The 115,343-nt window shown below is 72.9% G+C and carries 32 protein-coding genes, 1 tRNA gene and 4 pseudogenes (1 of these 37 running past the window's edge); 24 read left to right on the forward strand and 13 right to left on the reverse strand.

Annotation, left to right across the window (positions count from 1 at the left end; all coding sequences use genetic code 11):
- Positions 1 to 192 precede the first annotated feature (192 nt).
- Positions 193 to 1,506 (forward strand): lipase family protein, encoded by a 1,314-nt coding sequence (locus OOZ19_RS12310; RefSeq protein ID WP_266090225.1) that lies wholly within the window; start codon positions 193 to 195, stop codon positions 1,504 to 1,506.
- 179 nt (positions 1,507 to 1,685) lie between these two features.
- On the opposite strand, the gene OOZ19_RS12315 is transcribed toward OOZ19_RS12310, so the two are convergent.
- Positions 1,686 to 2,369: a TetR/AcrR family transcriptional regulator gene (locus OOZ19_RS12315; RefSeq protein ID WP_266090226.1), complete on the reverse strand. Its 684-nt coding sequence runs from the start codon at positions 2,367 to 2,369 to the stop codon at positions 1,686 to 1,688.
- A 104-nt stretch (positions 2,370 to 2,473) separates the two neighbouring features.
- Between OOZ19_RS12315 and OOZ19_RS12320 the strand changes: the two genes are divergently transcribed.
- A complete protein-coding gene (locus OOZ19_RS12320) occupies positions 2,474 to 3,685 on the forward strand; it encodes a cytochrome P450 (RefSeq protein ID WP_266090227.1) in 1,212 nt (403 codons plus the stop codon).
- 12 nt (positions 3,686 to 3,697) lie between these two features.
- Here the strand turns inward: OOZ19_RS12320 and OOZ19_RS12325 are convergent, their stop codons facing one another.
- Both OOZ19_RS12325 and OOZ19_RS12330 read right to left on the reverse strand, forming a co-directional pair.
- Positions 3,698 to 5,158: a carboxylesterase/lipase family protein gene (locus OOZ19_RS12325; protein ID WP_266090228.1), complete on the reverse strand. Its 1,461-nt coding sequence runs from the start codon at positions 5,156 to 5,158 to the stop codon at positions 3,698 to 3,700.
- A complete protein-coding gene (locus OOZ19_RS12330) occupies positions 5,155 to 6,069 on the reverse strand; it encodes an MBL fold metallo-hydrolase (protein ID WP_266090229.1) in 915 nt (304 codons plus the stop codon). Before OOZ19_RS12330 ends, OOZ19_RS12325 begins: the two co-directional genes overlap by 4 nt.
- 95 nt (positions 6,070 to 6,164) lie before the next feature.
- On the opposite strand from OOZ19_RS12330, the gene OOZ19_RS12335 reads away from it, so the two are divergent.
- Positions 6,165 to 8,771, forward strand: coding sequence for a helix-turn-helix transcriptional regulator (locus tag OOZ19_RS12335; RefSeq protein WP_266090230.1), 2,607 nt, complete (start codon positions 6,165 to 6,167; stop codon positions 8,769 to 8,771).
- 550 nt (positions 8,772 to 9,321) lie between these two features.
- Here OOZ19_RS12335 and OOZ19_RS12340 read toward each other — a convergent pair.
- Positions 9,322 to 10,788 (reverse strand): annotated as a pseudogene (locus OOZ19_RS12340) (UvrD-helicase domain-containing protein); the annotation flags it as partial.
- A gap of 97 nt (positions 10,789 to 10,885) precedes the next feature.
- Between OOZ19_RS12340 and OOZ19_RS12345 the strand changes: the two are divergent.
- The 5 genes from OOZ19_RS12345 to OOZ19_RS12365 all read left to right on the forward strand — a co-directional run bounded on the left by OOZ19_RS12345 (position 10,886) and on the right by OOZ19_RS12365 (position 14,454).
- Positions 10,886 to 11,710 (forward strand): GNAT family N-acetyltransferase, encoded by an 825-nt coding sequence (locus OOZ19_RS12345; protein WP_266090232.1) that lies wholly within the window; start codon positions 10,886 to 10,888, stop codon positions 11,708 to 11,710.
- A 533-nt stretch (positions 11,711 to 12,243) separates the two neighbouring features.
- On the forward strand, positions 12,244 to 12,543 hold the full coding sequence (locus OOZ19_RS12350) for a WhiB family transcriptional regulator (protein ID WP_266090233.1): 300 nt from the start codon (positions 12,244 to 12,246) through the stop codon (positions 12,541 to 12,543).
- A 17-nt stretch (positions 12,544 to 12,560) separates the two neighbouring features.
- Positions 12,561 to 12,797 carry a DUF6158 family protein gene (locus OOZ19_RS12355; RefSeq protein ID WP_266090234.1) on the forward strand — a complete coding sequence of 79 codons (237 nt, stop codon included), beginning with the start codon at positions 12,561 to 12,563 and terminating at the stop codon, positions 12,795 to 12,797.
- Positions 12,787 to 14,190, forward strand: coding sequence for an NAD(P)/FAD-dependent oxidoreductase (locus OOZ19_RS12360; RefSeq protein WP_266090235.1), 1,404 nt, complete (start codon positions 12,787 to 12,789; stop codon positions 14,188 to 14,190). The genes OOZ19_RS12355 and OOZ19_RS12360 overlap by 11 nt, the downstream gene beginning before the upstream one ends.
- Before the next feature lie 191 nt (positions 14,191 to 14,381).
- Positions 14,382 to 14,454, forward strand: a tRNA-Ala gene (locus OOZ19_RS12365).
- Between the two features lie 280 nt (positions 14,455 to 14,734).
- On the opposite strand, the gene OOZ19_RS12370 is transcribed toward OOZ19_RS12365, so the two are convergent.
- Together OOZ19_RS12370 and rfbH are read right to left on the reverse strand one after the other, a co-directional pair.
- On the reverse strand, positions 14,735 to 15,931 hold the full coding sequence (locus OOZ19_RS12370; protein ID WP_266090236.1) for a DegT/DnrJ/EryC1/StrS family aminotransferase: 1,197 nt from the start codon (positions 15,929 to 15,931) through the stop codon (positions 14,735 to 14,737).
- Positions 15,928 to 17,241, reverse strand: a complete 1,314-nt coding sequence (gene rfbH / locus OOZ19_RS12375; protein WP_266090237.1) for a lipopolysaccharide biosynthesis protein RfbH — start codon at positions 17,239 to 17,241, stop codon at positions 15,928 to 15,930. Before rfbH ends, OOZ19_RS12370 begins: the two co-directional genes overlap by 4 nt.
- A gap of 96 nt (positions 17,242 to 17,337) precedes the next feature.
- On the opposite strand from rfbH, the gene OOZ19_RS12380 reads away from it, so the two are divergent.
- From OOZ19_RS12380 to OOZ19_RS12390, 3 genes are all read left to right on the forward strand, one after another.
- The gene (locus tag OOZ19_RS12380) at positions 17,338 to 18,600 is read left to right on the forward strand and encodes a nucleotide disphospho-sugar-binding domain-containing protein (RefSeq protein WP_266090238.1); all 1,263 of its coding nucleotides are present in this window, start codon (positions 17,338 to 17,340) and stop codon (positions 18,598 to 18,600) included.
- 92 nt (positions 18,601 to 18,692) lie between these two features.
- On the forward strand, positions 18,693 to 20,123 hold the full coding sequence (locus OOZ19_RS12385; RefSeq protein ID WP_266090239.1) for an NDP-hexose 2,3-dehydratase family protein: 1,431 nt from the start codon (positions 18,693 to 18,695) through the stop codon (positions 20,121 to 20,123).
- Positions 20,102 to 21,106, forward strand: coding sequence for a Gfo/Idh/MocA family protein (locus OOZ19_RS12390; protein ID WP_266090240.1), 1,005 nt, complete (start codon positions 20,102 to 20,104; stop codon positions 21,104 to 21,106). The genes OOZ19_RS12385 and OOZ19_RS12390 overlap by 22 nt, the downstream gene beginning before the upstream one ends.
- Before the next feature lie 11 nt (positions 21,107 to 21,117).
- On the opposite strand, the gene OOZ19_RS12395 is transcribed toward OOZ19_RS12390, so the two are convergent.
- The 3 genes from OOZ19_RS12395 to OOZ19_RS12405 all read right to left on the reverse strand — a co-directional run bounded on the left by OOZ19_RS12395 (position 21,118) and on the right by OOZ19_RS12405 (position 24,429).
- On the reverse strand, positions 21,118 to 21,867 hold the full coding sequence (locus OOZ19_RS12395) for a thioesterase II family protein (RefSeq protein ID WP_266090241.1): 750 nt from the start codon (positions 21,865 to 21,867) through the stop codon (positions 21,118 to 21,120).
- A gap of 153 nt (positions 21,868 to 22,020) precedes the next feature.
- On the reverse strand, positions 22,021 to 23,052 hold the full coding sequence (locus OOZ19_RS12400; protein WP_266090242.1) for a GDP-mannose 4,6-dehydratase: 1,032 nt from the start codon (positions 23,050 to 23,052) through the stop codon (positions 22,021 to 22,023).
- A gap of 384 nt (positions 23,053 to 23,436) precedes the next feature.
- Entirely contained in the window at positions 23,437 to 24,429 is a 993-nt protein-coding gene (locus tag OOZ19_RS12405) for a GDP-mannose 4,6-dehydratase (protein WP_266090243.1), read from the reverse strand.
- A gap of 154 nt (positions 24,430 to 24,583) precedes the next feature.
- On the opposite strand from OOZ19_RS12405, the gene OOZ19_RS12410 reads away from it, so the two are divergent.
- The 9 genes and pseudogenes from OOZ19_RS12410 to OOZ19_RS12440 all read left to right on the forward strand — a co-directional run bounded on the left by OOZ19_RS12410 (position 24,584) and on the right by OOZ19_RS12440 (position 71,211).
- A complete protein-coding gene (locus OOZ19_RS12410; protein ID WP_266090244.1) occupies positions 24,584 to 25,999 on the forward strand; it encodes a glycosyltransferase in 1,416 nt (471 codons plus the stop codon).
- 4 nt (positions 26,000 to 26,003) lie between these two features.
- Positions 26,004 to 27,734: an ABC transporter ATP-binding protein gene (locus OOZ19_RS12415; protein ID WP_266090245.1), complete on the forward strand. Its 1,731-nt coding sequence runs from the start codon at positions 26,004 to 26,006 to the stop codon at positions 27,732 to 27,734.
- A complete protein-coding gene (locus tag OOZ19_RS12420) occupies positions 27,731 to 29,512 on the forward strand; it encodes an ABC transporter ATP-binding protein (RefSeq protein ID WP_266090246.1) in 1,782 nt (593 codons plus the stop codon). Before OOZ19_RS12415 ends, OOZ19_RS12420 begins: the two co-directional genes overlap by 4 nt.
- Positions 29,513 to 29,614: 102 nt before the next feature.
- Positions 29,615 to 30,814 carry a cytochrome P450 gene (locus OOZ19_RS12425; protein WP_266090247.1) on the forward strand — a complete coding sequence of 400 codons (1,200 nt, stop codon included), beginning with the start codon at positions 29,615 to 29,617 and terminating at the stop codon, positions 30,812 to 30,814.
- 5 nt (positions 30,815 to 30,819) lie between these two features.
- Complete coding sequence (locus OOZ19_RS12430; protein ID WP_266090248.1) at positions 30,820 to 54,132, forward strand: type I polyketide synthase; 23,313 nt, start codon at positions 30,820 to 30,822, stop codon at positions 54,130 to 54,132.
- Positions 54,133 to 54,161: 29 nt separating this feature from the next.
- A pseudogene (locus OOZ19_RS30250) lies at positions 54,162 to 56,849 on the forward strand (type I polyketide synthase); the annotation flags it as partial.
- A 69-nt stretch (positions 56,850 to 56,918) separates the two neighbouring features.
- Positions 56,919 to 57,713: pseudogene (locus OOZ19_RS30255) on the forward strand (polyketide synthase dehydratase domain-containing protein); the annotation flags it as partial.
- Between the two features lie 63 nt (positions 57,714 to 57,776).
- Positions 57,777 to 65,372 carry an SDR family NAD(P)-dependent oxidoreductase gene (locus OOZ19_RS12435; protein ID WP_507028807.1) on the forward strand — a complete coding sequence of 2,532 codons (7,596 nt, stop codon included), beginning with the start codon at positions 57,777 to 57,779 and terminating at the stop codon, positions 65,370 to 65,372.
- Between the two features lie 4 nt (positions 65,373 to 65,376).
- A complete protein-coding gene (locus OOZ19_RS12440; RefSeq protein WP_323055124.1) occupies positions 65,377 to 71,211 on the forward strand; it encodes an SDR family NAD(P)-dependent oxidoreductase in 5,835 nt (1,944 codons plus the stop codon).
- An 89-nt stretch (positions 71,212 to 71,300) separates the two neighbouring features.
- Here the strand turns inward: OOZ19_RS12440 and OOZ19_RS12445 are convergent, their stop codons facing one another.
- The 4 genes from OOZ19_RS12445 to OOZ19_RS12460 are packed head-to-tail and all read right to left on the reverse strand — an operon-like array spanning position 71,301 to position 76,121.
- Positions 71,301 to 72,443, reverse strand: coding sequence for a cytochrome P450 (locus OOZ19_RS12445; RefSeq protein WP_266090250.1), 1,143 nt, complete (start codon positions 72,441 to 72,443; stop codon positions 71,301 to 71,303).
- Positions 72,444 to 72,466: 23 nt separating this feature from the next.
- The gene (locus OOZ19_RS12450) at positions 72,467 to 73,645 is read right to left on the reverse strand and encodes a cytochrome P450 (protein WP_266090251.1); all 1,179 of its coding nucleotides are present in this window, start codon (positions 73,643 to 73,645) and stop codon (positions 72,467 to 72,469) included.
- Positions 73,642 to 74,703 (reverse strand): DegT/DnrJ/EryC1/StrS family aminotransferase, encoded by a 1,062-nt coding sequence (locus OOZ19_RS12455; RefSeq protein WP_266090252.1) that lies wholly within the window; start codon positions 74,701 to 74,703, stop codon positions 73,642 to 73,644. Before OOZ19_RS12455 ends, OOZ19_RS12450 begins: the two co-directional genes overlap by 4 nt.
- Positions 74,700 to 76,121 (reverse strand): glycosyltransferase, encoded by a 1,422-nt coding sequence (locus OOZ19_RS12460; protein WP_266090253.1) that lies wholly within the window; start codon positions 76,119 to 76,121, stop codon positions 74,700 to 74,702. The genes OOZ19_RS12455 and OOZ19_RS12460 overlap by 4 nt, the downstream gene beginning before the upstream one ends.
- A 200-nt stretch (positions 76,122 to 76,321) precedes the next feature.
- Here OOZ19_RS12460 and OOZ19_RS12465 point away from each other — a divergent pair, with 200 nt between their 5' ends.
- The 4 genes and pseudogenes from OOZ19_RS12465 to OOZ19_RS12480 all read left to right on the forward strand — a co-directional run.
- The gene (locus OOZ19_RS12465; RefSeq protein ID WP_266090254.1) at positions 76,322 to 80,905 is read left to right on the forward strand and encodes a type I polyketide synthase; all 4,584 of its coding nucleotides are present in this window, start codon (positions 76,322 to 76,324) and stop codon (positions 80,903 to 80,905) included.
- Between the two features lie 35 nt (positions 80,906 to 80,940).
- Positions 80,941 to 87,303 (forward strand): annotated as a pseudogene (locus OOZ19_RS12470) (type I polyketide synthase); the annotation flags it as partial.
- A gap of 54 nt (positions 87,304 to 87,357) precedes the next feature.
- Positions 87,358 to 107,076 (forward strand): type I polyketide synthase, encoded by a 19,719-nt coding sequence (locus tag OOZ19_RS12475; RefSeq protein ID WP_266090256.1) that lies wholly within the window; start codon positions 87,358 to 87,360, stop codon positions 107,074 to 107,076.
- 46 nt (positions 107,077 to 107,122) lie between these two features.
- Positions 107,123 to 115,343, forward strand: partial view of a type I polyketide synthase gene (locus tag OOZ19_RS12480; protein ID WP_266090257.1) — the 5' portion only. 7,163 nt of this gene lie beyond the right edge of the window; 8,221 of the gene's 15,384 nt are visible here — the first part of the coding sequence; its start codon is at positions 107,123 to 107,125; its stop codon lies off the right edge, out of view.

The following is a 115,343-nucleotide window of genomic DNA, read 5'->3' on the forward strand; positions in this document are numbered from 1 at the left end:
CTCGGGGGGTGGTGGGTGGGGTTTACGGGGTGTGGTTTTTTGTTGCTGTGGGTGTGTGGTTGTTTACGAAAAGGTTGCGAATGCGGGTTTTGGGGTTGTTGGTGATTGTCGGTCGTTCGTGTTGGGGGTCACGCTGGGGAGCGTTTCCTACTGGGTAGTAGGTTTCGGTTCGCACTCAATGAGGAGTTGCCCGTGAACCTCCGTCCGTTCCAGCGCGCGGCTGCGACCGTGGTGACCACCGTGGTCGGGGTGTCGTTCGCCGTTGCGACCGCGTCCGCCGCTTCCGCTGAGGAGCGTCCGCCGTTCTACGAGCCGCCCGCCGAGTTGCCGGGGAGCAACGGTGATCTGGTGCGCTCCGAGCCGTCCGAGTACTTCCTGGATCCCTTGAAGGCGATCAAGGTCGATGCCGACGTGCAGCGGGTGATGTACCGGTCCAGCGATCGCGGCGGTGCGCCGATCGCGGTGACCGGCACGGTCATCACGCCGCGCGGCGAATGGCAGGGGGAGGGCGAGCGTCCCGTCGTCGGCTACGCGCCGGGTACCCAGGGCATCGCCGACCGCTGCGCGCCTTCCCAGCAGCTCGCCAACGGAACCGAGTACGAAGGCGTCTTCGTGAAGGCCATGCTCAGCAAGGGCTACGCGGTCGCGATGACCGACTACCAGGGCCTCGGCACGCCGGGCGTGCACACCTACATCAACCGCGAGGTCAGCGGCAACGCGGTGCTCGACGCGGTGCGCGCCGCGCAGCGGCTGCCCGGAGCGGACGTCCCGGACGGCGGTCCGGTGGTGCTCTACGGCTACTCCCAGGGCGGCGGAGGCGTGGCGGGGGCGGCCGAGCTCGCCTCGGCCTACGCGCCGGAGCTCGACATCCGGGGTGCCGCGGCCGGTGCCGTTCCCGCCGAGCTGGGCGGGGTGGGTGCCAACCTCGACGGCGGCTTCTACGCCGCGTTCCTCGGCTACGCCGTGGCGGGGATCGCCGCCGGTTACGACATCGACCTGGAGCCCTACCTCAACGACGAGGGCGAGCGGTTCCGCGAGGACGTCGAGAACTCGTGCACCATCGACGGGATCGCGCAGTTCGCGTTCGCGCAGTCGAAGGACTTCACCGAGGACGGCAGGCCGCTGACCGACTACCTGGCGGAGGAGCCGTTCGCGAGCGCTGTCGGCGAACAGCGGATCGGGAACGGCAAGCCCGGCTTCCCCGTGCTCGTCGCGCAGAGCCGGTTGGACGACGTGATCCCCTTCGATCAGTCCGAGACCCTCGCCGGCGACTGGTGCGCCCAGGGGGCGGACGTGCAGTTCGCGCCGAACCTCGGGCCGACCCACATCGGCGGTGCGATCGCCTCCTTCCCGCGCGCGTTCGCGTGGCTCGACGACCGCCTCGCCGGCGAGCCGACCCAGCCGAACTGCGGGAACACCGAGCAGGCTCCGGTCGACCCGGAGATCCCCGTCGACGAGCGGCAGCCGCTGCTGCCCCAGCTGTCCGAGCGGCTGAACCTGGAGTGAGCGCGGGGCCGGGTCGCCGCCCAGGCGCCCCGGCCTCCCATCGCCCCAGGCGATCCGCAGGCCGACCGCGTGCCGTCCCTTCCCGCTCGGGGGGACGGCACGCGGTCGTTTCGGTCGGCGGCGATGCGCGCGAGCTCGTCCGTGCGGCGCCGCGGGCCGCCGAGGCCGCCGTCGGGTTCCTACGTCCCCGCTGCGGGGTGAGCGGGGTTCGTCGAGGACATCGGGTGGACCTCCGACACCTGCAAGGGGTGGCCGGGGAGTTCGGTCGAATGCCGGTGCGGGCGCAGGCCGTCGAGCATGATGTGCAGCGCTCGTTCCGCGATGCGCTGCTGAGCGGGATCCGACGGGCGGCGCAGCAGCATCGAGTACATCGCCGCGATGTCGCCGGCGCCCACGTCCGTGCGCAGCGAGCCCTCGGCCTGGGCGGTGCCGACCACGCCGTCCAGCACCTCCAGCAGGGAGTCCCGGAGCCCTTGGGTGACCTGGTCGCCTTTGACGACGTCCCAGGCGCGCGGTGAGGTCATGCCGAGGCGGACGCTGAGCTGGAGTTCGTCGGAGCTCTTGAGCAGGCGCACCAGCGCGTTCCAGCCGGTCGTCTCCTCGGTGGCCGCCGCTTGCGCGTGGGTGAGCGCGTTGGTGAAGTTGTCCCTGGCGACGGCGCGGATCAGCGCCTCGCGGTCGGGGAAGCGCCGGTAGAGGGTGCCGACGCCGACTCCGGACCGGCGCGCGATCTCCTCCATCGGGGCGTCAGGACCTTCGGCGGCGAAGATCGCTTTGGCCGCGCTGATGATCTGGTCGCGGTTGCGGCGTGCGTCGGCGCGCAGCGGGAGCTCGCCTTCCGGTGCCGAAATGTCCGAGTTCACCGGTGGATTCTCGCATCCACCCGTTCGCAGGTGGACGGAGTGCTTCCGCTTCAGTACTTTCGAGTACAAGCGGAAGGTTTTCTTCCATATTGGGAGGTCGCACCATGCCCGAGGTCACCGATGAGCCAGTGCGGGAGTTCCCCGTCGCGCGGCGATGCCCGTACGCGCCACCCGAGGAGTACGCGCAGCTGCGCGAATCGGCGCCGGTGTCCCAGGTCAGAACGCCGACGGGCTCGGCGGCGTGGGTGCTCACCCGGCACGAGGACGTCCGCTTCGCGCTGTCCGACCCGCGGTTCAGCGCCGACCGGCGCAACCCGGCGTTCCCGTTCCTCGCCGCCGGTCAGCAGGAGTCGATCAGCGCGTTCCGGCCGAACATGCTGTCCATGGACGAGCCGGAGCACGGCCCGGTGCGGCGCTCGGTGCTCGGTGAGTTCACCGTGCGGCGGATGCGGGAGATGCGGCCCCGGATCCAGCGGATCGTCGACGACTGCCTCGACTCGATGCTCGCCGGACCGAAACCCGCCGACCTGGTCGCCGAGCTGGCGTTGCCGGTGCCCTCGCTGGTGATCTGCGAGCTGCTCGGCGTCCCGTACGCCGACCACGACTTCTTCCAGGAGTGCTCCTCGGCGATGCTGCGGCGCACCACCCCGGCCGAGGAGCGCGTGCGCGCCGCCGCGGAGGTGCGCTCCTTCCTCCGCGACCTGATCACCGCGAAGAAGTCCGCCCCGGGCGACGACCTGCTGAGCCGCCAGCTCGCCAAGCAGCGCGAGGAGGGCATCGAGGACGACGAGGACCTGGTCGCGACGGCCACGCTGCTGCTGGTCGCCGGGCACGAGACGACCGCGAACATGATCTCGCTGGGCACGCTCACGCTGCTGGAGAACCCCGACGACATCGCGGCCATCAGGCAGGACCCGCGGCGCACGCTCGGCATGGTCGAGGAACTGCTGCGCTACCTGACGATCGTGGAGACGGTGACCTCGCGGGTGGCGACCGCCGACGTCGAGGTCGGCGGCACGCTCATCCGCGAGGGCGAGGCCGTCATCGCGCTCGGCCACACCGCCAACCACGACCCGGCCACGTTCCCGGAGCCGTCCGAGTTCGACATCGATCGAGGCGCCCGCCAGCACGTGGCGTTCGGCTACGGGCCGCACCAGTGCCTCGGGCAGAACCTGGCGCGGATGGAGCTGCAGATCGTGTTCGACTCGCTGTTCGGGCGGATCCCGTCGCTCGCGCTGGCCGGGCCGCGCGACGAGCTGCCGTTCAAGGACGACGCCGTCATCTACGGCGTGTACTCGATGCCGGTCACCTGGTAGCGCCGGGGCGCTTCACCAGGCCGCGCGTTCCAGCGGATTCGGGTCCGCGACCACCTCGGGTGGCCGGCCGAACCGCCGCACGGGGCGCCGGGGCGTGGTGTGGCGCTCCCAGCCGGGATCGCCGGAGGTGGCGAAGCGGACCCAGGCGGCGTGGACCTCGGCGCCCAGCTCGGACGGGTGCTCCGTGCCGAGCAGGGCGTTCGGGCCGTGCAGTCCGGGTTCGCCCGCGATGTCGAAGACGAACGGGAGCTCCACGCCGTGCGCGGCGCCCAGCGACCCGCCGAGCGCCGACGAGCGCCAGGCGAACTCGTAGCGGTAGGTCGCCGCCGCGTGCGCCGAGTGCGCGTCGGCGAGCGCGCGGGTGCCCGCGCCGAACAGGGCATCGCCGAGCACCGCCGACCGCAGCTCGCCCGCGGCGGCGGCCGGGCGCTGCGCCCGGTACGCCGCGACGAGCCGGTCCGGGTCCGGATGGGCTCGCGCCGCAACGGAACGCACGTCGTCCATCGTGGACTCGTCCAGGTCGCCGCCCGGGGCCAGGTAGAGGTTGCCCTCCTCGGTGTTGTTCCCGATGAGCAGGTCGATCTCGGCCCCGGCCCCGGCGGCGACCGATGTCGCGGGCTGCCGCCGCAGGACGAGACCGAACGGGCTGAGCCGCAGCAGCGGATCCGGTCGCCCGTCGACCGCGAGGTCCAGCCCGCGCAGCCCCGCGGTCGCCGCGAGCAGCCGCTCGTCGGGCACCTCGGCCAACTCCGCGACCGGCATGTCCAGGACCGCGCCGAGCCGGTGCGCGACGAGTTCGGCCTGCGCGGGCACGAACGCGCCGAGCCCGTTGCCGCTCTGGCTGATCACGCGGCGGAACAGCCCGCTGTCCGCGTGCTCGGCCAACGCCGCGTCGACGATGGTGGCTCCGGCGGACTGCCCGAACAGCGTCACGTTGCCCGGATCGCCGCCGAACGCCTCGATCTCCTCCTGCACCCAGCGCAGCGCGGCCAGCACGTCCAGCAGTCCCCGGTTGTCGGGAGCTCCCGGCAGCGCGAGCCACCCGGGGGCGCCGAGCCGGTAGTTCAGCGCCACCAGGACCACGCCATCGCGGGAGAAACCGGCGCCGTCGTAGAGCGCGGCCTGCGCCGAACCGGACACGAAGCCGCCGCCGTGCACGAACACCATCACCGGCAGGCCGCGGGTGGCGGTGTCCGGCGTCGACACCGTCACCGTCAGGTAGTCCTCGCCGCGGACCCAGCCGGGGCCGAAGAACGGCACCATGTCCAGCGCGCCGAACGCCCGCTCCGGCGACGGCGCGGTGGGGCCGGGCCGCGTCGCGTCCCGCTCCCCGTCCCAGCGCGGAGCGGGCCGGGGGGCGGCGAACCGCGCGGGGCCGACGGGGGCGGCGGCGTAGGGGATCCCGGAGAACACCAGGCCGTCGCCGTGCCGCCTGCCCCGGACCCGGCCCGCGGTGGTCGTCACCGAGGTCATCGGTTGCTCCATTCCGGCCGGTCGAACGCGGCCCAGTCCACGATCTCGAAGCGGTTCCCGGCACGGCGGACCTCAGCGGCGCCGTGCCCGCCGAAGTGCGCGGGCACGACCAGCGCGGTGTTGTCCGCCGCGAACTCCAGCAGCCGTCGCCGGGAAGCTCGGGCGGTGGCAGGGTCCTCGTCGAAACCGCAGTTGTGCACCGGATCCCGCAGCTGCACCGGGGTGTGCAGCAGGTCGCCGATGAACACCGCGCGGTCCGAACCGGAACTCAGGTGCAGCACCGACGAACCGGGCGTGTGCCCCGGAGCGGGCAGCAGCCGCAGGTTCTCGTCGATGACCCGCTCGCCCTCCCACAGCTCGGTGAGCCCCGCCTCGTGGACGGGCGCGACGCTGTCCTCGAACACGTTCTGGTGGCTGCGCGCGCTCTTCGGCCGGTGCTCGCCCAGCGGGTTCCAGTAGTCGAAGTCGAGCCGTGGCACCAGGTAGGTGGCGTTGGGGAAGGTCGGTACCCAGTCCCGGCCGACGAGGCGCGTGTTCCACCCGACGTGGTCCACGTGCAGATGCGTGTTGATCACGATGTCGACCTCGTCCGGGTCGACGCCCGCGGCGGCGAGGCTGTCGAGGTAACCGGTGTCGAGGTGCCGCCAGTGCGGCGAGTACGGCCGTTCCTTGTGGTTGCCGACGCCGGTGTCGACGAGGATCGTGCGCCCCGCGCTGCGCAGCACCCAGGTCTGCACGGCCGCGGTGAACCCGTTGTCGGCGGGCGACCAGAAGTCCGGGGCGAGCCAGGACCGCTCGGCCTCGAACACGTCGGCGGGGATGTCGGGGAAGAACTCGTCCATGCCCATCGCGCGCCCGTGGAACTCCAGCACTCGCGTGACTTCGACGTCTCCCAGCGTGATGCTCTGCATGCCGAGAAATATGCGCCGCGCACCAGGTCGTGGGGTATCCGTCACGTGACTGCACCTGTGCGGGCGGGGCTACAGTCGGCGGGCGGGAGGCGGTTGTGCTGCAGCAGATCATCGGCCGGGAAGCGGAGCTCGCGCGCGTGGTGCGGGCGGCCCGCGGCACCGGGCAGGTGCTGATCGTCACCGGCGATCCGGGCATGGGCAAGACGACGCTGCTCGACGCGGCGGCCGAACCGGGCGCGCTGCGGGCCACCGGCAGCGAGAGCGAGGCGAACCTCGCGTTCGCCGGACTCCACCAGCTGCTCGCGCCGACCCTGCGCCGGGCTCGGCCGGAGTCGTCGCGGCTGCTCGGGGCGTTCGGCATGGGGGAGTGCTCGGCCGAACCCGACGTGATGCGCCTGGCGCTGGAGGTGCTGGTGCTGCTGTCCGACACCGGTGGGCCGCTGATCGTCGACGACGCGCACTGGCTGGACCCCGCCAGCTTGGAGGTGCTCGCGTTCTTGGCCCGCAGGATCGACGCGGAGCCGCTGAGCCTGCTCATCGGTGCCCGCGAGGACCAGCCGCTGCCCGGCTTCGACGGCCTCCCGGTGCTGCACCTGGGACCGCTCGACGACCTCGACGCGAACCGCGTCCTCGACGAGCTGCCGCAGCCGCCGACCGGCGCGCACCGGCTGCGGGTGCTGGCCGAGGCCGGCGGCAATCCGCTGGCGCTGGCCGAACTCGCCGCCGTGCCGCAGGAGATCGGCCCGGGGCCGCTGGTCACCACCGAACGGCTGGAGAAGATCTTCGCCGCGCGGGCGCAGGAACTGCCGGAGCGGAGCCGGGAACTGCTGCTGGTGCTGGCCGCCGCGGACACCTCGGACCCGGTGCGGGTGCCGGAATCCGGTTGGGAGCCCGCCGAACGCGCCGGGCTGGTGCGCTGGACGGGGTCCCGGTTCCGGTTCCGGCACCCGCTGGTCAGGTCCGCGCTGTACCACTCGGCGCCGGTCGCGCGGCGCCGCCGGGCGCACCTCGTGCTGGCGGAGGCGACCGCGGACGAACCGGATCGGCACGCCTGGCACCTGGCCGCCGCCGCGAGCGGTCCCGACGAGGACGTCGCCGCGCTGCTGGAGGACACCGCCGAACGCGCCCGCCGCCGAGGTGGCCACGCGGCTGCGGCGACGGCGCTGGAACGCGCCGCCGAACTGAGCCCGGACCGCGGGGAGCGCGCTCGGCGGCTCGTGCTGGCGGCGGACGCGGCGCTGTTCACCGCCCAAGCCGGGTGGCTGGAGGACTTGGCGGCACGGATCGCGGGCCTCACCGACGAGCCGGAGCTGCTCGCCGTCGCCGCGCTGCGGGCCGGGCAGGCGCTCACCGTCACCACCCGGCACGCGGCGGCGTTCGCGCAGCTGTTCCGCACCGCGACCGCGCTGGCGCGGCAGGCCCCCGACACCGCGCTCACGGCGTTGGCGGGCGCGGCCGTCGTCGCCTACTACTCGGCCGAACCCGGCCGCCGCGAGCAGGTGCTCGCCGCGCTGCCGGAGATCCCCGGCCCGCAGGACCCGGTGACCAGGGCGTGGGTGCTGACCGTCGCGGACCCCGTGGGCAGCAGAGCGGAAGTGCTGCCGCTGCTGTCCGAGCTCAGCTCCGCGGAGTCCGGCCCGGGGCAGGCCATCGCGGTGGCGACCATCGCCTGGCTGCTGGACGAGGCGCCGCTGGCCGAGCGGCTGTTCGAGCAGGCCTTCGACCAGTGGCGGATCCGGGGCCCGCTGCCGGAAGGGCTGGGCTGCGCGCACGGGTGGACGTTGTTCGAGACCGGTGGCTGGACGCAGGTCAGGAGCATCGCGGCCGACGCGGTGAGCAACGGCGCCCGCGCTGAACTCCCGCACGTCATCGCGGGATCGAAGACGATGGACGGTGCCGTGCTGGCCTTGCGGGGCGACTCGGCGCGAGCCGGGGAACTGGCCACCGCGGCACTGTCCATGGTGGACCCGGCGGCGAGCCGGATGGTCGCGGTGCGGGCCAGGTACGTGCTGGGCATGATCGCGGTGGCCGACGGCGACCACGCCGCCGCGCACGCGCAGTTCCGCCGGATGTTCACCGCCGATGGGGAATTTGAGCACTACCACCAGTCCGCGGTGGCGCTGCCCGAACTGGCCGCCGCCGCGGCACGCCTCGGGACACCGCACGACGCCGAGCGCGTCGTGCGCGCCGCCGAGCGGCGGCTGGGCGACGGTGCTTCGGTGCGGATGCGGGCGCTGGTCGATCACGCTCGCGCGATGCTGGCCGACGATCCGGAGCCGCTGTTCGCCGCCGCGCTGGCCGACCCCCGCACCGGGCAGTGGCCGTTCGAACGCGCGCGGACCCTGCTGCACCAGGCCGAATGGCTGCGCCGCGCCCGCCGCATCGCGGAGTCCCGCGCCCCGCTGGCGGAGGCGCTGGAAACGTTCCGCAGGCTCGGCGCCCGTCCGTGGGCCGCCAGGGCCGAGGCGGAGCTGCGGGCGTCCGGGGGCGCGGATCCCGGCCCGGCCGCCTCCGGCGTGCTCGACGGGCTCAGCCCGCAGCAGCAGGAGATCATCCGGCTGGCCGCGCGCGGCCTCACCAACCGGGAGATCGGGGACCGGCTGTTCCTGTCACCGCGCACCGTGGGCTCGCACCTGTACCGGTCGTTCCCGAAGCTCGGTGTCAGCACCCGCAACCAACTGCGCGACCTGCTGCCGAACTAGCCGATCACTCGTCGGCCTCCTCCAGGGCGCCGATCCACAGGTAGTCGCGGGCGCGGGTCGTGGCGACCAGCAGTTGTCGTTGCAGCGCTTCGAGTTCGTCGCGGTGGAAGCCGATGGACCGGTGCTCGTCGGGCAGGAACACGGCGCGGAACTCGAATCCCTTCGCCTCCTGCAACGTCCCCACCCGCACCGCCGCCGGGTCCGAAGACCACGGGGTGAGCCGCCCGGCGGGGACGTCGTTGCTGCGCAGCACTTCCAGCCACTCCTCGGCGGCGGAGCGGGTGCGGGTGAGCACGGCTGCTCCGGTGTCGTCGCCGAGCTCGCGCAGCGCCGCCAGCAGCGCCTCCTGCTGCGCGGCGCCGTTCCACCGCACCACTTTGCCGCCGCTGAGGACCGGCAACGCCGAGCGCAGCGTCACCGGTGGCCCGCCGTCGATGTCGTCGAACCGGTTCACCGCGTCGAGCTCACCGGCGGCGTCGACGATCGCGGCCCGGTTGCGGTAGTTGCGGCGCAGCACCTCGCTCCGGCCGCGCAGCGAGATCCCCGCCTCCGACAGCCGCCAGCCGCCCGCGAACACCTGCTGCTGACCGTCCCCGATCAGCAGCAACCGGTTCGGGCCCTCACCGCTGACGGCGTGCACGAGCCGCAGGCCGACCAGCGTCAGGTCCTGCACCTCGTCGACCGCCACCACCGAGTAGCCGCGGCCCAGGGGTTTGCGGCCGAGTTCGTCCCACGCGCGGATCAGCACGTCGTTGCGGTCGTAGATGCCGCGTTCGCACAGCTCCCGCTCGTACTCGCAGTAGAACTCCCAGACGTGCGCCCGGAAGGCGGGGCTGAGCTGGCCGCCGCGACCGCGTCGCGGAGCGGACTTGTACGACTCCAAGGTGCCCAGGCCACGGCCCTTGATCACCCGGTCGATCTCGTCCTTCCAGTAGTGCCGCGAGGGCCGCGCGCCCGCCAACGGCCCCGGACGTCCCGAGCGCTCCCACACCGCCGCGAACGCCGCCTCCACCCGCGGTTCGTCCACCTCCGCGTCCCGGCCGCGCTCGGCGAGGAGGTCCGCGGCCCACGCATGCAGGTTCCGGAACTCCACGCGGTGCGCCACCTGCGGCGCCAACGCGCGGAACTGCTCGCGCGCGAGCTCCGGCAACGCGTCCAGGTGCGTGGTGAACAGCAGCTTGCCGGGGCTGCGCCGCGCCAAGTACGCCAGCCGGTGCAGCGCCAGCATGGACTTCCCGGTGCCTGCCGGGCCCGAGATCCGCGCGGGCCCGCCGTACTGCCTGCGCACCGCGCCGAGCTGCGTGTCGTCGAGGAACAGCCGCCAGTCCAACGCGGAATCCTGCGGGGGGTGCTCGGCCCGCTCCTCGGTCAGCCGCCGGACCTCGAACAGTCCGGAGGAGCGTTCCGAGGATCCCACTTCGCCCGCGCCCCGCGGTTGCGGAATCCGGTACGGGTTCCAGGCGATCGGGGTCAGGTCGAACGTGCGGTTGTCCAAGTGCCGGGCCGCGGCCAGGGCGTCCGCCGCGTCCAGCAGCGGCTCCTCCCGCACCAGCACCCGGTCCAGCTCGGACTCGGTCACCACCAGGTGCTCGCCGTCGCTGACGGTGCCGCGCCCGCCTTCCGGGAACACCACGACGGTGCGCAGCGCGGCCTCGGTGAGCAGCCCGTGCGGCGTGGCCAGGCCCGCCAGCAGCTCCGCGGTCCACACGAACGCCGCGCGCGTCGCCTCCGGGTGCGGTTCGTGATCGCGCAGCAGCACCACGAGCACCCCGCCGGGACCGATGAGGACCACGTCCGGCCGGTTGTCCGGGGTGTGCGGGGCGAACTGGTTCAGCAGCGTGTACCAGCCGGTGCCGCGCTCCACCGCGAACCGCTCCACGACCCGCTTCTGCCAGGTCGGCAACGGGGGGCGTGCGCGGAGCTGCTCGTCGGCCTGGCGCCGCAGCCGCTCGCGGTGGTGATCGTATGTCCCTGTCACGGCGACTCCCGGATTCGCACGCAGGTGCTCTAGCGACATTACGGTCTTCCGGCGCGATTTCGAGAGTTGCGAACTCGGATCACCTTAATGTCGCAGGCGGATACGAAACTCGGGCGGAGACCTCCACAATGGACGTGTGGACCCGCTGCACGATCCTGACGACGACGCCCTGCTCCACCCGCGCCAAGCGCGGGAACTGGCTGGGCTGGTCGAGAACGCCCGCCTCGCCTCCGGTGCCGTCCGGTACGGCCGCATCGGCCGGGTCGGCGCGGCCACCGTGGTGCTCAACCAGGACAACCCGCTGCCCACCGCGAACCACGCCTGCGGCCTGTGGGGAACGCTGGCCGAGGTCGCCACGACGCTGCTCGCCCTGGAGCAGTCCTTCGCCGACGCGGGCCGCTCCGAGGCCGTCGTGTACGCCTCGCCCACCACGGTCGGGGAGATCGAGGGCATCGCCGACGACTCCGGCTGGCGCGCGGTGGAGGAGAACATGGCGCTGCTGCACCGCAGTCGCAGGACCCCCACCAGCCCCGTGCGCCCCGCCACCGACGACGACCTGCACGGCATCGCCGAACTCATCGCCGACGACGCGGGACTGTCCGACTCCGGCGAACGACGCCTGGTCCGGACCCTGGCGCACCGCGGCGACGACCCGCGCTGCGTGCTGCGAGTGCTCGACGACCCCGAGGCAGACCGCCTGGCCGGATTTGCCCAGGGCTTCGTCGAACACGGCGTAGGCCTCGTAGAACACGCCGTGGTCCGCCCCGGTCGAAGGCGCCGAGGCGCAGGATCCTCCCTGGTGGCCGACGTGGTCGACGAGCTGTACGCCAAGGGCGCCCGCCTCATAGCCGCGCACAGCGACGAGGGAGGACCAGCAGAGCGCTTCGCGGAAACCTGCGGCTTCGAACCCGTCTACCCGGTCACCGCCTACGCGCGCCGAGTAGACGAACTACTCGACTGACACTTCCGCGGCTCGTCCTGCTCGGGTGTCCGGGTGGCGGAACCTCAGCGGCTTCCTCGCTGCCGAAGGTCGTGCTTAGCGGCGAAGCCGTGCAGTAGGCGGCGAAGCCCGCCTGCCTCGCGGCGTAGCCGTGCCTTGCGGCCGAAGGCCGTGCAATGGGCGAGCGAAGCGATGCTTGCCTTGCGGCCGAAGGCCGTGCCTGGATGCGCGAAGCGCATAGCCACGTCCACAAGCCGCTCACCCGCGGGTTCTCAGCCGCTGAGGTTCCGCTACCCAGACACCAGAGCAAAAAGAGCCGTGGAAGCAATCACTGAAGAAGACCTTCCACCGCACCACAGCAACCACACGCCCAACAGGGGAAGGCTCCAGAACCGCGACCACACGCCCAACCGGGGGGCGGCCCTGCAACCCGCCCCGTCAAGCCGAGCGAGACTCCGAAGCCCGGACCAGGTGTCCACCCTCCTCGTTCGGGGTATGTCGTCCTTGGCGCTGACGAACGCAGTGCCCGAGTCCGCGGCGAGGTGGTGATCACGATGACGGCGACTACCCGGCTGCCCAAACCGGTGGCCGAGACGTGGGAGTGGCAGTTGCAGGCGGCTTGCCGGGACTTGAGCACGAGCACGTTCTTCCACCCGGAGAACGAGCGGGGCAGCGCTCGCAGCAACCGCGAGGAGCAGGCTAAGCAGATCTGCCACCGCTGTCCGGTGATGTTGTCCTGCCGGGAGCACGCGTTGGCCGTGCAGGAGCCGTACGGGGTGTGGGGCGGGCTCAGCGAGCGGGAGCGGCAGGAGCTGCTGGCGAAGCGGGTGCCGAAGCAGCGCGCCGCGGCGTGACGGCAGGGGGAGCGGAGATGAGCACCGGAGTGCCCGGCACCGACCTCACCGAGCAGGACCTGCTGCGGGAGATCGAACAGCTGCACGTCACCCGGAACGAGACGTTCCTGCACGGCTCGCACGACGCGTTGCGCGAGCACACCGCGCGCTCGTTCGCGTTGGAGCAGGAGTACCTGCGCAGGCACCCGGATCGCGACGTCGATCCGCGGCGGACCCGCGCGGGCGCGAGAGGAGGCCCGGTTCATGGCCAGTGACGCGGACCAGCAGATCCCCGAACAGCAGTCCACCGGTCCGACCCCAGGTGAGGGGCGCCGGAAACCGCGGATCGTGATCGTCGGCGGCGGCCACGTCGGGCTCACGGTGGCCATGCGCCTGCAGAAGGAGCTGGAGCCCGGCGAGGCGCGGATCACGGTGATCGATCCGCAGTCGCACATGACGTACCAGCCGTTCCTGCCGGAGGCGGCGGCCGGTTCGATCGAGCCCCGGCACATCGTGGTCCCGCTGCGCCAGACGTTGCGCCGCAGCGAAGTCCTCACCGCGCAGGTCACCTGCATCGACCACGGAGAACGTGAACTCACCGCGACGCTGGCCGACGGCACGGAGGAGCACTTGACCTTCGACGTGCTCGTCGTGGTGCCGGGTTCGGTCTCGAAGGCGCTGCCCATTCCGGGTTTGAGCGAGCGCGGCGTCGGGTTCAAGACGATCGGCGAGGCCATCTTCCTGCGCAACCACGTGCTGTCCCGGCTCGACATCGCGGCGAGCACGTCGGACGTGGAGTTGCGGCGGCGCCTGCTCACGTTCGTGTTCATCGGCGGCGGCTACGCGGGCATCGAGGCCATGGCCGAGTTGGAGAGCATGTCCCGCGAGGCCGTCCGCAGCTACCGGACCCTGGACACCGGTGACATGCGCTGGATCATGGTCGAGGCCACCGGCCGCATCATGCCGGAGGTCAGCGCCCCGATGGGCGAGTACACGCGTCGCCGCTTGGAGGAGCGCGGCATCGAGGTGAAGACCGGCACCACCGTCAAGTCGCTCACCGACGGGCACGTGATCCTCTCCGACGGCGACGAGTTCGACGCCGACACCATCGCCTGGACCGCCGGGGTCAAGCCGCACCCGATGCTGGAGGACTCGGACCTGCCCCGGGATGCCAGGGGCCGCGTCGAATGCACCCCGAAGCTCCAGGTGCGCGGCACCGAGGACGTGTTCGCGGCCGGGGACTGCGCCGCCGTCCCCGACTTGACCAGCGACGACGAGGACGCCCTGTGCAGCCCGTCGGCCCAGCACGCGGTGCGGCAGGCGAAGGTGCTGGCCGACAACGTGGTCGCTTCGCTGCGCGGCCACGAACTGCGCGACTACCGGCACCGCCACGCCGGTTCCGTTGCCGGCTTGGGCCGGTTCCAAGGGGCAGCGGAGGTCTACGGCATCAAGCTGAAGGGCCTGCCCGCCTGGCTGCTGCACCGCGTGTACCACCTCGCGAAGCTGCCCACGTTCCGCTTGAAGGCCCGGATCCTCGGGGACTGGCTCTTGGAGCTGCCGCTGAGCAGGCAGACCGTGGCTTTGGGTGAACTGCACGATCCGCGCGCCGAGTTCGTCCGGGCCGCCAACACCCGGGGCCTCCCCGGTGAGCACGGCAGAGCAGGCTGACCTGGCGAGCTGTTCCGGGAGGTTTTCGCAGCGCACGGCCTTGGCGAGGATCGCGTGGCCGTGCGCGGGCCTGCGATGATGATCTAAAGGGGACCCCCCTTTTCCGGCCCCCCAGGGGGCTGTTGTACGGTATGCAGGCACGCGATGAACGGGACCGAAACACCGGAACCGAACACCGCACAAGTGAATCAGGGGCTGTGGCGCAGTTGGTAGCGCACTTGACTGGCAGTCAAGGGGTCACGGGTTCGAATCCCGTCAGCTCCACTCGGAGGAGTCTGGTCGACGCTTGTGCGTCTTCCGGGCTCCTTTTCGTTTGTGCGGGGGTCGAGCCCCCGCAGGCCCCCCGGCGCGGTGGCTGGGGTGCGTCGGCTTCTTCCGCTGGGGTGCGTTCCCGGCCTGCTCGCCGACCAGCGGTTCGGTGTTCGAGCAAGCTCCCCCAGCCTCCACGTTGAAGTGGCAGATCACAGGGCCGATGTTCTACGGAACATCGGCCCTGTTTCCGTTCTGGGGGACAACTGCGAGGAGTGGGTCCCGGTCAGGATGGCTAGACGAGCGTGTCGCGCACGGCCGGCGCCTGTTCGACCAGGGCGCGGACCACCGCGCAGACCTCGTCGACCTGTTCTACCGAGATACCCAGGCCGGTCGGCAGCAGCACGACCCGTGCACTGAGTGTCTCGGTACGTGGCAACGGCCGGGGAGCGTGCAGCCGCCCGGCACCGGCGTAGGGCGGCGTGCGGTGACAGCCGGGGTGGAAATGGTCGCGCCCCAGCACGTTCTCGGCGTGCAGCGCGGTGATCACCTGGTCCCTGGAGAGCCCGGCAGAGCGGCTGTCCACCTCCATCACCACGTACGAGTGGTTGACGCGGTCGCCCGCCTCTGGGCGCCGCAGGCTGATGCCGGGCACCCCGTCCAGCCCGGCCGCGTAGTGCGCGTGCCGTTCGGTGTTCACCCGGATCAGCTCTTCCTTGCCTTCCAACGAGGCCAGGCCCATCGCGGCGGCGAGCTCGGTCATCTTGGCGTTGGTACCCAGTCCCTGCACCACACCGGCCTTGTCACGGCCGTAGTTGTGCAGGGCGCGCACGTGGGCGGCCAGGTCCGGGTCGTCGGTGACCACCGCGCCGCCTTCGGAGGCGTTGAGGAACTTCGTCGCGTGGAAGCTGAACACCTCGGCCCGCCCGAATCCGCCGATCGGCTTGCCCTGGTGCGCGCTGCCGAAGGCGTGCGCGCTGTCGTAGAACAGCGCCAGCCCGTGTTCGGCGGCGATTCCTGCCAGCGCGTCGACCGGCGCCGGATTGCCCCACAGGTGCACGCCGAGGATCGCGGTGGTCCGCGGCGTGATCAGCCGCTGGACCTCCTCCGGGTCGAGCTGCCCGGTCGTCAGGTCCACGTCGCAGAAGATCGGGGTCAGGCCTTCCCAGCGCATGGTGTGCGCCGTGGCGATGAAGGTGTAGGACGGCATGATCACTTCACCGTGCAGCCCCAGCACCCTGGCCATGATCTGCAGGCCGATCGAGGCGTTGCACAGTGCCACGCAGTGCGCCACGCCCGCGGCGTCGGCGATCCGGCGCTCGAACTCGGTCACCAGCGGCCCGGAGTGGGTCAGCACGTAGCTGTCCATGGCCTGCTTGACCAGGTCCAGCACCCGTTCCGGGTTCGAGATGTTGGGCTTGCCGACGTGCAGCTTCTCGGCGAAAGCCGGCGTACCGCCCAGGACGGCCAGCGGCCTGCCCACCGCGGTCATCGGTGACCTCCCACGAACTCCCGGATGGCGGCGACCATGTAGTCGATCATCTCCGGGGTGATCTTCGGGAACACGCCGATCCAGAAGGTCCGTTCGGTCACCACGTCGCTGTTGACCAGCGTGCCGGAGACGCGGAAATCCTGACCGAGGTAGGCCGGGTGCCGGGTGAGGTTGCCCGCGAACAGCAGCCTGGTGCCGATCCTGCGTGACTCGAGGAATTTCACGATCTCGGATCGGGCGAACGGGGCGTCCTCGGCGATGGTCAGCACGAAGCCGAACCAGCTCGGCTCGCTGCCGGGGGTGGCCTCGGGCAGCAGCAGGTGCGGCACCCCCTCCAGGCCGCGGCGCAGCCGGTTCCAGTTCCGGTTGCGCGCTTCACCGAACTCGGTCAGCTTGGTCAGCTGCGAGGAGGCCAGCGCCGCCTGGACGTCGGTGGCCTTCAGGTTGTAGCCGATGTGGGAGAAGATGTACTTGTGGTCGTAGCCCTCGGGCAGATCACCGAGCCGGTAGCCGAACCGCTTGTGGCAGGTGTCGCTTTCGCCTGGTTCACACCAGCAGTCCCGGCCCCAGTCGCGCAGCGACTCCACCACGCGCGCCAGCGCGAGGTTGTCGGTGAGCACGCAGCCGCCCTCCCCGGCCGTGATGTGGTGGGCGGGGTAGAAACTGACCGTGCTCAGGTCGCCGAACCCCCCGGTGAGTTCGCCCCGGTAGCTGGCCCCCACCCCGTCGCAGTTGTCCTCGACGAAAAGCAGGCCGCGTTCGTCGCAGAGATCGGCGATCTCCCTGGCCTCGAACGGGTTACCCAGTGCGTGCGCGATCATCACCGCCTTGGTCCTCGGCCCGATCGCGTCCGCGACCCGTTGCGCGGTGGTGTTGTAAGTACCCAGCTCGATGTCGACGAAAACCGGCTTCAGCCCACATTGCACGATGGGGTTGACGGTGGTGGGAAATCCCGCGGCGACGGTGATGACCTCGTCCCCGGGCCGCAGCCGCCGCTCGCCCAGCTCCGGCTGGCACAGGGAGGCCATCGCCAGCAGGTTCGCCGACGACCCTGAGTTCGTCAGGTGCGCCTTGCGCAGCCCGAGGGTCCGGGCGAAGTCCCGTTCGAACTTCCTCGCCGACGGGCCCGCGGTGATCCTCATGTCCAGCGCGGCTTCCACCATCGCCACTCGGTCGTTGGCGTCCAGTGTCGCCCCCGACGGCCAGATCGGTGTCACACCCGGCTGGAACGGTCGCTCCGCGACTTCCTTGTCGTAGTCGCGCACGAGCTGCAGCACCCGGGCTTTCAGTTCCGCGCCATGGTCGCTCATCAGCACTTCCTCCCCGGGTGGCGGGATACGGTGACCTCATACTTCCGTACGCAGGACTGGGTTTTTCCCCATACTCGGGTTACCTAGCATCGCAGGATGCGAGTGCTGATCGCGATCTCCGCCTGGCCGGGACACTTCATGCCGATGGTGCCGCTGGGCTGGGCTCTGCGCAGTGCCGGGCACGATGTGCGGGTGCTGTGCAGCCCGCAGGAGGTCGACGCGGTCGTCCGGACCGGTCTGCACCCCGACCCGCGCCTGCTGGGTTTACCGATGGTGTGGTCCACCAGGCTGATGAACCTTTTCAGCGCCTACCACGGGACCTGGCGCTACCCGGCCCGGCCGCTGCACCCCGACACCGGGGAGCCGCTGGACCTGGACACCTTCGACATGGGCGGCTGGTGGTCCGCCGCCGTGGACACGTTCGGCAGGCGATGGCGCCAGGACGCGGAGACGGCCGCGGCCTACGGCCGGGAATGGCGGCCCGACCTGGTGGTCCACGACCCGTTGAGCGCCGAAGGACCGCTGGCGGCGCACGCGGCCGGGGCCCTCAGCGTGGTGCACCTGTGGGGACCGACCGGAACAGAGGAACCACTGTGCACCACCGGCGGCTTCGGCGAGGGCGACCCGAGCCGGAACTCCCGCGCCAGGGACTCATTCGGCCCGGACAGCCCGTTCGGGTCCGCGGAGCTCGCCTCGGTGCTGGACCAGCAGCTCACCCAAGTGCTCGACCCGTGTCCCGGCGAGTTCGGGCTGAACAGCGTCGGCGCCAGGCTGCCCATCAGGTTCGTTCCGTACAACGGTCCGGGAACCCTCCCCGAGAAACTCCCCGAACGCGACGGCCGTCCACGTGTGTGCGTGGTGTGGGGCCGCACCACCACGCGTGGCTTCGGGCCGGTGGCGAACAAGGTTGAGCAGGCGGTCACCGCCGCGACCGAGCTCGGTGCGGAAGTGCTGCTGCTGGCCTCGGAATCCGACGCCGGCAACGCGGAACTGCCCGGGCAGGTGCACCGGCTCAGCGAGGTGCCGCTGCACCTGGTGTTGCCCACCTGTGACGCGGTGATCCACGCGGCAGGTGGCGGTTCCATCCTGACCTCGATGGTCTGCGGGGTGCCCCAGCTCATGCTGACGGTCGCCGAGAACGCCGAGAAGTGGTCGGCTGGAAGACTGGAACGGGCCGGTTGCGGGTTGTCCGTGCGCAATTACGAGGCCGACGTCCCCGCGATCAAGGTGGAGCTCGAACGTCTGCTGTCCGAACCGGCGTTCGCCGAGTCGGCTCGCCGGCTCGCCGGTGAGGCGCAATCCATGCCCTCCCCGGCCGCGGTGGCCGGTCAGCTGGAATCGCTCGTCTCGGCGCGGTGATCCGCCGCACCAAGTCCAATGTGGACAACTCGACAAGCTGGGATTAAACCTACATCTTTCCCGATACAACTGTGCTGTCAGGAGGTGGGTTCATGGCAACGGTGGAAGGACCCGTCCTGCGGGTGCCCGACGACACGCTGACGGGTCGGCTCGCACTCTCCGCGTCCACGGTGGACGGTGGCGTCAACTCCCTGGCCGACATCCGTTCCTGGCTCGCGCGGCGTCGTGCCAGTCAGCTCCACCACGTGGAGCGCATCCCGTTCTCCGGTCTGCGATCCTGGCGGTTCGAGGAAGGCTCGGCCGACCTGTGCCACGACAGCCACAAGTTCTTCCGTATCCAGGGATTGCGGGTCCACTCGGACTACCGGCACGTCCGGCAGTGGACGCAGCCGATCATCAACCAGCCGGAGATCGGCATACTCGGCATCCTGATCCGGGACATCGACGGGGTACCGCACTGCCTCATGCAGGCGAAGGCCGAGCCGGGCAACGTCAACGGGGCGCAGATCTCCCCGACGGTGCAAGCCACGCGGAGCAACTACCTCCGGGTGCACGCGGGAAACACCGTGCCGTACCTGGAGTACTTCCAGAACCTGCAGTCCGGCAGCGTACTCGCCGACGTGCTGCAGTCCGAGCAGGGCGCGTGGTTCTACCGCAAGCGCAACCGCAACATGATCGTCGAGGTGGACGGGCCGGTCGAGGCAGGCGACGACTTCTGCTGGGTGACCCTCGGGCAGCTGCACGTCCTTCTCGGTGAGGACAACACCGTCAACATGGACACCAGGACCGTGCTGGCCTGCATGCCGGGCGGTTTCGAAGGTGCCCTGGGTGACCAGGACGAGTTCATGTCGGCTCTGGTCAGCTCCTGCGACCCGGCGCGCGGCGGGCTACGCACCAGGACCGAGGCGATGAGCTGGATAACGTCCCGGGAAGCCCAGCACGACGTGCGGACCGAGCTGCTCGGGCTGAACGAGGTGCGGGAGTGGCGCCGTACCGAGGACGTCATCCGCCACGAGGAGGACCGCTTCTTCCGGGTCATGGCGGTGTCGGTGCGGGCGGACAGCCGCGAGGTGGCCGGCTGGACCCAGCCGCTGATCGAGCCCGTCGGTGTCGGCTCGATCGCGTTGCTGGTCAAACGAGTGGCCGGAGTGCTGCACGCGCTGGTGAGCGCACGGGTCGAGCCCGGCTACCGCAGCACCATCGAACTGGCGCCGACCCTGCAGTGCATCCCGGCGAACTATGCGGGATTACCGAGGGAACTGCACCCGCCGTTCCTCGACTACGTCCATGATCGTGATCCGCGCCAGGTGTGGTTCGACGCCGAACTGTCCGAGGAGGGCGGGCGCTTCTACCACGCCCGCAACCGGTACCAGATCATCGAGGCACCGGAAGACTTCCCGGACGGCGACCGGCCGGACTTCCAGTGGCTGACCCTGCACCAGCTCAACAGCCTGCTGATGCACTCGAACTACGTCAACGTCCAGGCCAGGACCTTGGTCGCGTGCCTGCGGGGGCTGCGGTGACCGCGCGGCTCTCGCTGGGCGTGCTCGGCTGCTCGGCCATCGCCCGGCGGCGCACGATTCCCGCGCTGGACTCGCTCGGCAACGTCCGGCTGGCCGCTGTCGCCAGCCGCTCGGCGGAGAAGGCGGAGCGATTCGCCGCGGCGTTCGGTGCCGAGCCGTGCGGCTACGTCGAGCTGATCGAGCGGCCGGACGTCGACGCGGTGTATCTCAGCCTGCCCAACATGCTGCACCACGAGTGGGCCAGGCGGGCGTTGCTGGCCGGCAAGCACGTGCTGTGCGAGAAGCCGCTCACCGGCGACCCGTCCACCACCGAGGAACTGATCGACCTGGCTGCCGAGCGGGGCCTGGTGCTGCGGGAGAACTTCGCCTTCCTGCACCACCCCCAGCACGCCAGGGTCCGGGAGCTGATGGCCGACGGAAGGCTCGGCGCGATCCGCACCCTGAGCGTGGCGTTCACCATCCCGTCGCTGCCGTCCGACGACATCCGCTACAACGCGGCACTCGGCGGCGGCTCACTGCTCGACCTCGGTGTCTACCCGCTACGGCTGGCGTGGCTGCTGTTCGGCGACGGGCTGTCGGTGGCGGGCGCGGCACTGCGGGTGGACGAGCGGCTGGGCGTGGACGTGGCGGGGCAGGCCCTGCTGGTCTCCCGCGGCGGTGTGTTCGTCGACCTGCAATTCGGTTTCCAGCACTCCTACCGGTGCCGGTACGAGGTGTGGGGGAGCACCGCCTCGCTGAGCCTGGACAGGGCGTTCACCCCGCCGCCGGAACACCGGCCGGCCATCGTCGTCGAGGAACAGGACCACGACGAGCGGTTCTTCCTGCCGCCGGCTCACCAGTTCCGGCTCTCGGTCTCGTCGTTCGCCGACGCGGCGCTGCGCGGGGCGGTGGCGAGCGAGGAGGAGCGCTGGCTGACCGGCGCCCTGGAGACCGCCCGGCTGGTCGAGGACGTCCGGGCGGCCTCGGCGGGGCACCTGGCCTGAGCACGGCGAGGTCAGGACCCCGCCAGTGCCTCGCCGATCCGGTCGCCGACCTCGGCGGCGTGGTCGACGAGGTAGAAATGGCCGCCGGGGAAGATGTGCTGCTGGAATCCGCCGGTGGTGTGCTCGCGCCACGAGGCGGCTTCCGCCAGGCTCACGTTCGGGTCCCTGTCGCCGATGAGCACGGTGACGGGGCAGGTGAGGCCGTGGTCGACGGTGGTGGAGTAGGACTCGATCGCCCGGTAGTCACCCCGGATGACGGGCAGCGTCATCCGCAGCACGTCCTCATCCTCCAGGAGTGCCTGTGGGGTGCCCTCCAGCCGGCGCAGCTCGGCGAGCACACCGTCGTCGTCGCGGTGCCCCACGCCGTCGTCGCGGGGCAGCGACGGGGCCCGCGAGCCGGACACCAGCAGGACACCGGGGCCGTGGTCGGCCCGTTCCAGCCGCCAGGCCGTCTCGAACGCGACCGCGGCGCCCATGCTGTGACCGAAGAACACCGTCGGCTTGGCGGGTTGTTCCCGCAGCTCCTCGGCGATCAGGTCAGCCAGGAGCCCGATGTCCTCGACGCACGGTTCGTGTCGGCGATCCTGACGACCCGGGTACTGGACGGCCACGACGTCCACCTCGGGGGCGAACCGTGCCGACACGGGGTGGAAGAAGCTCGCGGACCCGCCGGCGTGCGGGAAGCACACCAGCCGCCGGGTGCTCCGTGGCGCGGGGTGGTAGCGGCGCAACCAGGCCGTAGTGTTCTCGGTGATCGTCACAGTCCCAGTGAAGTCGCCGTGGGGCGGGCAAAACCCTAGTTTTGGCCGTAGTGGGTCACGTGCTTCGCGTTCCGGCCCGCAGCACAGCGGGCCCACCCGGTGAGCAACGAGCGGGCTCTCCGCTTTCCCCGGGACATGGGGAAATCGCTTGGGCTACCAGGCCGAATTCAGCGTCAGCTCGGCGTACTTCTGCTTCCACTCGGCCTGTCGGAGGTCCGACTCGACCATGGTCTGGATCAGCTCTTCGAAGGACAGGGTGGGTTTCCAGCCGAGTTCGGTGTGGGCTTTGGTGGGGTTGGCGCACAGCGTTTCGACCTCGGCGGGGCGGATGAGGTCGGGGTCGACGACGACGTGGTCGCGCCAGTCGAGGTCGACCGCCTCGAACGCGATGCGGGCGGTCTCCTGGACGGAGTGCATCGTGCCGGTGCCGATCACGTAGTCGGTGGGGATGGGCTGCTGGAGCATGAGGTGCATGGCTTTGACGTAGTCGCCGGCGTAGCCCCAGTCGCGTTGGGCGTCGAGGTTGCCCAGATGCAGCTCGTCCTGGTGGCCGAGTTTGATGTTGGCGGCGGCGAGGGTGATCTTGCGGGTGACGAATTCGGTGCCGCGGCGGGGTGATTCGTGGTTGAACAGGATCCCGGACACGGCGTACATGCCGAAGGATTCCCGGTAGTTGCGGGTGATGTAGTGACCGTAGGTCTTGGCGACTCCGTACGGGCTGCGCGGGTGGAAGATGGTCGTCTCGTGCTGGGGTGTTTCGGCGACCTTGCCGAACATCTCCGACGAGGACGCCTGGTAGAAGCGAATGTCGCTGCTGTTGCTGGTGCGGGACTTGTCGAGCCCGCTGACCAGCCGGATGGCCTCCAGCATGCGCAGCACGCCCATGCCGTTGATCTCGGTGGTCAGTTCTGCCTGCTGCCAGGACAGCGGAACGAACGAGATCGCCCCGAGGTTGTAGACCTCGTCGGGCTGTACCTGATCGATCGCGGACACCAGACTGCCCTCGTCCATCAGGTCTCCATCCACGAAGGACAGATCGGCCATCAGCTGGCTGATGCGGGACTTCCTCGGATTCGCCTGACCACGGATCATGCCCCATACCTGGTAACCGAGACCGAGCAGGTGCTCGGCGAGGTAGGAGCCGTCCTGGCCGGTGATACCGGTGATCAACGCACGTTTGGGCACGGGCTTTCTCCTTCCGGCACCGTAGGCCAGCTTGCCGACCTCGGTTGAGGACACCGACTGCGCACATTTCTCGGTACGCCACTGCCACGATTGAACGCGATCGAGACTAGGGATTCCTCCAGGCATCAGCGGTCATCCTCGTGGGCCTGGAGTTCTCCCTGCGCCGGTGGCGGGCGAGTCGAACCCGGTGAGGAACTCGTACTTGCTGATTGATGCCGAGCTCCCGAGCACCATGTGAAAACGGCCTGCCCGACGACATGGCCAGCCGAACCGCTTCCTCGCGAAACTCCGGCGAGCGCAAAATCACGCGTCCCACTGAATTGCTTCCTCATTCCCTGAACAAAGACGCCTCATTGGGCCCCTGTCCGAGAACTTCGAGGCACCTCAGCCGGCGGTCAGCCTGCGCAGGTCCGACTCGGCCATCGTCTGGATCAGCTCTTCGAAGGACAGGGTGGGTTTCCAGCCGAGTTCGGTGTGGGCTTTGGTGGGGTTGGCGCACAGCGTTTCGACCTCGGCGGGGCGGATGAGGTCGGGGTCGACGACGACGTGGTCGCGCCAGTCGAGGTCGACCGCCTCGAACGCGATGCGGGCGGTCTCCTGGACGGAGTGCATCGTGCCGGTGCCGATCACGTAGTCGGTGGGGATGGGCTGCTGGAGCATGAGGTGCATGGCTTTGACGTAGTCGCCGGCGTAGCCCCAGTCGCGTTGGGCGTCGAGGTTGCCCAGATGCAGCTCGTCCTGGTGGCCGAGTTTGATGTTGGCGGCGGCGAGGGTGATCTTGCGGGTGACGAACCCGGTGCCGCGGCGGGGTGATTCGTGGTTGAACAGGATCCCGGACACGGCGTACATGCCGAAGGATTCCCGGTAGTTGCGGGTGATGTAGTGACCGTAGGTCTTGGCCACGCCGTACGGGCTGCGCGGGTGGAAGATGGTCGTCTCGTGCTGCGGTGTTTCGGCGACCTTGCCGAACATCTCCGACGAGGACGCCTGGTAGAAGCGAATGTCGCCGCTGCCGGCAGCGGACTCGTCGAGTCCGCAGACGACGCGGATGGCCTCCAGCACGCGCAGCACGCCCATGCCGTTGACCTCGGTGGTCAGCTCCGCGTGCTGCCAGGTGGTGGGCACGTATGAGGTACCTGCCAGGTTGTAGATCTCGTCGGGCCGAGCCCGCTCCACGGCGGCCACCAGGCTCGCGCTGTCGTCGAACTCTGCCCTGGTGAACGACAAGTCGTCGACGAGGTGCGCGATCCGGGAGGTCGCCGGATCGCTGTCGCGCCGGAGCACGCCCCACACCTGGTACCCGAGGTCGAGCAAGTGTTCGGCGAGGTAGGAGCCGTCCTGGCCGGTGATCCCCGTGATCAACGCGCGCTTGGCCATGTCTCCCCTTCCTGCGGGCGGAGCGCTCTGCGGCGCGGCGCCGCCCTGCCGGACAGCGTCCGCGCCTCACGTTAGCCGAGGGTGACTGGGCGTTTTCCCACACCGCCCGTGCAACTAGGGGTTTTCCAGCACCGGCCGCGCGATGCTGTGGCCCATGAACTCCGTTCGGCGTCCGATCCTGTTCGTCAGCATGCCCGAGAGCGGCCTGCTCAACCCGCTGCTGGTGCTAGCCGGCGAGTTCGCCCGGCGCGGCGTTCCGGACCTGGCCTTCGCGACCGACGAGACCCGCCGGGCGGACGTGGAGCGGCTGGACGGGGTCGAGTTCGTGTCCATGGGACGCGCCCCGGCCGGGTTGACGCCGTCCACGATGGATGCCGAGACCTTCCGCGCCGCCGCGCAGCCGAACCGGTTCCGGTCCCTGCGCGCCGGTGTCGAGCTGATGTACCAGCCCGACCGGCAGGCGGATGGCATGCGAGCCCTGCGCACCGCGGTCGACGAGCGGCGCCCGGCGCTGATGGTGATCGACAGCATGAGCATGTTCCCGATCGCGCTCGCGGTCAGCAGGGGGATCCCGTTCGTGGTGAGCAATCCGTTCCTGCCGAGTCATGCGATGACCTGGCACGTGCCGTTGCCGTTCGGATCACACCTGCCCAAGGGCTTCCCGGCGCCCAACACCGGGCTGCCGCATCCGATGAGCGCACGCCAGCGGCTGGCCAACCGGCTGTTCCAGCTGCGCGGCCTGACCATGCTGTTCGGCTCCAGGATGCGCGAACGGTTCGGCGCGTACACGCGGCTGTGCCGCGAGCTGGACATCTCACCGGAGGCCCAGCGCCCCCGGGTGTCGGCCGACGTGGCGGAGCTGGTGCTGACCTACTCGGTCGCCGAGCTGGAGTACCCGGTCGACCTCCCGTCGACGATGCGCCTGGTGGGCACCATGCTGCCGCCGCTGCCGGAATCGGCAGGCGACGACGACATCACCGCCTGGCTCGACGCGCACCCCTCGGTCGTCTACGTGGGGCTGGGCACGATCACGCAGCTCACCAGGGACGACGTGCACGCTCTGATCGAGGTGGCCCGCCGGCTGGACGGCCGCCACCACGTTCTCTGGCGGCTGAGCGAGCGGCAGCAGGAGTTGCTGCCGCCGGTCGACCGCCTGCCCGCGAACCTGCGGGTCGAGTCCTGGCTGCCGTCCCAGCTCGACGTCCTGGCTCACCCCAGCATCAAGGTGTTCCTCACCCACGGGGGCAGCAACGGCTTCCACGAGGCACTCTACTTCGGCAAACCGATGGTCATCCGTCCATTGTGGACAGACTGTCACGACGTCGCGGCCCGCGGCCGCAGCGCGGGGGTGAGCCTCACCCTGGACCGGCCCCACCGCACCGACCCGGACGACATCACCGGCAAGCTGGAGGCGGTGCTCGGCGACGACTCCTACCGGCAACGCGCCGACCGCCTCGCCACCCTGCTGGGTGCGGCGGGCGGGCGGAGTGCGGCAGCCGACGCCGTCCTCGCGCTACCGGCGCTGACCGGCGACACCGCGCCGGTGACCGGCGCCGCGGGCGTGGAGTGATGCCGTGCTGATCCGCCTGCTCCGCCGGTACCTGCGCCCCTACCGGGGGATGGTCGTGCTCGCGGGGCTGCTCCAGCTGGTCGAGGTCGTGGCGATGCTGCTCCTGCCGACGCTGAACGCCAGCATCATCGACCGCGGGGTGGTCGCCGGCGACCAGGGGCACATCCTGTGGATGGGCGCGCTGATGGTGCTGGTCGCGGCTGCGGCGGCGGGGGCGGGGATCGGCTCGGTCCTCTGTGGCGCGCGGGCGGCCCTGTCGCTGGGCCGCGACCTGCGGTCGGAGGTCTTCTACCGGGGCCAGGGCCTGTCCACCCAGCAGGTGGAGCGGATCGGCGGGTCGTCACTGACCACCCGCAGCACCAACGACGTGCAGCAGGTGGAGACGGTGGCATTCGACGGTCTCACCGCCCTCGCCGCGGTGCCGGCCATCTGCCTGGGCAGCGTCGCGCTCGCGCTGTCGCAGGACGTGCCGCTGTCGTTCGTGCTGCTGGCGTTCATCCCGGTGATCATCGTGCTGGTCTGGGTCGCGCAGCGCAGGCTGACCGCGGTCTACGGCCGGATCCAGTCCGCGATCGACCGGTTGAACCGGATCGTCGGCGAGCAGGTCTCCGGGGCAAGGGTGGTGCGGGCCTTCGCCCGCGACGCCCACGAACGCGAGCGGTTCGGGCGCACCAACGCCGAACTCCTCGGCCACTCGCTGCGGGCCGGACGGCTGTTCGCGCTGATGTTCCCCGCCGTCTCACTCGCCTCCGGCATCGGCACCGTCGCCGTCGTCTGGCTCGGCGCGGTCCGGGTGGACGGCGGTGAGATCGGGATCGGCACGGTGAACGCCTTCGTCGAGTACCTGGTGTACATCACCTGGTCGATCACCATGGCGACGTTCGTGTTCCTGGTCGTGCCGAGGGCGAGCGTGTCGGCACGGCGGATCCGCGAGGTGCTCGACACCGAGCCGGACGTGACGCCCCCCGTGCCCGCCCGGACGGGCCGCTCCCGCGGCACCCTGCTGCTGCGCGGCGTGACGTATCGCTATCCCGGCGCGGAACTCCCGTCGGTGCACGGTGTGGACCTGCGGGCCGGGCCGGGGGAGACGGTGGCGGTGATCGGCAGTACCGGCAGCGGCAAGACCACCCTGCTCAACCTCGTGCTCCGCGGCGTCGACGTCACCGAGGGAGCGGTACTGGTCAACGGGGTCGACGTCCGTGAGCTGGACCCGGAGGAGCTGACGGTGACCGTCGGTGTCGTGCCGCAGCGGGCGCAGCTGTTCTCCGGCACCGTCGCCGCCAACCTCCGCTTCGGCGACCCGGATGCCACCGACGCCGAACTCTGGCGCGCGCTCGACGTCGCCCAGGCCCGCGAACTCGTCGAGAACCTGCCCGGCGGCCTGGCCGCGGAGATCGCCGGCGGCGGCGCGGACCTTTCCGGCGGGCAGCGGCAGCGGATCACCATCGCCCGGACGCTGGTGCGACGGCCGCCGGTCTACCTGTTCGACGACTGCTTCTCCGCGCTCGACCCGGCCACCGAAGCGGCTCTGCTGGCGGCGTTGCGTGCGGAGACCGCGTCGGCCACGGTGCTCGTCGTCGCCCAGCGGGTGAGCACGGTCCGGCACGCGGACCGGATCGTCGTGCTCGACGAGGGCAGGGTGGTCGGCTCCGGCCCGCACGAGGAACTCCTCGCCACCTGCGAGATCTACCGCGACATCGCGTCCTCGCAGCAGGCCGGGATGGGTGCCCGGTGACCGGGCGGGCGGACGCGGAGCCGGGTACCGCGCGTCAGGTGCTGGCCAGGCTGGCCCCGTACCGGTGGCTGCTGGGTGTGCTGGTCGTCGCCGGGATCGGTGGCGCGACGATGAGCGCGCTGGTCGTGCCCGCGATCCTCGGTAAGGCGACCGATCTGGTCGTCAGCGGCGCACGCGGGAACGGGGTCGACTTCGGGGCGCTCGGGGAAATGCTGGTCCTGTTGCTCGTTCTGTACGCGGCGGGCGCCATCCTCGGTTGTGCGCAGGCGTGGCTCGCCGCCGTGGTCGTCCGGCGGGTGATGTTCGACCTGCGCCGGGACGCGTCGGCGAAGCTCGGCCGGTTGCCACTGCGTTACTTCGACGGTCACTCCCGTGGCGACCTGATGAGCAGGCTGACCAACGACGTCGACACCTTCCAGCAGTCGTTGCAGCAGGTGGTGGAGCAGTTCACCGTGCGGTCGTTCACGATGGTCGGCGGTGCGGTGATGATGTGTGTCTACTCGCCGCTGCTCGCCGTGATCGTGCTCTGCTCGCTGCCACTGGCCGGTCTGCTCACCGCGCGGATCATGCGGCAGGCGCGGGCCCGTTTCGACGAGCAGCGTACGGCCACCGGGGCGCTGACCGCGCACGTCGACGAGTCTTACACCGCGCACTCGCTGATCACCGCGTTCGGCCGCCGTGGCCGGATGAAGCGGGATTTCGACCGGCACAACGACGCCGTGCGTGCCGCCGGACTGCGTGGTGAGGTCGCCGCGAAGGCCGCCGAGCCGGTGATGTACCTGATCACCAACCTGACCTACGTGGTGGTCGCCGTCATCGGGGCGCTGCGGGTGGTGGCCGGCTCGCTCACCATCGGCGACGTGCAGGCGTTCGGGCTCTACAGCGGCAGGTTCGGCGTCGACGCGGGCATGACCGCCGGGATCGTCGGTGACGCGCAGGCGGGGCTCGCCGCCGCCGGGCGGATCTTCGCGTTCCTGAACGCGGCCGAACAGGAGCCCGACCCGCCCGCCCCGCCGCGGCCGTCACCAGGCCGGGGCCGGGTGGTGTTCGACCGGGTCTCGTTCCGGTACACACCGGAGACACCGCTGATCGAGGACCTGTCGCTGACCATCGAGCCCGGCCGGACGGTGGCGCTCGTCGGGTCGACCGGTGCGGGCAAGACCACGCTCGCCAACCTGCTGATGCGGTTCTACGAGGTGGACGGCGGCAGCATCCTGGTCGACGGCACCGACATCGCCGCGCTGCGCCGGGAGGACGCGCGCCGGCTGAGCGGGTTGGTGCTGCAGGACACCTGGCTGTTCCACGGCACGATCGCGGACAACATCGCCTACGGCAGGCAGGGCGCGACCCGGGCGGAGGTGGAGGCCGCCGCCCGTGCCACCCGGGTGGACCGCTTCGTGCGGACGCTGCCCGACGGGTACGACACCGTGCTCGGCGAGTCGGCCGGGATCAGCGCGGGGGAGCGGCAGCTGATCACCGTGGCCAGGGCGTTCCTGGCCGATCCGCCGGTTCTCGTGCTGGACGAGGCGACCAGTTCGGTCGACACCCGCAGCGAGCTGCACGTCCAGCGGGCCATGAAGGCCGTGCGGGCCGGCCGGACCAGCTTCGTGATCGCGCACCGGCTGTCCACCATCAGGGACGCGGACCTGATCCTCGTGCTGGAGTCCGGCCGCATCGTCGAACGCGGCACACACGACGAACTGCTCGCCGCCGGCGGGCGCTACGCCCGGTTGCTCGCCGCTCAGCGGACCTCGTTCTGGTCCAGAACCGGGGTGTGACCGCGGTACCGCGGTGCTCCCGTTGTCACTCTAGGGATTTCCCGACTGGCGCCGGACGAGACTCGCAACGAACCCCGAGCGAGCCGAGAAGGTGGACTGACAATGACAGTGTCAGAGGAACTGCCCGCCCTGGAGTCCTTGCGCTCGCCCGCACTCGGTGAGAACCCCATGTTGCGTTCCATGCAGGAGCAGAAGCCGATCTGGCGGGTGCGCACGGAGACCAGGGACGAGGCCTGGCTGGTTCTCGGCGCCGACGAGGTCAAGAAGCTGATGCTCGACCGCAGGCTCGTCCGGACCCACCCCAAGCCCGACGATGCGGCCCAGTTCACCGACAACCCGATCTTCCGCATGATCGCCGGCGGCACGGGCGACGGCGGGGACGCCCACCCCTACGACGTGCACGCCCAGCAGCGCTCGCTGCTCATGCCGTTGTTCACCCACAAGAAGATGGCGGCGTTGCGGCCCAAGGTCGAGAAGATCGTGCACGAGGCGATCGACCGGATGCTCACCATGACACCGCCGGTGGACCTGCAGGCCGCGATCTCCGTGCCGGTGCCACTGGTCGTGCTGTGCGAGCTGATGGGCGTTCCCGAGGACGAGCGCGACCACTTCGCCGTCCTGCTCGACCGGATGCACCTCGTCGGTGACGACTCCGGCCAGGCCGACTTCTTCGGTTACCTGATGGAACTGACCGCGCGCAAACGGTCCGAGCCCGCCGACGACGTGCTCTCCACCGTCGCCGCCATCCCGGGCTGCACGGACGCGATCACCGCGACCACCGCCTGCCTGCTGGTGTTCGCCGGGCACGAGAGCGTCTCGTCGCACATCAGCAACGGAATGGCCCGGCTGCTGACCCGGCCGGACCTGCGCGCGCAACTGACCGCCGACCCGGACCTCATCGACAACGCGGTCGAGGAACTGTTGCGCACGGCCAACTTCGGCGGCGGCTGGCAGCCGCACTACGCGTACGAGGACATCGAGATGTGCGGTGTGACCATCCGCGCGGGTGACCTGGTGCTGCCCGACTTCGCCATGGCCAACTACGACCCGCGCGCCTTCGACGCCCCGGACGAGATCGACTTCCACCGCGCGCCGAACAACCACCTGACCTTCGCGCACGGGGTGTGGCACTGCGTCGGCGCCTCGCTGGCGCGGCTGGAGTTGCGCATCGTGTTCAGCCTCCTGCTCGAGCGGCTGCCGACCCTGCACCTGGCGATTCCGCCGGAGGAACTCGGTGCCCGCGGCGAGGACGAACCCGAGCGCCTGGCCTCCACCCTGTCCCGTCTCCCGATGGCCTGGTAACCCCCATGACGCGCGACACCGCAGGCGGCACACCGGCCGCGAGCAACGAGGAACGCCTCCGGGACTACCTGCGGCGGGCGAGTGCCGATCTGCGCAGGACCAGGTCACGCCTGCAGGAGCTGGAATCGGCCGCGCACGAGCCCATCGCGATCGTCGGGATGGGCTGCCGCTTCCCCGGCGGGGCCGCGAGCCCCGATGACCTGTGGCGCATGGTGGAAGCGGGCGAGCACGGCATCACCGGGATGCCGGACGACCGCGGCTGGTCGGTCGAGTCGCTGGAGTCCTCGGCGTCGCTGTCCGGCGGTTTCTTGCACGACGCCACCACGTTCGACGCCGACTTCTTCGGCATCTCGCCGCGCGAGGCGCTGGCGATGGACCCCCAGCAGCGGGTGCTGCTGGAGACGACGTGGGAGGCGCTGGAACGGGCCGGGATCGATCCGCTGGCGATCCGGGGCAGCCAGACCGGTGTGTTCGTCGGCGCCATCCCGCAGGACTACTGGGCCGGTCCGGACGACAACGCCGAGGGCTACGGCCTCACCGCGACGACTAGCAGTGTCCTCTCCGGACGCGTGGCCTACGTGCTCGGCCTGGTCGGCCCGGTGCTGACCGTGGACACGGCCTGTTCGTCCTCGCTGGTGGCACTGCACCTGGCGGCGCGGGCCCTGCGGGCGGGCGAGTGCTCGCTGGCGCTGGCCGGCGGCGTGACGGTGCTGCCCAGCCCGCTGACCTTCTCCGAGTTCAGCCGCCAGGGCGGGCTGGCCGCCGACGGCCACTGCCGGTCGTTCGCCGACTCGGCCAACGGCACCGGCCTTGCCGAGGGCGTCGGCGTACTGGTGCTGGAGCGGTTGTCCGAGGCACGGCGCAACGGTCACCACGTGCTGGCCGTGCTGCGTGGCTCGGCGATCAACTCCGACGGCGCGTCGAACGGGCTGACCGCGCCCAACGGTCCGTCCCAGGAGCGGGTGATCGAGCAGGCACTGGTCGACGCGCGGCTGGCCGCGGACCAGGTGGACGCCGTCGAGGCGCACGGCAGCGCCACCCCGCTGGGCGACCCGGTGGAGGCCGAGGCGCTGCTGGCGGCCTACGGCCGCACCCGTGACCCGGATCGGCCGCTGCTGCTGGGGTCGGTGAAGTCGAACATCAGCCACACCCAGGCGGCGGCCGGGGTCGCCGGGATCATCAAGATGGTCATGGCGATGCGCAACGGGGTTCTGCCGAAGACCCTGCACGTCGACCGTCCGACGTCCCATGTGGACTGGTCCGCAGGCACCGTCCGGCTGCTCACCGAGAACGAGCCGTGGCCGGAGACCGGTCAGCCACGCCGGGCCGGGGTGTCGTCGTTCGGGCTCAGCGGTACGAACGCCCACGTCATCGTGGAGCAGGCCGACGAGCAGCCCGCGGAGCGGGAGACGCTCTCCGGTCCGGTGCCCCTGCTGATTTCGGCGCGGGGCGGGGACGCCCTGCGTGCCAGGGCTGCCGACCTGCTGTCCGCTGTGGAAGAGCGCCCTGGTCTGGAACTGACCGACCTGGCCTGCTCGCTGGCCGGCTCCCGCGCGGGGTTGGAGCACCGCGCGGCGGTGGTCGCGGCGGACCGGGAGTCCGCGCTCGCTGGGCTGGCCGCCATCGCCGAGGGCCGTCCGGCGAGCGGACTCGCCGAGGGCGTGGTCCGCGGCCGTCCCCGGCTCGCCGTGCTGTTCGCGGGCCAAGGCACGCAGCGGCTCGGCATGGGCCGCGAGCTGTACCGGCGGTTCGGCGTGTTCGCCGAGGCGCTGGAGGCGGTACTGACCGAACTGGACAGGCACCTGGACGTCCCACTGCGCGAAGTGCTCTGGGGCACCGACGCCGGGGAACTGGCGCACACCGTGCACGCGCAGCCCGCGTTGTTCGCGGTCGAGACCGCGCTGTACCGGCTGGTCGAGTCGTGGGGGATCGTCCCGGACTTCGTCGCCGGGCACTCGATCGGCGAGGTGACCGCCGCGCACGTCGCGGGAGTGCTGTCGCTGCCCGACGCCGCGACGCTGGTCGCCGCACGCGGTCGCCTGATGCACGCGCTGCCCGCGGGCGGCGCCATGGTCGCGGTCGACGCGTCCGAGGCCGAGGTCCTGCCGCTGCTCGACGGACACGGCGGCCGGGTCGGGCTCGCCGCGGTCAACGGGCCGGAGTCGGTGGTGCTGTCCGGCGACGAGGACGCGGTCACCGAGATCGCCGGACACCTCGCGGGAGTGGGCCGGCGTACCAGGCGGCTGCACGTCTCGCACGCGTTCCACTCCCCGCACATGGGCCCCATGCTGGCCGAGTTCCGGCGCGTGGTCGCCGGGTTGTCGCCACGCGAACCGCTGATTCCGGTGGTGTCCACGCTGACCGGCCTGCCCGCGACGGTGGAGCAACTCACGTCGGCGGAGCACTGGACCGAGCACGTCCGTGCGACGGTGCGGTTCGCCGACGCCACGGGCTGGCTGCACGACCACGGGGCCGACACCTACCTGGAGCTGGGCCCGGACGGCACGCTCGCCACCCTCACCCGGAACTGCCTGAGCGAGGACGTCACCGTCGTACCGGCGCTGCGGCCCGAGCGCAACGAGGTGGAGACGATCAGCGCGGCAGCGGCAAGCCTGCACACCAGGGGCGTGCCGGTCCGCTGGGACGCCTACTTCGCCGGAACCGGCGCGTCCACTGTGGACCTGCCGACCTACCCGTTCCAGCGCCGCAGGTTCTGGCCCCGCGACGGTGTCCGGGCCTTCGGAGACATGCGGGCCGCCGGCCTCGGCGCCGCCGACCACCCGCTGCTGTCGGCCGCGGTGTCGGTGGCGGGCTCGGAGGGCACGCTGCTCACCGGACGGCTGTCGCCGCGGAGACAACCCTGGCTCGCCGACCATGTGGTCGGAGGCTCGGTGCTGCTGCCCGGCGCGGCCATGCTGGAGCTGGCGGTCCGGGCGGGCGACGAGGTCGGCTGCGACCGCGTGGCGGAGCTGACCACGACCCTGCCGCTGCACCTGCCCGCCGAGGGCGGGACCCAGGTGCAGGTGTGGGTCGGCCCGCCGGACGCGGACGGCGAGCGCGCGCTGGGCATCTTCTCCCGCCCCGACGATGCCGACGACCACGAGTGGACCCGGCACGCCACCGGCGTCCTCGCGACCGGAGGCCCGGTCGCGGAGTCGGACGGCGCGCAGTGGCCGCCGGAGGATGCCGAGCCGGTAGACCTGACCGGTCTCTACGACGGTCTGGCCGAGGAGGGCTTCGACTACGGCCCGGCCTTCCAAGGCCTGACCGCGGCCTGGCGGCGGGACGCGGAGGTATTCGCCGAGGTCGCCCTGCCCGCCCCCGTGGCCGAGGACGCCGCGGCGTTCGGGGTGCACCCGGCGTTGCTGGACGCAGCTCTGCAGACCGCCGCGCTGGCCGGCGGGGTGCGGGGCGGACTGCCGTTCGCCTGGGAGGACGTGCGGCTGCACGCGGGCGGAGCCCGGGTCGCCCGGGTCCGGCTGACCCCGGTCGGTGACGCGGTCACGGTCGAACTCAGCGACCCCACCGGGGCACCGGTGCTCTCGATCGGCTCGTTGCTGCTGCGGGCGCCCGACGGCGCCCCGGCGAGCGCGCCGCCGGAGCGCGACCTGTTCCGCCTCGACTGGGTGGAGGTTCCGGCCGAACCGGCCACCGGTCCGGTGGTCGTGCTCGGCCCCGACCCCGTCGGGCTCGCCGCAGGCGCCGACTGCGCGACCTACGCCGACCTGGACGCACTGGCCGCCGGTCCCGCACCCGAGGTGGTGCTGTGCCCGGTCGCAGCCGACGGTGACCGGGTCACCGCCGCCCACGGACTGACCGCCGGGGCGCTGTCCCGGATCCAGGACTGGCTGGCCGACGAGCGCTTTTCCAGCATCCGCCTGGTGTTCCTCACCCGCGGTGCCGTGCCCGCGGGGGACGAGGAGCCGGACCCGGCCGGCGCCGCGGTGTGGGGCCTGGTCCGCGCGGCGCAGGCCGAGCACCCCGGCCGGTTCGGCCTGCTCGACCTCGACCCCGGCAACGACGACCACGCCGGCTGGATCCCCGGTGCGTTCGGCATCGCCGAACCACAACTCGCGATCCGCGCGGGCACCCCGCTGGCCCCGCGGCTGACCCGCGTCCACGCCGGTGGGACGGAAACCGGGGCCTCCCCGTGGGCGGACGCGGGCACGGTCGTGATCACCGGGGGTACCACCGGACTCGGCGTCATCCTGGCCCGGCACCTCGCCGCCCGCCACGGTGTGCGGCACCTGCTCCTGCTCAGCCGCAGGGGAGTGGCCGCGCCCGGCGCGGCCGAACTCGCGGCCGAGCTGCGGGCGCTCGGCGCGGAGCCCGAGCTGGTCACCTGCGACGTCACCGACCGGGTCGCGCTCGCCGACGCGCTCTCCGCCGTTCCGGCGTGGCGACCGGTGACCGGCGTCGTGCACGCGGCCGGGGTGCTCGCCGACGGCGTGGTCTCCTCGCTCACCCCGGAGGCGCTCGCCGCGGTGCTGCGGCCCAAGGTCGACGCGGCATGGCATCTGCACGAACTGACCAGCCACCTGGAGCTGTCGGCGTTCGTGATGTACTCCTCGGTGGCTGGCCTGGTCGGTGCCGCGGGGCAGGGCAACTACGCCGCCGGGAACGCCTTCCTGGACGCACTGGCGGTTCGCCGCCGCGCCGAGGGGCTGCCCGGCACGTCGCTCGCCTGGGGTCCGTGGACGGACGAAGCCGGGATGACCGCCCGGCTCGACGAGGTGAGCGGGCAGCGGCTGCGCCGCCTCGGCACGCCCCCGTTGTCGGTTGCCCGCGGTGTCCAGCTGTTCGACGCCGCGCTGGCCTGCGGCGAGCCGGTGATCGCACCGGTGCGGTTCGACCTCGCCGCGACCCGGTCCACCGACGCGCTCCCCGCCGTGCTGCGTGGTCTCGTCCGCGGTCCGGCCCGCCGCGCGGCGGCCACCGGTTCCGGAGCCGGTGCCGAGCTCGTGCACCGGCTCGCCCGGCTCGACCCGGCCCGGCACCGCGATGCCGTGCTCGACGTGGTCCGCGAGGAGGCAGCTGCGGTGCTCGGGCACCCCGACCCGCGCGCGGTCGACCCGGACCGCGCCATGGCGGACCTCGGGTTCGACTCGCTGACCGCCGTCGAACTGCGCAACCGGCTGGTGGCCGCCACCGGCCTGCGGCTGCCGGCAACCCTGGTCTTCGACTACCCGACCGTGGCCGCGCTCGCCGACCACGTGCTGGCCGAACTGACCGGCACGGGCCCCGCCACCCCGGTCACCGCGACCGGTACCGCCGATGCCGGCGACCCGATCGTGATCGTCGGGATGAGCTGCCACTACCCGGGCGGCGTGCGCTCGCCCGAGGAACTGTGGCGGCTGGTCAGCGAGGGGCGCGACGCCATCACCGGGTTCCCGGTCGACCGCGGCTGGGATCTCGACGCGCTCTACCACTCGGACCCCGAGCACACCGGCACGTCCTACACCCGCTCCGGCGGGTTCCTGCACGACGCTGGTGAGTTCGATCCGGCGTTCTTCGGCATGAGCCCGCGTGAGGCGCTGGCCACCGACGCCCAGCAGCGGCTGCTGCTGGAGGCGTCGTGGGAGGCGGTCGAACGCGCTGGCATCGACCCGCACCGCCTGCGCGGCAGCCGGACCGGGGTGTTCGCCGGCGTCATGTACGCCGACTACAGCGCCCTGCTCAGCGGCGGGGAGTTCGAGGGCCACGTCGGCACCGGGACGTCGTCGAGCGTCGTGTCCGGACGGGTGTCCTACGTGCTCGGCCTGGAGGGGCCGTCGGTCACCGTGGACACCGCGTGTTCATCGTCGCTGGTCGCGATGCACTGGGCCGTCCAGGCGCTGCGCGCCGGGGAGTGTTCGCTGGCGCTGGCCGGTGGCGTGACGGTGATGTCGACGCCCGGGGCGTTCGTGGAGTTCTCCCGGCAGCGCGGCCTGTCCGCGGACGGCCGGTGCAAGGCGTACTCCGACGCCGCCGACGGTGTCGGCTGGGCGGAGGGCGTCGGCGTGCTGGCGCTGGAGCGGCGGTCCGACGCCGAGCGCAACGGGCACCGGATCCTCGCCGTGGTGCGGGGTTCCGCGGTGAACTCGGACGGTGCGTCAAACGGGCTGACCGCGCCCAACGGGCTGTCCCAGCAGCGGGTGATCCGGCAGGCTCTCGCCGCCTGCGGGCTCGAACCGTCCGATGTGGACGTTGTGGAGGGGCACGGTACCGGCACGGCGCTGGGTGATCCGATCGAGGCGCAGGCGTTGCTGGCCACCTACGGCCAGGACCGGGAGCGGCCGTTGCTGCTGGGTTCGGTGAAGTCGAATCTGGGCCACACGCAGGCCGCGGCCGGGGTCGCCGGCGTGATCAAGATGGTGCTCGCGATGCGGCACGGCGAAGTTCCGCCGACGCTGCACGCGAGCACCGCCTCCAGCCAGGTGGACTGGGCGGCGGGTGCGGTCGACTTGGTGACCGAGCCGACCGCGTGGCCCGACGCGGGCAGGCCACGGCGTGCCGCGGTGTCCTCGTTCGGGTTCAGCGGCACCAACGCGCACACGATCCTGGAGGTGCTGCCCGAAACCGAGCCCGAGCCCACCGAGCCGGAACAGCCGCGGCACGTGGTGCCGCTGGTGCTCTCCGGCCGGACGCCCGATGCGCTGCGCGATCAGGCCGCCCGGCTGCTGCCGCTCGCCGACGCCGGGCTGGCCGACCTCGCCTTCTCGCTGGCGACCACCCGTCCCCGGTTTGAACACCGCGCCGCCGTGGTGACCGGTGACCCCGAGGTCCTGCGCCGCGCGCTCGGTGCACTCGCCGACGACCGCCCGGATGCCGCGGTGGTGCGCGACGAGGCGGTCCCCGGTGACAGGCCGGCGATGTTGTTCGCCGGTCAGGGCAGCCAGCGGCCCGGCATGGGCAGGGAGCTCTACCGGCGGTTCCCCGTCTTCGCCGCGGCGTTCGACACCGTCGCGGACGCGCTGGCTCCGCACCTGGATGCCCCGCTCGCCGACGTCGTGTTCGGCGGCGACGAGCTGATCAACGAGACCTACTGGACCCAGCCCGCCCTGTTCGCGCTGGAAGTGGCGCTGTTCCGGCAGCTGGAGGCGTGGGGGATCCGGCCCGGTCACCTCGTGGGTCACTCGGTCGGTGAGCTGGCCGCCGCCCACGTCGCCGGTGTGCTGACCGTCGAGGACGCGGCCACGCTCGTCGCCGCCCGCGGCAGGCTCATGCAAGCGCTGCCCGCCGGTGGCGCGATGGTGGCGGTGGAGGCCACCGAGGCCGAGGTGCGGCCCGAGCTGGGCGACGGCGTGGAACTCGCCGCGGTCAACGGCCCGCACGCCGTGGTGGTGTCCGGCGACGAGGAGCCGGTGACCGCGCTCGCGGAGCTGTTCGCCGTACGGGGACGCAGGACCAGGGCCCTCGCGGTCAGTCACGCCTTCCACTCACCGCGCATGGACGACGTGCTCGCGGACCTGCGCGAGATCGCCGCGGGGCTGAACTACTCCCCGCCGGTACTGCCCGTCGTCTCCACGCTGACCGGTGCCCTCGCCACCGACGAGCAGCTGTGCTCACCGGAGTACTGGGTCGAGCACGCCCGCCGGACCGTCCGCTTCGCCGACGCCGTCACCACGCTGGCCGAGCTGGGCGCCGACACCTTCGTCGAACTCGGCCCCGGCGGGGCACTATCCGCCATGACCGCTGACACCCTCGGCGAGGACGTCACCGTCGTGGCGAGCCTGCGGCCCGACCGGGACGAGGAGTCCGCACTGACCGGCGCGCTGGCCCGGTTGCACGTGCGTGGTGCCGCGGTGGACTGGGCCGACTACTTCGCCGGTTCCGGTGCCAGGGTGCTGAGCCTGCCCACCTACCCCTTCCAGCGCGAGGTCTTCTGGCCGCGTGCCCTCCCGGCCCTCGGCCCGGCCGACGCGTCGCGGTACCAGGTCACCTGGCGGTCCGTGCGAGTGCCGGCCGCACCCCGGCTGGGCGGCACCTGGTTGCTCGTCGGTACCGAGCACACCGCCGAGGTGCGCACCTGGCTGGCCGATGCGGTGCGTGCGCACGGTGCCGAGGTCCGCGAGGCAGACCCGGCGACCGTGGGGGAGCTGCTGACCGAGGACGTGACCGGCGTGCTGTCCGCGGTCGCGCTCGATGAGCGACCGCACCCCGAGCACCCGGAGTTGACGGTCGGGCTGGCCGCGACGGCGGCCCTGATCCGCACGCTCGCCGCGACCGATCTCGAAACTCCACTGTGGACGGTGACGCGCGGTGCGGTGCGCACCGGGCCGGACGACCCGGCGCCGGCACCGCATCAGGCGGCGGTGTGGGGGCTGGGACGCGCGGCGGCGCTGGAACACCCGCGCCGGTGGGGCGGTCTGGTCGACCTGCCGCCCGTACCCGATCCCGCGGACGCCACCCGGCTGCTAGGCGTGCTGGCCGGCCGCGACGGCGAGGACCAGGTCGCGATGCGCACGCCCGCCGTGTTCGGCCGCCGCCTGGTCCACCACCCGGCCACCGAACCCGCCACCGCCCCGGTCGCGCGCGGAACCGTGCTTATCACCGGCGGCACCGGCGGGCTCGGTTCCGAGGTCGCCCGCTGGCTCGCCGGAGCCGGGGCGCGGCGTCTGGTGCTCACCAGCCGACGCGGTCCGGACGCCCCCGGCGTGGCCGAGCTGAGCGCCGAACTGGCCGAGCTGGGTGCAGAAGTGGACGTCGTCAGGTGCGACGTCGCCGACCGCGAGGCACTGCGAGCCGTGCTCGACGCCGTTCCCACCGGGGAGCTGACCGGCGTCGTGCACGCCGCAGGCGTCAGCGAACTCCGGCCGCTCACCGACACCGAGCTGGCCGACTTGGCCGCCGACCTGTCGGCCAAGGCGGTCGGCGCGGCCAACCTGGAAGCCCTGCTCGGTGACCGCGAGCTGGACCTGTTCGTGTTGTTCGGCTCGATCGCCGGGGTGCTCGGCAGCGCCGCGCACGCCGGCTACGGGGCGGCCAACGCCTACCTGGACGCACTGGCCGAGCACCGGCGGGCCAGGGGCCTCGTCGCGACATCGGTCGCCTTCGGTCCGTGGGCCGAGGCCGGGATGGCCACCGAGGGTGCGATCTCCGGTGAGCTCACCCGGCGCGGGCTGGTCGAGCTGTCACCGGCGACCGCGCTGGCGGCGCTGTGGCAGGCGGTGGCGCGGCGCGAGGCCACGGTCACCGTCGCCGAGTTCGACTGGGCCCGCTACGCGCCGGTCTTCACGGCGGCCCGGCCCAGCCCGCTGATCGGCGACCTGCCCGAGGTGGCCGCATTGGCCGAGGAGCAGGTGCCCGGTGCCACGTCCGAGCTCGCCGGCAGGCTGGCCGGGTTGACCGAGGCGGAGCAGGAGCGACTGCTGGTCGGTGTGGTGCGGGAGGAGGCGGCGGCGGTGCTCGGCCACGACCGGCCGGACGGGTTGCCCGAGCGGCGCGCGTTCCGCGACGTCGGTTTCGACTCGCTGACCGCGGTCGAGCTGCGCGGACGGCTGCGCGCGCTGACCGGCAGGCCGCTGCCCGCCACGCTGGTGTTCGACCACCCGGACCCGCTGACGCTGGCCCGTTTCCTGCGCACCGAGCTGCTCGGAGCGAGCCACGCGGCGACCGAGCCGGTCGCCGCCGCCCCGGCGTCCGACGACCCGATCGCGATCGTCGCGATGAGCTGCCGCTTCCCGGGCGACGTCCGCACGCCCGAGCAACTGTGGGGCCTGGTCGCGGACGGTGTCGACGCCACCTCCGAGTTTCCGGCCGGCCGTGGCTGGCAGGGCGGGTACGTCTACGACCCCGACCCGGACCGTCCTGGCGCCACCTACACCACCCGCGGTGGTTTCGTGCACGACGCCGACCGGTTCGACCCCGGGTTCTTCGGCATCTCCCCGCGTGAGGCACTGGCCATGGAGCCCCAGCAGCGCCTGTTGCTGGAGACCACCTGGGAGTGTTTCGAGCGGGCCGGTATCGACCCCGCCTCCCTGCGCGACAGCCAGACCGGCACCTTCATCGGTTCCAGCTATGCCCCGTACGGCGGGGGCGGCGGCGGTGAGGGCGGCGAGGGACACGGGATCACCGGCACGATCCCGAGCGTGCTGTCCGGCCGGCTGGCCTACGTGTTCGGCTTGCGCGGGCCCGCGGTCACCGTGGACACGGCGTGTTCCTCCTCGCTGGTGGCCCTGGACTCGGCCGCCCGGTCACTGCGGGACGGGGAGACCTCGCTCGCCGTCGCGGGCGGCGTGACCGTGACGACGACACCCGACCCGTTCGTCGCCTTCAGTCGCCAGCGCGCACTCGCCGTCGACGGCCGGTCGAAGGCGTTCTCCGACGACGCCGACGGCATGGCGCTGTCCGAGGGCGTCGGCATCGTCGTGCTGGAGCGGTTGTCCGACGCGCGGCGCAACGGCCATCCGGTGCTGGCACTCGTCCGGGGTGCGGCGATCAACTCCGACGGCGCCTCCAACGGCCTCACCGCGCCCAACGGCCAGTCCCAGCAGCGGGTCATCCGGCAGGCGCTGGCGAACGCCCACCTGTCCACGGCCGACATCGACGCGGTGGAGGCGCACGGGACGGGCACCGCGCTCGGTGACCCCATCGAGGCGGGCGCGCTTCAGGCGACCTACGGGGCCGACCGCGATCCACGTCGGCCGCTGTGGCTCGGGTCGATCAAGTCCAACATCGGCCACACCCAGTCCGCGGCCGGGGTGGCGAGCGTGATCAAGATGGTGATGGCGCTGCGCCGCGGCATCCTGCCCAGCACCCTGCACGCCGACCGTCCTTCCTCGCACATCGACTGGAGCGACGGCACGGTTACACTGCTCGCCGAGCCGGTCGCCTGGCCCGCGGGTGACCGGACGCGGCGGTGCGCGGTCTCCTCGTTCGGCATCAGCGGCACCAACGCCCACCTGATCCTGGAGGAGGCCCCACCCGCCGAGCCGTCCGCACCGCCACCGTCCGCCGACCCGGTCGTCGTCCCCTGGGTGCTGTCCGGGCGTGGCCCGGCCGCGTCGCGCGCACAGGCATCGGCACTCCTGTCCTTCGTGGACAGCCGGCGACCGGATCCGCTCGACGTCGCCCATTCGCTGGTTACCACTCGCTCGCTGTTCGAGAACCGGGCCGTCGTGCTCGGCGCCTCGGGGACGGAGCTGGCCGGGGGACTGGCCGGGCTGGCGGGCGACGGCCCCGGCCCGGGGGTCGTCACCGGAACCGCCGACATCGACGGCCCGACCGTGTTCGTCTTTCCCGGCCAGGGCGCCCAGTGGGCCGGGATGGGCGCAAGACTGCTGACCGAATCGCCGGTGTTCGCCGAGCGGATCGCCGAGTGCGCGGCGGCGCTGAGCGAGTTCGTGGACTGGTCCCTGGAGGACGTCCTGCGTCAGAACGGGGACGCCCCAACGCTGGACCGGGTGGACGTGGTGCAGCCGGCGTCGTTCGCGGTGATGGTCTCCCTGGCCGAGCTGTGGCGTTCCCACGGTGTGCGGCCCGACGCGGTCGTCGGGCACTCCCAGGGTGAGATCGCCGCCGCCGTCGTCGCCGGTGCACTGTCCCTTGAGGACGGTGCGCGGGTCGTGGCGCTGCGCAGCCAGGCCATCGCGCGCCGGCTCGCCGGGGCCGGCGGGATGATGTCGGTCGCGTTGCCGGTGGCCGAGGCCGAGGACCGGCTGCGGCCGTACGGCGACCAGGTTTCGGTGGCCGCGGTGAACAGCCCCGGCTCGGTGGTCGTGTCGGGTGCGCCCGAGGCGCTGGACGCCCTGTTCGCCGAGCTGTCCGCGGCCGAGGTGCGGGTGCGGCGGGTCGCGGTGGACTACGCCTCGCACTCGGCGCAGGTGGACGGGCTGGAGGAGGAACTGCTCGCGGAGCTGGCCCCGCTGAAGCCGGTGGCGGCCGGGGTTCCGCTCTACTCCACCCTGACCGGTGACCTGCTGGACACCACCGGGATGGACGCCGGGTACTGGTACCGCAACCTGCGCCGGACGGTGGAGTTCGAGTCGGCGATCCGCGCTCTGCTCGCCGCCGGGCACCGCGCCTTCGTCGAGGTGAGCCCGCACCCCGTGCTGACGTTCGCCGTGCAGGAGACCGCCGACGGCCAGCTCCGCGCGGGCGAGCCGGTCGTGGTCGCAGGGACGCTGCGCCGCGACGACGGCGGCCTCGACCGCGCGCTGACCTCGCTGGCGGAGGTGTTCGTCCGCGGTGTCCCGGTCGATTGGGCCCCCGTGGCGGCCGGCGGCCGGGTGCTGGACCTGCCGACCTACGCGTTCCAGCACGACTCCTACTGGGTCATGCCACCGTCGTCCGAGGGCGCCGCCTCGGCCGACGACGGCACGTGGACGGCCATCGAGGAGGCCGACCCCGCCACGCTCGCCGCCGACCTGCGGGTCGACGAGGAAGCACTGGCCGCCGTGCTGCCCGCGCTGTCGGCCTGGCGCCGTGACCGAGCCACCGAGTCCGCAGTGGACTCGTGGCGCTACCGGGTCGGCTGGACCCCGGTGGCGGCCGGCCCGGCGGCCACGCTGGCCGGTACCTGGCTGCTGATCACCCCGGAGGGCGTCGACGGTGCCGACGTCGAGGCCGCGCTCACCGGACACGGCGCCGAGGTGCTGCGCCTGGCGGCCGGCGAGGCCGACCGCGAGGCACTCGCCGAGCGGCTGGCCGGAACCGAGGCCGCGGGGATCGTCTCGCTGCTGGGCTTCGACGAGCGGCCGGGTTCGCACCACCCCGCGCTGCCCGCCGGGCTCGCCACGACGATCGCGCTCGTGCAGGCGCTCGGCGACGCCGGGATCGGGGCACCCCTGTGGTGCCTGACCCGTGGTGCCGTGTCGACCGGCCGGTCCGACGAGGTGACCAACCCGGTGCAGGCCATGGTGCACGGCCTCGCCTGGACCGCGGCGCTGGAGCACCCGGAGCGCTGGGGCGGCGTGATCGACCTGCCCGCCGAACTCGGCCCGGTGGCCGCGCGGCGGCTGGCCACCGCGCTCGCCGGCACCGCCGGGGAGGACCAGCTCGCCGTGCGCGACACCGGCCTGCTCGCCCGGCGCGTGCTGCCCGCCCAGGCCCCGTCAGCCGTCCGGCGGTGGACGCCGCGCGGCACCACGCTGATCACCGGCGGCACGGGCACACTGGGCCCGCACGTCGCCCGCTGGCTCGCCGGTCGCGGCGCCGAGCGGCTCGTGCTGCTCGGCAGGCGCGGCCCGGACTCGCCGCGGGCCGTGGAACTGGTGGCCGAGCTGGAAATGCTCGGCACGGTGGCCGAGGTGGTCGCGTGCGACGTCATCGACCCGGCGGCCGTCGCGGCGCTGCGCGACCGGTTGCGTGCCGACGGCCACGAGATCCGCACGGTCATCCACGCCGCCGCGGTGATCGAGCTGGCAACCATCGACGACTCCGACCCGCGTGCCTTCGCCCGTGTCCTGGACGCGAAGGTCGCCGGTGCCCGCAACCTGGATGCCGCGTTCGACGCCGACGACCTCGACGCGTTCGTCCTGTTCTCGTCCGTGGCCGGGATGTGGGGCACCGGGCAGCACGCCGCCTACGTCGCGGGCAACGCCTACCTGCACGCGCTGGCCGAGCGGCGCCGGGCCCGCGGTCTGTCCGCCACCGCCCTGTCCTGGGGGATCTGGGCGGACGACCTGGAACTGGGCCGGGTCGACCCGAGCCAGATCCGCCGCAGCGGCCTGGAGTTCATGGACCCCGGGCTGGCGCTCACCGCCTTCGGCCGGGTCCTCGACGGTGACGAGACCACGGTCGCCGTCGCCGACGTGGACTGGGAGCAGTACCACCCGGTCTACACCGCGGCCCGGGAAACCCGGCTGTTCGCCGAGATCCCCGCCGTGCGCGGGCTGGCCGAGGCCGGGCGGACGCCCGCCCGGACCGAGCGGCTGGGTGAACTGGCCGAGCGGCTGCGTGAACTGCCGTCGGCCGAGCGGGAACGCGAAGTGCTGGACCTGGTACGGGCCGAGGCGGCCGTAGTGCTCGGGCACGGCTCCGCCGAGGCGCTGCCCGAGCGGGGTGCCTTCCGCGACGCCGGCTTCGACTCGGTGACCGCCGTCGACCTGCGCAATCGGATCGCCGCCAGCACCGGCCTCGCCCTGCCGGCCACGCTGGTGTTCGACCACCCGAGCCCGGTCGCGCTGGCCGAGTTCCTGCTCGCCGAGCTGGCCGGTGCGGCGACGCCGGTCGTGACCGCCCCGGCGCCCGGGGCGTTCGCCGCCGGTGAGCCGATCGCGATCGTCGGGATGAGCTGCCGTTACCCGGGCGGGGTGAGTTCACCGGAACAACTGTGGGATCTGATCAGCGAGGGAACGGACGCGATCACCCCGTTCCCGGCCGATCGCGGCTGGCGGGCCGAGGACCTGCACGATCCCGACCCGGACCGCGCCGGGCGGACCTACTCGGTGCAGGGCGGGTTCCTGCACGACGCCGCCGAGTTCGACCCCGGCTTCTTCGGGGTGTCGCCGCGTGAGGCGCTGTTCATGGACCCGCAGCAGCGGTTGCTGCTGACCACCGCCTGGGAGGCCTTCGAACGCGCCGGCATCGACCCGCACCACCTGCGCGGCAGCCGGACCGGCACCTTCGTCGGCGCCAGCTACCAGGACTACGGCGCCGCCGTGTCCGCCGTGGACAACGCGGAAGGCCACCAGATCACCGGCACGCTGCCCAGCGTGCTCTCCGGCAGGCTGGCCTACCTGTTCGGTCTCGAAGGACCGGCGATCACGCTCGACACCGCCTGCTCGTCGTCGCTGGTCGCGCTGCACTTGGCCGCCCGGTCGCTGGCCACGGGAGAGAGCGACCTCGCCCTCGCCGGCGGGGTCAGCATCATGGCCACGCCAGGCGCGTTCATCGGGTTCAGCCGCCAGCGCGCTCTGGCCAGGGACGGCCGGTGCAAGGCCTACGCCGACACCGCCGACGGGATGACGCTGGCCGAAGGGGTCGGACTCGTCTTGCTCGAACGGCTCTCCGACGCCCGCCGCAACGGGCACCAGGTGCTGGCGGTCCTGCGCGGCAGCGCCATCAACCAGGACGGCGCGTCCAACGGCCTCACCGCCCCGAACGGCCCCGCGCAGCAGCGGGTCATCACCGCGGGGCTCGCCGCTTGCGGGCTGGAGCCGTCCGATGTGGACGTTGTGGAGGGGCACGGTACCGGCACGGCGCTGGGTGATCCGATCGAGGCGCAGGCGTTGCTGGCCACCTACGGCCAGGACCGGGAGCGGCCGTTGCTGCTGGGTTCGGTGAAGTCGAACATCGGCCACACCCAGATGGCATCCGGGGCCGCCAGCGTGATCAAGATGGTGCAGGCGCTGCGGCACGGTGTGCTGCCCCGCACCCTGCACGTGGACACCCCGTCGACGCACGTGGACTGGGCGGCCGGGTCGATCGAGCTGCTCACCGAGCCCGCCGAATGGCCGGAGACCGGCAGGCCGCGGCGCGCGGCCGTGTCCTCGTTCGGTCTCAGCGGCACCAACGCGCACATGATCTTGGAACAGGCGCCGCCGACCGAGCCCGCCGAAGAAGTCGCGGAAGAGCGGCTGCCGGTGCCTGTGCTGACCTCCGCGCGCGACGAGGTCACGCTGCGTGCCCAGGCAGGCCAGCTGCTGTCCTATCTGGACGACAACGCCGGCGTGCCGCTGGGCGACCTCGCCGCCGCGCTGGCCACCACCCGGTCCGCGTTCGAGCACCGAGCCGCGGTCGTGGCCGCCGACCGCGACGAGCTGGCGCACCGGCTGACCGCCCTGCGCGACGGCTCCCCGGCGGCTGGCCTGATCACCGCGCGGGCCGGGCGCGGGCGGACCGCGTTCCTGTTCGGCGGGCAAGGCTCGCAGCGACCAGGGATGGGCCGCGAGCTGTACGACCGGTTCGCCGTGTTCGCCGAGGCACTGGACGAGGTGCTCGCCCACCTCGATCCGGAGCTGGATCGCCCGCTGCGGGAGGTCCTCTTCGCCGAGCCGGGCAGCGCCGAGGCCGAACTGCTCGACCGGACCGGCTACACGCAGCCCGCGCTGTTCGCGCTGGAGGTGGCGCTGTTCCGGCTCGTCGAGTCGTGGGGCGTGCGGCCGGACTACCTGGCGGGGCACTCCATTGGTGAGCTGGCCGCCGCGCACGCCGCCGGTGTGCTGTCCCTGCCCGACGCGTGCACGCTGGTCGCCGCGCGTGCCCGGTTGATGCAGGCCCTGCCCGGGGGCGGGGCGATGGTGGCGGTGCGCGCGACCGAGCAGGAGGTGCTCGCGTACCTCGACGGCGACCGGGTCGCCATCGCCTCGCTCAACGCGCCGTCCTCGGTGGTCGTGGCGGGCGACGAGGACGCGACGCTGGACCTCGCCGCCCGGCTCACGGCCGGCGGGCACCGGACCCGGCGGCTCGCGGTGAGCCACGCCTTCCACTCGCCGCTGATGGACGCCATGCTCGACGACTACGCCGCGGTCGCCGGGAGTGTGACCTACCGGCAGCCGCAGCTGGCGGTCGTGTCCACGGTGACCGGCGAGCCGGCGACGGCGGGGCAGCTGTGCGACCCGGACTACTGGGTCAACCAGGTGCGCAGGCCCGTCCGGTTCGCCGACGCCGTGTCCTGGCTGTCCGGCAAGGGCGTGACCACGTTCCTCGAACTGGGCGCCGACGGCGCGTTGTCCGGCCTGGCCAGGGAGACCGTCGAGCACCTGACCGAGGCGGGCACCGAGTCCGGGGCCGGGTTCCTCCCGGTGCTGCGCCGCGACCGGCCCGAGGTGCAGGTCCTGCTCGGCGCGCTGGCCGGGCTGCACACCCGCGGGGTGACCGTGGACTGGGCCGGTTTCTTCGCCGGGAGCGGCACCCGTCCGCTCGACCTGCCGACCTACCCGTTCCGGCGGGACCGCTTCTGGCCGGAGCCTCCGGCTCCGCCCGCACCGGGGGAGCCCGAGCGGGACACGGACTTCTGGGGCGCGGTGGAACGGGCCGACGTCGAGTCACTGGCGTCCACATTGGACGTCGACGGCGCCGCGCTGGCCGAGGTCGTCCCGGCGCTGGCCCAGTGGCGGCGGCACCGGCGCGAACGGTCCGCCGTGGACGGGCTGCGCTACCGGGTCGACTGGCGACCGCTGAGCCTCCCCGCCCCGCCGGCTCCCGGCGGGCGGTGGCTCGTGCTGCTGCCCGAGGGCGCCGACGAGCCCGCCTGGCTGACCGGACTGCTCGACGCCGTGGCCGGCGAGGCGGTCCGGCTGGTCGTCGGCGAGCCCGACCGGGACGCGATCGCCGGGCGGCTGGGCGAACTGGGCACCGGCTTCGCGGGTGTCCTGTCCCTGCTGGCCCTCGGCGCGGCCTACGCGGACACCGCGCTGGCCGCGACCACGACGGCCCTGCAGGCTCTCGGCGACGCCGGGGTGCGTGCCCGGCTGTGGTGCCTGACCCGCGACGCCGGGTTCGACCCGGCGGCGGGCGCGGTGTGGGGACTGGGCAGGGTCGCCGCGCTCGAACACCCCGAGACCTGGGGTGGACTGGTCGACCTGCCCGCCGAGGACCGTCACCTCGACCGGCACGCCTTGCGCAGGCTCGCCGCGGTGCTCACCGGCGACAGCGGCGAGGACCAGGTGTCAGTGGGCCCCCGCGGCCTGCTCGCGCGCCGACTCGTGCGCGCTCCGCTGCCAGCCGGCCCGCCCCGGGACGGCTACCGGCCGTCCGGCACCGTGCTGGTCGTCGGCGGCACCGGCGCACTGGGCGGCCACCTCGCCCGGTGGCTGGCCGGCGCGGGTGCCGAGCACCTGGTGCTGACCAGCCGCCGCGGTCACGCCGCCCCCGGAGCCGGGGACCTGGTCACCGAGCTCACCGACTTGGGCGCCCGGGTCACCGTCGCCGCCTGCGACGCCGCCGACCGCGACGCGCTCGCCGGTGTGCTCGCCGACGTTCCGGCCGACGCGCCGCTCACCGCCGTGTTCCACGCGGCGGGTGTGGTCGAGGACGGGGTGCTCGACGGGCTGGCGCCCACGGCGTTCCGGAACGTCCTGCGGTCCAAGCTGGAGTCGGCCGCGAACCTGCACGACCTGACCTCCCGCATCGACCTCGCCGCGTTCGTCCTGTTCACCTCGATCGCAGGGACGCTCGGCGCCGCGGGACAGGGCAACTACGCCGCAGCGAACGCCGCGCTGGACGCGCTGGCCCGCCACCGGCGGACACGCGGACTGCCGGCCACCGCCGTGGCCTGGGGCCCGTGGGCTGAGGGCGGCATGGCCACCGACGCGGGAACCGGCGCTGACCGGATGCGCAGGGGCGGACTCACCCCGCTGATGCCGGACCGCGCACTCGCCGCGCTGGGCGAGGCGATCGGGCACGGCGACACCGAGACCACCATCGCCGACGTCGACTGGGCCCGCCTCGTGCCCGTGTTCGCCGCGGCCAGACCGGCCCCGCTGGTCGCAGGCCTGTCCGAAGCCGCCCCCGCCCCCGTGGTGGCCGACAGCGGCCCGCTGCCGGAACTGGCCGGCCTGCCCGCCGCCCAGCGGGAACGGCAGGCCTTGGACCTGCTGCGCGGCCAGGCGGCTGCGGTGCTCGGCCACGCCGACGCCACCGAGGTCGACGCCGACCGCGCGTTCCTCGACCTCGGCTTCGACTCGCTGACCACATTGGAGCTGCGCAACGCGCTCAGCGCCGCGACCGGGCTGCGCCTTCCCGCTTCGCTGGTGTTCGACCACCCGACGCCCCGCGATCTGGCCGCCTTCCTCGCCACCGAGCTGGCCGGGGAGCCCGCCCCCGCGCCCGCGGCCCGGACGTCCGGTGCGACGACCGAGCCGATCGCGGTCGTCGGTATCGGCTGCCGGTTCCCCGGCGGAATCAGCTCGCCGGAGGAGCTGTGGCGGCTGCTGGCCGACGGCGGGGACGGGATCACCCCGTTCCCGGCCGACCGCGGCTGGGATCTCGCCGGGCTGGCCGAGCGCTCGGCCACCCAGCGGGGTGGATTCCTGCCCGGCGTCGCCGACTTCGACGCCGACTTCTTCGGCATCTCGCCCCGCGAGGCGCTGGCCATGGACCCGCAGCAGCGGCTCCTGCTGGAAACCGCGTGGGAGTCGCTGGAACGCGCCGGCATCGACCCGACCGGGCTGCGCGGCAGCGAGACCGGCGTGTTCGTCGGCACCAACGGCCAGGACTACGTGGACGTGCTGCGCCGGGCCGCCGCGGCGGCCGGCCCGTCGGAGGGCGACGGCGTCGGCGGCTACGTGGCGACCGGCAACACCGCCAGCGTCATGTCCGGACGGTTGGCTTACGCGCTGGGGCTGGAAGGCCCTGCGGTCACTGTGGACACCGCCTGCTCGGCCTCACTTGTCGCGCTGCACCTGGCGCTGCGGGCGCTGCGGGCGGGGGAGTGCTCGCTCGCGCTGGCTGGCGGTGTGTCGGTGATGTCCAACCCGGACGCGTTCGTCGAGTTCAGCCTGCAGGGCGGTCTCGCGGCGGACGGACGGTGCAAGTCGTTCGGCGCCGGTGCCGACGGCACCGCGTGGGCCGAGGGCGTCGGCGTGCTGGCGTTGCGGCGGCTGTCCGACGCGCGGCGCGACGGACAGCCGGTGCTCGCCGTGCTCAGCGGGTCCGCGGTCAACGCCGACGGCGCGTCCAACGGCCTCACCGCGCCGAACGGCCTCGCCCAGCAGCGGGTGATCCGCGCCGCGCTGGCCGACGCCGGTATCACCGCGGCCGACGTCGACGCGGTCGAGGCGCACGGAACCGGCACCACGCTGGGCGACCCCATCGAGGCGCAGGCCCTGCTGGAGGTCTACGGCAAGGACCGCGAGGATCCGCTGCTGCTCGGCTCGGTCAAGTCGAACATCGGCCACACGCAGGGCGCGGCCGGTGTCGCCGGAGTGATCAAGATGGTGCTGGCCCTGCGGCACCGGACGTTGCCGCGCACGCTGCACGCCGAGGAGCCCTCCCCGCACGTCGACTGGTCGGCCGGCCGGATAGCGCTGCTGACCGAGCAGCGGGACTGGCCCGGCACCGGACGGCCGTGGCGGGCCGGCGTCTCCGCCTTCGGCCTCGGCGGCACCAACGCGCACGTGATCGTCGAACAAGCACCACCCGCCGGAGTTCGCACTGCGAGCGACGGCGAGCAAGGACGACACCTGCCGGAGGTGCCCGACCTGGCGGAGCGAGGGCGATTCAACGCAGTGCCCTGGGTCGTCTCCGGCCGCACCGACGAGGCGCTCGACGCGCAGTTGCGGCGCCTCACCGCATTCGCCGCCGAACGGCCGGAACTGAGCCCGGCCGCCATCGGCCGCGCACTGGCCACCGGCCGTGCCGCGCTGCCCCGGCGCGCGGTCCTGCTGTCCGGTGTGGACGGTGCGGACGGGGTGATCGAGGTCGCCAGGGACACCGCTGGCGACGGCGCGGGACTGGCGTTCCTGTTCTCCGGGCAGGGTTCGCAGCGCCCTGGCATGGGCCGCGGGCTGTACGAGCGGTTCGACGTGTTCGCCGACGCGCTCGACGAACTGCTCGCCCACCTGGACCCCGGCTTGCGCGACGTCATGTGGGGCCAGGACCCCGACGTGCTGAACCGGACCGGCCACGCACAGCCGGCGCTGTTCGCGCTTGAGGTCGCGTTGTTCCGGTTGCTGGAGTCGTGGGGCGTGCGGCCCGACCACCTGCTCGGTCACTCGGTGGGCGAACTGGCCGCCGCGCACGTCGCCGGTGTGCTCTCGGTCGCCGACGCCTGCGCACTGGTGACCGCCCGGTCCGCGCTGATGCAGGCGCTGCCCGAAGGCGGGGCGATGGTCGCGGTGCGGGCGGGCGAGGACGAGCTGGCCGGCCTGCTGGACGAGCGGGTGTCGATCGCCGCGGTCAACGGACCGGAGGCGGTGGTGCTGGCCGGACCGGAGGACGCCGTGCGGGCAATCGCCGACCGGTTCACCGCGGACGGCAGGCGGACCACCCGGCTGCGGGTCAGCCATGCGTTCCACTCCCCGCTGATGGACCCGGTGCTCGACGACCTGCGGGCGGTCGCCTCCGGGCTGACCTACCACCCGCCGCGCATCCCGGTGATCTCCAACCTCACCGGGAAGCAGGCCACCGGAGAGCAGCTGTGCTCGCCTGAGTACTGGGTCCGGCAGGCGCGGGAGGCCGTGCGCTTCGCCGACGGCGTCGCAACGCTGCGCGCCGCGGGCGTGCGGACCCTCGCCGGGCTCGGCCCTGACGGTGCGCTGTGCGCGCTGTCGAGGCAGAGCGCCGAGGACGTGACCGCGGTGCCGTTGCTGCGCGGGGACCGGGACGAGGAGACGACCCTGCTCACCGCGCTCGGCGGGCTGCACGCCCGCGGCGTGCCGGTGGAGTGGTCCGCGTTCTTCGGGACCGGCCCTGCCGCGGACCTTCCGACCTACGCCTTCCAGCGCACCCGGTTCTGGCCGGACGTTCCCGCTGGCGCCGCCGCGCCCGCCGATCCGGCGGACGCCGGGTTCTGGGCCGCGGTCGAGCGGGCGGACCTGGACTCGCTGTCGTCCACTTTGGACGTCGACGGGGCGGCACTCGCGGAGGTCGTCCCGGCGTTGTCCGCGTGGCGGCGCGGGCGCAGGGAACGTGACGCCGCGGACCGCTGGCGCTACCGGATCACCTGGGAACCCGTGGAGACCGCCGCGAACGTGGAGCTGACTGGAACCTGGCTGGCGCTGGTGCCCGCCGGCTGGACCACCGACGACTGGCTGCGTGCCGCGGTCGAAGCGCCGCGGGGAACCGTGCGGCCGGTCGAAGTACAACCCGGCGCCGATCTCGCCGGCCTGCTCGCCGGAACCGGGCCGGCCGGGGTGCTGTCGCTGCTGCCCTCGGAGCCCACCGAAGTCCTCGCGGCCATGACGCGGGCCAGGATCGACGCACCGCTGTGGTGCGTGACCAGGGCCGCCGTGCGGGCCACCCCCGCTGATCCGCCGCCCGACCCCTCGGCGGCAGCCGTGTGGGGAGCGGGACGGGTGTGCGCGCTGGAGGATCCGGACCGCTGGGGCGGCCTGGCCGACCTGCCCGAGACGCTCGACGACACCGCGGTCGCGGCGTTCACCGCAGCACTGGCCGGACTCGGCGAGGACCAGCTCGCCGTGCGCGGGGAAGGACTGCTCGCCCGCAGGCTGACCCGGGCCGAACCCGGCCGGGCCGCCGAACCGTGGACCCCGGAAGGGACCGTCCTGGTCAGCGGGGCGGTCGGTGAGCACCTGCTCGGCTGGCTGGCCGGAGCCGGTACCCGCCACCTGGTGCTCACCGACCCCGGCCTGGCCGGTTCGGTGACCGGGGTGGAGGTCACCGTCGCGGCCGACGACGCCGACCTGGCCGCACTGCTCGACACGATCTCCGACCTGACCGCTGTCGTCCTGGCACCGGATTCCGCGGAGAACGCGCCGGTCGCCACCGCGGCCAGGATCGACGCGCTGCTGGCCGAGCGGGACCTCGACGCGTTCGTCGTGTGCGGTTCGGTCGCCGGCGTCTGGGGTGCCGCCGACCGCGGGGACGAAGCGGCGGCCGGCGCCTACCTGGAGGCGCTGGCGCTGCGCAGGCACGCCAGGGGGCTGCGGGCCACCGCCGTCGCCCTGGGCGCCTGGGCCGGCGCGGACCAGGTCGACGTGGGTCAGGAGAACCACCTGCGGCTGAGCGGACTGCCCGCGATGTCACCCGAGCTGGTCCTACCGGTGGTCCGTGGCGTGGCGGCAGGAGACGAGCCGTCGGTCATCGTCGCCGACGTGGTGTGGGACCGGTTCGTCCCGGCGTTCACCGCGGGGCGGCGGAGTCCGCTGCTCACCGGCCTGCCCGAGGCGCGTGCGGCGGCGGAGGCCGCCGAACGGGACCGCCGGGACCGGCACGCGGTCGTCGACGAACTGCGCGGGCGCCTGGCGGCACAACCGGCCGCCGCACGCAACGGCGTGGTCCTCGGCATCGTGCTGGACGCGGTCGCCACCGTGCTCGGCCACGCCAGTGCCGGTTCGATCGAGTCCGACCGGGCGTTCTCCGACCTCGGGTTCGACTCGCTCGCCGCGGTGGACCTGCGGGACCGGCTGGGCACCGTGACCGGGCTCGACCTGCCGGCAACGCTCGTGTTCGAGCACTCGACGCCCGCGGTGCTCACCGAGCACCTCCTCGAACAGCTCGTCCCCGGTCAGTCCGCAGCCGATGCCGAGGAGGAGCGCGTGCGTGCGCTACTCGCCGCGGTGCCGCTCACCGCGCTGCGCGACATCGGCGTACTGGAGCCACTGCTGGCCCTCGCCGACCGGGGTAGCGGGGAGAAGACACCGAACGGAGCGAACGGGTCGGGCAACGGCTCCCGGGACGTCGACTCGATGGACCTCGAGGACCTGGTGCGCGCCGCGCACGGCGATCTCGACGGCAACTCCGGCCAGCCCGACGGAAGGGGTCAGGAATGACCGCACCGAGCGAACAGGTCGTCGGCGCACTGCGTGCCGCGCTCAAACAGGTCGACAGCCTGCGCGAGCACAACCGGCAGCTCACGGAGGCCGCGACCGAACCGATCGCGATCGTCGGGATGGCCTGCCGCTACCCCGGCGGCGTCCGGTCGCCCGAGGACCTGTGGCGGCTCGTCGACGACGGTGTCGACGCGATCGGCCCGATGCCGGGCGACCGGGGCTGGGACCTGAGCGCGCTGGACGCGTTCGGACCGGAGCGGGGCGGCCCGGTGGTGCCGAGAGAGGGCGGTTTCCTCGACGACGCCGCCGGTTTCGACCCGGGCGTCTTCCGGATCTCGCCCCGCGAGGCCCTGGTGATGGACCCCCAGCAGCGGCTGTTGCTGGAGGTGGGCTGGGAGGCGATGGAGCGGGCCGGCATCGACCCGGCCTCGCTGCGCGACGGCGACACCGGTGTGTTCGTCGGCGGCGGCACCGGCGACTACCGGGCCCCCACGTACGGCATGGAGTGGTCGACCGCCCAGTCGGGCAGCCTGCTGTCCGGCCGCCTCGCCTACACCTTCGGCCTGCGCGGGCCGAGCATGTCGGTGGACACCGGGTGCTCCTCTTCGCTGGTGGCGCTGCACCTGGCGATCCGGGCGCTGCGCGCGGGGGAGTGCTCGCTGGCGCTGGCCGGCGGGGTCACCGTGATGTCCACCCCGGCCGTCTTCGTCGAGTTCGCCGTGCAGGGCGCGCTGTCGCCGGACGGGCGGTGCAAGGCGTTCGGCGAGGGAGCCGATGGCACCGGCTGGTCCGAGGGCGCCGGCATGCTCGCGGTCGAACGGCTTTCCGACGCGCGGCGCAACGGGCACCGGGTGCTCGCGTTGCTCGCCGGGTCGGCGGTCAACGCCGACGGCGCCTCCAACGGGCTGACCGCCCCGAGCGGACCCGCCCAGCGGGCGGTCATCTCCGCCGCGCTCGCCGACGCGCGGCTCGGGCCCGCGGACGTGGACGTGGTGGAGGCGCACGGAACCGGGACCAAACTGGGTGACCCGATCGAGGCGCGGTCGCTGTTGGCCACCTACGGCAGGGACCGGCAGCGACCACTGCTGCTCGGCTCGCTCAAGTCGAACATCGGCCACACCCAGTCGGCGGCCGGGGTGGCCGGGGTCATCAAGATGGTGATGGCGATGCGGCACGGCATCGCGCCCCGGACGCTGCACGCAGGCACGCCCTCGCCACACGTCGACTGGTCGGCCGGGACGGTGTCGCTGCTGACCGAGCCCACGCCGTGGCCCGAGACCGGCCGGCCGCCGCGCGCCGCGGTCTCATCGTTCGGTGCCAGCGGCACCAACACTCACGTCGTGCTGGAGGAGGCCCCCACCGAGCCCGCCGACGCGGAGCCCGCCACGGTGGTGCCCCGGGTGGTGCCGCTGGTCCTGTCCGGGCGCGGCGCCGAGGCACTGCGCGCACAGGCGGTCGCCGTCGCGTCCCGTGTGGACAGTTCGGGCACCGGGACACCGCTGGACATCGGCTACTCGCTGGCGACCACCCGGTCGGCCTTCGAACACCGGGCGGTCGTGCTGGCCACCGGTCACGCGGGTGCGGCCGAGTCGCTGGCGGCGCTCTCCGAGGGTGGACGCGACGCCAACGTCGTCGAGGGTGTGTCGGCCGGTGGGCGGACCGCGTTCGTGTTCTCCGGCCAGGGATCGCAGCGGCTCGGCATGGGCCGCGAACTGCACGGCCGGTTCGGCGTGTTCGCCGAGGCCTTCGACGCCGTGGCCGCCGAACTGGACGGCCACCTCGGCACGCCGCTGCGCGACGTCGTGTGGGGCACCGCCCAGGCCCGGCTGGACGACACGGCGTGGACCCAGCCCGCGTTGTTCGCCGTCGAGGTGGCGCTGTACCGGCTGCTGCGGTCCTGGGGTGTCCGGCCAGACCTGCTGCTCGGGCACTCCATCGGGGAAGTCGCGGCAGCGCACGTGGCCGGTGTGCTCTCCCTGGCCGACGCGTGCGTGCTGGTGTCCGCGCGTGCCCGGCTGATGGGCGCCCTGCCCGCGGGCGGTGCGATGGTCGCGGTCGGTGCGGGCGAGGCCGAGGTCCTCGACCTGCTGGCCGGTCACGAACACCGGATTTCGGTCGCGGCGGTCAACGGCCCGGACGCCCTGGTGCTGTCCGGGGAACTGGCCGCCGTGACCGAGCTCAGCGAACAGCTGTCGGCCCGCGGTCACCGGACGAAGCGCCTGCCGGTGAGCCACGCGTTCCACTCGGCGCTGATGGACCCGATGCTCGACGACCTGCGGGCCGCGCTGGCCGGCATCTCGTGGCATCCCCCGGAGATCCCGGTCGTCTCCGCCCGCACCGGCACGACCGTGACCGACGAGCTGGCCACGGCCGGGTACTGGGTGTCGCAGGTGCGCGAGCCCGTGCGTTTCGGCGACGGTGTGCGGACGCTGGCAGCCTCGGGCGTGCGGGTGTTCGTGGAGGTCGGGCCGGGCAGCACGCTGTCCTCGTCGGTGCACGACACGCTCGCCACCGTGGCCGAGTCCGAAACCGAGGACGTGGCACGGGTCGTGGTGCCGGTGCTGCGCGACGACCGCGACGAGGAGCCGGCCGCGGTGCACGCACTGGCCGAGCTGCACGCGGCGGGCGTGGCGGTGGACTGGCGGGCGTTCTTCGCCGGCACTGGTGCCTCCACGGTGGACTTGCCGACCTATTCGTTCCAGCGGGAGCGGTTCTGGCCGGTGACGGGCTCGCGGATGACCGACGCCGGCGGTCTCGGACTGGTCCCCGTCGAGCATCCGCTGCTCGGTGCGGCAGCCGTGCCCGCGGGCGGGGGAGCGGCCATGCTGACCGGCAAGCTGTCCGTCGCCACCCACCCGTGGCTGGCCGACCACGTCGTCGGCGGCGAGGTACTGCTCCCCGGGACCGGGTTCCTCGAACTCGTCCTGTGCGCGGCCGACCAGGTCGGCTGCGACCGGGTGGATGAGCTGACCCTGTCCGCGCCGCTGATCCTCGGCGAGCGCGACCACATCGCGGTCCAGGTGTGGCTCGGCGTGCCCGACGAGACCGGCGGCCGTGAGGTGCGGGTGTACTCGCGACCGGCCCAGCTGGTGGACGGCGATTGGACGATGCACGCCGGCGGGACGCTCTCCCGTGCCGCCCGGCCGCTGGGAACGACCACAGCGGACACCGTCGAATGGCCGCCTGCCGGAGCGGACGAGGTGGACATCGACGGCCACTACGACCGGCTCGCGACCACCGGACTGGTGTACGGCCCGGTCTTCCACGGACTGCGCTCGGTCTGGCAACGCGACGGTGAGATCTTCGCCGAGGTCGCGCTGCCCGAACCGGACGGTCGCAGCCACAAGGCAGGTGCCTTCGGCCTGCACCCCGCGTTGCTGGACGCCGCGTTGCAGGCCAGCGCGTTCCTGCCGGCCAACGCCGGGCGCAACCTCATGCCGTTCTCCTGGCGGGGCGTGAGCCTGCACGCCGCCGGAGCCTCGGTGCTGCGGGTGCGCTGGGCCGGCGACGGCACAGGTATCGCGCTGTCCGCGGTGGACTCCGTGGGCGAGCCGGTGATCTCGGTCGAGTCGCTGGCCCTGCGGGAGGCGCCGGGCCGACTGGACGCGACGGCCCGGCCCGGGGTGCGGGACGGAATGTTCCGGATGGACTGGCCCGCCGCCCCCGGCGTCGAACCCGCCGGAGCCGTCGAGGTGCTCGACGAGCTTCCCGGCGCAGACGTTCCGGCGGTGGTGTGCGTGGCGGTCGCCGGGTCCGGCGTCGGCCCGGACGGCGTGCACGAGGTGACCAGCCGGGCGCTGGAACTGCTCCAGGCGTGGCTCGTCGGGGAGCGGTTCGCGGATTCGCGGCTGGTGCTGGTGACCCGTGGTGCCCAGGATCGCGATCTCGGCGCGGCGGCGGTGTGGGGTCTGGTGCGCTCGGCGCAGTCGGAGCACCCCGGCCGGTTCGCCCTGGTCGACGTGGAGGCAGACGAGGACGTAGCACTGGCCCTGCCGTTGCTGGACGACGAGCCGCAGGTGATGGTCCGCGATGGCGTGGCGCGGGTGGCCAGGCTGGCCCGCCTGGCTTCCGGCGCGGAACCGGAAACCGCCCGTGAGTGGGACCCCGAGGGCACGGTGCTGATCACCGGCGGCACCGGTGGCCTCGGTGGTGCGCTCGCGCGGCACCTGGCGGAGCGGGGCCAGCGTCGGGTCGTGCTCGTCAGCAGGAGTGGCCCGGACGCCCCCGGGGCGGCCGAGCTGACCGAGCTGGGCGCGGAGGTCCTCGCCTGCGACGTCTCCGATCGCGACGCCGTGCACGCGCTGGTGGCCGGGATCCACGACCTGACAGCCGTCGTGCACGCCGCCGGCGTGGTCGACGACGGTGTGCTGGAGTCGTTGACGCCGCAGCGGATCGACGCGGTGCTGCGGCCGAAGGTGGACGCGGCCTGGTATCTGCACGAGGCCACCGCCGACCGGCACGACCTGGCCGGGTTCGTGGTGTACTCCTCGGCCGCCGGGGTCTTCGGCAGCCCCGGGCAGGGCAACTACGCCGCGGCCAACGCCTACCTGGACGCGCTCGCCGCCTACCGGCGTGGACTGGGCTTGCCCGCCGTCTCGCTCGCCTGGGGCCCGTGGGCGACCGAGGCGGGCATGACCGGCGAGCGCACCGCCGACTCCGGCGTGACGCTGATCGAGACAGGGCACGGCCTGGCCATGTTCGACCTCGCCACCGCGGTCGGTGTCCCGCTGGTGGTCGCCACCGCGGGCATGAGCGGTGCCCCGGCCCCGGCCGCGGTGCCGTCCGTCCTGCGCGACCTGGTCCGCACGGGCCGCCGGACCGCGGCCTCGCACGCCGTCGAGACGTCGGCAGCGGACCTCCCCGGCCGCCTGGCCGCCCTGCGTCCGGCGAAGCGGCCGGCGTTCCTGACCGACCTGGTGCGCGCGGAGGCCGCCCAGGTGCTCGCCCATGGTTCGGCCGACGCCATCGGCCCCCGGCAGGAGTTCCAGAACCAGGGTTTCAACTCGCTGACCGCGATCGAACTGCGCAACCGGCTCGCCGCCGTGACCGGCCTGCGCCTGCCGGCGACTCTCGTGTTCGACTACCCCAACCCGGCCGTGCTGGCCACCTACCTGCTGGACCGGCTCGGCGGCGAGGTCAGCGCGGCAGTCCCCGGCGGTGTGGTGCCCCCGACCCCGGCCGTCACCGGCGACGACCCGATCGTCATCGTCGGAATGGCCTGCCGCTTCCCCGGCGGTGTGCGCAGCCCCGAGGACCTGTGGAACCTGGTGTACGAGGAGCGGCACGGGATTTCCGGCTTCCCCGCCGACCGCGGCTGGCAGTTCGGCCCGTACGACACCAGTGCCGCCCGCGGCGGCTTCCTGCACGACGCCGCCGACTTCGACGCCGAGTTCTTCGGCGTCTCCCCGCGCGAGGCCGTCGCCATGGACGCGCAGCAGCGGGTCGTGCTGGAGACCGCGTGGGAGGCCATCGAACGCGCCGGGGTCGACCCGCGGTCGCTGGCGGGCAGCGCGACCGGTGTTTACCTCGGCGCCACCGACGTCGGCTACGCCCACCTGCTCGGCGCCTCGGCCGAGGGCTTCGTGATGACCGGCACCATTGCCGCCATCGTCTCCGGGCGCGTGGCCTACAGCCTCGGGCTGGAGGGCCCTGCCGTCACCGTGGACACCGCCTGCTCGTCGGCGCTGGTGTCGATGCACCTGGCGGCACAGGCGCTGCGGGCGGGGGAGTGCTCGCTCGCGCTCGCCGGTGGTGTCTCGGTGCTCGCCTCCCCCGCGCCGTTCCTGGAGTTCGCCCGCCAGGGAGGTCTCGCCGCCGACGGGCACTGCAAGGCGTTCTCCGACAGCGCCGACGGCACCGGATGGTCGGAGGGGGCCGGGGTGCTGGTGCTGGAACGGCTTTCCGACGCGGAACGCAACGGGCACCGGATCCTGGCGGTGCTGCGTGGCTCGGCGATGAACTCCGACGGTGCCTCGAACGGGCTGACCGCGCCGAACGGGCCGGCGCAGCAGCGGGTCATCCGCCAGGCGCTCGCCACCGCCGGGCTCGCGGCGTCCGATGTGGACGTCGTGGAGGCACACGGAACCGGGACGCGGCTAGGTGACCCGATCGAGGCGCAAGCCCTGCTCGCCACCTACGGTCAGGACCGCGACCGCCCGGTCCTGCTGGGGTCGGTGAAGTCCAACCTCGGTCACACCCAGGCCGCCGCCGGTGCCGCCGGGGTGATCAAGATGGTGCAGGCGATGCGGCACGGCGTGGCGCCCCGGACCCTGCACGTGGACGCCCTCTCGTCCCAGGTGGACTGGACCGAGGGTGCGGTGACCGTGCTGAGCGAGCGGACCGAATGGCCCGCCGTCGACCGGCCAAGCCGCGCCGGGGTGTCCTCGTTCGGGGTCAGCGGCACCAACGCGCACGTGATCCTCGAACAGGCGCCGCCCGTGCCGGAGCGGCCACCCGCGACCAGCCGGCTGGTTCCGCTGGTGGTGTCCGGGCGGACCGAGGCGGCGCTGCGGGCACAGCTCGACCGGCTGACCCCCGGTCCGTCCGCTGTGGACACCGCGTTCACGCTCGCCACCGGGCGTACCGCGTTCGACCACCGCGCGGTCCTGCTGGCCGGTGCCGGCGAGCCGGTCGAGGTGGCCAGGGGCTCGGTCACACCGGGCAAGCTCGCGTTCGTCTTCTCCGGGCAGGGATCGCAGTGGCTCGGCATGGGCCAGGAGCTGTACGCGCGCTACCCGGCGTTCGCCGAGGCGTTCGACGCGGTGACGGCCGGACTGGCCGAGCCGGTGCGGGACGTGATGTGGGGCACGGACCCCGGCCCGCTGGACGACACCGGGTGGGCGCAGCCCGCGCTGTTCGCGCTGGAGGTCGCGCTCTACCGGCTCGTCGAGTCCTGGGGTGTCGTGCCCGACGTCGTGATCGGGCACTCCGTGGGTGAGATCGCCGCCGCACACGTCGCGGGCGTGCTCACCCTCGCCGACGCCTGTGCGGTGGTAGGTGCCCGCGCGAGGCTCATGCGGGAGCTGCCCCGCGGTGGTGCCATGGTGGCGGTCGGCGCGGCTGAGGCCGAGGTGAGCGCGCTGCTCGTCGACGGGGTCACGCTCGCCGCGGTCAACGGGCCGGAGTCGGTGGTGCTCTCCGGCGAGGAGGGCCCGGTCGCGCGGGTCGCCGCGGCTCTGGCCGGGCGCGGGTACCGGACCCGGAAGCTCGTGGTGAGCCACGCGTTCCACTCGTCGCTGATGGACCCGGTCCTCGACGACCTCGCGCGCGCGCTCGACGGCCTGGAGCCGGGGGAACCGCACATCCCCATCGTGTCGGCGGTGACCGGCGAGCACGCGGGCGCGGAGGTGTACACGGCCGGGTACTGGGTGTCGCAGGTGCGGAGCACGGTCCGGTTCGGTGACGCGCTGCGCTCGGCGGTCGACGCCGGTGTCCGCACGGTGCTGGAGATCGGGCCGGACGGCCCGCTGTGCGCCGCCGCGCACGAGGTGCTGCCGATGGAATCGGCCGCGGTTCCCGCGCTGCGGCCCGACCTGCCCGAGGAACACGCCCTGCTGCGTGGGCTCGCCGCGCTGCACGTCGCCGGCGTGGACATCGACTGGCACGCCTTCTTCGCAGGCACCGGCGCGTCGCTCACCGACCTGCCGACGTACGCGTTCCAGCACGAGCGGTTCTGGCCCGCCACCACGCACCGCCCCGGGGACGCGGCCGGCCTCGGGCTGGTCGCCGCCGAGCACCCGCTGCTCGGCGCGGCCGTGCCGCTGGCTGACGGCGACGGGGTGGTGCTGGCCGGCCACCTGTCGGCGGCGGCGCAGCCGTGGCTGGCCGACCACCGGGTCGGCGGCGCGATGCTGGTGCCCGCCACGGCGCTGCTGGAACTGGCCGTGCGGGCCGGCGACGAAGTGGGCCGTGCCCGGGTCGAGGAGCTGACCCTGCTCACCCCGCTGGTGCTGCCGGACAACGGCGGTGTCCAGGTCCAGGTCCGGGTCGCCGACCAGGACGAGACCGGACGGCGGATCATCACCGTCCACTCGCGGCCCGACGGCTCCGACAGGTGGATCCAGCACGTGACCGGCGCGCTGCTGCCCGGTGACGCCGACGGTTCGGCCGCCGAGCCGGGCTTCGCCGAGGTCTGGCCGCCGGAGCACGCCGAGCCGGTCGACCTGGCCGGCTGCTACGGGCGGTTCGCCGCGGCGGGGTTCGGCTACGGGCCCGCCTTCCACGGCCTGCGTGCCGTGTGGCGGCGCGACGAGGAGCTGTTCGCCGAGGTCGAGCTGCCGTCCGCGGTGGCCGACCAGGCGGGTTCGTTCGGGCTGCACCCGGCGCTGCTGGACTCGGTGCTGCACGCGCTGCTGGCGACCCGGCCGTCCGACGGGACGCCGCGGCTGCCGTTCGCCTGGGAAGACGTCACCCTGCACGCTTCCGGCGCCGCGGCACTGCGGGTGCGCTTGGTCGAACGGGGCGGTGACGCGGTCGCCATCGAGGCCGCCGACGTCGCGGGCCGTCCGGTGCTCTCGGTCGGCGCACTGCGCGACCGCGCGGTGACCGATGAGCTGAGCGCACCGTCCACTCCGGACTCTGCGGAGCTGTTCACCCTGACCTGGACGGACGCGCCCGCGGCGGCGGTGACGCCCGATCCCGTGCCGGTGCACGACCTGGCCGCCGGCTTGCCCGAGGGTGACGTGCCCCGGGTCGTGTGCGTCTCGGTGGCCGGAGCCGGTGACGACCCGGCCGGCGTGCGGGAGCTGACCGGCCGGGTGCTGGAGTCGCTGCGGGAATGGCTGGCCGAGAAGCGCTTCTCGGACTCCTTGCTGGTGCTGGTGACCCGCGGTGCGCCGGACGCCGATCTGGGCGCTGCCGCGGTGTGGGGCCTGGTGCGCTCGGCGCAGTCGGAACACCCCGGCCGGTTCGCCCTGGTCGATGTGGAGTGCGACGAGGACGTCGCGGTGGCGTTGCCGCTGCTGGTCGAGGAACCGCAGGTCGTGGTGCGCGACGGGGTGGCCAGGGTCGCCAGGCTGACCCGCCTGTCGTCCGCCGGGGTGCTGGAGCTGCCCGCCGGTGGCTGGCGGCTGGACGCCGGTTCCCGGGCCAGCCTGGCCGAGCTGACCGCGATTCCCAGTCCCGAGGCCGACGCGGAGTTGCGGGGCAGGCAGGTCCGGCTCCGCGTGCTCGCCGCCGGGCTGAACTTCCGGGACGTGCTGAGCGCGCTGGGGATGTACCCCGGCGAGGCGGGCGCGCTGGGTGCCGAGGCGGTCGGCGTGGTGACCGGGGTCGGCCCGGACGTGCGCAACCTGCGCCCGGGGGACCGGGTCATGGGGATCGTGGCGGGCGGGATGAGCTCTGCCGCGGTCGTGCTGGACGAGGGGGTGCTGACCACCGTGCCCGCGGATTGGTCCGACGAGGTCGCCGCGTCGGTGCCGCTGGTGTTCCTGACCGCGTGCTACGCCTGGACCGACCTGGCCGGGCTGCGGCCGGGAGAGCGGGTGCTGGTGCACGCAGGCGCGGGCGGCGTCGGCATGGCGGCGATCCAGCTGGCCCGGCATCTCGGTGCCGAGGTGTTCGCCACGGCCAGCGAGTCCAAGTGGGACGCCCTGCGGGAGCTGGGCCTTCCCGAAGACCACATCGCGTCGTCGCGGAACCTGGAGTTCGCCGCGAGGTTCCCGCGGGTGGACGTGGTGCTGAACTCCCTGACCGGTGAGTTCATCGACGCGTCCCTCGGCCTGCTCGGGCCGGGTGGACGGTTCCTGGAGATGGGCAAGACCGACATCCGCGACGGCGGGCTGCCCGACGGGGTGACCTACCGGGCGTTCGACCTGGCCGACGCGGGCCCTGACCGCATCGGCTCGATGCTCGGCGAGTTGCTGGAGTTGTTCGCGCGCGGCGCGATCCACCCGCTGCCGTTGCGGTCCTGGGACGTGCGGCACGCCGCGGAGGCGTTCCGGTTCATGAGCCAGGCCCGGCACGTCGGCAAGCTGGTGCTGACCATGCCGCGTGCCTGGGATCCGGCAGGGACCGTGCTGATCACCGGCGGTACCGGCGGGCTGGGCGCTCTGCTCGTCCGGCACCTGCTGCGGCGGGGCCAGCGGGTGCTGGTCGCCAGCCGCCGCGGGGCCGACGCCCCCGGCGCGGCCGAACTCACCGAGCTGGGCGCGGAGGTGGTCGCCTGCGACGTTTCCGACCGCGACGCCGTGCACAAGCTGGTGGCGGAGATCGATCACCTGACCGCCGTGGTGCACGCGGCCGGTGTGCTGGACGACGGTGTGCTGGAGTCGTTGACGCCGCAGCGGATCGACGCGGTGCTGCGGCCGAAGGTGGACGCGGCCTGGTATCTGCACGAGGCCACCGCCGACCGGCACGACCTGGCCGCCTTCGTGTTGTACTCCTCGGTGGCGGGTGTGCTGGGAAGCCCCGGACAGGGCAACTACGCGGCTGCCAACGCCTACCTGGACGCGCTCGCGGCGCATCGGCAGGGCCTGGGACTGCCCGCGCTGTCATTGGCGTGGGGTGCGTGGGCCGACCGGGGCATGACCGACGGCTCCCAGGAGGGCATCGGCGCCGAGCAGGGACTGAGGTTGTTCGACGCCGCCACCGGCACCACCCGCGGCCTCGTCGTTCCGCTCGCGAAGACCCCGCTGTCCGCGGGTGCCGAGGTGCCGCCGATCCTGCGTGGTCTCGCCGGGAACGGCAGGCGGGTCGCAGCGGACCCGGCCGCGGCACGCGCCGGTGTCGTCGACCGGCTCACCGGCTTGCGCGGCGAGGAGCAACGACGGCTGCTCGTGGACCTGGTGTGCGAGTCGGCCGCGGCGGTGCTCGCGCACGACGCCGCCGACGCGATCCGTCCGGACCTGGAATTCCAGGCGCTCGGGTTCACCTCGCTCACCGCCGTCGAGCTGCGCAACCGCATCGGCGCCGCCACCGGGTTGCGGATGCCCTCGACCATGGTCTTCGACCACCCCACCCCGGCCGCGCTCGCCGAGCACCTGTTCGGCCAACTGGCCGGCGACACCGCGGTGGACGAGGGCACCGCCGTGCTGGCCGACCTGGACCGGCTGGAGGCCGCGATGGCGGCCACCGACCCGGACGACGTCACCCGCACCGGCGTCGCCTCCCGGCTGCGTCAGCTGCTGAAGCGGTGGGACGAGCCCGCCGACAGCGGCGTGTCGGAACGGTTCGAGCAGGCCAGCACCGACGAGATCTTCGACTTCATCGACAACGAGCTCGGCCGGTCGCGCAGCAGCTGACCCGGTGGGAGCGAGAAAGGGCACCGAGATGGCGGAGGACCGCAAGCTCGTCGACTACCTCAAGTGGGTCACCGCGGATCTCCACGAGACCCGCAGGCGGCTCGCCGAGGTCGAGGCAGGCAGGCAGGAGCCGGTGGCGATCGTGGGCATGGCCTGCCGGTTCCCCGGCGGTGTGCGCAGCCCGGAGGACCTGTGGGAGCTGGTGGCCGACGGCAGGGACGCGATCTCGGCGTTCCCCACCGACCGCGGCTGGGACCTGGAGACCCTCAGCGGCGACGGCCGCGGGCGCAGCGTCACCCTCGAAGGCGGTTTCTTGGACGGTGCCGCGGACTTCGACGCCGGGTTCTTCGGCATCTCCCCGAACGAGGCGCTGGCCATGGACCCGCAGCAGCGGCTGTTCCTGGAGACCTCTTGGGAGGCGGTCGAGCGGGCGGGTGTCGACCCGGCCTCGTTGCGCGGCGGCCGGACCGGGGTGTTCGCGGGCACCGACGGACAGGACTACGGCAACCTGATCCTCATGTCCGACGAGGACACCGACGGCCACGCCGGAACCGGGCTCGCCGCCAGCGTGCTCGCCGGCCGGGTGGCCTACACCCTCGGCCTCGAAGGACCCGCGCTGACCGTCGACACCGCGTGCTCGTCGTCGCTGGTGGCGATGCACCTGGCCGCGCACGCGCTGCGCACCGGGGAGTGCTCGCTCGCGCTGGCCGGTGCCGTGACCGTGATGTCGACGACGTTGCGGTTCGCCGGTTTCACCCGCCAGGGCGCGCTCGCCGCCGACGGCAGGTCCAAGGCGTTCTCCGACGACGCCGACGGCACCGGCTGGTCGGAAGGCGTTGGTGTGCTGGCCTTGGAACGGCTGTCGGATGCCGAGCGCAACGGGCACCGGGTGCTGGCGGTCCTGCGCGGCTCGGCGGTGAACTCCGATGGTGCGTCGAACGGTTTGACCGCGCCGAATGGTCCGTCGCAGCAGCGGGTGATCCGGTCGGCGCTGGCATCCGCCGGACTGTCCACAGCGGACGTTGACGTTGTGGAGGCGCACGGCACGGGAACGTCGCTGGGTGATCCGATCGAGGCGCAGGCGTTGCTGGCCACCTACGGCCAGGACCGGGAACGGCCGCTGCTGCTGGGTTCGGTGAAGTCGAACCTGGGCCACACGCAGGCGGCTGCCGGCGTGGTCGGGGTGATCAAGATGGTCATGGCGATGCGGCACGGCACGGTCCCGAAGACGTTGCATGTGAGCAGTCCGTCATCGCATGTGGACTGGGCGTCGGGTGCGATCGAGCTGGCGACGGAGGCGGTGGAGTGGCCGTCCGTGGATCGCCCGCGTCGCGCGGCCGTGTCCTCGTTCGGCCTCAGCGGCACCAACGCCCACGCGGTGTTGGAGCAGGGGCCTGATGGTCACCCTGACGTCTCACGTGGTGGCGGTGGCTTGGTTCCGTGGGTGGTGTCGGCGAAGGCGGAGGATGCCCTGCGGGAGCGGATCGCTGGGCTGACCGGCGTGGCGGGCTCGCCGGTCGATGTCGGGTCCTCGCTGGTGAAATCCCGTGCGCTGTTCGAGCGTCGGGCGGTGTTGCTGGCCGGTGGTGATGCGCCGGTCGAGGTGGCGCGTGGTGTTGCCGGCGATGGCCGGGTGGCGTTCGTGTTCTCGGGTCAGGGTTCGCAGCGGCTGGGCATGGGCCGGGAGTTGTACGAGCGCTTTCCGGTGTTCGCGGAGGCATTTGACGCGGTGGTGGCTGAGCTCGGTGTTTCGGTTCGGACCGAGGATGTGGTGGTGGAGGACACCGGTTGGGCGCAGCCGGCGTTGTTCGCCCTTGAAGTGGCGTTGTACCGCTTGGTGGAGTCGTGGGGTGTGCGTCCCGCTGTTCTGGTGGGGCATTCGATCGGTGAGCTGGCTGCGGCGCACGTCGCCGGGGTGTTGTCCTTGACCGACGCCTGCGCGGTGGTGCGAGCCCGGGCGTCGCTGATGCAAGCCCTGCCGGAGGGCGGGGCCATGGTGGCGGTGGCGGCTTCCGAAGCGGAAGTGCGGCCGTGGCTCACCGGCAGTGTGTCGATCGCGGCGGTCAACGGCCCGGACGCCGTGGTGCTGTCCGGGGCTGAGGACGCCGTCAAGGAGGTGGCGGGGCGGTTCGACCGGACCCGGCGGCTGGGGACCAGTCACGCGTTCCATTCGCCGTTGATGGAGCCGATGTTGGCGGAGTTCGCGCGTGCGATCGACGGGATCACCGTGCACGAGCCGAGCATCCCGGTTGAATCCACTGTGGATACCGAGGAGCGTTTCGGGTCTCCGGGCTACTGGGTGCGGCAGGTGCGCGAGCCGGTCCGGTTCGCCGATGCCGTTGACCGGGTGGACGCCACCCGGTTCCTGGAACTCGGACCGGACGCCACGCTCTGCGCCGCGGTACAGGAGATCGACCCAGACGCCGTCGCCGTGCCGATGCTCGTCCGGGACCAGCCGGAGGAACCCGCCGCACTGCGCGCCCTGGCGGCGTTGCACGTCGTCGGCGTACCGGTGGACTGGACCCCCTTGTTCCCCGGCGCGTCCCTGACCGACCTGCCGACCTACCCGTTCCAGCCCGCCCGGTACTGGCCGCGGCCCGCCAACCGCGGCGACGCCGCCGGTCTCGGCCTCGACCCGGCGCGACACCCCCTGCTCGGCGCGGCACTCACCCTGGCCGACGGCGGGGGAGCGGTGCTGACCGGCCGCCTGTCGCTGGACACCCACCCGTGGCTGGCCGACCACGCCGTCGGCGGCGCGGTCCTGTTCCCCGGCGCGGGTTTCGTCGAACTCGCCCTGCACGCCGCCGACCAGGTCGGCCACTACCAGCTGGCGGACCTGACCTTCCCCGCGGCCCTGCCACTGGCCGATGGTGAACGCGTCGTGATCCAGGTGCGCGTCGGGGCGGCCGACGACTCCGATCACCGCGACGTCGACATCTACTCCCGGCCCGCCGACACGCTGGACGGCGACTGGCTCCAGCACGCCACCGGCGTCCTGGCTCCCGCCGAGCCCGCCGCCGCGACCGCGGAGGAGTGGCCGCCGGCCGGCGCTGAGGAGGTAGACCTCGACGGCTTCTACGAGCGCCTCGCCGAGACCGGACCCGTCTACGGCCCGGCGTTCCAGGTCCTGCGCGCCGCGTGGCGGCGTGGCGAGGAGTACTTCGCCGAGGTCGCCCTCGCCGAACCGGACCGGGCGGCGGGCACCGGATACGGAATCCACCCCGCGCTGCTGGACGCCGCGGTCCAGGCGGGGGCGTTCATCGACGCCGAGACCGGCCGCGGCCTGCTGCCATTCAGCTGGCGCGGCGTGAACCTGCACGCGAGCGGCGCGACGACCCTGCGGGTCCGGTGGACCGGCGGCCCCGACGGGATCACCCTGTCCGCCGCCGACCCGCTCGGCAACCCGGTGATCACGGTCGGCACACTCGTCCTGCGTGCCGCGTCCACCGGTGGAAACGCTCGCCGGAACTCGCTGTTCCAGCTCGATTGGGTGCCCGCACCGGCGGCCGAACCCGTCTCGCGGCATGGCTGGGTCCAGCTCGGTGCCGTGGCGGACGGCGTCGAGCCGGCCGGTTCGCTCGACCAGCTGCTCGCCAGGGACGTGGTCCCGCCCGTCGTGCTCGTCCCGGTGGACGACGCCCCCGCCCTCGCGGTGACCGGCCAGGTCCTGGCGCTGCTGCAGCGGTGGCTGGCCGACGAACGCCACGGGGATTCCACGCTGGTGTTCGTCACCCGGGGCGACCTGGCGGGGGCGGCCGCGGGCGGTCTGGTGCGGTCGGCGCAGGCTGAGCACCCCGGCCGGTTCCTGCTGGTCGATCTCGCCCCGGGGCAGGAGTTTCCGGAGGCGTTGCCCGAGGGCGAGCCGCACCTGCTCGTGCGGGACGGCACCGTCCACGTCCCCCGGCTCGCCGCACTGTCCACATCAGACGAGACCGCACCGGCGTGGGACCGCGGGGGGACGGTGCTGATCACCGGCGGTACGGGGGGTCTGGGTGGCCTGCTGGCCCGGCACCTCGCGGAGCGGGGCCAGCGGCGGATCGTGCTGGCCAGCCGGCGCGGGTCGGCCGCCGAGGGCGCGGGCGAACTGCTGGAACTGGGCGCGGAAGTGGTGGCGTGCGATGTGTCCGACCGGGACGCCGTGCACGCCCTCGTCGACGGGATCGAAGACCTGACCGCGGTGGTCCACGCGGCCGGCGTCCTGGACGACGGCGTGGTGGAGTCGCTCACGCCGGAGCGGCTGGCGGGGGTGTTCGCGCCGAAGGCCGACGCGGCCTGGTACCTGCACGAGGCGACCGCCGGCCGGAACCTGGCCGGGTTCGTGCTGTACTCGTCGGTGGCGGGTGTGCTGGGCGGCCAGGGACAGGGCAACTACGCGGCTGCCAACTCCTACCTCGAAGCGCTCGCCGGGTACCGGCAGAGCCTGGGCTTGCCCGCGGTTTCCATCGCCTGGGGCCCCTGGGCCGACCTGGGCATGACCGGCGGAACCCGGCCCATCGCCGGCCTGACACCGATCGGCGCCGCACAAGGCATGGGCATGTTCGACGCGGCAGCCACTTCGGGGCGCCCGCACGTGGTCGCGCTCCGGCTGTCCGTCGGCCTGCGCGCCAGGACCGAGGTCCCGCCGTTGTTCCACGGTCTGCTGCCACCCGGCCGCCGGGCTGCGGCGGGCGACACCGAGACCGCCGCTGCCACCCTGCTCGACCGGCTGCGCGGTCAGGACGCCGCCGAACGCGACCGCGTCCTGAGCCGGCTGGTCACCGAGTACACGGCCGCGGTCCTCGGCCACCCAGACGCCTCCGCGGTCGACCCGGAACGTGAGTTCCTAGAGATGGGGTTCGACTCGCTGCTGTCGGTGCAGCTGCGCAACAAGCTGTCCGAGACCGTCGGGCTGCGCCTGCCCACGACCGCGATCTTCGACCACCAGACGCCCGTCCGGCTCGCCAGGTGGTTGCGGGACCAGCTCGCCGGCCAGCTCGGTGACTCGGCAGGCGACGGCGGCGACACCATCAGCCGGCTGTTCGTGGACGGCCTGCGCGACGGCAAGCCCACCGAGGCGCTCGCCATGCTCAAGGCAGTCGCCGCGCTCCGTCCGACCTTCGAGAACCCGGCCGAGCTGGCCGAGCTGCCCGCCGCGGTCACCCTGGCCGACGGCCCTGCCACCCCGCAGCTCATCTGCATCAGCTCGCCGGTCGTGGTCGGCGGGGCGCACCAGTACGTCAAGCTCGCCGAACAGTTCCAGGGCAACCGGAAAGTGATCGCGCTTCCGCTGCCGGGCTTCGTGACCGGCGAACGCCTGCCCGCCACCGCCGAAGCGGCCACCCGGGTCATCGCCGAGAGCATTCTGGAAGCCAGTGACGGCGAACCGTTCGTCCTGTTAGGACAGTCGACGGCCGGCGTGATCGCGATCGCGGCTGCGGGAATGCTGGAGCACCACTGGGGCATCCGCCCGGAGGGCATCGCCCTGCTGGACACCCTCAGCCTGCGGCACTCGACCACCGACGCCACCGACTACGTGGCGATGTTCCAGGACGTCATGACGGAGTTCCAGGACCACCACATGGTCGTCGACAGCACCCGGCTGCTGGCCATGGCGCTGTGGCTGAACCGGCTGCCCGACATGCCCGGCTACGTCACCAACGCGCCGAAGATCCTGTTGCGCTGCGGTGGTTCCGCCGAGCCCACGCCGGAGCAGCGGGAGCTGCTCGCCGAGGGCGACACCGTCCGGGCGGTCGACGGCGACCACTTCTCCGTGACCCAGGAGTTCGCCGGGCAGACCGCCGCGCAGATCGAGGACTGGGTGCGGGAAACCCTGCTCGGCCGCGTCCCCGGCGGGGTGTGAGCCGCCGCGCCAGGCCGGCTCGCGCAAGCACGTGAAGGCCCCTTCACCACGTGAGACGTGGTGAAGGGGCCTTCACGTGCTGTGCCGGGCTACCAGGTCACCTCGAAGCGCTCGGGCAGGCCGCCGGACAGCGGGAGGCTCCGCGGCACCAGGTCGCCCGCCGGACGCAGGTCCGGCAGGCGCGCGAGCAGCGCCTCGAACGCGGTGCACAGGATTAGCCGGGCCAGCGGCGCGCCGAGGCAGGTCCAGACGCCGTGGCTGAACGTGACGTGCCGGTTGGGGAAGCGTGCCGGATCGAACCGGCCGGGGTCGTCGAAGCCTGCGCTGTCCACATTGGCCAGCGTGAGATCCAGTAGCACGAGGTCGTTCTCCGCGATGGTCACACCGCCGATCTCGATGTCGGCCCGCGCGTACCGGGGCAGGCTGGTGCTGCCGGAGACCCGCAGGATCTCCTCCACCGCCCGGGGCATCGCCTCGGGATCGGCGGCCAGCGCGGCACGCTGCTCTGGATGTGCGTTCAGCAGCAGTACCCCGTAGTCGATCTGGTTGCGGGTGGCGCCCACGCCGGCGAACTGCAGCACCATCACCAGCTGAACGACCTGTTCGTCGGTGGCGCCTGCCGAGCACAGGCTCGACAGCATCGAGTCGTCCGGGGTCTCGCGCAGGCGCCCCACCAGTTCGGCGAGGTAGCCCGCGAGCTCCGCCAGGTCACCCTCGCCGGCCTGGGTCATCAGCGTGACGCAGCGGGACCGGTCGGGCTCCGGCACGCCCAGCAGCTCGCACAGTGCTTGGAAGATCACCGGCGTGGAGAAGCCGGTGTGCAGGTCCGCGGGCGGCCCGGCGCCCTCCAGCCGGTCCAGCTGGTCGTCGACGAGCCGCCGCAGCGCGGGGCGCAGGGCCAGCATCCGCTTGGCCGAGAAATAGGGCTTGAGCGTCGAGCGCAACACGGAGTGCAGCATGTCGGCGGTCTGGTGGTCGGCCGCCGTCACCTGGTCGTAGGTCGGCTCCCCCGCGTAGCAGGCCCGTTCCTCCGGAGCCGGATGCGAACGGCCGATGCGGCTGTCGCCGAGCAGCTCGCGCACCTCGGCGTAGCCGGACACCAGCCACGCCTCGTCACCGGCAGGGGTGCGCACCCGGCGCACCGGTTCCTCCCGCGGCGGCACGTGCGGACACATGCGCTGGTCGAACGACAGGTCGGACGTCATCAGCACCCGGTCGGCGGTCGACGTCATCAGGTTCCTCCTCCGGTGAGCGGCTACCAGACGACCGGCAGCGAGTGCAGACCGAACACGGTGCCGTCGTACTTGAACGGCAGGTCCTCGGTCGCATCGGTGATACGCAGGGTGGGTATCCGGTCGAACAGGGTGCGGTGCACGCAGGCCATCTCCGCGCGCACCAGGTTCTGGCCGAGGCACTGGTGCACCCCGTAGCCGAATCCCACGTGGTTGCGGCCGTTGCCGGCGGGGTCGAAGCGGTGCGGGCACCCGAACGCGGCCTCGTCGTGGTTGGCCGAGGCCAGCAGCGGGATGACGCCCTCGCCCGCCCGGATGAGACGGCCGCCGATCGTCACGTCGGCGACGGCCGTGCGCATCGCCAGCATGTCTCCCACCGAGTGGTACCGGACCAGCTCGTCCACGGCCTGCTCGTCGCCAATCCACTCCGGGTTGGCCAGCAGCGTGATCACCCCGAGCGCGATGTTGTTCGCGGTGGTCTCGTGCCCGGCCATGAGCAGCAGCATCACCGCCCCGGACAGCTCGTCGGCGCTGAGCACCTCCGTCCGCAGGATGCGGCTGATCAGGTCCGCGCCCGGCCATTTCGACTTGATCCCCACCAACCGCCGGATGTAGCGCAGCAGCTGGCGGGCGGCGTCGGCGCGCTGGCCCTCGGTGGTGGTCGCGACGCTGACCAGGACCTGCGTCCTGCTCTCGAAGAAGTCGCGGTCGGCCTCGGGTACCCCGAGGATCGCGGAGATGATCCGCGACGGCACGGCCAGTGCGAGGTCGGCCACCAGGTCCGCGGTGCCGTCCTTGGCGAGCAACGCGTCGATGCACTCGTCGACGACCCGCTGGATGGTCGGCTGCCAGGTGCGGACCCGGCGGACCGTGAACTCGGGGATGAGGACCTTGCGGAACCGGTCGTGGTCGGGTGGGTCGAGGCCGACGAACCAGCCGGGGATCTCGTCCTGGGTCGGCACGCCGCCGGTCACCGCCACCTTCGGGAAACCCTCGTTGGCCGGGTTGGCGCTGATCCGCGGGTCGGTGAGCACCGCGCGCACATCCGCGTGCCGGGGCACCAGCCACACCGGGTGACCGCTGGGCAGGTGCGAGCGGACGGGAGCGCCGTCGGCCCGGAAGCCGGCGTACTCGGGCGGCGGCAGCATCCCGCCGGGCCGGCGATACGGGAACGGGACGGCTTCCTGGTCGGTACTGGTCATGCTGAGCTCCCGTAGAATTCCCGGACCTTCCCGATCACGTAGTCCTGATCGCTCGCGGTCAGTCCGATGTAGACCGGAAGGTACAGGCCCTGATCGCTGAGCCGGGTGGCGTTGAGGGTGGGCCAGCTCGGGTCGAGGTAGCCGGGCTGCTGGCTCATCGGCCGGAAGAACCGGCGGGTCTCCACGCCGGCCCGCGCCAGGTGGTCGTGCAGCTCGTCGCGGCGCTCGGCGAGCAGGTCGTAGACCCACAGCACGTCGCGTGGCGGCAGCACGGTGATCCCGTCGACGTCGGCGAGACCTTCGTTGTAGCGCCGCTCGATTTCCCGGCGTTCGGCGAGGAAGTCGTCGAGTTGTTCGACCTGCGCCTGCGCCACGGCGGCCTGCATGTCGGTCATCCGGCAGCTGTAGGCGAGCTTGCGGTGGATGAAGTCGTGGCTGTGCGAGAAACCCATCGAGCGCAGGTGTTCGAGCTGGTCGGCGAGACGCTGGTCGTTGGTGAGGCAGATACCGCCCTCACCGGAGGTGATGATCTTGTTGCCGTACAGCGAGAAGCAGGCGATGTCACCGACCGGGCGGACGCCGTGCGCCTCCGCCGAGTCCTCGACCACCCGCAGGTTGTACTCGTAGGCCAGCCGCATCACATCGTCCATGTCGCAGCGACGGCCGTAGATGTGCACCGGCATGATCACCTTGGTGCGCGGGGTGATCTGCGCCTCGATGGCGCCGGTGTCGATGTTGAGGTCGTCCCGGCAGTCGACGAACACCGGCGTCGCGCCGACGTAGGTGACCGCCCAGGCGGTGGCGACCATGGTGAACTCCGGGACGATGACCTCGTCGCCGGGACCGACCCCCAGCGCCCGCAGCGCCAGCATCAGCGCGGTGGTGCCCGACGAGCAGGACACGCCGTGCGCCACGCCGTTGTAGTCCGCGAACGCCCGCTCGAACCCGGTGACGTGCGGGCCCTTGGACGATATCCAGCCGTCCTTGATCCCGTCGGTGACGTACTCGAGTTCCCGGCCGGTGAGGCTGGGTTTGGCGACCATGTACTTGTAAGTCATGGCATCCTCGTTCCTTGTCCGGAGCCGTCCAGCACCGGCAGCTCCAGCAGAAGGTCGGCGGCGGCGTGGCGACCGCCGGCCGTGGACATGAGTGCCGCCATACGCTCGGCACGTTCCTGATAGGACGGATCGGCCAGCACCCGGGTCAACTTGTCGGTCGCGTCGTCCGGCTCGACGGTGTCGGTGCGGTCCAGCCGCAGGCCGATCCCGTGGTCCTCGCCACGCACCGCGACGTCGTAGCAGTCGACGAACAGCGGCCACATCACCTGTGGCTTGCCGAAGTAGAGGCCCTCGTGGAAGGAGTTGCTGCCGGTGTGGTTGAAGAACAGCCGGACGTTCGGGTGGGCCAGCACGTCGAGCTGGGAGGGCAGCCAGCTCTCCACGCGCAGGTTGGGTGGCAGTTCGTCCCGCGGTGGTAATAGGTGTTGCTGGCTCGCGGGTAGCTTCCACAGGACGTGGTGGTGGCCATCGAGGCGACGGGCGACCTCGACCAGCGCCTCGACCTCATCCCGGCTGAACCGGATGAGCGTGCCGAACGCCTGGTAGACGATCGACTCGTGCGCGTCCAGCCAGGCGGTGAGCTCGGGGTCCGGCGGGGCCTGGGGCAGCGGCGGGATCATCGGCCCGGTGAGCCGCAGCCAGTCCGGGACGGCGAACGGGTAGTCCAGCTCGGCGATCGAGTAGCACAACGCCAGTTCGGCCCGTTCCAGCTTGTCCATCGGGTTGCGGAGCGAGCGCGTGACATCGATTTCCGCCCAGACGGCGTCCTCGTACCGCATCCGACGCAGCATGGCAGGACTGGCGAACGTGGCCATGGTGCGCAGCCGGAACAACCGGTTGGTGATGCGCTGGCGCAGGTTCATCCGCAGCGGTAGGCCGGATCGCGGTGTCGGGAACCCGCGTGGGGTGAAGGACCGGCCCCCCGGCCCCGCGGCGGAGACCATGTTGCTCGCCAGGAACGGGATGCCGAGCACGAACGGGATGCGCTTGGTGAGGGCGAGGTCGACGGCGTAGCCGCAGAACGCGTCGAGGACCATCAGTGCCGGCCGCGTTCGCTCGACGGCCTGCTCCAGCAGCTGGTACTTGGCGACCATCGCGTGCGGGTCCTGGGACTGGCGCAGGAACGCCTGGAAGGACCGGATTCGGGAGTTCTCGTTCATCACCGCGCGGTAGGTCTCGTCGTCCCAGCCGGTGGGGGACAGGCCGGCCACCTCCTCGCCCAGCGAGAGGAACTCCACCTCGCTCGTCGCCGAGAGGTTCTCGATGTCCGCCCGGCGGTGCTCGTCAGTGGCGAACACCAGGCCGGGCACGCCACGCCGCGCGAGTTCGCCCGCCAGCACCAGCAACGGGTTGAGCAGACCACTGTCCGGATAGGAAGCGAACAGGATGGGCCGCGCCGGCTCCGTAGGTTCCGCCATGGCTCTTAGCGTCCACCGCTGAGGTCCGAGAAATCCCTAGTGTCCTGAGCAGTTCGCCGACCGGATTTCGAGGCACGTGAACCTGCCAGAACCCTTGCCCCGTCGTGCGTTTCCGCCCGTCGGCGGGATTTCTAGGGAAATGTCCAGTCCACCGTTCGTACGGTCCAGATTCGGACGCCCGAAGGAACGAGGTGGTGCGCGTGCCTGGAGAACCTGGTGAGTACCTCGACCGGATACGCGGCGTGGTGGCGCAGGTGCTCGGCATCGGAACTGACGCCGTACCGACCGGCGTGCCGCTGCGTGAACTGGGCGTCGACTCCGCCGGGCTGACCCGGCTGGCGGCGGACCTGTCGGCCGAGCTGGGCCGAGACGTGCCCGCATGGGCGGTGTGGCGCCACCCGACGGCGTCCGCGCTAGCCGGGTTCCTCGCCGGGGTCGGCGAGGCCGCCGCACCGGAGCCGCGGAAGCGGATCACCGCGGAGCCGATCGCGATCGTCGGGCTCGGTTGCCGATTGCCCGGCGGCATCGGCTCGCCGGACGAGCTGTGGGACGCGTTGCTGGCGGAGTTCGACGCCACAGGGGAGGTACCGGCAGGCCGCTGGGACGCGGAGCGCTGGTACGACGACGACATCGCCACACCGGGCCGGACCACCACCCGCCGGGGCGCCTTCCTCGACGACGTGGCCGGCTTCGATGCCGCCTTCTTCCGGTTCTCGCCCGCCGAGGCCGAGCGGACCGACCCGCAGCAGCGGATCGCGCTGGAGATCGCGTGGTCGGCGCTGGAGGACGCGAGGATCGTGCCGGACGCGCTGGCGGGCAGCCGTACTGGCGTGTTCTTCGGCACGATGTGGCAGGAGTACCACCTGGCCACCGGCGCTGACCCGGCGAGCATCGGTCCGCAGTCGGCCGTCGGCTGGGACACCTCGATCGTGCCCGCCCGGATTGCCTACGCCCTAGGCCTGCGCGGGCCCGCGATGTCGGTCGGCACCGCATGCAGTTCCTCGCTCGCCGCTGTGCACCTGGCCGCGGCGAGCCTGCGGCGCGGCGAGTCCGACCTCGCGCTGGCCGGCGGGGTCAGCCTGATGCTGCAACCGCACACCACGGTCGCGATGACGAAGTTCGGTGGTCTGAACCCGGCCGGGCAGTGCCGGGCGTTCGACGCCGGCGCCGCGGGCTACGTGCGCGGTGAGGGCTGCGGAGTGGTCGTGCTGCGCAGGTTGTCCGACGCGCTGCGCGACGGCGACCGGATCTATGCCGTGGTGCGGGGCAGCGCGGTGAACAACGATGGCGCGTCCAACGGCCTGACCGCCCCCAACCCGCGTGCGCAGGTCGACGTGCTGCGCGACGCGTGGCGGGATGCGGGCGTACCGGCCGAGCAGGTCTCCTACGTGGAGGCGCACGGCACCGGGACGCCGCTCGGCGACGTGGTCGAGGCCGCCGCGCTGGGCGAGGTGTTCGCCCCCGGCCGCACCGGGTCGCTGCTGGTCGGGTCGGCCAAGACCAACTTCGGCCACCTGGAACCGGCGGCGGGCGTGCTCGGCGTGCTCAAGACCGCGCTCGCGTTGCACCACGGGATTCTGCCCGCGAGCCTGCACTTCGACGAGCCGAACCCCGGCATCGACTTCGCCGGCCAGCGGATCGAGGTGGTGACCGCGCGGCGGGCCTTGCCGCCCGGTCACCGCTACGCCGGAGTGAGCGGCTTCGGTTTCGGCGGCACCAACGTCCACATCGCTCTCGAACAGGCACCCGCGGGCCCGCGCAGGCTGCTCGCGCTGTCCGGCGACAGCGAATCCGCGCTGCGGGCCCGGGTCGACGACGTGCTGCGGGATCCGGCGGGGGAGTCCCTGGTCGCGGCCGAAGGCGGACCGCACCGGGCGTTCGCGGCGGCGGACCGGTCCGGGGACCTCACCGTGCGCACCGGGCGGCCCGGCGGGCGGCCCGGGGTCGCGTTCTGCTTCTCCGGACATGGCAGCCAGTGGATCGGCATGGGCCGGGATCTGCTGGCCGAACCGGTGTTCCGCGCGGCGATGACCGAGGTCGACCGCGCGCTGGCCGACGTGGTCGGGTGGTCGGTGATCGACGAGCTGGTCGCCGCCGACAGCGGGCTGAACCGCACCGGCGTGATCCAGCCGGCGCTGTTCGCCGTGCAGGTGGCACTGGCCCGGACGCTGTCGGCGTGGGGACTGGTGCCGGACGCCGTGTTCGGGCAGAGCATCGGCGAGGTCGCCGCCGCGGTCACCGCCGGCGCGCTCACCCTCGACCAGGGTGCCCGCCTCATCGGCGTGTGGTCCCGGCTGATCGACGAGCGGGCCGCCGGTACCGGCACGGTGCTCGTCTGTGCGCTGTCCGGGGACGACGCCGCACGGCGGGCCGACGGCAGGCTCACCGTGGCGGGGTGGCTGTCCGGCGGCTGGACCTGCCTGTCCGGCCGGCACACCGCGATCGACGAGATCGAGCGGGAACTGGCCGAGGACGGGGTGCGCACCCACCGGGTCGCCATCGACTACCCGTCGCACAGCGCGGACCTGTCCGAGCTGGGCCCCGAACTGGTGCACCGCCTCGGTGAGCTGGACCCGGCCGGCTCCGCCGTCCCGTTCCTGTCCACGGTCACCGGCGGCCCGCTGCCCGGCGGCGAACTGGACGCCGGGTACTGGGCGCGCAACATGTGCCTGCCGATGCGCCTCGCCGAGGTGGTGGGAACGCTGCCCGCCGGTACCCGGGTGGTCGAGATCGGGCCGCACCCGGTCCTGCGGGAGCAGCTGGGTCCCGCGGCGCTGGCCACCTGCCGCCGCGACGCTCCCGGCAGGCACACCCTGGAGGACCTGCTCGGGGCGCTGTGGGTCGACGGCGTCGACGTGGACTGGGCCGCGGTCACCGGCACCGGTCCGCTGCGACGACCGGTGCCGCTCCTGCTCTCCGCGCGCGGCGACGCCGCGCTGCGGGCGCAGGCCGGGGCCCTGCACGCGCACGTGACGGCCCGCTCGACGGCGCCAGCCGATCTCGCCAGCTCACTGGCCACCACGCGGTCCGCCTTCGACCACCGGGCGGTGCTGCTCGTCCGCGACGGGCGCGACGTCCTGCCCGGCCTCGCCGCGATCGCCGCGGGGAACCCCGCACCGGGACTGGTCACCGGCGCCCGCGCGGCCGAGGTCACCGGGCCGGTGCTGGTGTTCCCCGGCCAGGGTTCCCAGTGGGCCGGCATGGCGTGCGAGCTGATCGGCTCCTCCCCGGTGTTCGCCGCGCGACTCGGCGAGTGTGCGCGCGCGCTGGCCGAGTTCGTCGATTGGTCGCTGACCGACGTGCTCGCCGACGAGGCTGCCCTCGCCCGCGCCGACGTGGTGCAGCCTGCGCTGTGGGCGGTGATGGTCTCCCTGGCGCAGCTGTGGCAGGCACACGGCGTCCGGCCCGCCGCGGTGGTCGGGCACTCGCAGGGCGAGATCGCCGCCGCGTGCGTCGCGGGTGGTCTGTCGCTGCGGGACGCCGCGATGGTGGTCACCCTGCGCGGCAAGGTGATCGCGCGAGAGCTGTCCGGGATCGGCGGCATGGTCTCGGTCGGGCTGTCCCGTGCGGAGGCCGAACAGCGCATCCCCGGCTGGGACCCCCGGCTCTCGGTGGCCGCGGAGCTCGGACCGTCGTCGACCGTGCTGGCCGGCGGCACCGAGGAGCTGGAGGTCCTGCTCGCGCGCTGCCGCGCGGAGGGCGTGCGCGCCGGGCGGGTCGCCATCGACTATCCCTCGCACTCGCCGATGGTCGACCCGGTCCGCGACGAGGTGCTCGACGTCCTCGCGCCGGTCCGGCCGCGGTCGTCCGGCACGACGTTCGTGTCCACGGTGACCGGGGAACCGGTGGACACGGCGACCCTGGACGCCGACTACTGGTTCCGCAACCTCCGCGCGCCAGTGGAACTGCGGGCCGCCGTGACGCGACTGATCGAGGCAGGTCATCGGGTGTTCGTGGAGGTGAGCCCGCATCCGGTGCTCACCCCGGGAATTCAGGAGACCGTGGGCGGGCACGACGTGGTGGTGGCCGGCACCCTGCGCCGGGGCGAGGGCGGGCTGGATCGCTTCCTCACCTCGGTCGCCGAGGCGCACGTGCGGGGCGTGGCGGTGAGTTGGGCCCCCGCGCTGCCCACTGCTCGCGTGGTCGATCTGCCCACCTACCCCTTCCAGCGCCGGCGCTACTGGCTGGAGACCGGGCAGGCACTGCCCGACGGCAGCACCAGTCCACCCGAGGCCGAGTTCTGGGCCGCCGTGGAACGCGGTGACCTGACCACCGTCAGGTCCACATTGGACATAGCGGAGGACGTGACGCTCGCCGATCTGCTGCCGGCGCTCGCCCGCTGGCGGCACAAGCTCACCGGAGGTCCGGCCGAGCCCGTCGAAGCCGCGGAACCCGCGGTGTCCCCGGACCTGGCCGCCACGCTGGCCGCCGAGTCGCCGGAGCGGCGGATGGAGCTGGTGCTGGACATCGTGCTGCGGCACACCGCGGCCATCCTCGGCTACGGCCCCGACGACTGGCCGACGCCGGACCGGGCGTTCCGCGATCTCGGTTTCGAGTCGGTGACCGGCGTGGAACTGCGCAACCGGCTGTCCGCCGAGATCGGCCGCCCACTCGCGGTGACGCTGGTCTACGACGAGCCCACCCCGGCCGCGATGGCCGCGTACCTGCTGGCCCAGCTCGGCCTCGCTCCCGGCGAGCCCGAGGCTCCCCGGTCCATCGACGGCGTCTCTGACGACGAGCTGTTCCAGTTCATCGACAGCATCACCAGCAGGAGGGCCAGTTGACCAGCACCGAGCAGAAGCTGCGGGATTACCTGCGCCGGGTGACCGCGGAGCTGAGCGACGCGCGTGAGGAACTGCGGCGCGGCCCGGCGGCGTCGCGCGAACCGATCGCGGTGGTGTCGATGAGCTGCCGGCTGCCCGGCGGGGTCACTTCCCCGGAGGAGTTCTGGGCGTTGCTGACAGGTGGCTCGGACGCGATCGGGCCGCTGCCCACCGACCGCGGCTGGGATCTCGACGCCCTCTACGATCCGGACCCCGAGCAGGCAGGCACCGCCTACGTCAAGGAAGGCGGGTTCCTCAGCGGTATCGCCGACTTCGACGCGGAGTTCTTCGGCATCTCGCCGCGCGAGGCGCTGGCCATGGATCCGCAGCAGCGGCTGGTGCTGGAGGGTGCCTGGGAGGTGTTCGAGCGGGCGCGGATCGACCCGGCCGTGCTGCGCGGCAGCGACACCGGCGTCTACCTCGGTACCAACGGCCTGGACTACAACGAGCTCGCCACCGCGAGCCCCGGTCTGGAGGGGCACACCCTGACCGGTGGCGCGGCGAGCGTCCTGGCCGGCCGGGTGTCCTACATCTTCGGACTGGAGGGGCCCGCGGTCACGGTGGACACCGCGTGCTCGTCGTCGCTGGTGGCGCTGCACGACGCGGTGCGGGCGCTGCGTGGTGACGAGTGCTCGCTGGCGATCGCGGGCGGCGCCAACGTGATGACCAGCCCGCAGCTGCTGTTGGAGTTCAGCAGGCAGCGCGGCCTGTCCCCGGAGGCCCGCTGCCGCGCGTTCGGCGACGGCGCGGACGGCCTCGCCATCGCCGAGGGCGTCGGGATGGTGTTGCTGGAGCGGCTTTCCGACGCCCGGGCCAACGGCCACCCGGTGCTGGCCGTCGTGCAGGGCAGTGCCATCAACTCCGACGGCGCGAGCAACGGGCTCACCGCGCCCAGCGGCAAGGCCCAGCAGCGGGTGATCCGCGCCGCGCTGGCCGACGCCGCTCTTCAGGCGTCCGATGTGGACGCCGTGGAGGCACACGGCACCGGAACCCCGCTGGGCGATCCGATCGAGGCGCACGCGCTGCTGGCCACCTACGGCCAGGGCCGGGAGGAGCCGCTGCTGCTGGGTTCGGGCAAGTCCAACATCGGCCACACCCAGGCCGCCGCCGGCATCACCGGCGTGATCAAGGTCGTGCAGGCGCTGCGCCACGGCGAGCTGCCCCGCACACTGCACGCGGACCCGCCGAGCCGGCACGTGGACTGGTCCGCCGGCCAGGTGCGGCTGCTGACCGAGCCGGTGCGCCTGCCGGAGTCGGACCGGCCGCGCCGCGTCGGCGTCTCGGCGTTCGGCATGAGCGGGACGAACGCGCACGTGATCCTGGAGCAGGCCCCGGCCGGGCCGGACCGTGCCCGGGAGAAGCAAGCGCAGACGACGCCGTGGGTCCTGTCCGCACGATCGGACGTCGCACTGCGCGCACTGGCGGGCAGGCTGCGGTCCACTGTGGACGGTGCCGATCCGGTGGATGTCGGACTGTCGCTGGCCACCACGCGATCGGTGTTCGACCACCGGGCGGTGGTCGTCGGCGAGAACGGCGCGGAGCTGACCGCCAGGCTCGGTGCGCTCGCCGACGGTGAGCCGGTTCCCGGCCTGGTCACCGGAACGTCAGGTCGGTTGGGCGGGGTGGTGTTTGTTTTTCCTGGGCAGGGGGCTCAGTGGGTGGGGATGGGGCGGGAGTTGCTGGTGGAGTCGCCGGTGTTCGCGGCGTCGATGGGTGAGTGTGCTCGTGCGTTGGCTCCGCATGTGGGTTGGTCGTTGTTGGATGTGCTTGATGATGATGTGGCGTTGGCGAGGGTGGATGTGGTGCAGCCGGCGTTGTGGGCGGTGATGGTGTCGCTGGCTGCGGTGTGGCGTTCTTGTGGTGTGCATCCGGATGTCGTGATCGGGCATTCGCAGGGGGAGGTCGCTGCTGCGGTTGTCGCGGGTGGTTTGTCTCTTGAAGATGGTGCGTTGGTGGTGGCGAGGCGGAGTTCGGTGATTGCTGAGACGTTGTCCGGTTCTGGGGCGATGGCGTCGTTGGCGTTGCCGGTTGGTGAGGTGGATCGTCGGCTTGGGCCGTTCGAGGGGCGGGTGTCGGTGGCTGCTGTTAATGGGCCGTCGGCGGTGGTTGTTTCTGGTGAGGTTGCTGGGGTGGAGGAGTTGGTCGCTTCGTGTGTGGCTGATGGGTATCGGGCGAGGGTGCTGCCGGTTGATTATGCGTCGCATTCGCCTCAGGTGGAGTTGTTGGCGGGGCGTTTGCGGGAGGTGTTGGCGCCGATCGTTCCGCGGTCTGGGGAGGTGTTGTTCTATTCGACTGTGACTGGTGGGCAGTTGGATACCGCGGTTTTGGATGCTGAGTATTGGTATCGCAATTTGCGGGAGCAGGTTCGGTTCGCGCCGGGTGTTGCTGGGCTTGTTGACGCTGGGAATGGCTGTTTCGTCGAGTTGGGTCCGCATCCTGTGTTGGCGGCTGAGGTTGATCAGGTGTTGGCTGGTGGGGGCGTGGCGACGGGCAGCATTCGGCGTGATGATGGTGGTTTGCGGCGGTTGCTGACTTCTGTCGGGCAGTTGTGGGCACGCGGCGGTGACGTCGACTGGACGGCGGCACTGGCCGGAGGTGCACCGGTGGATCTGCCGACCTATCCGTTCCAGCGGCAGCGTTACTGGCCCGCGCCGCACACGCGGGCGGGGGACGCGGCCGGACTGGGACTCGCCGCGGCGAACCACCCGCTGCTCGCCGGCACGGTGGAGCTGGCGGGGGAGGCCGGTGTCGTGCTCACCGGGCGGCTCTCGCTGGAGACGCACCCGTGGATCGGCGACCACCGCCTGCGCGACCGGGCGCTGCTGCCCGCCACCGGCTTCGTCGAACTGCTGGTGCGCGCTGGGGACGAGGTCGGCTGCGGTCGCGTCGCGGACTTGACCCTGACGGCACCGCTGCCGCTACCCGAGCGCGGCGGGGTCCGGATTCAGGTCCGGGTGGACGCCGCGGACGAGGACGGCACCCGCGCGGTCACCGTCCACTCCCGGCCGGACGGCGAGGATGGCGAGCCGTGGACCGAGCACGCCACCGGCGTACTCGCCCGCGGCCCGTCCGGTGTGGACCCCGGGTTCGCCGGAGAGTGGCCCCCGCCCGGCGCCACCGAGATCGACCTGTCCGATTTTTACGAGACCGTCGCCGAATCCGGCTACGGGTACGGCCCGGTGTTCCGCGGGCTGCGCCGGGCCTGGTCACGCGACGGCGAGGTTTTCGCCGAGGTCGGCCTGCCCGAGGACGCCGACTCCGACGGGTTCGGCCTGCACCCGGCCCTGCTCGACGCGGCCACGCACGCGATCCTGATCGCCGGGTTCGACGTCCCGGCCGGCGCACTGCCGTTCTCCTGGCAGGGCGTGTGCCTGCACGCGACCGAGGCGCGGGCGCTGCGGGTGCGGCTGACCGGCACCGGCGACTCGACGGTGTCGCTGCTGGCCGCCGACCCGGCGGGTGCCGCAGTGGTGTCGGCCGACGCGGTGGTGCTGCGGGCGGCCCCGGACGCGGCGCCGGCGGCCGAGCCCAGCTCGCTGTACACGGTGGACTGGGAGCCGGTCACGACCCCGGCGCCCGCGTCCAGCCGGACCTCCGTGGTGCTGGACGGAGACGCCGACGAGGCCGCGCTGGCCGCACTGGACCAGGCGCCGGACGTCGTACTGGCCCGCGTCTGCGGAAGCGGGGACGGCCCGGACCCGGTGCACGAGGTGTCGGCGCGGCTGCTGGCGCTGCTGCAACGGTGGCTGGGCGAGGAGCGGTTCGCCGGTTCCCGGCTGGTCGTGGTGCTCAGCGGCGGTACCGACGGCAGCGATCTCGCCGCCGCGGCGGCCTGGGGCATGCTCCGCAGCGCGATCTCGGAGAACCCTGGCTCGTTCGGGCTGCTGGAGGTGCCTGCGCGCGACGTCGACGCCGGTGTCGCGCTCGCCCTGCCGTACGTGTTGGCCGGCGACGAGCCACAGCTGCTGGTCCGGGACGGTCGGCTGTACGTCCCGCAGCTGGTTCCCGACCCGGCGACGCTGACCGTGCCGGTGGCAGGCCAGGACTGGCGGCTCGACGTGGTCACGCCCGGCACCGTGGACGGGCTGGGCATCGTGCCGGGAACGGACAGCGCCGAGCGACCGCTGACCGGCCGGCAGGTGCGGCTGGCGGTCTCCGCAGCCGGGGTGAACTTCCTGGACGTGCTGGCGACCCTGGGTTACGGCAAGGTGCGTGACGCCGCGGCCCGCTACCACGGCGAGCAGGGGACCCTGGGTGTCGAGGCCGCCGGTGTTGTGGTCGAGACCGGCCCCGAGGCGACCCGTGCCAGGGTCGGCGACCGGGTGCTGGGCCTGGTCACAGGCGGGTTTGGGCCGACGGCCGTGGTGGACGAGCGGTGCGTGGTGACCGTGCCCGCCGGCTGGACGGACGAGACCGCCGCTGGTGTCGCGGCACCGTTCCTGTCCGCCCTGTACGGGCTTGTCGACGTGGCAGGACTGGCCGAGGGCGAGCGCGTCCTGATCCACGCCGGAGCGGGCGGCGTGGGAATGGCCGCGATCCAGCTGGCGCGGCACCTCGGCGCGGAGGTGTTCGCGACGGCCGGCGAGTCCAAGTGGGACGTCCTGCGCGAGCTGGGAGTGGCCGACGATCACATCGCCTCTTCGCGCACCCTGGACTTCGCGGCAGAGTTCCCGCCGATGGACGTCGTGCTGAACTCGCTGACCGGCGAGTTCGTCGACGCCTCGCTGCGGCTGCTCGCCCCTGGCGGCCGGTTCACCGAGTTGGGCAAGAACGACGTCCGTTCCGCCGAGGAGCTGCCCGGCGTGACCTACCGGACGTTCGACCTGACCTTGGTCGACCCCGACCGGATCGCCGCGATGCTCACCGAGCTGAAGTCGTTGTTCGACGCGGGCACGCTGCGCCCGCTGCCGACCCGCACCTGGAACATCCGCCAGGCGGCGCCCGCGTTCCGTTTCATGAGCCAGGCAAAGCACACCGGCAAGATCGTGCTGACCGTCCCCCGCGGCTGGGACCGCGACCGGGCTGTGCTGGTCACCGGTGGAACCAGCGGGCTGGGCCGGGAACTGGCCCGGCACCTGGCCGGGCACGGGTTCCGGTGGCTGGTGCTGGCCAGCCGCCGTGGCCCGGCGGCGGACGGGGCGGCCGAGCTGGTCGAGGAACTCGCCGGTCACGGCTGCCGTGCCGAGGTCGTCGCCTGCGACGTCGCGGACAACGCCGACGTCGGGAGGCTGGTCCGCGACCTCGGCGCCCGGGGCGGACTCACCGCGGTCGTGCACGCCGCCGGCATCATGGAGGACGGCGTCGTGGACACGCTGACTCCCGACCAGCTGACCAGGGTGCTGCGCCCGAAGGTCGACGCCGCGTGGAACCTGCACGAGGCGACCAGGGAGCTCGACCTCGCCGGCTTCGTGGTCTACAGCTCGGTGGCCGGGGTGCTCGGCACCACCGCGCAGGCCAACTACGCCGCGGCGAACGCGTTCCTGGACGGCCTGTGCCATCGCCGCCGCGCCGAGGGGCTGCCCGGCGTGGCCCTGGCGTGGGGCCTGTGGGAACAGTCGACCGGCATGACCGGCGGAATGTCCGATGCGGACTATGCGCGGATCCGGCGGTCCGGTCAGCGACCGCTGGCGCTCGCGCACGGGCTGGCGATGTTCGACGCTGCGGTCACCTCCGACGCCGCGGTGACCGTGGTGCTGGACGTGGACCGCCCGGCACTGCGGGCCCGGGAGGACCTGCCGTCGATCCTGCGTGGAATCTGCCCCGCCGTGGGCAGGCGCACCGCGACCACGGACGCGGTCGTGCCGATGGCGTTGGGACAGCGGCTGCCTGCGCTGCCGCCCGCGGAACGCCAGGAGCTGCTGGTCGACGTGATCCGGCGTCAGGTCTGCGTGGTGCTGGGGTTCGCCGACACCGACGCGATCGAGGTCGACCGGCCGTTCAAGGAACTCGGGTTCGACTCGCTGACCGCGGTGGAACTGCGCAACAAGCTCGGCGCCGCACTCGGCCGCAAGCTGTCGCCGACGGTGGTGTTCGACTACCCGACCACGACGGCGCTGGCAGCCCACCTGCTCACGACGCTGGTGGGGGAGATGGACCCGGCGGGCGGTGGTTCGGTACCCGAGGCCATCGACCGGCTGGAGGCCGTGCTGTCGGCGCGGGTTCCGCGGGAGGAGCGGCAGGACGCGGCGCTGCGCCTGGAGAAGCTCGTCGCACTGCTGCGGCGCGACGGCGACGGCGACGACGGCACCGAGCGCGGGCAGGGCCCGTCCGACGACGACATCAACTCCGTGTCCGTCTCCGAACTGTTCCAGATGATCGACGAGAACTTCGCCGACCCGACCGACAGCAGGCCGACGTGAGAACGAAGTCGAGTTTCCCTTTCCGCGCAGGACTGAACGGGGTTGTGGCAGGCCATGAGTGAGGACACGGACCAGGTTGTCGACTACCTCCGGCGCGTGACCGTTGACCTGCGCCGCGCCCGGCAGCGTGTCGAGGAACTGGAGGCCCGCGACCGCGAGCCGATCGCCATCGTGGGCATGGGCTGCCGCTACCCCGGCGGGATCACCTCACCGGAGGACCTGTGGCGGCTGGTGACCTCCGGCGGGAACGCCATCTCGGCGTTCCCCGCGGACCGCGGCTGGGAGTCCGTCGAGCCGGGGTTGGGCGGTTTCCTCGACGGAGCGGCCGACTTCGACCCCGCGTTCTTCGGGATGTCGCCACGCGAGGCGATGTCGACCGACGCCCAGCACCGGTTGCTGCTGGAGGTGTCGTGGGAGGCGCTGGAGCGGGCCTCGATCGACCCGAGCTCATTGCGCGGCAGCCGGACCGCGGTGTTCACCGGCGTGGTGTACAGCGACTACGGTGACCTGCTCGACCCCGAGGAGTTCCGCGGCTACCAGGGCATGGGCAGCAGGCCGGGCCTCGCGTCCGGCCGGGTGGCCTACGCGCTGGGACTGGAGGGCCCCGCGGTGTCGGTGGACACGGCATGCGCGTCGTCGCTGGTGTCGCTGCACCTCGCGGTGCGAGCGCTGCGGGCGGGGGAGTGCTCGCTGGCGCTGGCGGGCGGGGTGACCGTGCTGTCCACGCCGGCGCAGTTCGCGGAGTTCGCCCGGCACGGTGGACTGGCCGCGGACGGGCAGTGCAAGGCGTTCTCCGAGGCGGCCGACGGCGTCGGCTGGTCGGAGGGCGTGGGCGTGCTGGTACTGGAGCGGCTGTCGGAGGCGCGGCGCAACGGCCACCGGGTTCTCGCCGTGGTGCGGGGTTCCGCGATCAACTCGGACGGCGCGTCCAACGGCCTGACCGCGCCGAACGGACCCGCGCAGGAACGGGTGATCAAGGCGGCGCTGGCCGACGCGGAGTTGTTCCCCGGCGACGTCGACCTGCTGGAGGCGCACGGCACGGGAACCCGGCTGGGCGATCCCATCGAGGCGCAGGCGGCCATCCGAGCCTACGGCCGGGACCGCGCGCATCCGATGCTGATCGGTTCGGTCAAGTCGAACCTCGGGCACACGCTCGGCGCGGCGGGCGTGGCCGGGGTGATCAAGTCGGTCATGGCGGTCCGAAACGGCGTCGCGCCCCGGACCCTGCACGTGGACACCCCGTCGTCCCATGTGGACTGGTCCGCCGGTTCGGTGGAGCTGCTGACCGAGCAGGTCCCCTGGCCGGCGGTGGACCGGCCCCGGCGGGCGGCGGTGTCGTCGTTCGGGATCAGCGGGACGAACGCGCACGTGGTGATCGAGCAGGCCCCGCCCGCGCCGGAGCGCGAGCCGGGTGTGCCGCCCGGTGTGATTCCGTGGGTGCTGTCCGCGCGAACGGAACCGGCACTGCGCGCGCAGGCTGCCCGCCTGGAGTCCGCTGTGGACGGGTCACTGCGCGATGTCGGGTTCTCGCTGGTCACCGCGCGTGCGGCGTTCGAACGGCGGGCGGTCGTGCTCGCCACCGACCGCGCGAGCGCAGAGCGGTCACTGGCCGCGCTCGCGCGGGACGCGACGGACCCGAACGTCGTGCGTGGTGCCGTGCGGGCGGGCAAGACGGCGTTCGTGTTCTCCGGTCAGGGTTCGCAGCGGTTGGGGATGGGCCGGGAGCTCTACGACCGGTTCCCCGTGTTCGCGGACGCGTTCGACGCGGTGCTGGCCGAGCTGGACCCGGCACTGCGGGACGTGGTGTGGGGCGAGGACCCGGCCACGCTGGAGGACACCGGGTGGGCGCAGCCGGCGCTGTTCGCCTTCGAGGTGGCGTTGTTCCGCTTGTTCGAGTCGTGGGGTGTCCGGCCCGACTTCCTCGTCGGGCACTCGGTCGGTGAGCTGGCCGCCGCGCACGTGGCCGGGGTTCTGCCGCTAGCCGACGCGTGCGCGGTGGTGTCGGCCCGTGCCCGGCTGATGCGGGCCCTGCCGCCCGGCGGGGCGATGGTCGCCGTGCGGGCGAGCGAGAGCGAGGTGCTCCCGCTGCTCACCGGCGGAGTGGTGGTCGCCGCCGTCAACGGCTCGGACCGGGTAGTGCTCTCCGGTGACCGGGACGCCGTCCTGTCCGTGGCGGACCGGTTCGCCGACGCGAAGGTGCTGCGGGCCAGTCACGCGTTTCACTCGCCGTTGATGGAGCCGATGCTGGCGGAGTTCGCGCGTGCGATCGGCGGGATCACCGCGCACGAGCCGAACATCCCCGTTGTGTCCACTGTGGACACCGAGGCGCGGTTTGGTACCGCGGAGTACTGGGTGCGGCAGGTGCGCGAGCCGGTGCGGTTCGCCGACGCCGTCGGCGGGATGAGCGCCGTCACCCGGTTCCTGGAGGTGGGGCCGGACGGAAACCTGTGCGCGGCGGTCCAGGCGTGCCTGCCGGACGCGGTGATCGTGCCGGTACTGCGTGGTGAGCGGCCGGAGGAGGAGAGCGCCGTCCGCGCGCTGGCGACGCTGAGCGTCACCGGCGCCCCGGTCGACTGGCACGCCTTCTTCGCCGACAGTGGTGCGTCCACCGTGGACCTGCCGACCTACCCGTTTGAGCACCAACGGTTCTGGCCCCCGGTGCGGGCCCGCGCCGCCGACGCGACCGGTCTCGGCCTGGAGGTCGCCGGGCACCCGTTGCTCGCCGCGAGGGCGACCTTGGCCGACGCGAACGGCGTGCTGTTCACCGGCCTGTTGTCGGTCTCCACCCATCCGTGGCTGGCCGATCACGTGGTGGACGGCCGGGTGTTGGTCGCCGGCACCGCTTTGCTGGAACTGGCAATCCGCGCGGCCGACGAAGTCGGCTGCGACCGGGTCACCGAGCTGACCCTGCTCAACCCGCTCGTCCTCACCGGGCCCGGCGCGGTCCAGGTGCACGTCTGGGTCGGGGCCGAGCAGGAGCACGGCACCCGGCCGATCGCGGTGTACTCCCGCCCCGCCGACGCGTCCGGCCAGGACTGGACGCGTCATGCCACCGGTCAGCTGGCGCCCGGTGCGCGGCCCGCCGACCCTATGCGGGCGCAGTGGCCGCCGCCCGGCGCGACGGCGCTGGACCTCACCGACTTCTACGAGCGTGGCACCGAGCCCGGCTTCGACTACGGCCCGGTCTTCCAGGGCCTGCGCGCGGCGTGGCGCCACGGCGACGAGCTGTTCGCCGAGGTCGCGCTTCCCGACCAGGTCCGCGACGCCGGAGCCTACGGGTTGCATCCGGCACTGCTGGACGCCGCGATGCACGCCCTCCCCTTCATCGCCCCGGCCGAGACCGGCCAGCGGCGCCTGCTGTTCGGCTGGGAGGACGTCTCGCTGCATGCCGTGGGTGCCGGCGAGCTGCGCGTGCGGATCACCCCGGACGGCGACGGCGGTGTCACGCTGGCCGCCGCGGACACCACCGGGGCACCGGTGCTGTCCGTGGGAAGAATGGCCTTGCGCGTCGCCGACCCGGTCACCACGGGGCCGGACGGGCTGTTCGTGGTGGACTGGGTGCCGCCGCGCTCCCCGGGGCAGGCGCCGGCCGAGACCGTCTGGTGGGACGGGCTCAGCGACCTCCCCGCGCCGGTGCCCGAAGCCGTTCTGGTCGACGTTCGCGGGCAGGACGTACCGGGCGACCAGGTGGCGGCGGTACACGAGGAGACCGCCCGCGTGCTGGCACCGGTGCGCCGATGGGTCACCGACGAGCGGTGCCTGGAGTCCCGGCTGGTGCTGGTGACCCGCGGTGCCGAGGACTTGGTGGCTGCCGCGATCAGCGGCTTGGTCCGCTCGGCGGCAGCCGAGCACCCCGGCCGGTTCGGGCTGCTCGCCGCGGAGTCCGGCGACGACGTCGCGCTCGCCCTGCCGTCCCTGAGCGCCGACGAGCCGCAGCTGGCCGTGCGGGACGGCCGGGTGTGCGTGCCCCGGCTGCGCCGGGCCGATCCGGTGGACGGCGGGGCGGACTGGGACCGCGACGGCACGGTGCTGGTCACCGGCGGCAGCGGCGGGATCGGCAGGGAGCTGGCCAGGCACCTGGCCGGGCAGGGCTTCGCGAACCTGGTGCTGGCGAGCCGGCGCGGCCAGGACGCGGACGGCATGCCGGAGCTGGTGGCCGAGCTGGCCGAGCGGGGAACCCGGGCCAGGGTGCTCGCCTGCGATCTCAGTGACCGGGACGCGGTACGGGCCCTGGTGGCCGAGGCCGGGGCGGAACGGCCGCTGACCGCGGTCGTGCACGCCGCCGGTGTCGTCGACGACGGCGTGGTGGCGTCGATGACCCCCGGCCGGCTCGCCGCCGTGCTCGGGCCGAAGGTCGACGCGGGCTGGCACCTGCATGAGGCGACCCGTGACCTGGCACTGGCCGGGTTCGTGCTGTTCTCCTCGGCGGCCGGTGTGTACGGCGCCGCCGGACAGGCCAACTACGCGGCGGCGAACGCGTTCCTCGACGCCCTCGCCGTCCGTCGGCGCGCGGCCGGGCTGCCCGCCGTGTCGATCGCCTGGGGCGCCTGGGAGGCCGGACTCACCACCGATCTGTCCGAAGTGGACTGGGAGCGGGTCGCGCGGAGCGGCTTCCGGCCGATGTCGGTTGCCGACGGCTTGGCCCTGTTCGACCACGCCACCGCCGCCGGGGGACCGGCCGCGGTGCTGGCGACCCCGCTGGACCTCGCCGCGCTGCGTGCGCAGGCCACGGTTCCCGCACCGCTGCGCGACCTTGCGGGTGTGCGCAGGCGCGCTGCCGCGCGTGGTTCGGCCACCGCCGATGGCCTGGTGCGCCGGCTGGTGGCGCTGCCGGCGGGGGAACGCACCGAGGTGCTGACCGAACTGGTCCGCAGCCGGGTCGCGGCCGTGCTCGGGCACACCGACACCGCCCCGGTCAGCCTGGACCGGCCATTCCGCGAGCTGGGCTTCGACTCGCTGATGGCCGTCGAACTGCGCAACGAGCTGACCACCGCCACCGGGCTGCGGTTGCCCACCGCGCTCGTGTTCGACTTCCCGACCGCCGACGCGCTGGTCGAGCACCTGCACAGCGAGCTGCTCGGTGCCGGTGACGCGCTCGCGCCCGTCGCCGACACCCCTGAGGCGGTGACCGGCGACCCGATCGTCGTCGTCGGAATGGCCTGCCGCTACCCGGGCGGGGTGCGTTCGCCGGAGGACCTGTGGCGGCTGGTGGTGGACGGCACCGACGCGATCGGCGAGCTGCCCACCGACCGCGGCTGGGACGTGGCGGGCCTGCGCGAGCACACCGGTTCCGGCGGGTTCCTGTACGACGCCGGTGACTTCGACGCGGGGTTCTTCGGGATGTCACCGCGCGAGGCCATGGCCACCGACGCTCAGCAGCGGCTGCTGCTGGAAGTGTCCTGGGAGGCGCTGGAACGCTCGGCGATCGACCCGTCGTCGCTGCGCGGCAGCCAAACCGGGGTGTTCGCCGGGGTGATGTACAGCGAGTACAAGAACCTGCTGGACGCGCGGTTCGAGGGGTACAAGGGCACCGGCAGCGCCCCGAGCGTGGTGTCCGGTCGGGTCTCCTACGTCTTCGGGCTGGAAGGTCCGGCGGTGACGGTGGACACGGCGTGTTCGTCGTCGTTGGTGTCGTTGCACCTGGCGGCGCAGGCGTTGCGTTCGGGTGAGTGCTCGCTGGCGCTGGCCGGTGGCGTGACCGTGATGCCGACGCCGACCACGATCGTCGATTTCTCCCGGCAGGGCGGGCTCGCCACCGACGGGCGGTGCAAGTCGTTCGCCGAGACGGCCGACGGGGTCGGTTGGTCGGAGGGCGTCGGGGTGCTGGTGCTGGAGCGGCTGTCCGACGCGGAACGCAACGGGCACCAGGTGCTCGGCGTGCTGCGCGGCAGCGCGGTCAACCAGGACGGCGCCTCCAACGGCCTGACCGCGCCGAACGGGCCCGCCCAGCAGCGGGTGATCCGCCGCGCGCTGGCTTCCGCCGGACTGTCCCCGGCCGACGTCGACGTGGTCGAGGGACACGGCACCGGCACCACCCTCGGCGACTCGATCGAGGCGGAGGCGCTGCTGTCGACCTACGGGCAGGACCGGGAGCGGGCACTGCTGCTGGGTTCGGTGAAGTCGAACATCGGCCACACCCAGGCAGCCGCCGGGGTGGCCGGGGTGATCAAGATGTTGCTCGCTTTCCAGCACGGCTGCGTCCCCCGGACGCTGCACGCCGACGGCCGGTCCTCTCGGGTGGACTGGTCGGCCGGTTCGGTCGAGCTGGTGACCGAGCAGGTCGGCTGGCCGGACTCCGGCCGGGCCCGCCGTGCGGCCGTGTCCTCGTTCGGGATCAGCGGCACGAACGCGCACGTGATTCTCGATGCTCCGGAGAGCCGCCCTCCGGACGTCGCCCGTGATGAAAGTGGCCTTCGCGAGCTGGTTCCGTGGGTGGTGTCGGCGAAGACGGAGGCGGCCTTGCGGGAGCAGGTCGTCCGGCTGGCGGCGGTGGACGCGTCGCCGGTCGACGTCGGGTTCTCGTTGGCGACGTCGCGGGCTTCGTTCGACCAGCGGATGGTGTTGCTGGCCGGCGCGGGTGGGCCGGTCGAGGTTGCCAGGGGTTCGGTGTTGGTGGGCCGAACTGCGTTCGTGTTCTCGGGTCAGGGTTCGCAGCGGTTGGGCATGGGCCGGGAGTTGTACGAGCGTTTTCCGGTGTTCGCGGAGGCGTTCGACGCGGTGGTGGCCGAGCTGGGTGAGCCGCTGCGGGAGGTCATTTGGGGTACGGACGCCCCCTTGCTGACCGAGACGGGGTGGGCGCAGCCTGCGTTGTTCGCGGTGGAAGTGGCGTTGTACCGCCTCGTGGAGTCGTGGGGTGTACGCCCGGACTTCGTGGTGGGGCATTCGATCGGTGAACTGGCCGCGGCGCATGTCGCGGGTGTGTTGTCACTGACCGACGCCTGCGCGGTGGTGTCCGCGCGGGCCCGCCTGATGCAGGCGCTGCCGCCCGGTGGGGTGATGGTGGCGGTACGCGCCCCGGAGGCCGAGGTGCTGCCGTTGCTGACCGACGGCGTGTCGATCGCGGCCGTGAACGGCCCGGACGCCGTGGTGCTGTCCGGCACCGACCAAGCCGTGGCGGCGGTCGCGGACCGGTTCGAGCGGACCCGCAGGTTGGCGACCAGCCACGCGTTCCACTCGCCGCTGATGGAACCGATGCTGGCCGAGTTCGCGGGCGCCATCGACGGGATCACCGTCCGCGAGGCGGACATCCCCGTGGTGTCCACAGTGGACAAGGAACTGCGGTTCGGCACCGCCGAGTACTGGGTGCGGCAGGTACGCGAGCCGGTGCGGTTCGCCGACGCCGTACGCGCCGTCGGCGAGAAGGGCGCGGTGCGGTTCCTGGAAGTCGGCCCCGGCGGTGCGCTGTGCGCGGCGGTCGCGGAGACGCTGCCCGACGCGGTCACCGCCCCCCTGGTGCGCAAGGACGCACCGGAGGAGGAATCGGCACTGCGGGCGGTGGCGGCCCTGCACGTCCGTGGCGCCGCCGTGGACTGGACCGGCGTCTTCGCCGGCAACGGGGCGCGCGTGGTGGACCTGCCGACCTACGCGTTCCAGCACGAGCGGTACTGGCCGGTCGGCGGCAACGAGGGCGGTGACGCGGCCGGACTCGGGCTGGTCCCGGTCGAGCACCCGCTGCTCGGCGCGGTCACCTCGTCCGCCGACGACGGCAGTGTCCTGGTGACCGGGCGGATCTCGGCGGCCACCCACCCGTGGCTGGCCGACCACGTCGTGCGCGACGCGGTGCTGTTCCCCGGAACCGGGTTCCTCGAACTCGTCCTGCGTGCGGCCGACCAGGTCGGCTGCGACCGGGTGGAGGAGCTGACCCTGTCGGCACCACTGGTGCTTCCCGAGCACGACCAGGTCGCTATCCAGGTGTGGCTGGGCCCACCTGGCGACGGCGGACGCCGCGAGGTCCGCGTGTTCTCCCGCCCCCCGTCGGCGCTGGACGGCGAATGGGTGCGGCACGCCGACGGAGCGGTCGCCCCCGGCGAATACCTGGCCGACACCGAGTTCGCCACGGCCTGGCCCCCGGCGGGTACCGACCCGGTCGACACCGGGGACTGCTACGACCAGCTCGCCGACGCCGGCTTCGGGTACGGGCCGGTGTTCCAGGGCCTGCGGGCGGTGTGGCGGCGTGGTGACGAGGTGTTCGCCGAGGTCGCGCTGCCGGACGAGGTTTCCGACGCGGACGCGTTCGGCCTGCACCCGGCGCTGCTGGACGCCGCACTGCACGCCATGGCACTGGTCCGCCCCGACGACGGCGAGCAGCGGCTTCCCTTCGCCTGGGAAGGGGTGTCCCTGCACGCCTCCGGCGCCGCCGCGCTGCGCGTGCGGCTGGTGCGCGACGGTGCGGACACGACCTCGATCGAGGCCGCCGACGTCACCGGGCGGCCGGTGATCACCGTCGACCGGCTGCGGGACCGCGCGCTCACCGCGCTTCCGGATGCCACGTCGCGGCTGGACGGCGGCGGCCTGCTCACCACGACCTGGTTGCCCGCCCCGGAACCGGCCGGGCTCGCGGCGGCGACCGTCGTCGGCGAACTCGGCGAGAGCGGTCTCGCGGCGCTCGCCGAGGGCGACCCGGTCCCGGACGTCGTGCTGCTGCCCGTGCCCGGTTCGGACGGCGGTCCCGAGGCGGTCCACGAGCTGACCGCGCGGGTGCTGGAACTGGCGCACGACTGGCTGGCCGAGCCGCGGTTCGCGGACTCGACCCTGGTGTGCGTGACCCGCGGCGCCGTCAACGGGGTGCGTGACCTGGCCGCGTCCGCGGTGTGGGGCCTGATCCGGTCGGCGATGTCCGAACACCCCGGCCGGTTCGCACTGGTGGACGTCGAGACCGACGACGACCTGGCGCGGGCGCTGCCGCTGCTGGCCGAGGAGCCGCAGCTCGTGGTCCGCGACGGGGTGCCGCGACGGCCCCGCCTGACCCGGCTGGCCGCGTCCGAACCGGCCCCGGAGTGGGACCGCGACGGCGCGGTGCTGGTGACCGGCGGCGGCGGGCTGGGCGGACTGCTCGCCGCGCACCTGGCAGGCCGGGGACAGCGGGTGGTGGTGGCCAGCCGCCGCGGGGCCGGCGCCCCCGGCGCCGATGACCTGGTGGAGCTGGGCGTCGAGGTGGTCGCCTGCGACCTGTCCGACCGGGACGCGGTGCACGCGCTGGTGCAGGGAATCGACCGGCTGACCGCGGTCGTGCACACGGCGGGTGTCCTCGACGACGGCGTGATCGAGCAGCTCACTGCGCGGCGGCTCGCCACTGCGCTGGCGCCGAAGGTCGACGCCGCCTGGCACCTGCACGAGGCCACTCGCGACCGCGACCTGGCCGCGTTCGTGCTGTTCTCCTCGGCCGCCGGTGTGCTGGGCACCCCGGGACAGGGCAACTACGCGGCGGCGAACGCGTTCCTCGACGCGTTCGCCGAGCACCGCCGCGCGAGCGGCCTGCCCGGCCTTTCCATCGCCTGGGGCGCCTGGGAAGCGGGCCTGACCGGCGGAATGTCCGATGTGGACTGGGAGCGGCTGGCGCGGATCGGGTCCCGTCCGCTGCCGGTGGAACACGGCATGGCGTTGTTCGACGCCGCGGTGCGGGACGCGTCCGGTGCGGTGGTCGCCGCACCGGTGGACCCGGTCGCGCTGCGCGCCCTGCCCGAGGTGCCGCCGCTGCTGCGCGAGCTGGCCGGCGTGCGGCGTCGCGCAGCGGCCAGGAGCTCGGCCGCCGCCGACGGGCTGGTGCGGACGCTGGCCGCCCTGCCGGAACCGGACCGGGCTCCGGCGCTGCGTGAGCTGGTGGCGGCGCGGGTGGTCGGCGTGCTCGGGCACGCCGAGGGTGCCGCGGTCGGCGCCACCGAGTCGTTCCGCGACCTGGGCTTCGACTCGCTGACGGCTGTCGAGCTGCGCAACGAACTGGGCGCGGTGACCGGGCTGCGGTTGTCCGCGACGATGGTGTTCGACTACCCGACGATCGACGTGCTGGTGGAGTACCTGCTCGGCGAACTGTTCGGTGCCGGAACCGGGGCCGCCGAGGTGACCGCCACTGCGGTGGCGCCGGACGAGCCGATCGCGATCGTCGGCATGGGGTGCCGGTTCCCCGGCGGGGTCCGGTCTCCCGAGGACCTGTGGCGCATGCTGGCCGACGGCCGCGACGGCATCGGCGAGTTCCCCGAGGAGCGCGGCTGGGACCTGGACGCCCTCTTCGGCCCCGCGCCCGACCAGGCGGGCACTTCCCACGTCCGCTCCGGCGGCTTCCTGTACGACGCCGGTGATTTCGACGCGGGGTTCTTCGGGATGAGTCCGCGGGAGGCGCTGGCGGCGGACGCGCAGCAGCGGTTGCTGCTGGAGACGTCGTGGGAGGCGCTGGAGCGCGCCGGGGTCGACCCGGTGTCGCTGCGGGGCAGTGCGACCGGCGTGTTCGCCGGTGTGATGTACAGCGACTACGGCTCGCTGCTCGGACCCGAGTACGAGGGGCACCTGGTGACCGGCACGTCGGCGAGCGTCGTGCCCGGCCGGGTCGCGTTCCACCTCGGGCTGGAAGGTCCGGCGGTGACGGTGGACACGGCGTGTTCGTCGTCGTTGGTGTCGTTGCACCTGGCGGCGCAGGCGTTGCGTTCGGGTGAGTGCTCGCTGGCGCTGGCGGGCGGGGTGACCGTCATGTCCACCCCGACCGTGTTCGCGTCCTTCTCCCGGCAGGGCGGGCTGGCTCCCGACGGGCGGTGCAAGGCGTTCTCCGACGACGCCGACGGCACCGGCTGGTCGGAGGGTGTGGGTGTGCTGGTGCTGGAGCGGTTGTCGGATGCCGAGCGCAACGGGCACCGGGTGTTGGCGGTGGTGCGCGGAAGCGCGTTGAACTCGGATGGAGCTTCGAATGGTCTGACCGCGCCGAATGGTCCGTCGCAGCAGCGGGTGATCCGGTCGGCGCTGGCGTCGGCGGGTTTGTCCACATCGGACGTTGATGTGGTGGAGGGGCATGGTACGGGAACGTCGCTGGGTGATCCGATCGAGGCGCAGGCGTTGCTGGCCACCTACGGCCAGGACCGGGAACGGCCGCTGCTGCTGGGTTCGGTGAAGTCGAATCTGGGCCACACGCAGGCCGCGGCCGGGGTGGCCGGGGTGATCAAGATGGTGCAGGCGATGCGGCACCGCGCGGTACCCAGGACCTTGCGCGCGGAGACCCCTTCGTCCCATGTGGACTGGAACTCCGGCGCCGTCGAGCTGGTGACCGAGCCGGTGGAGTGGCCGTCCGTGGACCGTCCGCGTCGCGCGGCCGTGTCCTCGTTCGGGCTCAGCGGCACCAACGCCCATGTGGTGCTGGAACAGGGCCCTGATGACCTGCGCGAGGACGTCTCGCGTGACGATGGCGGTCTGGTGCCGTGGGTGGTGTCGGCCAAGGCGGAAGATGCCCTGCGGGAGCAGGTAGCGCGCTTGGCTGCTGTGGAGGCACCGCCGGTCGACGTGGGGTTCTCGTTGGCGACCGGGCGGTCGGTGTTCGAGCATCGGGCGGTGTTGCTGGCCGGTGGTGATGCGCCGGTCGAGGTGGCGCGTGGTGTTGCCGGCGATGGCCGGGTGGCGTTCGTGTTCTCGGGTCAGGGTTCGCAGCGGTTGGCGATGGGCCGGGAACTCTACGAACGTTTTCCGGTGTTCGCGGAGGCGTTCGACGAGGTGGTGTCCGGGCTCGACGTTCCTGTGCGGGCCGAGGATGTGGTGGAAGAGGACACCGGTTGGGCGCAGCCTGCGTTGTTCGCCCTAGAGGTGGCGTTGTTCCGCCTGGCGGAGTCGTGGGGAGTCCGCCCGGACGTCCTGGTGGGGCATTCGGTGGGGGAACTGGCCGCCGCCCATGTGGCCGGTGTGCTGTCACTGGCTGACGCTTGCGCCGTCGTTTCCGCGCGGGCTCGCCTGATGCGGGCCCTGCCCGCCGGTGGGGCCATGCTGGCCGTCGAAGCGGCCGAGGACGAGATCGGCGACCTCGGTGACCGGGTGGGCATCGCCGCGGTGAACGGGCCGCGGGCCGTGGTGCTGTCCGGCGACGAAGTGGACATCGCCGTTCTGGAGGACCGGTGGCGCGATGCCGGTCGGAGGGTTCGGCGGTTGGGGACCAGTCATGCGTTCCACTCGCCGTTGATGGAGCCGATGCTCGCGGAGTTCGCGCGTGCGATCGACGGGATCACCGTGCACGAGCCGAGCATCCCGGTTGAATCCACTGTGGATACTGAGGAGCGGTTCGGTTCTCCGGGCTATTGGGTGCGGCAGGTGCGCGAGCCGGTCCGGTTCGCTGATGCCGTCGAGCGGGTGGACGCCACCCGGTTCCTGGAGCTCGGACCGGACGGGTCCCTGTCGGCTGCCGTGCGCCAGCTGCGCGACGACGCCGTCGCGGTCCCGGTCCTGCGCAAGGACACCGGCGAGGAGGAGTCCGCGCTGCGGGCGCTCGCCGCGCTGCACGTCAGCGGGACCCCGGTCGACTGGCGGCCCCTCCTGGCCGGAGGGTCCGCTGTGGACCTCCCGACCTACCCCTTCCAGCACGAGCGTTACTGGCCCGAGCCCGGGGACCGGCCGAGCGCGGACCCGTTCTGGGCGGCCGTCGAGCGGGAAGACGTGGCCACGCTCGCCACCCGGCTCGGCGTCGACGAACAGGCCCTCGGGACCGTCATCCCGGCACTGACCTCCTGGCGGGAGACCGCGCGCGTCAGCTCCACAGTGGACTCGTGGCGTTATCGCTTCACCTGGCGGCCGGTGCGCGGGGTCCCGTCCGCAGACCCGGTCGGCACCTGGCTGCTCGTCACCACACCGGAGGACGGCATCGCCACCGCGGACGGCATCGCCACCGCGCTCACCGCGAGGGGTGCCGACGTCCGGCACATCACGCTCACCGACACCGACCTGACCCAGGTGCGGACCCGGCTCGGCGACCTCGACGGGGTCACCGGGGTCGTGTCGCTGCTCGGCTTCGCCGAGCGTCCCAGCCCCGCGCATCCCGTCCTGACCACCGGTCTCGCGCTGACTCTCGCCCTCATCAAGGCACTCGACGGCAGCCCCGCGCGGCTGTGGTGCCTGACCACCGGCGCTGTGTCCGCCGGGGCGGACGACCCGCTCGACCACCCGCTGCAGGCGCAGGTGCACGGCCTCGGCTACGTGGCCGCACTGGAACACCCGCACCGCTGGGGCGGGCTCGTCGACCTGCCCGCGACGCTCGACGAACCCGCCGCCCGTCGGCTGGTCGACCTGCTGGCCGGCCCGCCCGGCGAGGATCAGGTGGCCCTGCGCGGTTCCGGCCTGCTCGCCCGGCGACTGGTGCGGGCACCCCGCGGCCGGGCGGCGAAGCGGACCTGGACCCCGCGTGGCACCACCCTGATCACCGGCGGCACCGGCGTGCTCGGCGGGTACCTCGCCCGCTGGCTGGCCGGGCAGGGCGCCGAGCACCTCGTGCTGGTCAGCAGGAGCGGACTCGCCGCGCCGGGTGCAGCGGCGCTGGCCGCGGAGCTGACCGGGCTGGGCGCCCGGGTCACCGTCGAAGCGTGTGACATCGCCGATCGGTCCGCGCTGGCGGACCTGCTCACCCGGCTGGCCGAGGACGGGCACGAACTGCGCAACGTCCTGCACGCCGCGGTGGCCGTCCAACTGGGACCGATCGCGGAGACCGGCTACGAGGACCTCGCCGGCGTGGTCGGCGCGAAGGTCGCCGGCGCCCGCAACCTCGACGAGCTGTGCGACACCGGCACGCTCGACTCGTTCGTGTTGTACTCGTCGGTCGCCGGTGTCTGGGGCAGCGGTGACAACGCCGCCTACGCGGCGGCCAACGCCTACCTCGAAGCGCTCGCCCGCAACCGGCGGGACCGCGGCCTGCGGGCCACCTCCGTGTCCTGGGGTCCGTGGCGTGACGAGCTGGACAGGGAACCGTTCGAGCGGATCGTCCGCAGCGGTCTGTTGCTGATGGACCGCGACCCCGCCCTGGTCGCACTGCGGCGGGCACTCGACGACGACGACACCCTGCTCACCGTCGCGGACGTCGCCTGGGACCGTTTCCACCCGGTGTTCACCTCCACCCGGCCGAGTCACCTGTTCGACGAGGTGCCGGAGGTTCGCGGGCTGGACCGGGCCGTCCCCGGCACTCCCGGTACCGGCGAGCTGGCCACGCGCCTGCGCGGGCTGCCGGCCGGCGAGCGGCGGCGGACCGTGCTGGATCTGGTACGCGCGCAGGCGGCGCAGGTGCTCGGGCACCCGACCGCCGACGCGATTCCCCCGGACCTGCCGTTCCGCGAGATCGGGTTCGACTCGCTGACCGCCGTCGACCTGCGTGACCGGTTGAGCCGCCTCGCCGGGACAACGCTCCCGGCCACGATGGTGTTCGACCACCCCGACCCCGGCGCGCTCGCCGAGTTCCTGCACGGCATCGTCCTCGGTGCCGCGCCGGCGGTGACCGAGCCGGCCACCGCCACCGCGGCCACCGACGAGCCGGTCGCCATCATCGCGATGAGCTGCCGCTACCCGGGCGGCGTGCGCGACCCGGAAGACCTGTGGCGGCTGCTCACCGGCGGGGTCGACGCGATCACCGAGCTGCCTGCCGACCGCGGATGGGACCTCGACGCCCTCTACGGCGACCCGGACGAACCCGGAACCGCCGACAAGAGGTACGGCGGTTTCCTGACCGGCGCCGCCGACTTCGACGCCGGATTCTTCGGCATCTCACCGCGCGAGGCGCTGACCATGGACCCGCAGCAGCGCCTGCTGCTGGAGACCGTCTGGGAGACCTTCGAGCGGGCCGGGATCGACCCCGCCACCCTGCGCGGCAGCCGGACCGGCACCTTCGTCGGAGCCAGCCAGCAGGACTATGGCTCGTTGCGGCACACCGACGACGCACACCTCGTCACCAGCACCATCGCCAGCCTGCTCTCCGGCCGGATCGCCTACCTGTACGGCCTGGAAGGCCCCGCGCTCACCGTGGACACCGCCTGCTCCTCGTCGCTGGTGGCTCTGCACATGGCCTGCCAGTCCGTGCGCAGCGGCGAGTCGGCACTCGCCCTGGCCGGCGGGGTGACCGTGATGCCCACGACGGACCCGTGGGTCGGATTCGGCAGGCAGAGCGCGCTCTCCGGCGATGGCCGGTGCAAGGCTTTCGGTGAGGGCGCCGACGGCATGGTCCTCGCCGAGGGCGTCGGACTGGTGCTGGTCGAGCGGCTGTCCGACGCGCGGCGCAACGGGCATCAGGTGCTGGCCGTCGTCCGCGGCTCGGCGGTGAACTCCGACGGCGCGAGCAACGGTCTGACCGCCCCCAACGGCCCGTCCCAGCAGCGGGTGATCCGCCAGGCGCTGGCCAACTCCGACCTGTCCACAACGGACATCGACGTGGTCGAGGCACACGGCACGGGTACCGCGCTGGGCGACCCGATCGAGGCACAGGCACTGCTGGCCACCTATGGCCAGGGCCGGGAGACCCCGCTGCTGCTCGGCTCGGTGAAGTCGAACCTGGGACACACCCTGGCCGCCGCCGGCGTGGCCGGAGTGATCAAAATGGTGCTGGCGATGCGGCACGGCGTCGTGCCGAAGACACTGCACGCCGAGCAGCCGTCGTCCCACGTGGACTGGTCGGCCGGTGCGGTCGAGCTGGCTGCCGACGAGCGGCCCTGGCCGGAGAAGAACGGGCCCCGGCGGGCTGGCGTGTCCTCGTTCGGGATCAGCGGCACCAACGCCCACCTGATTTTCGAGCAGGCGCCCGAGCCCCCGGCGGGCCGGGAGTCAGGCGCGGAATCCGGGCCGGAAACCACCGCCTGGGTGGTGTCGGCCAGGTCCGCGTCCGCGCTGCGTGCGCAGGCGGACCGGCTGGCCGGTGTCCTCGCGACCACGAACCCTCCGCGGCTGAGCGACGTCGGGTTCTCGCTGGCCACGACCCGGGCCGCCATGCCGCACCGTGCGGTGGTCGTCGGTTCGGGCGTCGGCGAGATGACCGCCGGGCTGGCCGCGGTGGCCACCGACCGCCCGTCGCCAGGGGCGGTGACGGGGCTGGCCGGTCGGCGGGGCGGGACGGTGTTCGTCTTCCCCGGTCAGGGGGCTCAGTGGGTCGGTATGGGCAGGGAGTTGTTGGCCGAGTCGCCGGTGTTCGCGGCGTCGATGGCTGAGTGCGCTCGTGCGTTGGCTCCGCATGTCGATTGGTCGTTGCCGGATGTGCTTGCTGATGATGCGGCGTTGGCCAGGGTGGATGTGGTGCAGCCGGTGCTGTGGGCGGTGATGGTGTCGCTCGCCGCGGTGTGGCGTTCGCACGGTGTGTACCCGGACGTCGTGATCGGGCACTCCCAGGGTGAGGTCGCTGCCGCGGTCGTCGCGGGTGGACTGTCTCTTGAGGATGGTGCGTTGGTGGTGGCTCGGCGTAGCCGGGTGATCGCGGAGACGTTGTCGGGTCGTGGGTCGATGGCTTCGTTGGCGTTGGCTCCTGACGAGGTGGATCGCCGGCTTGAACCGTTCGATGGCCGGGTGTCGGTTGCTGCGGTCAACGGACGGTCGGCTGTTGTCGTCTCGGGTGAGGTCGCCGCGGTCGAGGAGTTGGTGGCCGCGTGCGTGGCCGACGGGCACCGGGCCAGGGTGCTGCCGGTTGACTACGCCTCGCATTCGGCCCAGGTGGAGTTGCTGGCCGGGCGCCTGCGCGAGGTGCTGGCGCCGATCACCCCCCGAACCGGGGAGGTGCCGTTCCATTCGACTGTGACCGGCGGGCAGCTGGACACCGCGGTCCTGGACGCCGAGTACTGGTACCGCAACCTGCGGGAGCAGGTCCTGTTCGCGCCGGGTGTCGCTGCGCTTGCTGAGGCGGGTTATGACTGCTTCGTCGAGCTGGGCCCGCATCCTGTGCTGGCGGCCGAGATCGACCAGGCGCTGGGTAGCGAGGCGGTGGTGACCGGCAGCATCCGGCGCGACGACGGTGGCCTGCGGCGGCTGCTGACCTCCATCGGGCAGTTGTGGGCACGCGGCGGTGACGTCGACTGGACGGCGGCCTACGCCGGGACCGACGTGTCCACCGTGGACCTTCCGACCTACGCGTTCCAGCACCGGCGTTACTGGCTCGCCCCGGACGTGACCACCGGCGACCCGGCGGAGCTCGGTTTGGCCGCGACCGCGCATCCGCTGCTCGGCGCGGAGGTCGAGCTGGCCGGGTCGGGCGAGACGGTGCTCACCGGCGTGCTGGCCGCCCGCACCCAGCCGTGGGCGGCGCAGGACCAGGCCGAGACGGTGTTCGTGGAACTCGCCCTGCGGGCGGGCGAGCAGGTCGGCTGCGCCACGCTGGCCGAGCTGACCGTCGAGCGACCACCCCCGGCGGGCGACCTCCAGGTGCAGGCGACAGCCGGTTCCGTCGACGATCAGGGCCGGCGGCCGGTCACCGTGCACGCCCGTCCACAAGGGACGGATGAGTCGTGGGCCCGGTACGCGACCGGCCTCCTGGCACCGGCACCCGTCCCCGGCCGGGAGCTCGGCCAGTGGCCGCCACCGGAGGCCGAACCCGCCGACGTGACCGGACTGAACGATGTCGCGGGCGTGCTCACCCGCGCCTGGCGACACGACGGCGACCTGCTGGCCGAGCTGGTCCTGCCCGAGCCGGACTTTCCCGACGCCGCCCGATTCGTGCTGCACCCCGTGCTGCTCCGGGCCGCCGTGCAGCTCGGTGCCGTCGACGGCGAACCGTCGTACGGCGCCGGCTGGCGGGGTGTGTCGGTCGCCGCGGGCGGCGCAACCGCGCTGCGGGTGCGTGTGACCGGCACCGGGACGGTCTCCGTCACGGCTGCGGACGCCACGGGTGACCTGGTGGCGGTCGTCGAGTCGGTGGAGCTGAAGCCGGCACCGTTCGCCGCTCCGGCGACCGGCGCGGACGCGGTGTACGAGATGTGCTGGCCTCCGCTCGCCCCGGCGGCCCCGCGGGCCGCGGTCGTCGACGGGTGGGTGGTGCTCGGCACCGGCCCGCTTGCCGAGCCGATCGGCGACCGCGGCGTGCCGCGGACCTCCGCCGCCACGGTGACGGAACTGGCGGACGGCCTGGAACCGGACGCCATCGCACCCGAGGTGGTGCTGCTGCCGATCGTGGCGGAGCCGGGCGACCTGCCCGGCGCCGGCCACCGTGCCGTGGTCACGGCGTGGGAACAGGTGGTGGCCTGGCTGCGCGACGACCGGTTCGCCGGCGCGCGGCTGGTCCTGCTGACCAGGCACGCGGTCGGCGCCGGACCCGGTGACGAGGTGGCCGGGCTGTCTGCCGCCGGGGTGTGGGGGCTGGTGCGTTCCGCGCAGTCCGAGCATCCGGGCCGGTTGGTCCTCGCCGACCTCGACGACGCGCCAGGCTCGGCCGCGGCACTGCTCGACGCCCTGGCCGCGGCCCCGGACGAGCAGCAGTTCGCGGTGCGCGACGGCTGCGTCACGACCCCCCGGCTCGCCCGTGCCGACGCGTCCGGTCCCGCGCCGCGCTGGCGGGAGGACGGCACGATTCTGCTCACCGGCGGCACCGGCGCGCTCGGTGCCGAGGTCGCGCGGCACCTGGTCGCCCAGCACGGCGTGCGCCACCTGGTGCTCGCCGGCCGTCGCGGCCCGGACGCACCGGACGCACCCGCCCTAGCCGAGGAACTGACCGCGCTGGGCGCGCGGGTGAGCATCGAGGCGTGCGACGTCGCCGACCGGGAATCGCTGGCGGCGCTGTTCGCCGCGCTGCCCGCCGAACACCCGCTGACCGGTGTCGTGCACCTGGCGGGCGTTCTCGACGACAGCCTGGTCACCGGTCTCACCGGTGAGCGCATCGGCGACGTACTGCGTCCCAAGCTGGACGCCGCCGTGCACCTGCACGAGCTGACCAGGGAACTGGATCTCGACGCCTTCGTGTTGTTCTCGGGTTTCTCCGGGGTCGTGGGCAGCCCGGGGCAGGCCGCCTACGCCGCGGCCAACGCCTTCCTCGACGGGCTGGCGCAGCGGCGCCGCGCACTCGGCCTGCCCGCCACCTCGATCGCCTGGGCGCCGTGGGAGTCCAGCGGTCTGACCGGCGACCTGGCGGCAACGGACCGGGCCAGGTTACGCCGGCTCGGGCTGGTGCCGATCACGCCGGAGCGGGGGCTCGCGTTGCTGGACACCGCGGTCGAGGTGCCGCGGGCGCTGGTGGTCGCCGCGCCGCTGGACCTGCGGGCCATCAGCAGGGGCGTGGTGCCGGGCATCCTGCGCGGCCTGGTCCGCGGCCCGCTCCGCCGCGCCGCGGCCGGGCCGGGTGAACGCGTGGGTACCGGAGGCCCGACGCTGGCCGACCGGCTGGCCGGGCGCGACGTCGCCGAGCAGGAAGCGTTGCTGGTCGACGTGGTCACCCGGGAGGTCGCCGCAGTGCTGGGCCACGACACACCGGCCGAAGTGGACCGCGAGCGTGGTTTCCTCGATATCGGCATGACGTCACTGACCGGCGTCGAGCTGCGCAACCTGCTCGCCGCCCGGACCGGGCTGGCGCTGCCCGCCACGCTGATCTTCGACCACGCCACCCCGGTGGAACTCGCCCGCTACCTGCTGACCCTGCTCGGCACGGGCGAGCGCGAACCGATGGCGCTGGCCGAGCTGACCAAGCTGGAAGCCGCGTTCGCGGCGTCGCCGCCCGACCCGGATACCAGAGCAAAACTGGTCAAAAAGCTGTCCTCGTTCCTGTGGACTCTGGAGGACGGCCATGACCGGGAGGACGCGGACGTCGAACTCGCCTCGGCGAGTGACGACGAGATGTTCGCGCTGATCGACGAGGAACTGGGACTCGGCTGAGTCCCCTCGTCGGGACGCAGGTCGCAGAGCAGCGAGGAACCGCCGCATGACAAGCACCGAGAACAGGCTTCGTGATTACCTCAAGCTGGTCACCACGGACCTACGTCAGGCCCGCCAGCGGTTGCGGGAGGAGCAGGAACGGGACCGGGAGCCGATCGCCATCGTGGGGATGGGCTGCCGCTTCGCCGGCGGGATCGCCTCACCGGAGGACCTGTGGCGACTGCTTGCCGACGGCGGGGACGCGGTCGGCCCCGTCCCGTCCGACCGCGGCTGGGACCTGGACTCGCTCTACCACCCGGACCCCGACCACTCCGGCACGAGCTACGTCCGCGAGGGCGCCTTCCTCCCAGGGGCGGGCGGTTTCGACGCCGGGTTCTTCGGCATCTCGCCCCGCGAGGCGCTGGCGATGGATCCGCAGCAGCGGCTCACGCTTGAGGTGGCATGGGAGGCGGTCGAGCGGGCCGGGATCGACCCTCGGTCCTTGCGCGGCAGTGACACCGGCACCTTCGTCGGTGCCGTGCAGCTCAGCTACGGAGCCGGCGCCGTGCTGCCCGCCGAGGTCGAAGGGCACCTGGCCACCGGTACGACGGCGAGCGTGATCTCCGGGCGGGTCGCCTACCAGTTCGGCCTGCGCGGGCCCGCGATCACCGTGGACACGGCGTGTTCGTCGTCGCTGGTGTCGTTGCACCTGGCGGCGCAGGCGTTGCGGGCGGGGGAGTGCTCGCTGGCGCTGGCTGCTGGGGTCACCGTGCTGCCGAACGCCGCGGTGTTCGCCGAGTACTCCCGGCAGCGGGCGCTGTCGCCGGACGGGCGGTGCAAGGCGTTCGCCGAGGGCGCCGACGGCGTCGGCTGGGGTGAGGGCGCCGGTGTGCTCCTGCTGGAGCGCCTGTCCGACGCGCAGCGCCACGGTCACCGGGTCCTCGCCGTGGTGCGGGGCACCGCGGTGAACCAGGACGGCGCGAGCAGTGGCCTGACCGCGCCCAACGGGCCGGCGCAGCAGCGGGTGATCCAGGCGGCGCTGGAGAACGCGGCACTGACTCCGGCCATGGTGGACGTGGTCGAGGCACACGGTACGGGGACGTCGCTGGGTGATCCGATCGAGGCGCAGGCGTTGTTGGCGACCTACGGTCAGGACCGGGAGACCCCGCTCCTTCTCGGCTCGGTGAAGTCGAACATCGGGCACACCATGGCTGCGGCGGGTGTGGCCGGGGTGATCAAGATGGTCATGGCGATGCGGCACGGCGCGGTCCCGAAGACGCTGCACGTGAGCAGCCCGTCGTCGCATGTGGATTGGTCGTCCGGTGCGGTGGAGTTGGCGACGGAGGCGGCGGAGTGGCCTGGGGGGGAGCGGCCTCGTCGTGCTGGTGTGTCGTCGTTCGGTATTAGCGGTACGAACGCGCACGTGGTGTTGGAGCAGGGGCCTGGTGGTGGTCTGCGTGAGGATGTCTCGCGTGGTGCTGGCGGTCTGGTGCCGTGGGTGGTGTCGGCGAAGACGGAAGAGGCCCTGAGGGAGCGGGTCGCTGGGCTGGCCGCTGTGGAGGCGCAGCCGGTCGACGTGGGGTTCTCGTTGGTGACCTCGCGGTCGGTGTTCGACCAGCGGGTGGTGTTGCTGGCCGGTGCCGGTGGGCCGGTCGAGGTTGCCAGGGGTTCGGTGTTGGTGGGCCGGACCGGGTTCGTGTTCTCGGGTCAGGGTTCGCAGCGGTTGGGCATGGGCCGGGAGTTGTACGAGCGTTTTCCCGTGTTCGCGGAGGCGTTCGACGCGGTGGTGTCCGAGCTCGACGTTCCGGTGTGGGGCGAGGATGCGGTGGTGGAGGACACGGGGTGGGCGCAGCCTGCGTTGTTCGCCCTAGAGGTGGCGTTGTTCCGCCTGGTGGAGTCGTGGGGGGTACGCCCGGACTTCGTGGTGGGGCATTCGATCGGGGAGTTGGCTGCGGCGCATGTCGCGGGTGTGCTGTCGCTGGCGGACGCCTGCGTGGTGGTGTCCGCGCGGGCCCGCCTGATGCAGGCGCTACCGCCCGGCGGGGCGATGCTGGCGGTCCGGGCTTCTGAGGTTGAGCTTGGTGAGCTGGGTGACCGCGTGGGCATCGCCGCGGTGAACGGCCCGGACGCCGTCGTGGTGTCCGGCGCGGAGGGCGAGATCGCCGGGTTGGAGCGGCGGTGGCGGGACGAGGGCCGCAAGGTCCGCCGCCTGGCCGTGTCGCACGCGTTCCATTCGCCGTTGATGGAGCCGATGTTGGCGGAGTTCGCGCGTGCGATCGACGGGATCACCGTGCACGAGCCGAGCATCCCGGTTGAATCCACTGTGGATACCGAGGAGCGTTTCGGGTCTCCGGGCTACTGGGTGCGGCAGGTGCGCGAGCCGGTCCGGTTCGCCGATGCCGTCGAGCGGGTGGACGCCACCCGGTTCCTGGAGCTCGGACCGGACGGGTCGCTCTGCGCGGCCGTCCAGGAAGTACTGCCCGACGCGGTGGCCACCGGCCTGCTGCGCCGCGACCGCGGTGAGGAGGAGTCCGCGCTGCGGGCGCTCGCCGCGCTGTACGTCAGCGGGACCCCGGTCGACTGGCGGCCCCTCCTGACCGGAGGGTCCGCTGTGGACCTCCCGACCTACCCCTTCCAGCACGAGCACTTCTGGCTCGCCGGTCAGACCGGCGGGCCGGACACCGGGACCGACCCGGCCGGTCACCCGCTGCTGGGCGGCGTCGTCACCATCGCGGGCACCACCGGCGTCCTGCTCACCGGCCAGCTCTCCACCGCGACCCACCCGTGGCTGGCCGACCACGAGATCGGTGGCCGGGCCCTGCTGCCCGGCACCGCCTTCCTGGAGCTGGCCATCCGCGCCGGAGACGAGGTCGGGTGCGACAGGGTCGAGGAACTGACCCTGGCTACCCCGCTGGTGCTGCCCGGCCAGGCCGCCGTGCGGATCCAGGTGTCGGTCGGCCCCGACGAGGGCGGACGCCGTGCGGTCACCGTCCACTCCCGGCCGGACGCCGACCGCGACGCCCCCTGGGTCCCGCACGCCACCGGCGTCCTCACCACCGGCCCCAGGGCCGCGACCCCCCTCGCCTGGCAGCCCGAGCAGGCCGAACCCATCGACCTGGACGGGTTCTACGAGTGGTTCGCGGCACGCGGATTCGACTACGGGCCCACGTTCCGCGGCGTGCGCGCGGTGTGGCGCCGCGGTGACGAGGTGTTCGCCGAGGTCGCCCTGCCCGATGACACCGACCCCGCCGGATTCGGCCTGCACCCCGCACTTCTCGACGCGGCCGTGCACGCGCCGGTCACCACCCAGCGCGGCACCGACCTGGCCGGCCGCCTGCCGTTCGCCTGGCGGGGCGTCACCCTGCACGCCACCGGAAGCCGTGCCCTGCGGGTGCGCCTGGCCTGGTCCGGCGACGAGACGCTCACCGTCGACGCCACCGATCCGGACGGGACGCCCGTCTTCACGGCCGACGCGCTGGTCCTGCGTACCCTGCCGGACGCACCGGCGGCCACCGAAGACTCGCTGTTCGGACTCGACTGGACCCCGGTCACCACGACCGGGAGTCCGGCGGCGGTCACCGTCGCCGGACCGGACGCGCTCGGCGTCGCCGCGGCCCTGCGGGACGCCGGCGTCCCGCCCGGCACCGAAACCTCCGGTACCGCTCTGGTGAGCCTCACCGGCGGGGACGAACCAGCGCTCACGCACGAGCTGACCGCGACCGCACTCGACCTGCTGCACCGGTGGCTCGCCGCTCCCGGCGAGGCGAGGCTGACCATCGTGACCAGCGGTGCCGTCGACGGCCGCGATCTCGCGGCTGCCGCCGTGTGGGGACTGGTGCGCACCGCCCAGGTCGAGCATCCGGGCCGGTTCGCGTTGCTCGACCTCGACCCGGCGGGCTCGCCCCCCGAGGCCATCGCCGGTGCGCTGACCAGCGGCGAACCCCAGCTCATGGTCCGCGACGGGCAGGTGTTCGCTGCCCGGCTGGCCAGGGTCGCCCCGCCTGCGGGCTCCGTCACCTGGGATCCCGACGGGACTGTGCTGATCACCGGCGGTACCGGCGGCCTGGGACGGTTGCTCGCCCGTCATCTCGTCGCCGAGCACGGCGTGGCGCATCTCGTGCTCGCCGGTCGCCGGGGTACCACACCGCCCGAATTCCTCGCCGAACTACGGGATCGCGGCGCCGAGGTGGAGGTGGTGGCCTGCGACGTCACCGATCCCGGTGCGCTGACCGACCTGGTGGACGGCCTCCCGAACCTCACCGCGGTCGTGCACGCCGCGGCTGCGCTCGACGACGGCGTCATCTCCTCGCTCACCGCGGACCGGCTGACCGGCGTCCTGGCGACCAAGGTCGACGCCGCCTGGCACCTGCACCGGCTCACCGAGGACCGTGGGCTCGCCGCCTTCGTCCTGTTCTCCTCGATGGCCGGCACGCTGGGCGGCCCGGGGCAGGGCAGCTATGCGGCGGCCAACGCCGCACTCGACGGCCTCGCCCAGCACCGCCGTGCCCTCGGGCTGCCCGCGACGTCGCTCGCATGGGGAGTGTGGGCCCCGGAAACGGGAGCCACGGCGGGCACCGACCGCACGAGGGCCGCCCGCACCGGCCTGCCGCCGCTGACGGCCGAGCAAGGACTGCGACTGTTCGACGCGGCTCTGGCCGCCGACCGCGCGGTACTGCTGCCCGTCCGGTTCGACCTCGCCGCCTTCCGGTCCGCGGGAGAACCGCCGCCGCTGCTGCGCGGCCTGCTCCGCACCGGCACGCGGCGCACCGCCGGCACCTCGGTGGGCTGGGCCGACCGCCTGGCCGGCTTGTCCGCGCCCGAGCGGACCGCGACCGTGCTCGCGCTCACCCGCGAGGCCGTCGCCGCCGCACTCGGCCACACCGGTGCCACTGCGGTGGACCCGGAACGCAGCTTCTCCGACCTCGGGTTCGACTCGCTGACCGCCGTCGAGCTGCGCAACCGGCTGGCCACCGCGACCGGCCTGCGGCTGCCCTCGACCCTCGTCTTCGACCACCCCAGCACGGCCGCGCTCACCGAGCACCTGGTCGCCGAACTGTCCGGTTCGGCCCTCACCCCGGCGACCGCCGTGCCCGCGGTCGAGGCGGTCGCCGAGCCGGTCGCGATCGTCGGCATGGCCTGCCGTTATCCCGGTGGTGTGCGCGGGCCGGAGGACCTGTGGGGGCTGGTGTCCCAGGGCACCGACGCGATCACCGAGTTCCCCGGCGACCGGGGCTGGGACCTCGCCTCCCTGTACCACCCCGATCCCGGCCACCCGGGCACGTCCTACACCCGCCACGGCGGGTTCCTGCACGACGCGGGGGAGTTCGACGCCGAGCTGTTCCGGATGAGCCCCCGGGAAGCGCTGGCGACCGACGCCCAGCAGCGGCTGCTGCTCGAAGTGGCCTGGGAGGCGTTTGAACGGGCCCGCATCGACCCGACCTCGCTGCGCGGCAGCGCGACCGGTGTGTTCGCGGGCGTCATGTACAACGACTACGCCACCCTGCTCGCTGCCGAGGAGTTCGAGGGCTTCCGCGGCAACGGCAGCTCACCGAGCATCGCCTCCGGCCGGGTCGCCTACGCGTTCGGGCTGGAGGGGCCCGCCGTCACCGTCGACACCGCCTGCTCGTCGTCGCTGGTCGGGTTGCACCTGGCCGGTCAGGCACTGCGAAGCGGCGAGTGCGACCTGGCGCTGGCCGGTGGCGTGACGGTGATGTCCACCCCCGGCGTGTTCGTGGAGTTCTCTCGCCAGCGCGGCATGTCCCCGGACGGGCGCAGCAGGTCCTACGCGGACTCCGCCGACGGCGTGGCCTGGTCCGAGGGCGTCGGCATGCTGGTGCTGGAGCGGCTCTCCGACGCGGAGCGCAACGGGCACCCGGTGCTGGCGGTGGTGCGGGGTTCGGCGGTGAACTCCGACGGTGCGTCGAACGGGCTGACCGCCCCGAACGGACCGTCGCAGCAGCGGGTGATCCGCGCGGCCCTCGCCGCCGCCGGTCTGTCCACATCGGACGTCGACGTGGTGGAGGGGCACGGCACCGGGACGACGCTGGGTGACCCGATCGAGGCGCAGGCGCTGCTGGCCACCTACGGCAGGGATCGGGAACGGCCGTTGCTGCTGGGGTCGATCAAGTCGAACCTGGGCCACACCCAGGCCGCCGCGGGCGTCGCCGGGTTGATCAAGATGGTGCTGGCGCTGCGGCACGGCACGGTGCCCCGCACCCTGCACGTCGACCAGCCGTCGTCGCACGTGGACTGGGACTCCGGCGCGGTCGAGCTGGTGACGGAGCCGGTCGACTGGCCGGCCGTCGACCGTCCCCGCCGCGCGGGCATCTCGTCGTTCGGGGTGAGCGGGACCAACGCCCACGCGATCATCGAGCAACCACCGCCACCGGCCGAGAACCCCCCTCGCGCCGACCAGGGGATCGTGCCGTGGGTCGTGTCCGGACAGACCGAGAGTGCGCTGCGGGCCCAGGCACGTGCCCTGGCGGGTGCCGCCGGACAGTCCGTGGCGGACGTCGGGCTGTCGCTGGTGACCTCGCGCGCCAACCTGGCCCACCGCGCGGTCGTCCTGGGCGAGGGCATCGGTGAGCTGACCGCCGAGCTGGCCGCCCTGGCCGACGGCCGCCCCGGCGCCGCCACCGTCCTCGGCACTCCCGGTGATCCCGGCCGGGGCGTCGTCTTCGCCTTCCCCGGCCAGGGGGCCTACTGGCCCGGTATGGGCGCAGAGCTGCTGGAGTCCTCACCGGTGTTCGCCGAGTCGGTCGCCGTCTGCCAGGCCGCGCTCGAACCGTACGTCGACTGGTCGCTGCGCGAGGTCCTCGCCGGAGCGCCCGGCGCACCCGGACTGGACCGGATCGATGTCGCGCAGCCCGCGCTGTGGGCATTCATGGTGTCGCTCGCAGAGGTGTGGCGGGCCCACGGAATCCGTCCGGCCGCGGTGGTCGGTCACTCGCAGGGCGAGGTCGCCGCCGCCTGCGTCGCTGGTGCCCTGTCCATCGAGGACGGTGCGCGGATCGCGGCACTGCGCAGCGCCGCGATCGCCGAGGAGCTGTGCGGCCACGGCGGCATGCTGTCGGTCGCCGCCGCGCACGAGGACGTGCTGGACCGGTTGTCGTCGTGGCCCGGCCTGTCGGTCGCCGCGGTGAACGGGCCGGGAACCGTCGTGGTGTCCGGGGACTACGACGCGCTGGCCGGGTTCACCGCCGCGTGCACCGCAGACGGCGTTCGCACCCGCGAGGTCGCCGGTGACTTCCCCGCCCACTCCGCCCGCTTCGCACAGGTCCGCGAACGGATCCTCGACGCGCTGGCCGGCATCAGTCCCCGCGCCGCCGACGTTCCGTTCCTGTCCACCGTTACCGGCGACTGGCTGGACACCGCCACCATGGACGCTGGCTACTGGTACGCCAACATGCGCGAGACCGTGCGGCTGGAGACCGCGGTGCGTGTCCTGCTAAACCACGGGCACGCCCTGTTCGTCGAGGTCAGCCCGCACCCCGTGCTGACGACAAGCATCGCCGCGACAGCCGAGGCCGCGGGAACCGGCGCGGTCGCGGTCGGCACCCTGCGGCGCGACGACGGCGGTACCCGACGGCTGCTCCGCTCGCTCGCCGAGGCGCACGTGGCGGGCGCGCCGGTCGACTGGACGCCGTGCTTCCCCGATTCGTCCACAGTGGACCTGCCGACGTATGCGTTCGAGCACACCCGCTACTGGCCGCGGCCCGCGCCAGGAGCCGGTCTCACCGCCACCCGCCATCCGCTGCTCGACGGCTCCATGGAACTGGCCGAGGGCGGCGAGGTGGTACTCACCGGGCGGCTCTCGCGGACGGCCCACCCTTGGCTGGACGAGCACGCCGTGCTCGGCAGCACGTTGTTCCCCGGCGCCGGGTTCGTTGAACTGGCAGTCCGCGCGGGCGACGAGGTGGGCTGCACCCGACTGGCCGAACTGACCCTGGCGGCTCCGCTCGTCCTGCCCGAGCAGGGCGAGCCGCTGTTGCAGGTGCTGGTCGGTGTTCCGGACGAGGACGGCGGACGGCGGGTGTCCATCCACTCGCGGCCGTCCGAGGACCTGCCGTGGACCGCGCACGCCATCGGTGTGCTCGACTCCGGTGCGGCAGACCCCGACATCGGGTTCGCCGGTGCCTGGCCACCGCCCGGCGCCGAACCCGTGCCGGTGGACGGGTGCTACGACGACTTCGCCGACCGTGGCTTCACCTACGGGCCGCGGTTCCAGCGGCTGCGCGCGGTGTGGCGCCGCGGCGACGAGGTGTTCGCCGAGGTCGGGCTGGATGACG

The organism is Saccharopolyspora sp. NFXS83 (assembly GCF_026241095.1).
Taxonomy (GTDB): domain Bacteria; phylum Actinomycetota; class Actinomycetes; order Mycobacteriales; family Pseudonocardiaceae; genus Saccharopolyspora_C.

Bases quoted from the DNA above. Each gene is read 5' to 3' on its own strand.
- OOZ19_RS12320 (WP_266090227.1), top strand. From the start codon at position 2,474: ATGCCCGAGGTCACCGATGAGCCAGTGCGGGAGTTCCCCGTCGCGCGG.
- OOZ19_RS12325 (WP_266090228.1), bottom strand. From the start codon at position 5,158: ATGACCTCGGTGACGACCACCGCGGGCCGGGTCCGGGGCAGGCGGCAC.
- OOZ19_RS12330 (WP_266090229.1), bottom strand. From the start codon at position 6,069: ATGCAGAGCATCACGCTGGGAGACGTCGAAGTCACGCGAGTGCTGGAG.
- OOZ19_RS12350 (WP_266090233.1), top strand. From the start codon at position 12,244: ATGACGGCGACTACCCGGCTGCCCAAACCGGTGGCCGAGACGTGGGAG.
- OOZ19_RS12355 (WP_266090234.1), top strand. From the start codon at position 12,561: ATGAGCACCGGAGTGCCCGGCACCGACCTCACCGAGCAGGACCTGCTG.
- OOZ19_RS12360 (WP_266090235.1), top strand. From the start codon at position 12,787: ATGGCCAGTGACGCGGACCAGCAGATCCCCGAACAGCAGTCCACCGGT.
- OOZ19_RS12370 (WP_266090236.1), bottom strand. From the start codon at position 15,931: ATGACCGCGGTGGGCAGGCCGCTGGCCGTCCTGGGCGGTACGCCGGCT.
- rfbH (WP_266090237.1), bottom strand. From the start codon at position 17,241: ATGAGCGACCATGGCGCGGAACTGAAAGCCCGGGTGCTGCAGCTCGTG.
- OOZ19_RS12380 (WP_266090238.1), top strand. From the start codon at position 17,338: ATGCGAGTGCTGATCGCGATCTCCGCCTGGCCGGGACACTTCATGCCG.
- OOZ19_RS12385 (WP_266090239.1), top strand. From the start codon at position 18,693: ATGGCAACGGTGGAAGGACCCGTCCTGCGGGTGCCCGACGACACGCTG.
- OOZ19_RS12405 (WP_266090243.1), bottom strand. From the start codon at position 24,429: ATGGCCAAGCGCGCGTTGATCACGGGGATCACCGGCCAGGACGGCTCC.
- OOZ19_RS12410 (WP_266090244.1), top strand. From the start codon at position 24,584: ATGAACTCCGTTCGGCGTCCGATCCTGTTCGTCAGCATGCCCGAGAGC.
- OOZ19_RS12425 (WP_266090247.1), top strand. From the start codon at position 29,615: ATGACAGTGTCAGAGGAACTGCCCGCCCTGGAGTCCTTGCGCTCGCCC.
- OOZ19_RS12430 (WP_266090248.1), top strand. From the start codon at position 30,820: ATGACGCGCGACACCGCAGGCGGCACACCGGCCGCGAGCAACGAGGAA.
- OOZ19_RS12435 (WP_507028807.1), top strand. From the start codon at position 57,777: ATGGACTGGCCCGCCGCCCCCGGCGTCGAACCCGCCGGAGCCGTCGAG.
- OOZ19_RS12445 (WP_266090250.1), bottom strand. From the start codon at position 72,443: ATGACGTCGACCGCCGACCGGGTGCTGATGACGTCCGACCTGTCGTTC.
- OOZ19_RS12450 (WP_266090251.1), bottom strand. From the start codon at position 73,645: ATGACCAGTACCGACCAGGAAGCCGTCCCGTTCCCGTATCGCCGGCCC.
- OOZ19_RS12455 (WP_266090252.1), bottom strand. From the start codon at position 74,703: ATGACTTACAAGTACATGGTCGCCAAACCCAGCCTCACCGGCCGGGAA.
- OOZ19_RS12460 (WP_266090253.1), bottom strand. From the start codon at position 76,121: ATGGCGGAACCTACGGAGCCGGCGCGGCCCATCCTGTTCGCTTCCTAT.
- OOZ19_RS12475 (WP_266090256.1), top strand. From the start codon at position 87,358: ATGAGTGAGGACACGGACCAGGTTGTCGACTACCTCCGGCGCGTGACC.